Origin of the sequence: uncultured Xanthomarina sp. (genome assembly GCF_963971605.1) — a bacterium.
Taxonomy (GTDB): Bacteria; Bacteroidota; Bacteroidia; order Flavobacteriales; family Flavobacteriaceae; genus Xanthomarina; species Xanthomarina gelatinilytica.
Map to the genome: position 1 here is coordinate 57,672 of NZ_CAXATZ010000002.1, position 102,149 is coordinate 159,820.

Genomic DNA, 102,149 nt, shown 5'->3' on the forward strand with positions numbered 1-102,149 from the left:
AGGCCTCCGATTTTCTAAAGCGTCTTTTGTTTTTATAAATCCTGATAAAGGAAAGCACAAACACCAACAAGGCAAAAAAGGTAAGCACCAATAAGGTTAAAGGAGCCAAGGATTTATGCGAATTATAATTAACTTCGCGTTCTTGCATTAAACGCTGTTCGTAGGCCAGAAGTTCGTTTTTGGCATTCCGAAGATGGTACAAGGTGCCATTTATTTTCATTTTCTGGGATTGACTGTAAGACAGAGCTTCCTCACTGTTTTTAAAATTCACGGCATCCAACTGCTGCAGCTGTGTGTACAACTTATCCAATAAAACTTCAAAAGATTCTAAACGCGCTAATTGTTCTTTATTGTCTGAGGTTAGGGTTTTTAAGCTATCAAGAATGGTCTGGCCTTCTTCCCTATAATTTTTAAAAGCCATTCCAGCACCTCCTGTTTTTAGCAATTCTTCCCTAAATTCCTCTGATTCTGCTTGAGAATAATGGGTTGTTAGATCGCCTATGGCATTATAAACCTGCAAGGTATGCTTTACCAGTTCCGATGATTTTTGCATGTTCAATATTTGCAGATAAGTAATACTTGCAGTAAACACAAGCAAACCCAAAGCAACTATCAATAAAATTATATACGTTTTTGAAGATGTATATACGTGCTTAAAATCCATGGTAACATTTAACTTTAAATACGGAAAAGAAAGGTCTCTTTATTTAAATTGGACGTATGGTATTGCCAATTTAGCTGTAGCACCTTCTCAACCACTTCCCGCAATTTACTAAAGTTATTGGGCTTATTTACATAAATGTTTGCCCCATTTAAAAAAGTTTCTTCTATATCTTTTTCTGAAGAAGAAGTAGAATAAATAGCAACACACAAATCTTTAAGTTTTGGATTGTTACGAATTTCCATTAAACACTGTTGTCCATTTTTAATTGGCATATTAAGGTCCAAAAAAATAAGGTTTGGCAATACCACGTTGGGCAAGGTTAAATAATCCATTAACTCTTGACCATGGTTAAAGAGCGACAATTTTGTTCTAATCTCTATTTCGTTGATTGCTTCACTAAATAGCATTCGGTCGTCCTCGTCGTCGTCTGCTAAAGCTATGTTAAGTATATTATCACTCATTTAAATAGTATAAAGATGGTTTGTGCTAGTTTTTTTTCTTGTTCATGATGCTTTGAAAAACACTAGGTGTCAAGCCTGTTGTTTTTTTAAATTGCCTGGATAAGTGAGCCACACTACTATAATCTAAACGAAAAGCAATTTCCGTAAGTGTTAAATTGGTATTGCAAATAAGTTCTTTTGCCAAATCAATTTTTTTTAGAATGGTATAGTTTTCTACAGACATATAGGTGTTTTCTGAAAAAACAGTGGATAAATGCGCATAAGAATAATGCAACTTATTGGATAGATAAGTTGATAGTTTTTCTGTACGGAAATCTTCATTCCTTAAATAATCGTCTATGGCATTTTTTATTCTATCTATTAAAGACACTTTTTGTTTGGATAAAATGTCTATGCCATATTTTTTTAAAGCAGCTGTTAAATTTTCCTGCTTTTCTGGCGATAGTTTCCCTTCAATGTGAATCTCTCCCAGACTTCCCAGACTATAGGAAATATCTTGAGCATCCAGCTGTTCTTTTAAAAGCGTTTTGCAGAGCAAATCCAAATCGTATTTTACAAATAAAGTCATTAATGAATGAATAGGTCCTTAATTTTTTTTAAAGGATTCTAAAGATATACCATTTATTTGATATAAATAAGCTTAGAAAGCAAGTTTTTAACTTTCTTAAAAAAGCCTAAAGGAACCAAGTATGGGAAAACACAAGCAATGGATTGAGGTTCAATATCCCTTAATTATTCCGGTTGATTTTTAGAACTGTTGTTGTTCTCAATACGCATGGTGTTTTTACTGAAATCCAAGGTGCGAATTGGAAAAGGAATGTTAATGCCATGTTTATCAAAATTACTTTTTATAAGTTTTATGGCTTTATGTGTTTCAGCGTGTTTTTCTTTGCTTTTTACCATATCTATCCAAAAGCGTGTCATAAAATTAATGGAGCTGTCACCAAATTCGGTAAAGAAAAATTCAACTTCCTCTCCTTCTTTTTGTTCAAAATTTTCAGAAATAATTTTAACCACCAAATCTTCCACCTCTTGTAAATTGCTCTCATAACCTACACCACAAGAAACAGCAATCCGGCTTCTTTTACTTAATGAATAATTGGTAAACGAGTTATCCACAAACTTGGAATTTGGGATAATGACGTAATTGTTATCTGGTCTGCGCAGTACAATGTTCCTTAAACTGATTTCGGACACAAAACCCTTAACGCTGTCTGTTTCTATATAATCGTTTATTTTTAATTTTGGCATAAACGAAAGGATTAAACCTCCAAAACTATTGCTTAATGTGCCTTGCAGTGCCAAACCAACAGCCAAACCAACAACTCCTGCTCCAGCAAGGATACTGGTTAACACCTTGTTGAGCTCCATAACGCCAAGCGCTATAAAAAACCCAATTAAGATAACGGTTACAAATATCATTTTGGAAATGATATCCTGAATGGATTTTTGGCTAATTCGATTTAAGAGGAATTTATTGAACAACTTCTTTACACCTCGAGCTATAAAATAAAAAACAATCATGATTAAAACAGCCAAAACCAGGTTTGGCAATTTCAATATAATGGCTTCCATCCAACCATCCATTTTATCCCACAATTTGTTTACAGCTTCTTCAATAGAAAAATTTTGATCCATAATTATAAATTTTATAACATTTTGGTTAATAAAAAGGTGGCAACTATCCATAATATGAGACTGAGCACGCCTCCTATAAAAAGAAAATGCTGAAAACGATAATTACCTATACCATATATTAAAGCATTTGTTTGATAACCAACTGGAGTAAAAAAACTAAAATTGGCAGCAAACATAACTGCCAGGATAAACGGTTTAAAATCCAGTCCCATACCATGTGCCAAGGAAATGGCAATAGGTGTCATAATAATGGCAGTTGCATTATTGCTAACCACACCACTCATTATCATGGTAACCAAAAACAATGTGCCAATAATGATATTGTTTGGTTGGTTGTGCAAAAAACCAAGCAACTTTTCTGAAATCCACATATCTGTTCCTGTATTGTGCATGGCCACACCCAAAGGGATCATGCCTGCCAACAAGAAAAATATTTGCCAATTTATCTTTTTATAAACCGTGTTCAGGTTTAAATTTTTGGTAACCAACAACAAACAGATCCCTGTTAGGGCACTTACCATAATGGACAACAAACCGGAAGCAGCCAATGCAATTACCAATAACAGTACAGAAAACGTAAAGTAGCGTTTTGTTTTTGAGGTTTTATCAATTTTATCCAATTGTTGCAAAACCACTACATTTTCCATGGTTTCCAAAGCGTAAAGTTTTTCTTTGGATATTTCCACCAACAATCTATCGCCTGCTTTAAGTGTTAGTTTGTCTTTACTACTGTGAATCATTCTTTCGTTAACATTTACCAAGGTTTTTCGTTTTTTAATAGCAATGGGAATGGCATCCTGTATCATAAAATCCCTAAGGTTACCTAATGTTTTACCCAACAACGATGCGCCTGGCAACATAAGAAGTTCCACAAAAATCATTTCCTCCAGTTCTATTTCACTTGTATTGGCACCTGTTTTGTCTTGTTGCTTATTTAAATGCTCTTTTTCATGAATGATGCTCATGTTTTCTGACTTGCTGATACGCGATAAATTTTGAAGATCGCACATTAACAACAACTCGTCTCCTGCTTTAAGCGTGATGTATTTTCCTGGAGAATTGTGAGCGTGGTTGTTTCTGGTGAGCCTTAACAGTGAGACTTCAGGATTGTCGTGCAAAAAACTATCATCAATTCTTTTTCCAACCAATTTTGAGTTAGGTGTGACCCGCACACTAGTGATGTAGTTTTCAATTTCATAATCTTTGTTTAAATTCTGTTTCTTTCCCCAAGGCAACCAACGCAAGGTTAGTGTTAAATACACAATGGCAATTCCCAAAAAAATAAGACCCAGTTCCGTAAATTCAAAAAACCCCAATTTTTCAGCTCCTAAATTTTTAGAAACAGAATTCACTATTAAATTTGTTGAAGTTCCCATTAAAGTACAGGAGCCACCTAAAATACCAGCAAAAGAGATGGGCAAAAGCAACTTGGATTGAGGAATTTGATACTTTTCAGAAAGCTGATTGATCATTTTTATAAACACTATCACAACTGCTGTGGTACTTATAAAGGCCGAAATGCCTGCAGCTACAAACATAAAAATAGGTGCCATAACAAAAACTGGCAAGGACTTGACTTTGCTCATTCCAGAAGTCAACCAGCTGATGACTCCATTTTCTTCCATAGCAATAGCCAAAATCATGAGAGCCAATACAGCAATGGTGGCACTGTTTGAAAACCCACTAATACCTTCTTCTGGTGTTACCAAGCCAAGTAAAATAAGTAATACAATAATGAAAAAGGCAATTTTGTCCATTGGAAAAATCTCAAACATAAAAAGTACTACTGTAAGAAGTAGTACTGTAAACATTAAGATTATTTCCAAGCTCATCTGTTAGTTTATTAGTGTTAGGTGTTCCTTTTCTTTAAAATTAATAAATTAACATGAGGTTTTGGGCAGAGATAGTTTTAAAATATTTTGAAATTCATTTGATTCCTAATGAATTCTTGTAGCATCTACCAATTCTTTTAATTTTCCAACCTCCACAGCTTTTCCATAAATTGCCTGATCTGGATCCATGATGTTGGTATCGCTTAAATTTCCTATGTAAAAGGCATCGAAACCTATATCTTCTATAAGCTGTTGTCCCACAGCTTTGCTTTCCTCATCTTGAGCTGCAAAAGGCACAGATAATTTATCATACTCCCTAAACGCACGATCGCGCAAATCTTCAGCTTTTATGGTATTAAAAGCTTTTACTGTTTTTGCCGTATTGAATTTCATAGCTGTATATTCGGTTGCATTGTAATTGGCATTCCTTACTTCTTGAGCCATCTCGCCATCTCGTTCAGGATATGGATTGGTAGCATCTATAATCACTTTGTTGCCATATTCGCCAGCATACAATTCTGAAATTTTATCGATGGCTTTAAATGGAGTTGCCAACAAATAAGCATCAGCATTGGCTTCAAAGGCTTCGGTTACGCTAACTGCTTTTGCATTGTTGCCAGCTTCACGAGCCAAATCGTTAAGTTCCTCTGGATGCCTGGAGCTAAACAGCACGTCATGTCCTGCTTTTGCCCAATGTTTCCCTAAATTTCCTCCTATATTTCCACTTCCTATTATTCCTATCTTCATAATTTCTTTTTTTATTGTTTGATTATTTTTCTTTTGGATTCCATGTTTCCTTAAAAGCAAATTCCTCTTGTGAAACCCTATTGCGCTTGGCAGTTTCCTGTTCTTGCAAATCTTCTGGAAGGTCTTCCAAATCGCCACCATAATATCCCAAGGCAACAGCTGTTGAGATATGATATCCTTCAGGAACGTTAAATTCTTTTTGTGCCTTTTGCCAGTCCACTCCTGCCATATGGTGAACAGCTATTCCCAAATATTGCGCTTGAACGGTTAAAGACCCCATACTCAAGCCCAAATCGTGCAAAGCGTGAAAGTTATCTTTACCTTCTTTAGTTTTTTCTTTATAAGCAGTGAGCATTAAAACTGGTGCATTGTCTGTCCAGGATTTGTTGAAATCGCTTAAACAGTTGTAAATTTTTTTATAGGCTTCCGTTCCTTTTTCGGCATAAATAAAACGCCATGGTTGCAAATTATTGGAACTTGCAGACCAACGAACTGCCTCAAAAAGCTGATTGAGGTGTCTGCTTTTTATAGATTCCTTTTTAAAAGTCCTTGGACTATATCTTTGTTTTAACAATGCGAATATTTCATATTCGGTGTCTGCTATGTTTTCCAATCTTATTTGTTCTGCTACATTCATCATAACTTAAATTTATACTGCAAATTATTTATTACATGGAACAATGCTTAACCGTAAACAAAAAAATTTTGATGCAATTAAGGTTTGAGTGGTATTTTTTGTAAAAAAAATTCAATAACAGAGCCTTTATGGCTAATCAATTAAAGTCGATCTTTTTCGTTTGGCGCATACTCCTTTTTATATATACGAACGATTATCAGTGACAGACTAACCAATAAAGGTCCGAAAATCAAGCCTATAAACCCAAATAACGGAATCCCGACAATTACTCCTATTAAAGTAATCAATGGATGCACATTATCCAGTTTTTGAAGCACGTATAAACGGATTAAATTATCGGTAGAACCCACGACCACTATTCCATAGATTAAAATTCCCCAAGCTTGAAATGTATCTCCATTGGAGATGGTTAAAATAAACACCGGAATGGTACCCAAAAGGTTTCCTACAAAGGGAATCATGGAGCCAATGGTAACAATTATGGCCCAAAAGAAAGGGCTTTCTATACCAAAAATCAAAAAACCAATCAATGCAACAATTCCTTGTGCAATTGCTACCAAAGGAATGCCAATGGCGTTGGCACGTACCATTTCCCTGGTTTCTTTTCCTAATATTTTTAAATTGTCTTTACTAATAGGAATGTATTCCATTAAAGATTCTTTAAGCTGTTTTCTATTGGTTAACATGTAAAACAATAGAAAGTACATAATGGCTATGGCTATGGCTGTATTAAATGTACCACCTGCAAAGTTCTGCAAATTTTCGGAAAGCCAACTGGAAATGGCTGAAGCATCAATCTGGGAAGTTAAATCATATCCTAAACGGCTTTCCAGTTCACCCAATTGTGTTTTTATGGCTCGCGTTACCTTTTCGGAATTGTTTGCTGCTTTCCCTATTTTGTTTCCCAGCATCAATACAGCTCCAGCTATGGGAATTAAAATGGAAAAAAATGACAGGACCATTAATGATACGGCAGCTAAATTCGGGTTCCAGCCTTTATTGACCAACTTGACCATGCTTCTTTTAAGCAAAACATACAAGGTTATGGCACCCAACACACCAGAAAAATAAGGTGTCATTTCCCTAAAAATAAGGACTCCTATTAAAACGATTAATAGAAGTAAAAAAATTTGGCGTATTATTTTAGCGTTGATCATGGTTATGGTTTAGTAGTTATAAGTTGATTGGTTTTTAGTTGTTCCTTAAGGCATGAATAAGTTCTTGTTTGTCCATTTTAGAACGTCCCTTGATATCTACCTGTTTGGCTTGTTCATACAGCGCTTCTTTAGTCCATTCTTCATAGGGTTTAGCCTTTCCTCCTTTTTTACCGGAATTAGGGGAATTGGCAATTCTGGCTGCTTTTTGTTTACTGTAACCTTTGTCTCTTAAGGCTTCGTATTGGTCTTCGTTTTTAATACTTGGAATGTCCATAATCTATATTAATTTAATTTTTTAAATGACTGACACAAAATCAATCAAATATGATTAAATGCATTTAGTATGTTTAACACAATCCAAAAAAATGTTGCTCTCAAAAAAATGTTGCTCTCAAAAAAAATACACTCCTATCTTACACTCCTATTTTAATTGGTGCAACAAATTATTTTTTTGAGTCAATAACACAGGTTAAGTATGCCTAAATTGTGACTATTAAAATAATATTAATTTTTAAAAAAACATACATCATGAACAAAGATCAATTAGAAGGAAAATGGAAACAGGTTAAAGGTGAATTTAAACAAAAATACGGTAAGCTTACCGACGACGATTTAACCTATTCTGAAGGAAAATTTGACGAAATGTTAGGTAAACTTCAAGAAAAAACTGGAAAGACCAAAGAAAAATTGAAAAATGAAATTGAAAACTGGTAAGAGTTACTTGTAACCTTTAATACCAACCCCAAATAAATACCTCTAACACACAATTAGAGGTGTTTTTTTTAACTAAAAGAATATGATATCTGAGTTATTTACTTTTGAAGCAAAAGAGGTTTTGGATTTTTCCATAAAGATTGGCATAGCCACAGTTTCGGGTCTTCTTATTGGTTTGGAAAGAGAATATAAAGGCAAAAGTGCTGGTTTAAAAACAAATGCATTGGTAGCCATTGGTGCTGCAGTATATGTTTTGATATCACTTAAATTTCAAGGTGAGGATTACGCAGACATAACACGTGTACTAAGTCAAGTGGTTACAGGAATTGGTTTTTTAGGAGGTGGTGTGATATTACAGAAAAAGGACACCATAAAAGGATTAACAACAGCTGCAACGGTTTGGTGCAGTGCAGGTGCAGGATGTTTGGCTGCCACTTCCATGTTTTTTGAACTTATAGTCCTTACCTTATTGGTTATAATTATAAACTTGGTTTTTGGATATTTGGATTTGAAAATAAATAAATAAAAACATGTTAAGATTATGCCTTTAGTTTTTCCTTTTTTGAACTAGGCTGGATTCCCAAACCATAACGTTCTGCATAGACCCAAGTAAATTGGGCACCAAAAAATAAAATTAAGCAAGAATAAGAAACCCAAAGCAGTATCAATACAATGGTACCTGCTGCACCATAAGTAGAACCTGGATTGGCTTCACCAAAATAGAGACCCAACAAAAATTTTCCTAAAACAAACAATACCGAAGTAATAACAGCACCAATCCATACCGTTTTCCATCTAATTTTAGCATCGGGCAAAAATTTAAAAATCATGGCAAATAACACCGTTATAATCCCAACGGAAACAATAAAATCCATGACAAAAGCAATGTAAACTATTAAATCTGGGAACAAGCTTTGAATGTAATCTGTTAAAACCGAAATAGCGGCAGTAATTAAAAAACTAATCAGCAATAAAAAACCCATGGCCAAAATAAAAGCAAAACTTCTGGCTCGGCTCCATAGCATTTTTAAAAAAGTCATTGAATTTTCTGAGCCAACTTGCCAAATTTGATTTAATGACAATTGTAGATGATAAAAAACTCCTGTAGCACCAAAAATCAAGGTTGCAATACCCAGAATAGTTGCCATGGTGCTTTTGTTTTCATTTTGTGTTTCTATCATCATGGTCTGAATGGATTCGGCTGCATCACGTCCCAAGGCACTGGATATTTCATCGGTTAATTTTCCTTGAACGATTTCAACTCCCCAAACAGAACCTACCAAATTAATAATGATAACCAATAGTCCAGGCATGGAAAGTACGGCGTAATAGGCCACTACAGCACTCAACCTAAAAGGGTTACTGGCATCCCAAGCCTTATAGGTATCCACAATCAATGAAGGCAAGTCCTGTATTTTAAATGTTTTTGTGTTTGCTTCTGTCATGATATAAATCTATTATGATATCCCTTATTAGGTTAACTGAAAACAACTTTTACTTAACTCAATTAAATTTATAAAAAAAAAGGCTGACCAATTGCCAACCTTTTATATTTATAGGTTTTTGTTGTATTATTTGAATGGATGGTATTCAAATTTCTGTCCTCCAACCGAAGTGTCGGCCATTAAACCTGCTTTTGGCATAGCAAACACAATAACATTGTCGCTATAATTCGCGTCTTCAGAAACCCCTTTGTCTGCAACCACTGCAGAAACTTGAGCTGCAAATTCAAAATTTCCTTCCTTGAACTTTTCCAATGCTTCATCTGTTTCAAAAAAGATAACCTCAGTTAATGCTTGTCCTCCAGCTTGAAGCCCTACACTTAGTTTTTTAATGTTGGCCATCCCAATGGCGTTTCCGTTTTCATACACCACACCATTACCCATAGCACCTCCAATAACCAGTGCTCCTTTTCCTATGGTAGGAAAAATAACATAGCCTGAGGCACTGTCAAAAAATTTCTCCAGTCCTGGATCTTTTTCCAATAATGCTGCTTTTGCCTTGTCGGCATGCGCCATTACTTCTTTGTCTTTGTCGTTTTGAGCAGTGACACCTAATGTTATAAATAGAAGGCATACTGCCATAAATGTTTTAAGAGTCTTCATAATTGTATTGATTTTAAGTTTCACTCAAAGATATTTAATTGACTCTTTAAGGACTGACTCAAAAAATTCAAATATTAGCTCAAATCCTTAAAAATCAAAAACCTATGATCCCATTAGGTGGTTTCTGAAAATTTAATTTTTATTAAAAACGTAAAGTGTTATTAAGAGTAAATCTTCATTCTTTTATTCAAAAGAAAATAGCATAAAGTTTGGCTCCCAATAAATAACCCAACCCCAAGGTTAAAGGATACCCTAAAAACATCCAAAAATAATCCCACAGGTTTAGCTCCCTAAAAGCGCTTAACCCTATGTCACTCAACAACTGTATAAAAACGTACCAGGATTTAAGCCCAATTTTAATGGCTACTGCATTGGCTATTATGGCAACCAGTAAAATACTGATTCCTATGATGTAAAGTTTTACCATAGTTGCATATATTAAAACATAATTAAGTCTGTAGTTACTTTAAAATTAAAAAGGAACCATTTAACGATTCCTTTTTATCCTTTGTTGAAATGAGTTTTATTTAAAAATACGCTTAGTAAGTAAAAACAAGCCATATTTTCCTGCTATATTAAGTGCAGTTTGTAACCAATTTGCTGGTTTTAATTCTTCTTGAAATTCACTTTTTATAAGTTTCATTTCTTCCCAAGCAATATGTCTTTCCAAATCCAGACGTTTTAAATCTGTTTCTATGTCTTCAAAAGAGTGATATTGTTTCATGTGTTAGGTGTCAAAAAATTTAGAAGATAGACTTTTAATAATTTTATTGTTAATAAAAGCTCTGTTGTAATATACTACAGCTGTTACAATTAAAAAAATGGCAGCAACTATTAAATATCCCAAGGCCAAGCTGTTAAGCCATTCACCTATAGCCAAAGCCAGTGCAAATGCCAAGAAAAACAATCCGACAAATAGCAAACCTCCAATAATAAGGGCTTTTGCAAAAAAACTTACAGAAATACTAATCTGTTGGAATACTTTTAATTTAATGTATTCTTGTGATTTTTTTACATAAATTTCTCCTGCATCTGCCATCTTGCCAGATGTATTGTTTATAGATTCAAAAAGGTTCATTCAAATTAAGATTTTTGGTACTTTTTGTTTTTAGCTTTTAGTTCGCTTAATTTTTTTTCCAAAGAAGTAATTACGTCTTCTGTCTTGTGGCTTACATTGCTTACTATAGTTTCCAATTGCTCATCCAAGGTTTCTTTTTTACTGGAAACCGAATGAGCCACCTTGTCCCTTAAGTGATGTGCTTCTTCAGACACTCTATCTCTGGCAGCTGCAGCTTCATCGGCTATTCTTTGTCTGGTTTTAGAACCCTTGTCTGGTGCAAACAAAATTCCTAAAGTGGCTCCTATGGCAGTTCCTGCCAATATTCCCAATAATGTACTACTTTCTTTTCCCATGATCATTTAATTTTTTTAGTTAATAATTTTGTAATCTGTGAGATTTTCTCTCTAACAAATCTAAATACCAAATTGGTATCATCTACATATGCAATTTACTAAAAGTCCTTGACTTTTAACCAGTTCGGCACGTTGATTTAATATATAATACCATAGATTTTTCAATTTAAGGCTGTAATTATAAATAATTTAACATTTAGGCATAAAAAAGCCTGGGTTTTCCCAGGCTTTGTGGTTATGTTGGATAACTGTTATTTTATTTCAACCAATTCCAATTCAAAAGTTAAATCTTGACCAGCCAAAGGGTGGTTTCCATCAACAATAATATGATCTTCATTTACAGCAACCACTCGAAACTGATTTTCAGATCCATCTGGATTTTTTGATGCTAATCCCATACCTACTTCTGGTGCCATATCTTGAGGTAATTGTTCTTTTTTCACTTCGTGGAACAACTCCTTCCTAACGTCACCATATGCTTCTTCTTTGGCAATAACAACTGTTTTCTTATCGGCTACCTTCATATCCAATACAGCTTTTTCAAAACCAGGAATCAACATACCTTGACCAAGTGTAAACTCTAAAGGATCTCTATCCAAAGAACTGTCAAACACTTGACCGTTACTTAATTTTCCTGTGTAATGAACTTTAACCGTATCATTCTCTTTTACATGACTCATAAAATTGTGTTTTTTAATAATTTGGGCAAAACTACCAATTATTACCCGGAATACCATAAAACTACCAACTGTTATTAAAATATTAACGTAATACTTTAAAAAAACATTCTATTTTTTAATTACATAAAAAATATGCTTACTTTTATTTTAATCATGAACGGAAGTATGAGAATTTTAAAATGTGTTTTGGTAATAATCACAACTCTGGTTTTTGCATTTTCAAGTTATGCACAATCTACCAAACCAAAAAAAAACCCTCAGGGATTCTTTGGACAATAAATTGGATTACAGTGATTTTTTATTGAATCCTATAAAGGATTGTATTTTCCTTCAATTTGAAACACTTCCAGATTTTGTTGAAGAAAAATCATTGAAAAGTATTTTAAGCAGCCCTGGACTTGTAGTGGAGTTTGATAACAGAGACAATATTTTTACTCCTGATAAAGGATTTTTAATAAACACAACCTATCATTTTAATGCCAATTGGACAGGAAGCGATTATACGTTTGGAAATTTGGAAATTTCTGCATTGTATTACCATCAGTTTACACCTAAATTGGTTAGCGGACTGCGACTTGCTTCAGAAATGCAATTCAAGGACGCTCCTTTTTACACAGAACCCTATATAAATTTACGAGGTGTACCTAAAATGCGATATCAAGGCAAATCCACCTATGTAATGGAAACAGAACAACGTTTTGATTTTACCACAAGGAGGAGTTTAATGGGTTTTGGTGGCTTAGCTAAGGCTGTTGAAGAAAACGACTCCTTTTCCAATGCTGAATTGATTTATAATTACGGAACTGGGTTTAGATATTTAATTGCAAGGAAATTTAAAATTAGAATGGGAATAGATGTGGCTTGGTCCAATCACGATTTTGGATACTATATTGTTTTTGGCTGCGCTTGGAACAATAGGAAATAGCATTTTTTTATAATACCAATTCTTTGCATAAGAATTTTTGGAACCTTTGATTGTTTTGTTTGTCAAAGCAAACAAATTGCTTTCCAAAAAAATAAGCCAAAATATCAAAATGATTTTTTGGCTTATTAAGTCGGGGTGGCAGGATTCGAACCTGCGACCTCCGCGTCCCAAACGCGGCGCGATAACCGGGCTACGCTACACCCCGAAAAATGTAAAATTCGTAGTGTGGTTTACCCCGAGCAATGTCGAGGGGCTACACCCCGAATTGGTTATCTAAATTTTGAGGTGCAAATATATAGCTTTTCTTTAACAACAAACAACTTTTATTTTTTAAATTTATGGATTAAACCTTATAAACATGAAAATTCGTCATTCGCTTTACATTCTTATTTGTTTTATCAGCATCTTAGCTTGTGCGCAAGCAAAAAAAGAACCGGCTTCCAAAGATACATACCAAATTATAGTCCCTGAATTGAACATTCCTTGGGGTTTTGCCTTTTTACCAGACAACGCCATGTTGATTACTGAAAAAAAGGGTGAGTTGATTCATTTCAAAGATGGAAAAAAAACCCTTATTGAAGGGCTTCCTGAAATTGAACTTCTTGGTCAAGGTGGCTTTATGGATATTGAATTACATCCTGACTATAAAAACAACGGTTGGATTTATTTTTCCTATGCGTCTCCCGAAGGTGAAGAAGAAGGTTGCAACACTGCCATAATGAGAGCACAAATAAAAGACAACCAACTTATAAACAAGGAACTGCTTTATAAAGCCAGCCCAAACACTCCTGTAGGCTATCATTTTGGTTCAAGAATCGTGTTTGATAAAGAAGGCTATTTGTATTTTACCATTGGAGACAGAGGCGAAGAAGACATTAATCCTCAGGACCTTACTAGAGATGGAGGAAAGGTTTACAGGCTTTTTGATGATGGTCGCATTCCAGAAAATAATCCATTTTACAATACCCCAAATGCCAAAAAAGCCATTTACACCTATGGTAACCGAAATCCTCAAGGTATGAAAATTCATCCAGAGACTGGAGAAATCTGGTCTCATGAGCATGGCCCAAAAGGTGGCGACGAGATTAACATTATAAAAGCTGGTGAAAATTACGGTTGGCCAAAAGTGTCTTACGGCGTTAATTATGTTGGCACTAAAATTTCAGACTACACCACCTTGCCAGGAATTGAACCTCCTATTCACTATTGGGTACCTTCCATTGCTCCTAGTGGAATGGCTTTTATTTCCAGTAGTGTGTATCCCGAATGGAAAGGCAACTTACTGGTTGGCTCCTTAAAATTTCAATATGTAAGCAGGTGTGTTTTGGATGGAAAGAAAGTAATTAAAGAAGAAAAAATTTTAGAAGGCCTTGGTCGCGTTCGTTCCCTTGAACAAGGTCCAGATGGCTATATCTATGTTGGAATAGAGAATTTAGGCATTGTAAAGCTATTACCTGAAAATTAAAAATAGTGTCCTGTAAGTTTCGTAAATACCTCTCGTATTTCCAATGTAAATAACTAAATTTGTGCTTTAAATAAAATACATATTCATGCTAATTATAGGAATTGCAGGTGGAACAGGCTGTGGAAAAACCACAGTGGTCAATCAAATTTTAAACCAATTACCTGAAGGGGAAGTTGGTGTGATTTCACAAGACTCATATTATAAAGACACGTCCCACTTAAGTTTTGATGAACGTGTAAAAATTAATTTTGACCATCCTCGTTCCATAGATTTTGAATTACTGGAAAGCCATTTAAAAGAATTAAGAAAAGGAAACGACATTCATCAACCTGTATATTCCTTTATAAAACACAACAGAACTGGAGACACCATTTTAACACATCCCAGAAAAGTAATGATTGTTGAAGGTATTTTAATACTAACAAATCCTGAATTAAGGGACATGTTCGACATAAAAATATTTGTTCATGCAGATAGTGATGAACGATTAATAAGAAGGTTAAAACGTGATATTACCGAAAGAGGTCGCGATATAGAAGAAGTTCTTTCTAGATATCAAAACACCTTAAAACCCATGCATCAGCAGTTTATTGAGCCCATGAAGGAATATGCTGATATTATTATACCAAATAATAAATACAATACAGTGGCTATAGACATTGTTAAAACCATCATTAATCATCGTTTAGTATAATGGCAAAAAAACAAAGCAAATACTTAAAACCCTTTAAAAACATTTTTGTTTTGATACTCGTGGTGTTTGCTGTTTGGATGTTTTTTTTCGATGCTAATTCCTGGTTAATTCACAACGAGTTAAACTCTGATATTGAAGAACTGGAAGCCGAAAAAGAATTTTATAAAAACGAAATTATAAAAGACCGTAAAGCCATTAAAGAATTAAGCACAGAAGAAGGTGTGGAAAAATTGGCTCGCGAAAAATATTACATGAAAAAGGACAATGAAGACATATTCATTATTGAATATCAAGACAGCCTAGCTAAAGCAAAGAAAAATGAGTAAAAAATTATTTGAGGAATTTAGCGACGTTTCATCCAAAGAATGGAAACAAAAAATTCAAGCAGATTTAAAAGGTGCCGATTATAACGACACCTTAATCTGGAAATCGAATGAAGGAATTGATGTAAAACCATTTTATCATGCCGATGAGTTTTCTTCCCTTCCCTATGTTTCGTCATCCAAAGCTACACAATGGAACATTTGTGAAACCATTTTTGTCGCAGATGTGGAAAAGTCCAATGCCAAAGCACAAGAGCTGTTGAATAAAGGGACGGAAAGCCTAAAATTCATCATCCCTTCCGAAGACATTTCAATTGAAACCCTGTTAAAAAACATTGATTTAAATAACACAAAACTGTTTTTTGAACTTCAGTTTTTATCTGCTTCTTATGTGCAGATACTTACCGAAAAAACTTCAACAAAAAATATCTTTATCCTTATAGATATCATAGGAAATCTGGCCAAAACGGGTAATTGGTATGCAAACTTGCAGGAAGACCAAAAACTATTGGACACCATAGTAAACACAACGGCAACCTTGAGCGTGGATGCTTCTTTATACCAAAACGCTGGTGCAACCATGGTGCAGCAATTGGCTTATGCCATGGCTCATGTTAACGAATATTTAAATCATCTTGATGTTGTTGCAAAAGAAACGAGGCAAACCCTTCAAGTAATTTTCAATGTTTCCTTGGGCACCAATTATTTCTTTGAAATTGCAAAGCTAAGGGCCTTAAGGATTTTATGGGAAACATTGGCTTTGGAATACAACATACCAACCGAGTGCCTGATATTTTCAACACCAACCAAACGCAATAAAACACTATACGATTACAATACCAATCTGCTCCGAACCACAACCGAATGCATGAGTGCCATTTTAGGAGGTTCAAATTTTATTAACAATTTGGCTTACGATGCCATATACCATAAAGACAATGAGTTTGGCAGTAGGATTTCAAGAAATCAACTATTGGTTTTAAAACATGAAAGTTATTTCGACAAAGTAAACAATCCAGCAGATGGCGTTTATTATATTGAAAGCCTCACTCAGCAATTGGCTGAAAAAGCCCTGGAATTATTTAAAGATATTGAAGCCAATGGAGGGTTTTTAAAACAATTGAAAGAAGGCATCATCCAAAGGAAAATAAAGGAAAGTGCCGAAAGAGAACAGAACCAATTCAATAATGGCGAAGAGATTTTGTTGGGAACCAATAAACATCCCAACCCAAATGACAAAATGAAACACGAATTGGAATTGTATCCGTTTGTAAAAACAAAACCACGAAAAACACTTTTGGAGCCCATTATAGAAAAAAGATTGGCTGAAAACTTAGAACAAAACAGACTAAAAACCGAATAATTAACAATTTAAAATTAAAATGATGAGCAAAACACTATTAAAATTTTCAATTATTGCATTATGCTTCACGCTTTTTAACTGTAAAAATAAATCGGCTTCTTTTACCAATTACAAATATGCCGACAAAGAAAATATTTTAGTTTGCGATAATTTAGACACCAAATTGTATTTTGAGGCTTTACTTTCTTTTGAAGATGATATTACCAATAAATACAATCCCCAAAACAAAGATTTACGCAGATCTTACTCCTTTTTCACCAGAGATGCCATAGCAAATAGGGTTAATTACCAAGACATAGTATCTCCACATACCATGGAGGTTTTTGAAGCCTTAAAACAAGATAAGTATCTTTGGAATGCAGACAACAGCATCAATTATAATGCTGATATTTTTAAATGCGTATCAAGTAATTTCAAAAACAAAGACCTACAAACCACATTCAATGCCTTGGTTTCCACAAACAGCATGCGCCCAGATTTATTTGGAGCACCACTAATTAAACATGTGAAAAATGCTCACGACGATAGATACATGGCTGCTTATATTGCGTTGGACCTATTCTATGCTCGTTTGTTTCAAGTAGACCCAACAACAGTAACCGAAAAACCTGAAACAGACAAGGCCAATACAAACAAAGCCGTAAAAGGCACACCTCAAAACGTAATCTTAAACAGCGAAAAAAAAGGTTAAGAATTTGATATCCAACCAATATGTCTAGAAAAAACATTCAACATATCACACTAAAAAAAGCTTCTAAAAACGAAAAGGCTACCTCCAACAGCACCTTTAACACGGCTGAAAATATTGATGTAAAATCCACCTATTCCAAAGAAGATTTAAGCGAATTGGAACATTTAAATTTTGCAGCTGGAATAGCGCCTTTTTTACGTGGACCTTACAGCACGATGTTTGTTCGAAGACCTTGGACCATTCGTCAATATGCAGGTTTTTCAACAGCTGAAGAAAGCAATGCTTTTTATAGACGAAATCTGGCTGCAGGCCAAAAAGGCTTATCCGTTGCTTTTGATTTGGCAACGCATAGAGGCTACGATTCAGATCATGAACGTGTGGTTGGAGATGTTGGTAAAGCTGGTGTGGCCATCGACTCGGTTGAGGATATGAAAATTCTTTTCGACCAAATTCCCTTGGATAAAATGTCGGTTTCCATGACCATGAATGGGGCTGTATTACCTATTATGGCATTTTACATTGTGGCTGCCGAAGAGCAAGGCGTTTCTCCAGAACAACTTGCCGGAACCATTCAAAACGATATTTTAAAGGAGTTTATGGTACGTAATACCTACATCTATCCTCCTACACCATCCATGAAAATCATTTCGGATATTTTTGAATACACCAGCAAGCACATGCCAAAATTCAATAGTATCAGTATTTCAGGCTATCATATGCAGGAAGCTGGTGCCACTTGCGATATTGAATTGGCCTATACCTTGGCAGATGGTCTGGAATATATTCGAAAAGGTTTGGAAGCAGGCATGGATATTGACACCTTTGCTCCTAGACTATCATTTTTTTGGGCTATAGGAATGAATCATTTTATGGAAATTGCCAAAATGAGAGCTGCCAGAATGCTTTGGGCCAAACTGGTAAAACAGTTTCATCCAAAAAACTCCAAATCCTTAGCTTTAAGAACCCATTGCCAAACAAGTGGTTGGAGTTTAACAGAGCAGGATCCATTCAACAATGTTGCTAGAACCTGTATTGAAGCAGCTGCAGCTGCTTTTGGTGGCACCCAATCCTTGCATACCAATGCCTTGGACGAAGCCATAGCTTTACCAACGGATTTTTCTGCCAGAATTGCCAGAAACACACAAATATTTTTACAAGAAGAAACCAAAATCACCAAAACCGTAGATCCTTGGGCTGGCAGTTACTATGTTGAAAAATTAACACATGATATTACCCAAAAAGCTTGGGAGCTTATTGAAGAAGTAGAAGAGCTTGGTGGCATGACCAAGGCCATTGAAGCTGGAATCCCAAAGCTTAGAATTGAAGAAGCTGCCGCAAGAAAACAAGCAAGAATTGATTCTGGAGAAGATATTATTGTAGGAGTCAATAAATATAGATTAGCAAAGGAAGACCCTATTTCCACTCTAGAGGTAGACAATCAAACGGTTAGAAATTCTCAAATAGAACGATTAAACACCATTAAAGCTAAAAGAGATTCCAAAAAAGTAAAACAAACCTTATCAAATTTAACTCAAGCTGCTCGTTCAGGAGAAAATAATTTATTAGCTTTAGCCATAGAAGCTGCTCGTGAAAGAGCTACTTTAGGTGAAATTAGCGATGCTTTAGAAACAGTTTTCGGACGTTACAAGGCTCAAATAAAATCTTTTTCTGGAGTGTATAGCAAAGAAATTAAAAACGACGACTCATTTAGCAAAGCCAAACAATTGGCAGACACATTTGCCGAGCAAGATGGTAGAAGACCACGAATCATGATTGCGAAAATGGGTCAAGATGGCCACGATAGAGGTGCCAAAGTAGTGGCTACAGGGTACGCAGATGTTGGTTTTGATGTGGATATTGGTCCTCTTTTCCAAACTCCAGAAGAAGCAGCCAAACAGGCTGTGGAAAATGATGTGCACATTCTTGGCGTGTCCTCTTTGGCTGCCGGACACAAAACCCTTGTGCCACAAGTTATAGAAGCACTAAAAAAATATGGTAGAGACGATATTATGGTAGTTGTTGGAGGTGTAATCCCAAAGCAAGATTACCAATATTTGTTTGATGCTGGTGCTGTAGCTGTTTTTGGCCCTGGAACTAAGATAAGCGATGCAGCCATACAAATATTAGATATTTTGATAGATTAATTATTCTGTTTGGATGCATTTTCAGAAAACTGTGATTGTTTCTTCACTGTTTATGAATACTTGTATTGCAATAAAAATTAAAAACCCATTAAATCATGAGCCACACAGCAAAAATGCTTCGCGATAACGCTTTAAAAGGAAAAACCATCGTAGTTACAGGAGGTGGCTCTGGTCTTGGAAAAGCTATGACCAAATATTTTTTGGAACTTGGTGCACAAGTTGCCATTACCTCCAGGAATTTAGAGAAACTACGGGCAACTGCTAAAGAATTGGAAACAGAAACTGGTGGTACTTGTTTAGCTATCCAATGCGATGTCAGGCATTACGACGAAGTGGAACACATGCTCAACCAAGTTCTTGAACGCTTTGGAAAAGTAGATATTTTATTGAACAATGCTGCAGGAAATTTTATCAGTCCTACAGAGCGTCTGTCTGCAAATGCCTTTGATACGGTTATAGACATTGTTTTAAAAGGGACCAAAAATTGCACCTTAGCTTTTGGAAAACATTGGATAGACAGCAAACACACCAACACAGTAGTTTTAAATATTGTTACAACCTATGCTTGGACAGGTTCTGCTTATGTGGTTCCCAGTGCCACAGCAAAAGCAGGTGTATTGGCCATGACTAGAAGTCTAGCTGTGGAATGGGCAAAATATGGCATGCGTTTTAATGCCATTGCACCAGGACCTTTCCCTACAAAGGGAGCATGGGACAGACTTTTACCTGGAGATCTTAAAGAGAAATTTGATATGGCTAAAAAAGTACCTTTAAATCGTGTGGGAGAACATCAGGAGCTTGCCAATCTGGCAGCATATTTGGTTTCCGATTTTTCCAGCTATGTAAATGGCGAAGTAATTACCATTGATGGTGGCGAGTGGCTAAAAGGAGCTGGACAATTCAATCTTCTAGAAGAAATCCCTCAACAAATGTGGGACCAGCTGGAAGCCATGATTCGTGCCAATAAAAAATAAAACCCCTTGAACATGGCAATTCAAGGGGTTATTACACTTAACTAAAAAATTCAACATTTCAATTTTCATGAACTTGTTGATCGAACTATCGTTATCTGCGTTTACGCATTTTCTTTTCTTCCAATTTCTTTAAAATTTTTTCTTGCCTTTTTTCTTTTAAATCTGTTTTTGGCGCTTTTAAATTTTTTCCTCTTGCCATCTTAGTATTATTTAAAGGATTATTATTAATATATTAATGACCATAACCTTATTGTTTAAAATTTATCCTAAGCGAGTAACCATCAAGGCATAGTGCCAAGACTTGATATGTTATTGGATTAAAATAAGGTGTTAGAGCACACTCGCTGGTGCTACTTAATTCAGGAAGATAATTTTGGATTTTCTAAAGGATACTTTATTAAAAAAACTAAACGTGTCTGTTAAAACACCGTTTAATGTAATCTGTATACAAATGATATGTTTAAATTTAGAAATAATCATTTTAAAAAACCCTAAAAGTATGACACTGCTAACATAACCAATAAAAGATATATCTCAAACTATTCCTTAGTAATTAACCTTATTTTAAGAATTGAAAAGCCTAACATTGGATTTAAAAAAATTTAACATAATTTAATTCGGATAAATTTGTCCGTATTAAGATTTTGTCATACATTTGTACCAAATAAAAACTAATATATGTTTTCCAAAGCATGCGAATATGGTATTAAAGCGTCTATTTTTATAGCGCTAAACTCTTATGAAGGTAAGAGGGTAAGCCTTAAAGCTATTGCCAAGGAAATTAATTCACCAGAAGCATTTACAGCTAAAATTTTACAAGACCTGGCGAGACATAGCATTATAAATTCTGTAAAAGGCGCCTATGGTGGCTTTGAGATAGACAAACATGCCATATCAAGCATTAAATTATCTCAAATTGTAAATGCCATTGATGGCGACAGCATTTATAGAGGCTGTGGTTTGGGCTTACATACTTGTGATGAAGATCATCCATGTCCTGTACATGATAAGTTTAAATCGGTTAGGGACGAATTAAAATACATGTTGGAAAATACCAACTTAGAAGAGTTGGCCCTAGATATAAAATCTGGTGTCGCTTTTTTAAAGACTTAAAAAAATTTGATTACAAATAGGATAAAAACATCCGAATAAATTGATTATGGAAACATTAAGAAAAGAAACACAAAAGCAAATAGGACAGTATGTTGCCGAAGATTACAGAACTGCAGGCGTATTCTCGAAATATGGCATAGATTTTTGCTGTAAAGGGCACAGAACCATAGAAGAGGTTTGCACCAAAAACAATATTGACAGCAACGAACTTTTGAATGAACTAGACAAAGTGTTGACTGCCAACACAAACCAATCCATAGATTACAAATCCTGGCCTTTGGATCTATTGGCTGAATATATAGAGAAAAAACATCACAGATATGTGGAAGAAAAAATCCCTATACTACGTCAGTTTTTAGACAAACTTTGCAAGGTTCATGGAGAAAGACACCCAGAACTGTTTAAAATAAACGAATTGTTTACAGCTTCTGCTGGGGAATTGGCAGCTCATATGAAAAAAGAGGAGTTGATATTATTCCCATTCATTAAAAAAATGGTTAAAGCACAAATAGACAAAGGAGCCATTTTAGCACCACAATTTGGTACTGTTGAAAACCCTATTGCCATGATGATGCAAGAGCATGACAATGAAGGGGAACGTTTTAGACAAATTGCCGAATTGACAAACAATTACAATCCTCCTGCAGATGCTTGCAATACCTATAGAGTTACGTTTGCGATGCTGGACGAATTTGAAAAAGATTTACACTTGCATATCCATTTAGAAAATAACATATTATTCCCTGAAGCTGCAAAATTAGAGAAAGCGTTTCTTTAAGAATGATTAATAGCAATTATATTTTCTAAATTAAATCTGGGAGCCTTTTCCCCAAGGGCTCCTCGATTTTAAAATATATATAAAATAGTTTAATGTTAGTAATGGTTGTTTATCAAAAACACTTCTCGAGTAATTAATTATAGTTTTAAATTTGTTGAGGAGAAAATTTATGTTCATGTAGTTTTTTATACAAGAGAAGTGTTTTTTTATTCATTACTTTTACCCAAACTATTAATTTAACCTTATGCTCAAAAAGCTCGTTTTTACTTGCTTAATTAATTTTTTTATTGCTGCCATCTTAGGATTGGCCCTTCGCTATACCTACCTATTACCCATTTCTATCAACTATAGGTTTTTAACGCACGCACATTCACATGTAGCCATGTTGGGCTGGGTATATTTAATGATTTACACTTTATTTGTTCATTATTTTATTCCCAATAAAAAACCGGTATACAACACCCTTTTTTGGGTGACCCAAATTACTGTGGCTGGTATGTTATTAAGCTTTCCGTTTCAAGGATATGCAGCCATTTCCATTACATTTTCCACACTCCATATTTTTTGCAGTTATTATTTTGTACGTCTTATTTGGAAAAATCACAAAACCCAATCCACAACCTCCAAGCTTTTACTCAAGGCATCACTTCTATTCATGCTCATTTCTACCATAGGTGTTTGGTGTTTGGGTCCAGCTGTTGGTCTTTTGGGTCAAGCTTCTGCTTTTTATCAAATTGCCATCCAGTTTTTTTTACATTTTCAGTTTAATGGTTGGTTTTTGATAGCCGTTTTGGCTATCTTTTTTCATAAACTTCAACTTACAGACTCAAAACAATTTCAACGTTTTTTTAAATTATTGATTGCCTCAACCATCCTTACCTTTGCACTACCTGTAAATTGGTTTGTGCCACATGCTGTTTTTTTATGGCTAAATGGGTTGGGAGTTGTATTGCAAATAGCAGCTTTACTTATTTTCATAAAACTTATAAAGGCTCCTTTTAAAATTGTTTTGAAACAAAGTCACAAACTCATCAGATTTATGTTCCAATTCGCCATGTTTTGTTTCATTTTGAAAATAGGTCTGCAAGCCTTGTCTTTAATTCCAGATATATCCAATACTGCCTTTCAACATAGAAATTTGGTTATAGGTTTTATTCACTTAACCATGTTGGGTGTTATTTCTGGATTTTTGTTTGCATATATCCTTCAAACCAAATTGGTAAAACTCAATAAAACCCTTACCATAGGCATGTACGTTTTTGTTTTGGGCTTTGTATTTACAGAACTTATTTTAATTGTACAAGGAGGCTTGTTTTACTTTGGCGCTGGTTTGATACCAAAGTATTACCTGGTGCTATTTATAAGCAGCTTGTTGTTGCCATTGGGAATTTTAAGCCTTATATTAAACATTTTAAAACCTAATAATTATGACACCAAAACCCTTAAAGAGACATAAAGCGTTACAGCCATTAAGCAGAGAGCATCACCATGGGTTGTTATTATCCTGGAAGATTAGAAATGGTTTTAACAAGAATATAGATCCTAAACGCATGAAAATTTATGCGGATTGGTTTTTTGAAACACATTTAACACCACATTTTGAAATGGAAGAAAATTATATTTTCTCTATTTTGGAAAGTGATAATGAATTGATAAAACGTGCCTTGGCAGAACACAGACGTTTAAGACGTTTGTTTTCTGAAACGGAAGCCAATCCCAAAACCCTTAGCAAAATTGAAGAAGAACTGGAACAACACATTAGGTTTGAAGAACGTGTGCTGTTTCCTGAAATACAAAAAGTTGCAAGTGAAGAGCAATTGCTTCACATAGAAAAAATTCATCAACCAGAATCTTTTAAAGACAATCTGGAAGATGAATTTTGGAAATAATATCAACCTACGGTTTTAAACTTCAATAAGTATTAAATTTTTATGGGTTTGTTGTCTCGTCTTTCTTAAAAGACGTTTTAAACAAAGATGGTTTAACCGAAATCATGGCCCAAGCCCAATTATTGGTAGCGTCTTTATCTCCTCCTTTAATCACTTCCATACTTTCGGTAGCAAACATTTGCGAATAACCTACTTGAAAAAGGATGTCTTTGGAAAATTTATAGCCTAAAACCATATCGATTTCTGTGCCCAAACCATTACTTAACTCGTCTCCAGTACTATCTACAATGGTAGCTGCCGAAGAAAAGAAATGTGGCACCAGTTTGGCCGAAAATTTATTTTTTTGGTACGCAATGGTTGCATTTATATCCAGCAATCCAACATTATTGATATGATTGCCTACATAAAAATAATCCATCCAACCATTAAATTTGTGATTGGTTCCATACCAAGGGTTAAAAGACTCCAACTTGTTGTTTGTAGCATTCATATCTGTACCAGATAAATACTCGCCACCAAATCCTACATTAAATTCCGGTGTTATTGCATAATGCAAATTTAGGGCTACGTTGTAAGCACTTAAATCCCTATCGGCAATTTTTCCTGTTTGGAAATAAAAAGAGGCATCTGCTTTTATTTTGTTTTTACCATAAGTTGCATGTGTACCAAAGGTTTGATTGTAATCCACTTGCTGCTCGTAATTTTCGTCATAAAAAGCATACCCATTGTTTAGTGCCAAAATACTTAGTCCAAAATCATTTAAATTGGTATGATACCATACATATTGAAACGACTTATAGTTATTTACGGTGTAATCTGCTTCAAACAAGGTTTCATCTTCAGAACTGATTGCCAAACCTAAATCTATCCTGTTGTTTACATTTGGTTTGTAGGTTACAATAAGGGCATCGTGACTTCTGGCTTGTTGCGCCCAATCCACACTACCAAATATTCGTTGATCGTCGTAAGAAATCTCTTGACGTCCAAACTTTAATGAAAACTGTTTGTTCAAGAAAACCTCAGCCCAAGCTTGGTGAATGGCAGTTCCATTTTTATCGGATGTTGCCAAAGTGGCAACGTCTCCCCAAACCCTTACGTTTTGCAAGCTGAAATAGGCATTGAATGTCTCGCTGTTATATCCTAAGTTTAAGCGTGTGCGTTGGGACACAAAAGCTGCTGCATCCACAGAATCCACTGCTAGGGTTTTATATCCATGTCTATATTCAAATCTCGGTTTCAATTCGGCCGAAACCTCAAATTCTTGGGCATAACTTGTCATGCCTAGTCCAATACATAGGATTGCTAGTATTTTTTTCATCTGTAATATTTTAAAGATTTTTTGCGTTTTAAAACGCTTTCAATAGTTTTAGGTTTTAAGATTGCCCTTGGGTTAATTGCAGAATGGCTTCAACGGTTTCTTTGTTGTCCACTCCCAAACCTTCTTGCTGATGGATCAATTCGCCTTGAGAATTAAAAACACTAATAATGTTGGAATGAGAAAAATCTATGGGAGATATTTTCTTGTATTTTACGGCCAAAACATTGGCAAATTCCTGAACGCTACTTTCTGTACCTTGTAAAAAGGTCCACTGTTCTCCATCCATCATGTTTTCTTTTGCAAAAGCTTTTAAACGCTCTGGTGTATCTATTTTTGGATCGATACTAACCAGCACAAACCGCAAATCATCCAAATTGGCTTCTGGAATTTGAGCCTCAATATTTCGCATATCTGCCACCAATCTTGGACAGGCAGCCTTACAAGACGTATAGATCATGACCATTACCAAGGTTTTACCTTTTAAATCTTCAAGTTGAATCTCGTTGCCTTCTTCAGTATGCCATTTAGAGGTTAAATTGAAAATGGATTCTTCTGAAATGTCTTGATCGCTTAACTCTTTTGAGTTTTCAGTTTCCATAGGTTGCAAATCCATTTTGCAAACAGGGCAACTTCCTGCTTCAGGATATGTTTTTTCTCCTTCACATTTCATTGGGCATTGATAAACCGCTATATCATCTGATGCTTGATCAGATTTATTGGAATTGCAGGATGACAGTGTCATTATCAATAAAAGGACAGGGAAAATTATTTTTAAATGTTTCATGTGTTTATATTTATTGTTTTTCAAAGGTCACATGTAACATCCATATAATCATTCCGCTGTGTGACAAAATTTTTGGTCATGGATGTTCATTTATTTTTTTTCGTTTACATCTTGAACACATCTAAAGCCAAGATTTTTCATAGCGTATTTTGCTTTTAAACTGCCTCTAATGGCATAACGCATAAATGCAGCATAATTCATTAAATCTGTTGCGTTTACTGATGCGCTTCCACAAAACAGATTACTGTCTTTATCAACGTCTTTTCTGGATTCACCAGTAATCAACACGGAATTGAAATCTAATGTCCATTCCCAAACCAATCCATGCAAGTCGTAAACTCCCCAAATGTTTTTAGGGGTTTGGCCAATGAGGTTTTCGTTAGAACGTGGTGTTTCGTACCAAGATAGAATTTTTTCGTTGTATGATGGTTTTACTCGTGCATCTTTGGTGGTTTCATCAGCCATGGCTACATACTCCCATTCATCTACTGTGGGTAATCTTTTACCTTGACATTCGCAATAAGCTTTGGCAGCAAACCAAGACACATAAGTAACAGGACTATCTGGATTTTCTGTGTCTTTCAACTCTAAATCATTTTTCCAATTACTTAGGTAACTATCATCGGCAAATAATTTAATGACTTTTGATTTTTGCCATTTTGGAAATTTTTCAACAAATTGTTTAAATTCCTTGTTGGTTACTGGATATACATCCATTTTAAAATCGTTTACTTCCACTACTGTAGAGTCCCTACCATACAAAGGTAAATACCTGCTGCCTTCAATGTAAACCATGCCTTCAGTTTGCGCGAACAAGAACGTTTGAAACACACAACAAAAAATAATGAGACTGAAGGCTTTGGTTTTCATTTTTATAAGTTTTAAGGTTTAAAATTAATTATTTTTTATTTTTAACTTTTTCTACCATTTCTTTGGTAACAACCGTACCATTATTGCCCCAGGAATTATACACATAGGTCAATACGTTTGCAACCTCATCTGAAGACAGAGACTGACGTGTCATAACACTGTTGTATTTCTCACCATTTACAGTAATTTCTCCAGTTAAACCGTTTAATACAATGTCTATGGCTCTGTTAACATCAGCATTTAAATAATCTGAGTTAGCTAAAGGAGGGAAAGCATTTGGAATCCCTTGTCCTTCACCTTGGTGACAAGCAAAACAGGTTTGCATATAGGCTTGTTTACCAAATTCCATTTGTTCTTCGAAGGATTTTGCTGGAACTTCAGAAGCTACAATTTCATCGGTTGTAGGCATGGTTTGGATACCAGGCCCTTCAGGTAAATAGATATCGTCTCTAATTTCACCAGAATAAACTTTCTTGTCTTCTTCCCCTTCAACTTTTAACATACCCAAGGCTCCTTTATTAAAAGCTCTAAAAATAGAGTGATCTACTAATATAAAGGTACCAGGAACATCTACTTTAAATTCCACAATGGCTGCTCCACCAGCTGGAATAAGCGTGGTTTGTACATTTTCGTTAATCATATCGCCACCTTCAACGTGTACTTTGTCGAAAATTTCACCAATAACATGGAATGAAGATACAAGGTTTGGTCCACCATTACCAACAAACAATCTTACTGTTTCTCCAACTTTGGCTGTAATGGCATTATCTCCTGTCAAGGCTCCTACTTTACCGTTAAACACAACGTAATCAGCGTGCTCATCAACTGCTTTTTGCATATCGAAAGGCTGTAAACCTCTTTCACCATTGGCTCCTTTTGTATAAAAATCGCCTTGCATGATATAGTATTCTTTATCAACTTTAGGCAAACCACCTGCAGGCTCTACTAAAATAAGACCATACATACCGTTTGCAATATGCATACCAACTGGCGCTGTTGCACAATGATAAACATACAACCCTGGGTTTAAGGTTTTAAATGAAAATACCTTAGAGTGACCTGGAGCCACAAAAGAAGATTCTGCTCCTCCTCCTGGACCTGTTACAGCATGCAAATCGATGTTGTGAGGTAATTTGTTATCTGGGTGGTTCTGTAAGTGAAACTCCACTTCGTCTCCAACTCTGGTTCTTATAAAGCTTCCTGGAACACTACCTCCAAAGGTCCAGTAAACATATTTTACACCATCTGTCATTTCGCCTTCTTCTTCAAGAATTTCCATTTTAACAATTAGTTTTTTGGCTTTTCTTGTTCCTACAGGAGTTGGCACATGAGGTGGTGCTGTTAATTCTGCAATCATCTCTTGATTTACAGGGATTTCGGCAGTATTTTCAGCTTCCTCTTTTTTGTCGTTAAAGCACGCTACAAAAAACATAGGTGCTATTAGTAAAGCTAAATGCTTTACTAATTTTAATTTTCTTTTTGATTTTTGGGTTGTTTTCATGAATAAAATTTTAGTGATTTATTAATTCGATATTTTAAATCGGATAAATTAATCTTAATTGTTACTGTGCAAATATAAATGCCACTCAATAAGAAAAACATGACTTATGTCATGTAATTAATTCATAGATTAAATATCTTTGAAACTTTAAAAACATAAAATAAAAAAATTAACATGAAACACCCAATCATTTTACTTTTTATTTTGAGCACTACCCTATTCTTTGCTCAAAACAACAATTCCACAACCATTTATTTTAAAGATGGCTCTACCAAACAATTTGAAAAAGTTAAATTTGAAAACAATGCTGAAGACTACATTATTGGCGTTGAAGTTAAAAATGCTGATGACAATAAAACCATATACCATTTAACTGACATTGTTAGCGTAAAAGAGAACACTACCAAACACGTTACCAAACAATACAAAAAAAACTTGTATCTTTTAGAAGAAGTTATTGTTGGTTCATTATCACTTTACAAAAGTGGAGCCCATTATTTTTTGGAAAATGATGAAAATGGTTTAAGGGAAATTTCAAAAGTTATTATTGATCAAACAACCTTAAACAGATATGACTATGCCACTTTATCTGTATTTGTTAACAAGTGCAAAGCTGCACAAGAGGAAGCTTACAACAAAAACAACTCCATTAGTATTAGCGTTCTTAAATCTGTGGTAGAGACTTATAACTCTTGTGTTTTAAGCGATGACACACAATTTGCAGAAAACATTATAACCCTTGCAAATGCGCCTTCAGAGTTTTTAGAAATTGGCATTAATGTTGGCTATGGTTTTTTAAACACAAAATTTGATGATTTATCTCCTGGTGTTTCCAACCAATACGGTACTCCTGTAATTGGAGCTCAAGTATATTTTAACACAAATATGTTAGAGAAGCGATTAGGGTTTCTAATTTCAGTGGATTATTCTTTTCCAAAAGAATTCAACTCCAATGAGAATTCCATAATTTTAAAATCTAAGTTATCATATATCAATACCATGGTTGGTGCTCGATATACATTCAATAACATCAACAAAACTTTTAGCCCTTATTTTGGATTTAATGGTGGTTTTATTTTTAATTCCATGTCTGATGTTACTGCCCAAGAAGCTGTTTTTGGTGCCCAAAGAATAGATTTTGAGTCTACAAACAAGCTTGCTTTAAATTTGAATGTAGGAACTTATATTCATTTAGGGAATCAAAAAATTGATTTCAATATAATGTATCAACCTGAAAATGAATTTGAGCTTGTTTCTACCGACAACCTAAGCCGAATAGAAAGCAATTACAAGATGTCTGGTTTTCAATTGAAAGCAACGTATGTGTTTTAATTATTAATACAAACAATCCTTATTATGAAAGTCGCTTTAACAAGCGACTTTTTTTGTTAACAAGTTCCGTTTTTTAAACTCACAAATAATTGTATTTTTACCGTTACAAAAAACCAAATCAATTAATGGGTAAAATCATAGCAATTGCTAATCAGAAAGGTGGTGTTGGAAAAACAACAACTTCGGTTAATTTAGCTGCTTCTTTAGGTGTGCTTGAAAAAAAGGTACTTTTAATAGATGCAGATCCACAAGCCAATGCTACTTCTGGATTAGGATTAGATGTAGATACAATAGACGTTGGGACCTACCAATTGTTAGAACATACTAACAATGCCAAAGACGCTATTTTAAAAACCAGTTCACCAAATCTAGACGTGATTCCATCGCATATAGATTTAGTGGCCATAGAAATAGAATTAGTAGACAAAGATGAACGTGAGTACATGCTTAAAAAAGCATTGCAGGACATTAAAGACGATTACGATTTTATTTTAATAGATTGCGCACCTTCTCTGGGCTTATTAACTTTAAATGCTTTAACAGCTTCCGATTCCGTGATTATTCCAATACAATGTGAATATTTTGCTTTGGAAGGTCTGGGAAAGCTTTTAAACACCATAAAAAGTGTTCAGAAAATACACAATCAAACCCTGGACATTGAAGGCTTATTATTGACCATGTACGATTCCCGTTTGCGCTTATCGAATCAAGTGGTTGAAGAGGTACAAAAACATTTTAACGATATGGTTTTCCAGACCATTATTCAAAGAAATGTCCGTTTAAGCGAAGCTCCTAGTTATGGTGAAAGCATCATAAACTATGATGCAAGTAGCAAAGGTGCAACTAATTATTTAAGTTTGGCAAAAGAACTTATTATCAAAAACTCCTAAAAATGGCGAAGGCAACAAAAAAACAGGCTTTAGGAAGAGGTTTGTCGGCTCTGTTAAAAGATCCCAGTAACGACATATCGTCTGTTCAAGATAAAAATGCAGATAAAGTAATAGGCAGTATTGTAGAATTGGATATTGAATCCATTGAGATAAACCCGTTCCAACCTAGAACCAATTTCAATGAGGAAACACTTTTGGAATTGGCTTCTTCCATAAAAGAATTAGGGGTTATCCAACCTATAACCGTAAGAAAATTAGAATTCAATAAATTCCAATTGGTTTCAGGGGAAAGACGTTTTAGAGCATCCAAGCTGATAGGCTTAGAGACCATTCCAGCATATATTCGCATTGCTAACGATCAAGAATCCTTGGAAATGGCATTGGTGGAGAACATTCAACGTCAAGATTTAGATCCCATAGAAATTGCCCTGTCTTACCAAAGGTTAATTGACGAAATTAATTTAACCCAAGAGCAAATGAGCGAACGTGTAGGAAAAAAACGTTCCACCATAGCCAATTATTTACGGTTATTAAAACTGGATCCCATAATTCAAACAGGCATGCGAGATGGTTTCATTACCATGGGTCATGGTAGAGCCATAATAAACATTGAAGACCAAAACATTCAGCTTGATATTTACGAAAAAATAATAAGCAATAAACTTTCTGTTAGAGACACAGAGTCTTTGGTTAAATCTTATCAAAGTGATAAAACGGTTAAAGTCCCAGAAAAACAGGAAATCCCAAAATATATAAAAAAAGGGATTAAAGATTTTTCTGAATACTTTGGACACAAAATCAACGTTAAAGTTTCTAAAAATGGAAAAGGGAACATTACCATCCCTTTTCATTCCGAAGAAGATTTTAATCGTATTTTAAAACTAATAAAGAGTGCCAAATAAATTTTTAATATTAGCTGTATTTTTATTAGCCATTTGTTTTTCGGCAGTAGCCCAAGAGGACCAAAAAGAAGATAAAAAAAAGAATCCCAACAACGTTCCTACCGAAGAGTTGACAGTGGAAGCAGGTTCTGTAATCAAAGATCCTATAGACCCTTTATCTCCAGCACGTGCTGCCTTCTACTCTGCCGTATTGCCAGGACTGGGTCAAGCTTACAATAAAAAATATTGGAAAATCCCCATTGTGTATGCCGGATTGGGTATTGGTATTTATTTTTATATAGATAACAACAAAGAATACAACCGTTATAGAGATGCCTATAAAAGGCGTTTAGCTGGATTTGAAGACGACGAGTTTTATGGAACCGTTACAACTGATGGCTTGGAAGAAGCCCAAAAACAATTTGGCAGAAACAGGGAAATTTCCTTACTGGTTACACTTGCCATTTACGCTTTAAATATTATAGATGCCAATGTAGATGCGCATTTACTTCAATATAATGTAGACGATAACCTATCGCTGAAACCACACTATAAACTTAACGAGTTAGACAACAAAGGAGACCTGGGTCTAACATTAAATTTCAAATTTTAAAAAAACATGAAAATTGCATTACTTGGCTATGGTAAAATGGGACAAACAATTGAAAAAATTGCTTTGGAACGTGGGCATGAAATAGTAATAAAAACCAACGAAGAAGAATACGATATTAACCAAGCAGATGTTGCCATAGATTTTAGTGTCCCAAAAGCTGCTTTTTTCAACATAGCAAAATGCTTAAAACTTGGGGTTCCAGTTATTTCCGGGACAACTGGTTGGCTGGACAATTATGAACATGCCATAAAACTTTGCAAGGAAAACAATGGCGCTTTTATATACGCTTCCAATTTTAGCTTAGGTGTCAACATTTTTTTTGAATTGAACAAACATTTGGCAAAAATGATGAGCCAACTAAAACAATATCATGTATCCATTGAAGAAATTCATCATACCGAAAAGCTCGATGCGCCTAGTGGCACTGCCATTACCTTAGCAGAAGGGATTATATCGCAACATGACGAATACAACAAATGGCTGTTAAACCAAAATAAAAAGCAAACCATCCCTATAACTGCCAAACGCATAGCAAATGTGCCTGGCACACATAGTATAGAATACAAAAGCAATACAGACACCATAAACATTACCCATACTGCACATACCAGGGAGGGATTTGCCCTTGGAGCTGTAGTTGCTGCCGAATGGATTCTAGGCAAGACTGGAGTGTTCAGTATGAAAGATGTGTTAAATATTGGTTAACACTTTACAAACAAGTAACTTTTTTTAGTGATTTTGCACTAATAAAAAAACAAAAACACAAATTATGACATTAACGCAATTGTTTATTTTCCTGATAGTTATTCAAATAATTCATGGACTTGGGACTTGGAAATTATACTTAAAAGCTGACAGGCAAGCGTGGGAAGCTTTTGTTCCTGTATACAATGCTGTTATTTTAATGAAAATAATCAATAGACCTTGGTGGTGGACCATTTTGTTATTCTTACCTATTGTAAATTTAATTATGTTTCCAGTGGTTTGGGTAGAAACTGCAAGAAGTTTTGGCAAAAACTCCACAACAGATACCATTTTAGCTATTGTCTCTTTAGGCTTTTATAATTACTACCTTAATTATGCCTTAGATATAGAACATGTAAAAGATAGAAGTTTACATCCTAAAACTGCTGCAGGAGATTGGATTAGCTCCATTTTATTTGCTATTGTGGCTGCAACAATTGTACATACCTATTTTATTCAACCTTACACCATTCCAACCTCCTCTTTAGAGAAATCCTTATTGGTGGGGGATTTCCTATTTGTAAGTAAATTTCATTATGGAGCACGTGTCCCAATGACAACCATTGCTGCTCCAATGGTACATGACACCATTCCTTTTATTAAAAAGAAATCTTATTTATATAACGATCATTTAGAAAAAAAGAATACAGCTTTTGTAAACAAATTGTCTTTACCTTATTTGAGGTTACCAGGGTTTCAAAAAATAAAACGTAATGACATTGTGGTCTTTAACTGGCCTGTGGATACCATGCTAAACATGCGCTATACAGATAGAAACCATTACAAACCTATCGACAAAAAAACCAATTACGTAAAACGCGCTGTTGGAATTCCTGGGGATTCTTTGGAAGTAAGAGATGGCTACGTGTATATAAATGGAGAACAAAACCAATTACCTGACAGAGCCAAACTTCAGTTTTCGTATAAAATTGAAACCAACGATGGACCTTTTAATAACGACCAATTAACCAAAAGATATGGTATAACCGATTTACCTCAATACAATCAGGATTATTCCTTAAGTTATTTTCCTGGTTTAACAGATGAAACTTTAAATCAGTTTAAAAACCATCCCAACGTAAAAAACATTGAATCCCTAAAACGCGAACCAGGACAACGAGAGAAAAGTGTGTTTCCACACGATCCAAATTACCATTGGAACAACGATTTTTTTGGGCCTATTTACATTCCAGAGGCTGGTGCCACCATTAATTTAAATCTAGAAGTTTTACCATTGTACAAACGTCTTATTACAGAATATGAAGACAATACTCTTGATATAAAAGGAAACCAAATATATATTAATGGTGAGGTAGCCAATACCTATACCTTTAAAAAAGATTACTATTGGATGATGGGAGACAATCGTCATAATTCTCAAGATGCCAGATCATGGGGATTTGTCCCATTCGATCATGTGGTAGGGAAACCGGTTTTTATCTGGATGAGTTGGGATAGATTTGGAAAACCACGTTGGGAACGTTTCTTTACAACCGTCCATGGTAGTGGTAAACCTGTTTCTTATTTAATTCCTTTTTTAATTGCTTTAGCAGCTTGGTTTGGATTTGCTCAATGGAGAAAACGTAAAAAAGCAAACACCTAATTGTGCTGTGTAAATAAGATATTTAACTAAAGGCAATGATTCTACGTAACACATGAAGGCTCTTATCCATCCAACATATCTTCCAAACATAGCCCATGTTTCTGCCATGGTTCAAGCTGATGAAGTAATATTTGAATTGGATGATAATTACCAGAAGCAAACCTATAGAAATAGAGCCTATATTTATGGAGCCAATGGCAAGTTGCAATTGAGCATTCCCATAATTCATTCACAAAATGAAAGACAAAAATACAGAGATATTAAAATACATAATGCTGAAAACTGGCAAGCTGTACACTGGAAATCCCTTGAAACAGCTTATAGAACCTCACCTTTTTTCGAGTTTTATGAAGACGAGTTCCAACCTTTGTTTACCACCAAGGCAAAATATCTTCTAGATTTTAACTTAAAGTGCTTGGATGTTATTTTCGATTGCCTGCAATTGGAAATCAAAAGTTCCAAAACCAAAGTTTATCAGAAAACCGTAACGGACAAAACGGATTTTAGATTTCTGGCAAATGCACGAAAGGAGCCTACTTTTCATTTTGACCCTTACACACAAGTGTTTCAAGAGAAGCATGGATACCTTTCAAATTTAAGCGTTTTGGACTTGTTGTTCAACGAAGGCACAACTGCCTTGAATTACCTGGAAAACCAATACAAACACCTATAATGCTACAACCCTTTCTACATTATGGCATACATTTTTTATTGCCTCTAGCTGTAGCGCTTCTATTCTTTAAAACTCAATTTAAAATTGCGTACTTAATCATGATAAGTGGGATGTTAATAGATTTGGATCATATATTTGCCAACCCCATGTTCGATCCAAACAGGTGCAGCATCCAGTTTCATCCACTACATACTTATTATGCCGTAGGAATCTATGTGTTACTGTTAATACCAAAAAAAACCAGGTTGATAGGTTTGGGCTTGGTCATCCATATTTTGGCAGATATTGTAGATTGCTTAATGATGTGATTAATTGGACACAAATTTCAAACCAATAATGGAAGCAATTAAGGTAGTTAAAAAGAAAACACGCCAAAAGCTTGCTGGTTCTTTAAAAACAAAAATCCCAACAAGTACGGTTCCAACGGCTCCAATTCCTGTCCAAACTGCATAAGCAGTGCCAATAGGAAGCTCCTGCGTCACTTTCACCAACAAGTACATACTTATGACCAAACATACCAAAAACCCTAAGTACCAATATACCATTTCGGTTCCAGAGGTTTCTTTGGCTTTACCCAAACAAGTAGCAAAAGCCACTTCAAATAGGCCAGCGATAATTAATAAAATCCAGTTCATATCAATACATTATGGTTGAAGTTTAAAGGTAGCCAAAATGGGATAATGGTCTGAAAACTTATTGTCAAAGGTTTTAAAATCGGTTACTTCAAAATGTTTTTCAGCAAAAATGAAATCGATTCGTATTGGGAAAAATTTAAAATCGTAAGTCCTCCCAAAGCCATTACCTGCCATTTTAAAGGCGTCTTTGAGTTCCCCTTTTATTTCTTTGTACACATAAGAATACGCCGAATTATTGAAATCACCACAAATAATCATTTTGTAAGGACTGTCGGCCTTGTGTTTTAAAAACATTTCGGTTTGTACCTGTTGCATTTTAAAGGTTTGTTCCACACGTTTTAAAATCCAATCAGAGTCTTCTTGTTTCAGTTTTTCAACATTGGCATCTATTTTCAGGGACTGAAGGTGTACATTGTAAATTCTAAGTGTATCCTTTTCTATCACAATATCTGCAAAAATGGCATTATTGGAAGTATTGGGAAACTCCACAGAACCTGACTTGATAATTGGGTATTGTGAGAAAATTGCCTGTCCGTATTTGGCTTTGGTTCCTGAAAGCTTTTCAAACTTATATTTAAAGAAAGACAAATCGATGTTTTTATGAGGATGGTATTCCTGCAAACTAAGAATGTCTGGTGCTTTCGTTTTTATAAAGTCCACCATTTTGGTCTCAATGCTCTTTTCCGGAATCCATTCGTATAAATTAAACAAGCGCACATTGTAATTCATAATAGACAAATCGGATGTTTCCGGCTCCACATCTGAAGATGAAAATTTATAAAACGAGCCTAAAGTAAAATACCCAATGGTTAAAACCAATAAGGAAAGAATGAGTTGTTTTTTTAATTTTATCAACCAATAAATAAAAAAAAGTACATTGGTTAAAATCAAGAATGGCACTCCCAAACTTAAAACCGAAAGCAGGGCAAAAGTTTTAGGTGGAACATACGGAAGCACATAAGAAAGCAAGAGCATGGTAGCCACTAAAGCATTAACCATATAAATTATTTTATCGAAAAGCTTTAGGTTTTTCATTGGTGCAATTTATTATTTACCTGCTTTAAACAAAAACTCTTTTTCTTCCTTGGTTAGGCTATCATAACCACTTTTGCTTATTTTATCAAGTATAAGGTCTATTTTTTTCTGCTTATTGAACTCATTAAATTCATCTTTGGAATAACCAGCCACTTTTTGAGACTTTTTTCTATGAACGGTTTTTAAAGGCGATTTATTTGATTTTTTAAACAAGCCCATAAATCCATCCATTATTTTTTCAAATCCTTTACCTATATCTGTCCCTTTTCTTAACTGTACAGCATAAAAATAACCTAACAAGGCACCACCAAGATGAGCCAGGTTACCTCCAGCATTTAAACCAAAAAGACCTAAGACATCTATAACTACAATGGCAACACCTATATACCAAAGTTTGAGATTAAAGGCAAAAAAACGTACTTCCATGGTTGGCATGTAAGCGCAGAGAAATATTAACAAGGCCCTTACTCCTGCTGAAGCTCCAACCAAACGGCTGCTGCCATCAAAAATCCCTGGAAACACATTATAACCAAATAAAAACAACAAACCTCCCGTTATGATGCCCAAGAAATATACATTCAACCCTGTTTTTACTGAAAACAAATTCATAAACATTTGCCCAATAAAATAGAGCCATAGCATGTTAAAGAGTATGTGCCAAAAATCGTAATGTGTAAATCCGTAAGTGATAAGGCTCCATGGTTTTAAAATAAAGTCCATAAAGTCACTTGGCAGTTCCAACCAACTAAGGCTGGAACCTATGGTAAAAACCACTTTAATTATCAATCCAACAAAAAAAACAACGAGGTTGACTCCTATGAGTTTTTCAAACACGTTTAAATTTTGTAATTTATCCTGTATGTCTTTGTTAAGCGTTGTCATACTTAGTTCCAACGGTTTTTATTAAACTGCGTTTTTTTCCAGTACCACATAATCAGGAACCCTGTTAAAGCTCCTCCAACGTGAGCCACATAAGCCGTGTTGCTAGGACTGAAAAAGGATTGGCCGGTAATGGCAGAAATTAAATCCAAAGCAATGATTCCTGGAATAAAATACTTGGCTTTAATGGGCACAGGTAAAAATATTAGCATGAGCTTGGACTCTGGATATAACATACCAAAAGCTACCAAAACTCCCATAATAGCTCCTGAAGCTCCTACCATGGTACTATGAAACACTCCTACAAAATTTTGAAGTTGGTCTTGATTTAAAAACTGGCTCCAACGGGTATCATACACACCATAACCAGATTTTAGGGTTTCGAAGGTTTGGATTTGATCAAAACCTGCTTCATTTAAAATAGATAAGCCAGTATAGAACCTAAAATAATAATAACCTAACATGCACAAAGCTGCTCCTAACCCTGAAGATATGTAAAAAAACAAGAACTTTTTCGCCCCAAAACGTTGTTCCACAGCTGTACCAAACATCCAAAGGGCAAACATATTAAAGAAAATATGCATAAAACCGCCATGCATAAACATGTGTGTAACTATCTGCCAAGGCTGAAAGGCTTCGTTTTTTGGAAAATGCAAAGCAAACCAATCGTAAAACAAAGTGCCACCTCCTATGGAAAGTGTTCCAACAAACATAATGACGTTTATTATTATTAAATGTTTTACGGTATCTGTAATATTATTCATCATAAGGCATGCTACTTATATAAATTTTTTATCCAGTTCGTCTACACTTAACGTTACAAATGTAGATTTATTTGTTGGCGACATGTTGGGTTCTTTGCAACCAAACAAACTATTCACCAAATGTTCCTGTTCTGTAACTGAAAGGCTTTGACCCGATTTTACTGCCAAGCTTTTGGCCATGGATTTTGCCAACAAATCTGTTGGACTAAAATTGCTGTCCGGAACTTCATTTTCAATATCGCTAATCAATTGTTCTAAAATAACCGAAACTTCACTTTCTGGAACATGCACTGGTACACCAGAAATTTCTATTCCATCATTTGTGAAATTTGAAAATAAAAATCCTGTGTGTTCCAAATCTTCTTTTACTTGTCTTAAAATTTCTATTTCCTGAGGGGAAAAATGCAACTGCACAGGAAAAAGCAATTGCTGACTCATGCTTTCCTTGACTGTGATGTGTTGCAGGAAATCTTCGTACAACACACGTTGATGTGCACGATACTGATCTATTACCAACATACCAGATTTTATGGTACTGATTATATATTTATTTTGAATTTGAAACGTGGTTTGTTTGGTTTCCACTTGATTGGAATCTTTAAAAATAGAGCCCGTTTGCTCTTCGCTTTCAAACTGTACACTGGTAAAGTCCTGTTGTGTTTGAGTCCCTTTGGATTCCAGCCCTACATACAAACTATCCCAATTTGCCAAAGTTTGCTTTTTAAGAAAAGTGGTTTGCTTACCAGAGACCTGTTTTTCCTGAAAAGGGTTAAAGCTTCTATCCACTTCAATATTTGGGACATTGGGATGGTGTTTATCTTTATACTCGTATGGAGTATCTAAATTGGCATCTCTATCAAAATCCAATACTGGAGCAATATTAAATTGCCCTAAACTGTGCTTTACAGAAGCCCTTAAAATGGCATACAGCGTATGTTCATCATCAAACTTAATTTCTGTTTTGGTTGGATGGATGTTGATATCAATGGTTTGAGGATCGACCGTTAAATTCAAGAAATAACTAGGATGTGTGCTATCTTTTAAAAGTCCTTCAAACGCTGAGGAAATGGCATGATTCAAGTATGCACTTTTAATAAATCTATCGTTTACAAAAAAGAACTGTTCTCCTCTGGTTTTTTTGGCATATTCTGGTTTGCCCACAAACCCCGAAATTTTAACCACTTCTGTTTCTTCGTTAACAGGTACTAGTTTTTCGTTGGTTTTGGCACCAAAAATATTTACAATGCGTTGTCTGTAATTGCTTTCTGGAAGATTAAACACCTCGCTTCCATTATGGTACATCACAAACTGAATATTGGGATGTGCTAGAGCCACTCTGTGAAACTCATCTATAATATGACGGGTTTCCACTTGATTGGATTTTAGAAAATTACGTCTGGCAGGAATGTTAAAAAAAAGGTTTTTAACAGCAATACTCGTCCCTTTAGGTGTTACAACCACCTCTTGCGAAACCACTTCACTGCCTTCTACAATCAATTGGGTGCCTACCTCATCATGGGCTTGCTTGGTTTTTAACTCTACATGAGCAATGGCAGCGATACTGGCAAGGGCTTCGCCGCGAAATCCCTTGGTATGCAGTTGAAATAAATCTTCGGCAGAACGTATTTTAGACGTGGCATGACGTTCAAAACTTAGTCTGGAGTCTGTAACACTCATTCCAGAACCATTGTCTATAACCTGAACCAAAGTCTTTCCTGCATCTTTAACAAGAAGTTTTATAGTGGTTGCTTTGGCATCTATGGCATTTTCAAGAAGTTCCTTTACCACAGATGCTGGACGCTGTACAACTTCGCCTGCTGCAATTTGATTAGCGACATGATCTGGCAATAACTGAATAATATCTGACATGAGCGCTATTAAAAGAATATGGATAAATCGAATTCAATAATGAACAGGAAGATTAAAATTAAAATTCCTATAATAATCAAAACCCGTTTATTTGCCGATTGATTTTGATTGTGCTTATAGTCATTTAATGCTGTAACCAATTTGTTTTTCAATCCTTTGTTGCTTCCCACAGTCGTTCTAAAATCGTCGAACTTATGTTTTATTTCATACGGATTGCCTTCCCCTTTGTAATGTCTAGGAGTATAACTATACGTTTTATTTTTTCTTGTTTTAAAAATCCCCATACTATCTGCTATTCATAACCACTTAAATAATACCAAAGTACCAATACAGCTATCAAAAACAAGACCATATACCATGGTGAGGTTAAAATACTTTTCTTTCGTGTTCTTGATTGTTTTAATTCGTGCCATTTTGACTGAATATCTTGCTCTTGACTTTCGTCGGTTGCGTTTTGATATTTAGGCTTGATGTTAAATTGTCTGTGCTTTTTGGAAAATGCCACGATTATAATCCTTTGATATCTTTCAAAAATACTTAAAAATGGAAGAAAAACAGGCTTTGAAATGCCAAAAATTGTTAACATTCAAAACTTGAAAATACGTTTACTTTTCCTCGACAGACCTTTTATTGAAATGTAAAAACCTAGGACTTGGAGTTTTTGTTTAGAGCTGCCATTTTAATGGCAGCAATGGCAGCTTCTGTTCCCTTGTTGCCATGTTTGCCACCAGAACGATCTATGGCTTGTTGCAGGTTATTATCGGTTAACACACAAAAAATAACAGGAACATCGTGTAAAACATTTAGGTCTTTTATCCCTTGTGAAACGGCCTCACAAACAAAGTCGAAATGCTTGGTTTCCCCTTGAATCACACTCCCAATGGCAATAACGGCATCTACGCCTGTTTCTTGCATTTTTTTGCATCCATAAATAAGCTCGTAGCTTCCAGGTACATTCCATCGCAAGATATTTTTCGAAGAGACTTCGTTTTCCATTAAAGCTTGGTAAGCTCCATGAAACAGGCCTTCTGTTATGGATTCGTTCCATTCTGAAACAACAATCCCAAACCGAAAATCATTCGCGTTTGGGATTGTAGCTTTATCGTAATCTGATAAATTTTTATTTTCTGTTGCCATGTTATTTATTTGCCAACACGCGTGCTTTACCTATAAACACATCTATGTTTGTTGCTTCGGTAGAAGACGCATAGTTTTCTTTGATATCGTTAAAATACGTAAGTGCTTTGTCTGCTTTTCCAAGTTCCATGGCAATAACGCCTGCTTTATATAAATACAAAGGAGTTGTAAAATCGTTCTTTCTCATTTTGGCAGCTTGCTCGTAGTAGTCCAAGGCATCTTCAGGTTGGTTTAACTGCACAAAGGCATCACCAATACTTCCTTTAGCCATAGGTGCTAAAACCAAATCGTCACTGGAGAAATCACTTAAATAAGTAACCGCATTTTTATAGTCTTTTAAATTCAAATAAGCCATTCCAGCATAATAGTTTGCTAAATTAGCTGCAGGAGTGCCACTGTATTCAGAAGCTATGTCCAACATTCCTAATTTTCCTTCACCTCCATTTAAGGCCAATGTATACAAGGAGTCTTTTTCGGTTCCATTTACAGCTTGGTTAAAATATTTTTGGGCTTGGAACATTTCGTTCATAGCTTCACTTTGCTTAGGTTTTGCTATAAACTCGTTGTAACCTAAATAACCTAAAACCACAGCAGCAACAACACCTATAATCACGAAAATGTATTTTTGATTGGCAATAACCCAATCTTCTGTTTTAGAAGCAGATTCGTCTAATGTGTTAAAAACTTCAGCTGTTGTAGAGTGATCAACAATATCATGCTCTTTTTCTTCTTTCGTTGTCGGTTTGTATCCTCTTTTCTTGTAAGTTGCCATATATTTTAAATTAATGCGTGGCAAAAATATGATTTTTCTTCATATATAAAAGCCTATTTATTTGTTATTTTTCAATAATTTGCACAACTTATTCTTTTAAAAATTCAAAACCATATTTAAGTTAGTTTTTTATGATTTTAAAATCGCTTTCTTTATTAAACTATAAAAATTTTGAAAGTCAGTCTTTTGAGTTTAACGACAGGATTAATTGTTTTGTAGGAAACAATGGTGTTGGAAAAACCAATGTACTGGATGCCATTTATCATTTGTCCTTTGGAAAAAGTTATTTTAATCCCATAGCTTCCCAAAACATCAAGCATCATGAAAGTTTTTTTGTAATAAATGGCGATTATGAAAAAGACGGCAAAACCGAAAAGATTGCAGTAAGCTTAAAAAAAGGTCAGAAAAAAGTAATAAAACGCAACAATAAAGTATATGATAGATTTAGCGACCATATTGGTTTTTTACCTTTGGTTATTATTTCGCCAGCTGATAGGGATTTAATTATTGAAGGCAGCACCACTAGAAGAAAATTTATTGACAGCGTGATTTCGCAAAGCGATAAAAACTATCTGGACCATTTAATAAATTACAACAAAATTCTTGTTCAGCGAAATTCCTTATTAAAATATTTTGCTCTAAACAATACGTTCAATGCAGACACTTTGGGCATTTACAACAAACAATTGGACACCTATGGTCAGGTTATTTTTGAAAAAAGGGAAGTTTTTTTAGAAACTTTCATCCCTATTTTCAAAGAACGCTATAAAGCTATAAGCAATGGTAACGAACCTGTAAATTTAATTTACAACAGCGATTTAAAAGAAGACAAACTAGAATCGCTCTTAAAGGCCAATATCAACAAAGACAAGGCGCTACAATACACCAGTGTGGGAATACACAAAGACGACTTGGTTTTTGAAATTGACAATCATCCCATTAAAAAATTTGGAAGTCAAGGACAGCAAAAGTCTTTTTTAATTGCTTTAAAGTTGGCGCAATTCGATTTTATTAAAGCACAAAGTGGTGTGAATCCTATTTTACTATTGGATGATATTTTTGACAAACTGGACGAAAACAGGGTCTCTCAAATTATTAAATTGGTTGACGACAAAAATTTTGGTCAATTGTTTATTAGTGATACCCATGCCGATAGAACCGAAAATGCTGTAAAACAAGTGCATCAATCGTATGAAATATTTAAATTGTAACCAAAAAGGAACGAGGGATGAGAAAAATTACAAATTCCATACCTTGCTGGAAGACAGACAAATTAAAATTTAAAAAATATAATTCTTAACACTTGAAACTAATGAATTCAAAATATTTTTTACTCATCTTTAGCCTTCTGTTACTGAACAGTTGTGCGAAAAACCCAGAAACATACATAGAACACTTGGAAGGATATTGGGAAATTGATCAAGTGACAATGGCAGATGGAACAGAAAAAAAATACACTTATAACGACACAGTAGATTATATCGAAATCTCTGATAGTTTAGCAGGTTTCAGGCTAAAATTAAAACCTGTTTTCGATGGCACCTTTGAAACTTCTAAAGATTCGGAACAATTCACCATAAAAATTGAAAACGACAGCTTAAATTTGTATTACAAAACCCCTTTTGACAGTTGGAAAGAAACTGTTTTAATGGCAACTAAAGACCAGCTAAAAGTTATAAACAAGAATAAGGCCGTATTTTTATACAAGAAATTTGTTCCAATAGACATTACTAATTAAAATGATTTCCATTTTCACTGAAAGACAACATGGCAAAACGAAATAACGAACATATTAGCATTGCAGATGCATTAAAGGAATTTGTTGAAACCAACAAACTTGAACATGGCTTGGATGTTGTAAACGTTCAAGATACTTGGCGGGACATGATGGGAAATGGTGTAAACAATTACACAACAGACATACAACTTAAAAACGATACGCTTTACGTGCAATTAAGCTCCAGTGTTTTAAGGGAAGAACTGAGTTATGGAAAAGCAAAAATTATCGCCATGTTAAACGAATCCCTTGGTAAAGAAGTAATAAAAAAACTGGTTTTACGCTAATAAAACCGATAAAAAAAAGCCTTGTAAGTTCTGTTTACAAGGCTTTTTTATAAAGAATAGGAAATATGTTTACTGCTTTACAAGCTTAATCACTTGAGTCGCATCTTTAGCATGTACATTCATAAAGTAAATGCCTGCTGTAACTTCTGTGATATGGACAGCTTGAAGTTGCTGTCCATTAGACACGTTGATAGTTTTAATCAATCGGCCATTAATATCGAAAATATCTGCTTTTACCAATTCGATATTGTTTACATTTTTAAGTGTGTAAACTCCGTTTGAAGGGTTTGGATACACTTTGATACTGTTATGTAAGCTTTCAAAATCTGCAACAGAAAGGCTCATTTCGCAGTTGTAAACCGAAATGTCATCAATATACCAACCTTCACGACCATTACAACCATCTGTTCCAACCTCAAACCTAAATTGAATGGTAGAATTGGCAACAACTCCCAAACCAGATAAATCTATATAGCTTCTTCCCCAACTCCCTGAAGTAGAACCACCATCTGAACCTGTAAACGCTTCTTCACCTGCCAAAGGGTTGTCGTTCCCATTATTGTTTATAAAACCGTTATAACCATTGGCTGTAAACGCACTTGCCGGAAGTAGTGTCCAGGTGTTTCCATCCAAACTGTATTTTATATTGGTTCCATCCCAACTTGCTTCTGTAGAGACATAGTGCATAAAAGTCATCTCAAAGGTTCCCGTTAACTGATTAGGGATGGTAATTACAGGACTTTCCAATCTTAAAATACCGTTTTGTAAAGATGTGGTGCAATTTCCATTTATAGGATCGACTCCAAAAACAGCCTGACCTGTTCTTCCGTCCGGCAAACTGGAAACTACAGCCCAATCCCTAGACTCCCAGGTTCCAGGATTTGATGCGATTTGTGAAACCGTCCAATTGTTTAAACCAGATTCCCAATCTTCAAAAAATATTGGAGCCATAGTAGCAGCATCACAAGGGTCTGCTACTGCTGAGAGAATTGGCTCGTAGCCACAAATATCGTCGTTGCGCAGTTCCACAGCCAAAAGCACCTTATAAAGTTCATTAAAATCGGAAGCAGTGATAATTTCACCGGAAAGACCTACAGGAGCTCCTGTGCTCAAGCCTTCCAAATTAATACCAAATAAATCTGTACAAGATGCTTCTAAGGCATCTGCCAGAGAGTAAAAATCGCTGGTAGCAGTTAAATAATCGCTTTGAGCCCTCCAGAATATATGTGCTGCTTTGGTAAAGCCAATACCAGTAATGGTTTGCCCATTATAAGTTCCACCATCAACCAAAAGTGCATAAGCATGGTTAGGAATCCCAGAGTTTGAATGAACTCCTCCTCCATCTCCTTCACCACAATAAAATTGTCCATCTGTTAATTTTCCTGGGTCTCCATTACAAGGAGGATTCCACATATCTCTTATGGCTCCACCAAAAGCTGTGGCATCTTCTCCCATTCGCCATCTGTCTGAACTGTTACAAGCTGTCCTTAATGAATGGTCATCATCAGCATCTTGATAATTGTTCAACAAATCTACTGTTTCTCCCCAAATATCAGAAAAAGCTTCGTTCATAGCACCAGATTGATACGCATAAATCAACCCACTTGTGTATTCTGTATAGGCATGTCCCCATTCGTGTGCAATCACGTCATCAGAAGCTGTTCCGTTGCAATAATTAGCCGTCACACCATTCCAATTGGCATTGGGACAAGACACATTTGGGTTGTTATTTATGGTTCTCATTTGAGCATCTGCACCATTGTAAGATACATATCCAAAAGCGTTATTGAAAAAATTGTAAACATGTCCAGAGGCCTCAACTTCATTTCTTTGCCAAATGTTTAAAGTTCCTGGAAATGCATCTCCTTCTTGCCAAACAATGTTTGAGGTGTTGTTCTCATAAACAATTCTATCCATAGCATGCGCCATTCCTGTAAATTGCTCTGTAATGTTACCAGAATGTGCATTTACATACACATATTCCCTAACATCTGCATCGTTTCTAACCTCAACTTCATAAACCAATTGTGTAGCCCCAAAGGAATTGTCTATCAATCCCTCTTGAAACAAATATAAAATGGTATCAAAAGCGAACAATGTTACTCCAGAATGGTTTTTGTCCTGTTTAGTCACAGTTTCTATGGCAATGTTACTTGCTTCTGATGGAGTAATAACAGGATTGGTATTGTTTTTTATATTGGGAATATAATTTCCGTTAATGGCTGTTAATTGATTGTTGGTATTAAAATGAAAACGCAATTGACCATCAAATACTGGTACGTTGTTTTTATGTTGTGTTAAAGTTAAGTGCTTGAACCCATGAACATCCACTTTAACTGTTCCAAGAAGGAACGTATTTTCAATGGTTTCAAACGGAAATAAATCTTTATGGGTTTGCAAAAAAGATACTGTTTTGGCTTGAATGGTAAGTCCATCCAAATCTAAAGGTTGATTTGTTGGAAATTTAATAAATTCAGCAACGCCATTAGAGTTTACAGTAATGTGCGCGTTGGTTTCCGTTTTCAATTGCTTGATTGCTTTTAGCATTTGTTGTGAAAAAGCCATAGGGCTAAACAACAGAAAACCAAGCAAAAGGATGATAGTTTTTTTCATTAGTTAATATTTAGGTTGGACGAATTTAAAATAAAAAAGCCTGAAATATTGAATTTTCAGGCTTTTTTATAATGTATTGGGATTGTTTTACTTAAAACATTTCTCTTCCAGAAAAATGAAAAGCACCTTCAATGGCAGCATTTTCATCACTATCACTTCCATGAACGGCATTTTCACCAATAGAAGCAGCATAAAGTTTTCTTATGGTTCCTTCGGCAGCATCTGCAGGATTTGTAGCACCAATCAATGTTCTAAAATCTTCAACTGCATTTTCTTTTTCCAAAATAGCAGCCACAATAGGACCACGAGTCATGTATTCTACCAACTCACCAAAGAATGGTCTTTCACTGTGAATTGCATAAAACGCTTCTGCATCTGCTTTTGTCATTTGTGTTAATTTCATTGCTACGATTCTAAAACCTGAAGCATTTATTTTTTCTAAGATTGCGCCAATGTGTCCTTTTTCAACTGCATCTGGCTTAAGCATTGTAAATGTTCTGTTAGTTGCCATTTAATTTTTTTTTAATTTGGGTGCAAAAGTAAGGTATTTCATTATAAAAACCACAAAAACCAATATTAAAAAATTGTATCTTCGTTGCCTATGAAAAAAGACGATATAAAAAACATAAAACAGCTTTTAGCAACTCCCAAACAAATTGTTATTGTACCTCATAAAAACCCAGATGGAGACGCCATTGGCTCTACACTTGGTTTATACCATTATCTTTTAAAACACAAGCACCAGGCAACGGTTATTGCTCCAAACGATTATCCTGATTTTTTAAAATGGATGCCTGAAGAACCTAAAATTTTAAAATACGATTCGCAAAAAGAACCAAGCGACATGCTTATTGCCAAAGCAGATATTATTTTTACTTTGGATTTTAATGCCCTAAATAGAACTGGCGACATGGAAGACGCTTTAAGCGCTAGTGACGCCATTAAAATCATGATAGACCATCATCAACAACCAGAAAATTATGCTGTTTACAGCTATTCTGATGTTAGTATGAGCTCTACTTGCGAGATGGTTTACAATTTCATAGATATGCTTGGGGACAAAAACCTTATAAACGAAGCCATTGCAAGCTGTTTGTACGCTGGCATATTAACAGACACAGGCTCTTTTAGGTTTCCATCCACAACAAGTAAAACCCATGAGGTTGCGGGATATTTAATAGATAAAGGCGCCAATCATTCCGAGATTTACAATCAAATATTCGACAATAACAGTTACGAACGCCTACAGCTTTTAGGACGTGCGTTAAGCAACCTAAAGGTCTTACCGGAATTCAGAACAGCTTACATTACCTTGTCTCAAGACGAGTTAAACGAATATAATTTCAAGAAAGGAGACACAGAAGGTTTTGTTAATTATGGCCTTTCCCTGAACAACATCATATTTGCAGCTATTTTTATTGAAGACACGCAAAATAACATTATAAAAATCTCGTTACGCTCTAAAGGAAGTTTTTCGGTCAACGAATTTTCCAGAGCTCATTTTGAAGGTGGTGGACACACCAATGCTGCCGGAGGAAAAAGCAATTTGGATTTAAAATCTACAGTTGAAAATTTTATTAGTATCTTACCAAGCTATAAAAACGCCCTAAACAATGAGTAGAATAATTGCCTTATTAATATGTGCTTTGCTTTTTGTGGCCTGTAAATCGCCTGAAGCAAGAAGACCTGTATCTTCCAAATCCGGATCTTTTATTGATGCATCTGTGGAGAGAAACATTAAATTAAATGAACGCGAGCAAGCCTATATTAAAAAAATCATGTCAGAAAATCCTGAACAGGAATACATTGCTTCAGAAAACGGGTTTTGGTATTATTACAATGTCAAACAAGCCGACAGCCTAATGTCTCCAGATTTTGGGGATATTGTTACTTTTAATTACAACATTAAAACATTAACAGACGACATTATTTATTCCAAAGAAGACCTAAAGCCCCAAACTTATGTTATGGATAAGCAAGAATTGTTTTCTGGTCTTAGGGAAGGATTAAAACTTATGAAATCTGGGGAAACCGTAACATTCATGTTTCCATCGCAAAAAGCTTATGGATATTATGGAGATGAAAATAAAATTGGCATCAATGTGCCTATTAAATGTGAAGTCTCAGTAAACTCCATTATAGATAAATAACCTCAAAGATAATTTCCAAAAAACACTATTTTTACAACAGAAAAATTAATTACTCATGAACATTTTAAAACATACTATGAAAATTTTATTTCTTGCACTTTTGGTAAGTTTTACCTCTTGCGAACAGCAAAAATACCCAGATTTGGAAGATGGCCTTTATGCTGAATTCGTTACCAACAAAGGGATTATGGTCGCTAAGTTACATTACAAGGAAGTCCCTGTAACAGTGGCTAATTTTGTGGCTTTGGTAGATGGCACACACCCTAAGCTTCCTGATTCCTTAAAAGGAAAAAGATATTATGATGGGACAACTTTCCACAGGGTTATAGACAAATTTATGATCCAAGGAGGCGACCCAACAGGCTCTGGTGCTGGTAATCCAGGCTACCGTTTTTTAGATGAATTCCATCCTGATTTAAAACACGATAAACCAGGTGTTTTATCCATGGCCAACTCGGGACCAGCAACCAATGGAAGTCAGTTTTTTATCACTGAAGTGCCTACCCCAAATTTAGATAACAGACATGCCGTTTTTGGCGAATTGGTTATTGGTTTGGATGTACAGGACAGTATTTCCAATGTAGCTGTTAGTCAAGGGAACAACAAACCGGTGGATCCTGTTGTTATTGAAACCATTAACATTATTAGAAAAGGACAAGAAGCTGAATCATTTGATGCAGCCAAAGTTTATACTGATGAGTTGCCTAAAGTTGAAGAAAGACAAAAACAACTAAAAGAAGAAGAAAACCAAAAACTTAAAGAAAATGCCAAAGCTGCTGCAGATAACTTTATAACAAAAAATGCTGATTTGGGTGGCACAGTTAAAAAGTTAGATACTGGAGTGGTCATGATTTTCACCAAGCAAGACGAAGCTGCCGTTAAACCTACTTCGGCACAAAAAGTTTTGGTTAACTATGCTGGTTATTTTGAAGATGGCCGCTTATTCGACACCTCTTGGGCAGAAGTTGCCAAAGAAAACAATGTGTATAGCGAACAACGTGATGCCCAAGGAGGCTACAAACCGTTCCCTATGATTTATAACGAAACTGCAAGTCTGGTTCCAGGATTTAGAGAAGCAATGCTTAATATGAATGTAGGCGATAAAGCACGTGTATTTATTCCTAGTTATCTTGGTTATGGAGCAAATGGTATGGGACCAATTCCTCCAAACAGTAACTTGGTTTTCGATCTTGAAATTGTTGGATTAGCTGAATAATAGCTTATAAGCTTAAATTTTTAACAAAAAATAAATAAACCACAATTCCACAAATAATATGTATTTGTGGAATTGTGGTTTATTGTTTGCGGGTATCTAGTTTTGTTTTTTAGGAATCTGCTTCAAAATTTCTAACACAAACTTCCAGTATTTTTGAGCTGAAGATATTTGCGCTCTTTCGTCTGGAGAATGTGCACCTTTAATGTTTGGCCCAAAACTAATCATGTCCATCTCTGGATAATTCTGTCCAAGAATACCACACTCCAATCCAGCATGACAAGCAGCCACATGTGCTTTTTGTCCATTCATTTTTTCATATAAATTGTCCAACACTTTTAAAATAGCCGAATCCATATTAGGTTTCCAACCAGGATAATCTCCAGAAAATTCAACTTCGCAACCAGTTAATTCAAACGTGGCACGAAGCATATTGGCTAAGTCCCATTTAGAACTTTCAACAGATGAACGTGTTAAACAGGCTATTTTAACCTGTCCGTCTTTTACAATAACCCTAGCAATATTATTGGATGTTTCTACCAAATCTGGAATATCTGCACTCATTCTATATACGCCATTCAGTGCAGCATACAAAGCTCTGGTTAGACCTTCTTGAACTCCCAAATCCATAACTTTTTTTGGTGTTTCAATGTTAGAAATCACAATTTCCATATCTGGTTCCATGGTTTTAAGCTCTGCTTTAATCTCGTTGGCAAGCTCTGCCATTTCAGCTTTAAAAGCCTCTTCATGAATGGCCACAAAAGCTTTGCTTTCTCTAGGAATGGCGTTTCTTAAACTACCTCCATCTATTTCAGAGATACGCAAGCCAAAATTCTCGAAACCGTCAAACAACAAACGGTTTAGGATTTTATTGGCATTACCCAACCCTTCATGGATTTGCATTCCTGAATGTCCTCCTTGCAAGCCTTTTACTGTTACAGAAAACCCTATTTTAAATTCTGGTGTTTCTTCTTCCTTATAGGATCTGGTTGCTGTTACATCTACTCCTCCTGCACATCCAACTCCTATTTCATCATCTTCTTCTGTATCTAAATTCAAAAGTATTTTGCCTTCAAGCAAACCCCCTTTTAAACCCATAGCTCCTGTCATGCCTGTTTCTTCGTCTATGGTAAACAACGCTTCAATGGCTGGATGAGGAATATCTGTACTTTCCAAAATAGCCATAATGGTTGCAACGCCCAATCCATTGTCTGCACCAAGGGTTGTGCCTTTTGCACGAACCCAATCGCCATCTACATACATCTCGATTCCTTGTGTTTCAAAATCAAAATGAGTATCAGCATTTTTTTGGTGCACCATATCCAAATGAGATTGCATAACAATCGTTTCCCGATCTTCCATTCCTGGTGTGGCAGGTTTTTTTATAATCACGTTCCCTACCTCATCCTCTATGGTTTCCAAGTTCAGCTTTTTACCAAAATCTTTCATAAACGCAATCACTTGCGCTTCTTTTTTAGAGGCTCTAGGCACAGCGTTTAAATCGGCAAATTTATTCCAAAGTTGTTTTGGTTCCAGGTTTCTAATTTCTGAATTCATATGTATATTTTAAAAGTTATACAAAGGTACTTATATCTTATAGAGTATTAAAACATTTGATTATTTTTGAAAGATGTTCAAGAACCCAAAACCATACATAGCCTTTTCCATAGTTCCATTGTTCCTAATAGTGAAACTCCTAAAGCAATTCCCTGAAGTGGTTGAAACTTATTACAGTTTGGGCATATACCCTGTTATTTCTAGCTTGTTCCGGTTTACTTTAGGCTGGATTCCGTTTTCCTTTGGAGATGTGTTTTATGGTTTTGCCATCATTTATATAATAAAGTGGCTTGTTGCAAACCGAAGACGGATTGTTAAGGACACCAAATATTGGTTGATAGAGGTATTTGCAGCCATCTCCATCATTTACCTGGCGTTTCATATATTTTGGGCCATGAATTACCACAGGTTGCCTCTACACGAAAGTTTGGGGCTGGAAGCAGATTATTCAACTGAGCAACTTCTTTCTGTTACTCAAATGCTTATTGAAAAATCGAATGCCCTACATGGGCAATTAGCTAAAAACGATTCCTTAAAAATAGATCTTCCATACAGCAAAAATAACATTTTAAAGATGGTCCCTGAAGGTTTTGAAGCTTTACAGAAAGAATTTCCACATTTGGAATATCATCCTAAAAGTTTAAAAAAATCATTGTTTAGCTTGCCCTTAACATATATGGGATTTAGTGGCTATTTAAATCCGTTAACCAACGAGGCCCAGATAAACGGATTAATTGTTCCTTATAGGTTTCCAGTGGTTGCTTCTCATGAAGTGGCACATCAATTAGGTTATGCAAAGGAAAACGAAGCTAATTTTATAGGTGGTTTGGCAGCTATTAACCATAAGGATACGTATTTTAATTACAGTGGCTACACCTTTTTATTGAAACATTGTTTGTTGGAAATCTACAAACGTGACAACAAGTTATATTTTAAAACCTTAAAAACCATAAACAAAGGTATTTTAAAAAATTATCAGGAAGTTCAGGATTTTTGGGACAATCATCAAAATCCAGCAGAACCCTTGTTTAAAAGCACGTACAACAGTTATTTAATTGCCAACAACCAAGTAGATGGCATGAAAAGCTACAGTTATGTCGTGGCTTTAATAGTGAATTATTTTAATAATGAAGCACTGTAATGGTTTATATTTTTTTAATCTTAAAGAAACGTTCATCCTATGAGAAAAGGCTTTGTTATTCTTATCCTTTTAATAAATGTTTCTAAATAAAAAACACAAATGTTAAAAATCCTATTTCAGTTTTAACCATAACCATTTAACTATATATTTAGCTTTTAAAATCCCTAACCAACAGATATGATTAAAAAATATTTAATTCCCGTTTTTGTTTTGTGCAGTTTAGTTGTTTCGGCACAAAAGCATTTTCCAAAAAACGATGGTGTGAAGAATGAAAATTCTAACTATGTTGCTTTCACCCATGCCACTATTTATGTAACACCCTCTGAAGTTATTCAAAATGCAACCTTATTAATAAAAGATACCAAGATTGTTGCTTCTGGGACAAATGTAGACATTCCTAATAACACGGTTATTCATGACCTCACCGGAAAAACCATTTATCCTTCCTTTATAGAAATCTATTCTGATTTTGGAATTGAAAAACCTAAAAAAGCTAATAAATCGAACTCTCCACAATACGATGCTTCACGTGAAGGCTATTATTGGAACGACCATATTATGCCTGAACAAAATGCCATAGCACATTTTAAATTTGATTCTAATGCGGCAACTGAATTAAGAAAAGCAGGATTTGGCATTGTAAACACGCATGTTCCAGATGGAATCATTCAAGGTACGGGAAGTTTAATTGCTTTGGCACCAAATTCAAGTGATGCCTCCAGGATTTTAGACAATCGTTCTGGACAGTATTATTCTACCAAAAAAAGTGTTACGTCCAATCAAGCCTATCCAACCTCCTTAATGGGAACCATAGCTTTATTAAAACAGGTGAATTACGATGCCACATGGTATGCAAATGGCCAATCTGAAGATACAGACCTTTCCTTAGAGGCATTTAACAACAATAAATCCTTAGTGCAATTTTTGGATGCTGGCAGTAAAATGAATGCTCTGCGTTTTGATAAGGTTGGAGATGAATTTAACACCCAATATGTTATGGTAGCCGGTGGAGACGAATATGAGATGATCAAGGAAATTAAAGCCACAAATGCAACGTTTATTGTACCTCTAAACTTTCCCGATGCCTTTAACGTAGAGGACCCTTTTCTTTCGCAAAATATCGATTTATCGGACCTGAGGGAATGGAACCAAAGACCTTCAAATCCGAAGGTGATGCACGAGAACGAAATTCCTTTCGCTCTAACCACACATAATTTAGAGTCTCCAAAAGAATTTAAAGACCACTTGCTCAAAGCTATAGAATATGGCTACGACAAACAAGCCGCTCTAGAAGCATTAACCACTGTTCCTGCAAAAACATTAGGAAAGGAAAATAGTCTAGGTAAATTAAAAGCTGGTTATTTAGCAAACTTTTTAATAACCTCAGGAGATGTTTTTGATAAAGAAACCACATTATATGAAAACTGGGTAATAGGCGATAGACATGAAATAACACCCATGCTGGCAACAGATATTCGCGGTGCTTATAATTTTAACATAGCAGGACAAAAATATCACGTTTCCATTTCAGGGAAAATAGACAAGCCAAAATCAAAAGTCACTATAGATTCAACAAAGCTAAAATCAGAAATTACAATGAATGGTGATTGGATGAATTTAATTATTTCAAAGGCAGATTCCACCAAGCAAGATTTTATTCGATTAAACTCAAAAGTGCTTTCCACTGAAAATTTTAATGGTCTGGCCATACTACCAAATGGTAGTGAAACCAGGTTTTATGCGATAAAGATTAAAGACGAAGCACACTTAAAAAATGAAAAAGAGTCCTTGAAAAAAGACAGAGATAGCTTAAACAATGAGGTAAAAATTTACCCAATTACCTATCCCAATGAAGCCTATGGCTTTTCTGAATTGCCAAAACAGGAAACTCTCCTATTTAAAAATGCAACTGTTTGGACCAATGAAACTGAAGGCATATTAAAAGAAACCGATGTCTTAATAAAAGACGGTAAAATTGCTAAAATTGGGAAAAACTTAAATTCTGGAAATGCTAAAGTTATAGATGCCACAGGCAAACATTTAACAACTGGCATAATAGATGAACATTCTCATATAGCCACTGCTGCAGTAAATGAAGCGGGTCAAAACTCTACAGCAGAAGTGAGTATTGAAGACGTTATCGATCCCGAAGATGTGGATATTTACAGAAACTTGGCAGGTGGTGTAACTTCCATTCAAATTCTACATGGATCTGCCAATCCTATTGGTGGGCGTTCTGCAATAATAAAATTAAAATGGGGCGAATCGGCAGATAATTTATTATATAAAAATCCCCCAAAATTTATCAAGTTTGCCTTGGGCGAAAATGTAAAACAGTCCAATTGGGGAAGTTTTGCAAAAACACGTTTCCCGCAAACGCGAATGGGAGTGGAACAAATATATATCGATTATTTTTCCCAAGCTAAAGCCTATGAAGCTAAAAAGAAAAGTGGCAAACCATACCGTAAAGATTTGGAAATGGAGGTTTTAGTTGAAATTTTAAATCAAGAACGCTATGTTACCTGCCATTCCTATGTTCAAAGCGAAATCAACATGCTCATGAAGGTTGCAGAGAAATTCAATTTTAACATCAATACCTTCACACATATTTTAGAAGGTTATAAAGTAGCCGATAAAATGAAAGCACATGGGGTTGGTGGCTCAACATTTAGCGATTGGTGGGCCTACAAATACGAGGTTAACGACGCCATTCCTCAAAATGCAGCCATTATGCACAGTCAAGGTGTTGTAACCGCCATTAATAGTGACGATGCCGAAATGTCCAGACGATTAAATCAAGAAGCTGCTAAATCGGTAAAATATGGAAATGTAAGCGAAGAAGACGCTTGGAAATTTGTAACTCTAAATCCAGCAAAACTCTTACATATTGACCATCGTGTAGGAAGTATTAAGACAGGAAAAGATGCCGATCTTGTTTTATGGACGGACCATCCCTTATCTATTTATGCCAAGGCAGAAAAAACCATTATTGATGGTATCGTATATTTTGATATAAATAGGGACGAACAGATGAGAAAAGCTATGAAAAAAGAGAAAAACGAGTTAATAACAATGATGTTACAAGCAAAAAACAAAGGATCAAAAACACGTTCCATTGAAAAGAAAGAAGACGAAACATTTCATTGCGATACTGTTAACTAAAAACTAAAAAAAATGAATACAACAAAACTACATATACTTATTGCCTGTTTTTTAGTAACAAGCCAACTACTTCAGGCCCAACAAACTCCAGCTCCAAAACAAACAATGGGAATTGCTATAATTGGTGCAACTGCTCATATTGGTAACGGTGAGCTTATTGAAAATAGTATCATTACATTTACAAATGGAAAAATTCAATCGGTAAGCGCCAATAATGGAAGCACAAATACAGATGGTATGGAGATTATTAATGCCCAAGGAAAACACGTATATCCGGGCTTTATTGCTCCAAATTCAACTTTAGGATTAGTGGAGATAGATGCTGTACGTGCAACCCAGGACAGCGATGAAATTGGATTCATGAATCCCAATATTCGTAGTTTAATTGCCTATAACGCAGAGTCCAAGATTGTAGAATCCATGAGGCCCAATGGTGTTTTAATGGCACAGATTGTACCACAGGGAAGTCGTATTTCAGGAACCTCATCTATTGTTCAGTTTGATGCCTGGAATTGGGAAGATGCAGCCATTAAAGTAGATGATGGTGTTCACTTAAACTGGCCCAACGCCTTCTCAAAAGGACGCTGGTGGCTAGGCGAACCTGCCGTATTAAAACCAAACAAAAATTACCAGGAAGAATTAAACAAATTAAATACCTTTTTTGCGTCTTCTAGAGCATACCTCTCTGGAGACAAACCTATTAAAAACTTACAATACGAAGGTTTATCTGGAATTCTTGAGGGCTCACAAAAGCTTTATGTTCATGTGGATGATGAAAAAGGCATTATAGATGCCATTGATTTTTCTAAAAAAAACAACGTAAAAATGGTTATTGTTGGTGGTTACCAAGCATACAAAGTAGGTGATTTATTAAAACAGAATAACATTCCCGTTATTTTAAACCGTGTCCATAGCAGACCTGAAAGTGACGACGATGACTACGATCTTCCTTTTAAATCTGCCAAATTATTGGTGGACCAAGGGGTATTGGTTGCCTTACAGGCAAATGGAAGGATGGAACGCATGAACACACGCAACCTTCCGTTTTATGCCGGAACCTGTGTGGCTTATGGTTTAAGTAAGGAAGAGGCGTTAATGCTAATTTCATCTAACACAGCAAAAATTCTAGGCATAGATAGTTTCTGTGGAACTTTGGAGCCTGGAAAGGATGCTACCTTGTTTATTAGTGAAGGTGATGCTTTGGATATGCGTACCAATGTATTATTGAAAGCCTATATTCAAGGACGCGATATCAGTTTAGAAACCCACCAAACAGAATTGGCTAAACGCTATTGGGACAAATACAAGAACCAATAACAAATATATTTTTGACATAGATATAATTATGAAAGAAATAACCAGCACCCAGAACAGCTATATAAAAAACCTTATTCAGCTTAAAGAAAAATCCAGGGAACGTAAAAAATCTGGTTTGTTTTTAATTGAAGGGGTTCGCGAAATTGGGTTAGCAATAAAAGGAGGATATGTTATAGACACTTTGTTATTCTATCCAGCTTTATTTCCAGAATCTCAGCTTAACCGGTTCAATGCAACACCTAAAAACATTATTGAAATTTCTAAAGAGGTATACCAAAAATTGGCGCACAGAGCAACAACCGAAGGTGTTATTGCCATAGCAAAAACTAAAGTATGTACTCTAAAACATTTAAACTTTAAAACTAAAAACCCATTAATTTTAGTGGCCGAAGCTCCTGAAAAACCAGGAAACATTGGAGCCCTGTTACGTACTGCCGATGCAGCCAATGTAGATGCTGTAATTATTGCAAATCCTAAAACCGATTTATACAACCCAAACATTATACGTTCCAGTGTTGGTTGTGTTTTCACAAATAACATTGCCACGGGTACAACATTAGAAATCATTCAGTTTTTAAAAGAAAACAATGTATCCATATATTGTGCGGCCTTACAGGCCAGTCAAGATTACCACACGCAAGATTTCACTAAAGCCACTGCTTTGGTTGTTGGTACAGAAGCCTGTGGTCTTAGTGATGAATGGTTAGCACATTCCAACCAAAACATCATTATTCCCATGCAAGGTGAAATTGATTCCATGAATGTATCGGTTGCAGCCGGAATCCTTATTTTTGAAGCCAAAAGACAACGAAATTTTCTATGAAAATTCGCTATAAACAAATCACAAAATCTAAATTCCAACCTAGCCACTTTATAATTTCGAATTAAGTACTTTAAATATTTGAATTTTTATTTTTTTTTATGACAGCTACAACTTTATTCTATGTTATCCTAGCCATATTAATAGTAAATTTTATTATTGACAAAGTCCTGGACGCTTTAAACGCCAAGCATTTTAATGACCCTATTCCCCATGAGCTTCAAGATGTGTATGATGAAACTGAATACAAAAAATCTCAAGCCTATAAAAAGACCAATTACAGATTCGGACTCTTAACTTCTACGTTTTCATTAGTATTAACACTTGTTTTCCTATTTCTTGATGGGTTTGAATATGTGGACAACATTGCAAGAAGCTATTCTGAAAGCCCAATTATAATTGCGCTTATATTCTTCGGCATAATAATGATTGGAAGCGATATCCTCTCCACGCCATTTTCTTACTATAGGACTTTTGTTATAGAAGAGCGTTTTGGTTTTAATAAAACCACTAAAAAAACCTTTTTGATGGATAAAATTAAAGGCTGGCTTATGATGGTTTTTTTAGGTGGAGGTATATTGGCACTTATTATTTGGTTTTATCAGTTCTCTGGCGACAATTTCTGGCTTTATGCTTGGGCTTTAACAACTGTTTTTACCATCATTATGAACATGTTCTACGCCAAGCTGATTGTACCATTATTTAACAAACAAACCCCTTTGGATGCTGGTGGATTGCGAGACAAAATTTCAAACTATGCCAATTCCGTGGGTTTTAAATTAGATAAAATTTTTGTCATAGATGGTTCCAAACGAAGCACCAAGGCCAACGCCTATTTCTCAGGTTTTGGCAGTGAAAAACGTGTTACCCTTTTTGATACCTTAATAAACGATTTGGAAGACGAGGAAATTGTGGCTGTACTTGCCCATGAAGTTGGTCATTACAAGAAAAAACACATCATTTTCAACTTAACAGCTTCTATTATACTAACGGGATTAACTCTTTATATCTTGTCTATTTTCATATCAAATCCATTGCTCTCACATGCTTTGGGAGTAGACATCCCCAGTTTTCATATTGGGCTTATTGCTTTTGGGTTATTGTATGCGCCTATTTCAGAAGTCACCAGTTTAATCATGAATTGGATTTCCAGAACCTTTGAATACCAAGCAGACAATTACGCCAAAAAAACCTATAAAGCCCAGCCTTTAATAAGCTCTTTAAAAAAACTCTCTAAAAACAGCTTGAGCAATTTAACACCACATAAAGCCTATGTTTTTGTGCACTATTCGCATCCTACCTTATTGGAAAGAATTAAAAATTTAAAATTAAAGGCTTAAATTTCAATTCATGAAACTTTTCTTGTTTTTATGAAATAAAAAACGTGAAACATCTTATATTTATATAAAAATTCACACAGATTTAGAATCTTACCATTCCTTCAGTTGCAAAAAGCAAAAGGGTTGTAAATTCGCTTTGATTATACTATTTTTAAGTCTATGACAGAATTAGAGCTAGAACAGGAAAATGCTGCCATTACACAAGCTTACAAAGAATTGCTTCGTGTGAGTTACAGAACACTTTCAGGCGACGATAAAAAACTTATCAGAAAAGCCTTTGACGTAGCTGTAGATGCACACAAAGACCAACGCAGGAAATCTGGCGAAGCTTATATCTTCCATCCTATTGCTGTTGCCAAAATTGTGGCACAGGAAATTGGCATGGATGCCACATCCATTGCTGCTGCGCTTTTACATGATGTGGTAGAGGATAACGATGATTATACCATTGCAGACATTGAACAATTGTTTGGGGAAACCGTTGCAAAAATAGTTGATGGTTTAACCAAAATCTCATCTTTGGACACCGAAATGGACGTGTCCCTTCAAGCTGAAAATTTCAGGCGCATGTTGCTTACCCTTAATGATGATGTGAGGGTAATAATCATAAAAATTGCCGACAGGCTCCATAACATGCAGACCATGGAATCCATGCGTTCAGACAAACAGGTGAAGATTGCATCGGAAACATTATACATCTACGCGCCTTTGGCTCATAGAATTGGACTTTACAACATTAAAACCGAATTGGAAGATTTAGGTTTAAAATATACAGAACCCGAAGTTTACAAGGATATTTTAACAAAAATTAAAGAAAGCAAAGAAGAACAAGACGCCTATATTAATGAGTTTACAAATGTTATTAAAACCTCTTTGGACAAAGAGCAGTTGGAATATGACATAAAAGGTAGACCAAAATCCATTTTTTCCATTAGAAGGAAAATGCAGAACCAAGGTGTTTCTTTTGATGAAGTTTATGATAAGTTTGCTGTTAGGATTATTTATAAAAGCGAACCTGAAAACGAAAAATTCCTGGCGTGGAAAATTTATTCCATAGTAACAGACCATTTTAGGCCCAATCCCACCAGACTTCGAGATTGGATTTCCTCCCCCAAATCTACTGGTTATGAAGCCTTACACATTACTGTTGTGGGGCCAAAGGGACGATGGGTTGAAGTGCAGATAAGAAGTGAACGAATGAACGAAATTGCCGAAAAAGGTTTTGCTGCACACTATAAATACAAAGAAGGAAATGAAAAAGACGACAGTTTGGACAGTTGGATTGCCAAACTACAGGAAGCTTTGGAAAACCATGAAACCAACGCTGTGGATTTTGTGGAGCAGTTTAAACTTAACCTCTATTCCAAAGAAATATTTGTTTTTACTCCTAAAGGCGAACTAAAATCCTTGCCAAAAGGAGCTTCTCCATTGGATTTTGCCTTTAGCATCCATACCGAAGTTGGTATGAAGACACGTGGTGCCAAAGTAAACGGAAAATTGGTTCCTTTAAGTCACGAATTGAAAAGTGGGGATCGTGTAGACATTTTAACATCAGAAACGGCCAAACCCAATTCCAACTGGTTGGATTATGCCACCACTGCCAAAGCTAGAAGCAAAATTAAATCTGCTTTAAAGGAAGACAAAAAAATAATTGCCGAAGACGGCAAAGAGATTCTTCGAAGAAAATTGAAACAATTAAAAATTGTTTTGAACGAAAAATCGGTTAATGAGTTGGTAAATTACTTTAAACTTAAAACCAGCCTGGATTTATTTTATAGAGTTGGCATAGGAACCATAGACAACACCATGCTTAAAGAATTTGCTTCATCCAGAAGCAATGCGTTCATGAGCTATATTAAGAATAAAATCTCCAGGAAACCAACCCTTACCAAAGAAGAGCTGGATAAAGATGAGATAACCTCCAAATACGATTTATTGGTATTTGGCAAAGAAGAAGAGAAATTGGATTATAAATTTGCCAACTGCTGCAACCCAATTCCTGGTGATCCTGTTTTTGGCTTTTTAACCATTAATGATGGTTTGAAAGTACATAAAAAAAACTGCCCAAATGCTGTAAGCTTACAGTCCAATTATGCATACAGAATCATGACTGCCAAATGGGTTGATTCATCGCAACAAGAGTTTGCAGCTCAAATCATCCTTTCAGGCATTGATAATTTGGGCTTGGTAAACGAAATCACAAAAATTATTTCCTCAAACATGCACGTGAACATGAAAAGCCTGAGTTTTCAAAGTGATGATGGTATTTTTTCTGGTAAAATAAATGTGATTGTCAAAAACAATACCTTATTAAAAAAGCTTATGGAGAACCTGAAAAAAATTAATGGTATCGATAAAGTCTCCAGAGTTTAAAAATTAATGTAAATTTGCCACAGATTATGAGCTTAAAAACAGATACAAAAAATCAGGAAATTGTAAAAAACGTGTTTACAGCTTTTTTGGAAGAAAAAAGCCATCGTAAAACACCTGAGCGTTATGCCATTTTACAAGAAATCTACAATAGCGAAGAGCATTTTGATATTGAGTCTTTATACCTTAGTATGAAAAACAAAAAATATCGCGTCTCTCGCGCCACGCTTTACAATACCATAGAATTGCTATTGGAATGTGGCTTGGTCAGAAAACATCAGTTTGGTCAAAATCAGGCACATTATGAAAAATCCTATTTCGACAAACAACACGACCACGTGATCTTAACAGACACAGGCGAAGTGATTGAGTTTTGCGATCCAAGAATACAAAGCATAAAAAAAACAATTGAAGAAGTTTTTGATATAGAAATCAAAAACCATTCACTCTACTTTTACGGCAACAGAAAAACAACTAAATAACTTATTTTAAAATGGCAGTAGATTTACTACTAGGACTACAATGGGGAGACGAAGGCAAAGGAAAAATTGTTGATGTTCTTACTTCCAATTACAATATTATTGCTCGCTTTCAAGGTGGCCCTAATGCAGGACACACACTTGAGTTTGATGGCATAAAACATGTTTTAAGAACCATTCCTTCAGGAATTTTCCACAAAGAATCCATAAATGTTATTGGTAATGGCGTGGTGATAGACCCAGTGGTCTTTGCCAAAGAATTGGAAGGATTGGACCAATTTGATATCGATTATAAAAAGAAACTCATTATTTCCAGAAAAGCACATGTAATTCTGCCAACACATAGATTGTTGGATGCTGCCAGTGAAGCCTCAAAAGGAAAAGCTAAAATTGGTTCAACCCTTAAGGGAATTGGCCCAACCTATATGGACAAAACAGGAAGAAATGGAATTCGTGTAGGTGATTTGGAATTATCAGATTGGAAAGAAAAATATCGTGCTTTGGCAGATAAGCACGAAGCCATGATAAAATTCTACAATGTAGATCTTCAGTACGATTTAGAGGAAATGGAAGTGGAGTTTTTTGAAGCTGTAAAAGTTTTAAAATCTTTGCAATTTATAGACTCAGAGGAATATTTGTACCAAGCACAAAAAGCTGGGAAAACCATTCTAGCCGAAGGCGCTCAAGGCTCCTTATTGGACATTGATTTTGGTACTTATCCATTTGTTACATCTAGCAACACAACAGCTGCTGGAGCTTGTACAGGTTTGGGCGTGGCGCCTAACCAAATTAGCGACGTGTATGGTATTTTTAAAGCATATACAACACGTGTTGGCTCCGGTCCATTTCCAACAGAGTTATTTGATGAGGTAGGTTTAAAAATGGCTAAAGTAGGAAACGAATTTGGAGCTGTTACTGGACGTCCAAGACGTTGTGGCTGGTTGGATTTGGTTGCATTAAAATACGCTTGCCAAGTTAATGGTGTTACTAAATTAATGATGATGAAAGGCGATGTCCTTTCTGGTTTTGAAACTTTAAAGGTCTGTACTGCTTACAACTATAAAGGCGACACCATCACTCATTTACCATATAATATTGAACCAGAAAACATCCAACCTATCTATACAGAATTTAAAGGGTGGAAAGAAGATCTAACCAAGATGACAGAAGCCTCCCAATTCCCTAAAGAATTGAACGCTTATATAGATTTTTTGGAAAAAGAACTGGAAATACCAATCTATGTGGTTTCTGTAGGACCAGATAGAAAACAAACTATTTTTAGGTAACAACTTGCTTGCACTGAGCACAGTTTATGTCTCTTTCAGAACAAAGTGAACTTGTCTGCCAACAGGCAGAGAATCCCATAAAACAAAACCTGTCAAGTAATTATCTTGATAGGTTTTTCTATTAAAAATATCTTAATGCCACACAACAGAAGATATTAATCATTATTTTTGGACAAAATTTAAGATGTTGCAACAACCAAGTCAGAACTTACTTAGCTTTTTCTTATGCCTTTTATTCTTTGGTATGTCTTTTGCCCAAGAACAAAAACGTATTGAGATTAAATACTCTGGATTTCTGGAGTTTAAGGAAGAAGAAGCTCCTGGTTTAAAAGTCATGACTCGCGACGATTCGCAACAAATACATGTGCTTCACGAAGGTGTAAATATGTATTGTGACCAAGCACTACTTTACAGTAACGAAGATTTTATTGAAGCTTATGGCAATGTTAAAATGGTTCAAGGAGACACCATTAACATGACAGCCAAGTATGTGGAGTACAGTGGCAAAACCAAATTGGCTTTTGCTAGTGGAAACGTGGTCCTTACAGAACCTAATTCCACGCTTACCACAGACACGTTGTATTTTGATCGTGTCAAGCAACAATCCTACTATAAAACAGGTGGACAAGTGGTTCGCGATTCTTCTGGCACCATTACCAGTAAGATTGGTCGTTATTATATGGATGCTAAAAAATACCAGTTTGTTAACAACGTGGTGTTAACACATCCTGACTATAAAATCAACACCAAACATTTGGATTTTTATTCAGAAAGTGGTTATGCTTATTTATATGGACCTTCGACCATTGTAACCGATGATAGCAAAACCTATTGTGAAAAAGGGTTTTATGATACCGAAAACAAACAAGGTTATGGTGTTAAAAAAACCAAGATAGAATACGATAATCGGGTTTTTGAAGGCGACAGCATGTATTTTGACAATACTAGAAGCTTTGCTTCTGCAACCAACAACATTACAGTAACGGATACCATTAACAAAAGCATCATTAAAGGGCATTATGCCGAAGTATACAAGGACAAAGACTCTGTTTTTATTACCAAAAGAGCCTTGGCCATCTCAGTGCAGCAAAACGATTCCATTTATGTGCATGCAGATACTTTAATGGTCACAGGAAAACCAGACAAAAGAATTACCAGAGCATTTAGAAACACTAAAATGTACAAATCTGACATGAGTGGTAAAGCCGATTCCATACACATTGACCACCAAACAGGTTTGACACAGCTTATCAATCTATCCAGACTGTCCCCAAAAGATGCCTTTGCCGTTAAACGAAGACCAATAATCTGGAATTTAGGAAACCAAATGACTGGAGATACCATTCATATTAAATCGAATCCCAAAACAGAAAAACTAGACTCCTTAATTGTGTTTTATGATGCCTTTTTAATAAGCAAAGACACCATAAGCGAAGACAGTTACAATCAGATTTCAGGAAAAAGACTGGTAGGACTGTTTGACGAAAAAAACAATTTAAGGCAAGTGGACATTATTAAGAATGCTGAATCCATCTTTTTTGCCAGAAATGATGAGCAGGAACTTTTTGGCATAGACAAGGCTAAATCCGGAAGCATTTCCATCTTTTTTGCAGATGGAGACATTGAGCAATACAACCGCTACAATCAAATTGATGCTAAAACCTATCCTGAATCTGAGTTCCCAAAAAATGCCAGAAAGCTTAGAGGTTTTGATTGGCGAGAGGACGAACGACCTAAAAGTGTGGAAGACTTGTTTAGCGACGATCCTCCTTTAAATTTACCAGTTATTAAGGGGTTGGAAGATTATGTGCCACAGGAAGAGTTTTTTGACGAGAGCATGATTGGCCGTATTGAAAAAGCCGAAAAAGCAGAGCAGCCCAAAGCAAGTAAAGATGTCAAAAACAAACAAAAGAACAATAAAAAGAAACGCTCTAAAGCATCTAGACACCTACCTCAACGTATTTTGGACAGCATGCAACAAAAAAAAGAAAAACCCAAACCCTTAATGGAAGCATCTGAAAATTAACTATGGCTGAAGATTTTTTAAAATACCAAGCACAAACATCACCACATCCATTGGCCATGAAAGTTTCTCATGCCAAAGGATCCTATATTTATGATGTTAACAACAAGGCCTATCTGGATTTTGTTGCAGGTGTTTCGGCTTGTACCTTAGGCCATGGACATCCTAAAGTGGTTGCTGCCATTAAAGAGCAATTGGACCAATACTTGCATGTTATGGTTTATGGTGAATACATACAGGAACCAGCTGTGGAACTCGCCAAATTTTTGGCAAAAAATTTACCTAACAATTTAGAAAAAACCTATTTAACCAATTCTGGTACCGAAGCCATTGAAGGTGCTTTAAAATTAGCCAAAAGAGCAACAGGCAGAAGTGGCATTGTTTCAGCAAAAAACGCTTATCATGGAAATACCATGGGCTCCATGAGTGTTATGGGTTACGAAGAGCGCAAAAGAGCCTTTAGACCTCTCTTGCCTGATGTGTCCTTTATGGAATTTAACAACGAAGAAGACCTATCTAAAATCACAAAAAAAACAGCTGGAGTTATTTTAGAAACCATACAAGGTGGTGCCGGATTTATAGAACCTAAAAATCATTATTTAGAAAAAGTAAGGGAACGTTGCGATAAAGTTGGAGCCTTATTGATTTTAGATGAAATCCAACCTGGAATTGGTAGAACTGGAAAACTGTTTGGTTTTGAACATTACAATTGTGTCCCAGATATCTTGGTTACCGGAAAAGGTTTAGGTGGAGGTATGCCTATTGGTGCTTTTACAGCATCTGGAAAATTAATGGACTTACTTCAAGATAAACCTAAATTAGGACACATTACCACGTTTGGTGGTCATCCTGTAATAGCTGCTGCTGCCTTGGCAACTTTAAAGGAAGTCACCAAAAGCGATTTAATGGCGCAAACCCTTGAAAAGGAGCAGTTATTTAGAAAACATTTAGCGCATCCACTTATTCTAGACATACGTGGCAAAGGCTTAATGCTTGCAGCCATAACACCTTCAGCAGATATCACAAACCAAGTTATTTTAGCCTGTCAGGACGAAGGTCTCATCCTGTTTTGGTTACTTTTTGAGCCTAAAGCCATTAGAATAACACCTCCTTTAACCATTACAAAAGAAGAAATCATCAAAGGTTGTCAGATTATTTTAAAGGTTTTGGATAAAATTCAAGAAAAACACAGCTAAACAACTATCTGAAAATCAATAAAAAACAAGCTTATTCGCAAAAGTGTTCATTACTTTGTTAAAAACATTTAAGCAATTTTATCATAAAAATCAATTAGTACGTTACATTTAAGTACTATAAACCATATAAATGTGCTTATGGAGTTTAGTCCCAACGACAACAATAATTTACCTCTAACGAAATTTGAATCGATGTTAAAAACAAACCATGTGTTGTTTTTCGATTCAGAAGAATTTGAGAATATCATTCACCATTACCTCACACAAGGTAAAATTTCACTAGCCAAAAAAGCCATTAAATTAGGATTGGAGCAGCATCCTGATTCCACCAATTTAAAACTTTTTAAAATTGAAATTTATGTTTTTGAAGACAAGCTGGAAGAAGCAGATACCTTATTGAACGAACTTTATGAGTTAGAACCTCGCAACGAGGAAATATATATCCAAAAAGCCAATATCCTTTCAAAAAAGGACCATCACAAAAAAGCCATTCATGTCTTAAAAAAAGCCCTGGAACTTACAGACGATGTTCAGGACATTTATTCCTTAATAGGTATGGAATACTTGTTCCTGGATAAATTTGAAGATGCCAAATATTACTTTATGAAATGTATGGAAGAAGATATGGAGGACTATTCTGCGCTGTACAACATGATTTATTGCTTCGAGTTCTTGGACCAATACGATGAAGCCATAGACTACCTTAACACCTTTTTGAATAAAAACCCATATTGCGAAGTGGCTTGGCATCAGTTGGGAAAACAATATTACGCATTAAAAGAACACGAAAAAGCCTTGGCAGCCTTTGAGTTTGCCATCATTTCCGATGACACCTTTGTTGGAGCCTATTTGGAAAAAGGAAAAGTGCTGGAAAAACTAAAACGCTATGAAGATGCCTTAGAGGCTTATTCCTTAACATTGAAACTGGATGACGCAACGTCATTTGCCTTATTGAGAATTGGTCACTGTTACGAAAAATTGGATCAAGACGAATTAGCCATTCAGTATTATACCAAAACAGTAAAAGAAGATCCTTTATTGGATAAAGGATGGATTGCCATTACAAAATATTACAACAAAAAAGGTAATTACAAAAAATCACTTTATTACATCAATAAAGCAATCAATATCGATTCTGAAAATGTAATCTATTGGAAACTGTATGCGCAATTAAATTTCAGGTTAAACCTTTTGGAAGAAGCCGAAAGAGGCTACAAAAAAGCTTTGGAACTGGGTAACTACGAATTGGAAACTTGGTTGGTAAGAGGCGATATTTTATTGAAACTTGGTGAACCGGAAGCTGCTGTTTACAATTTTCTACAAGCATCGGAATTTTATCCAGAGAATGCCGAAATTGAATACAGGTTGGCTGGATTATATTTCACTTTAAATGAAACCGAAAAAGGCGAATATCATTTAAAAAACGGGCTGTCCTTTAATGTAGAGTATGCATTTATACTGGAAGAGCTCTTTCCTAAAGTCTATAAAAAAAGACAAATTAAAAACTTGCTTAAATCCAAATAATAGTAAAAACGTCTAACTTTATTTACATACCTTTGGGTCTCTTTTAATAACTGAAGCATGCAAAGACGTTTTAAAGACTATTTCCTTATAACCTTAAAAGGTGTTGCCATGGGAGCTGCAGATGCCGTTCCAGGAGTTTCTGGAGGAACCATTGCCTTAATTTCCGGCATCTATGAGGAGCTTATTTCCACCATAAGCAATGTGAATATTTCCCTAATTAAAACCTTAAGGCAAGATGGATTTAAAACTTTTTGGAAAGCCTTAAACGGTAATTTTATTTTAGCCTTGTTAATTGGTATTTTAACCAGTTTTGCCTCTTTTATGCGACTGGCCAAATATCTTATTGAAGAACATCCTGTTTTAATTTGGTCTTTCTTTTTTGGACTAATCATTGCCAGTATTTTCTTTGTGGGCAAACAAATAAAAAAATGGAGTTTAGCCACAATAATATCCCTTATTATTGGTGCGTTTGCGGCCTATTATGTAACCACATTGCCATCCATGGCCAGCAACAGCAATCCACTGTTTTTATTTTTGGCAGGAGCCATAGCCATTTGTGCCATGATTTTACCAGGAATTTCTGGCTCTTTTATTTTGGTTATTTTGGGAGCTTACAAGACCTTAAGCGATGCCATACACGATTGGGATTTTAAACGTATTGCCATTTTTGGCGTTGGAGCCGTTGTGGGACTTTTAAGTTTTAGCCGTGTTTTAAAATGGCTTTTTAAGCACTATCACAATACCACTTTGGCTTTATTAACTGGCTTTATAGTGGGCTCATTAAATAAAATATGGCCATGGAAAAAATCCATTATGGTTTTAAACGATACCACTGGCCAAGCTGTTCCATTTTCCAATATTTCCAATTTAGGGTCCTTATCAGTGTATCAACAGCAAATAAATGATTTTGAATCTTACAAAATTGTTACAGAAGAAAGTGTGTCTCCATTTGTCTATTCTTCCATCAACAATGGTGAAAGTTCGCAATTAATTGCCGCCATTGTACTTATAGTTGCAGGTTTTTTAACTATTTTTATTCTTGAAAAAATAGGAAACAAAAAAGCTTAAATGCAGAGCACCAGAACATTTAAGGATAAGATATTTCTAATCTTAAAAGGATTAGGCATGGGAGCTGCCAACAAAGTACCTGGAGTCTCTGGTGGCGTTGTGGCTTTTGTGGCTGGTTTTTATGAGGAATTTATATATTCCCTTCAAAAAGTGAATGGCAAGGCTTTTAAACTGTTGATCAATGGTAGGTTTAAAAGTTTCTTTCAATATATAAATGGTCGTTTTTTAAGTTTACTTTTCCTAGGAATGGTTGTTAGCTATTTTAGCGTATCCAAAATACTGGACTATTTAATTACCCATTACGAACTGTACGTTTGGAGTGTGTTTTTTGGAATGATTGTAGGCTCTATTTATTACATAAGCAAAGATTTTAAGGATTGGAATTATAAAACCTATATATCTTTGGTTATTGGGATTGTTTTGGGTCTTGGGATTAGTTTTTTGGATCCTGCCACAGAAAACGATAACCTACTGTTTGTTTTCTTTTGTGGCATTATCAGTGTGTCTGGGATGACCTTACCAGGATTTTCAGGTTCTTTTATTTTGATTCTTCTAGGCAACTATGTTTTACTATTGGTCGACTCGGTAAATGCACTTTACGATACCTTTGCCGAATTAATAACTGGCGATTTTAGTTTTATAAACAATTTGGAACGCTTAAGAATGTTGAAGGTTTTGGCTGTTTTCACCATTGGGTCTGTAGTTGGTTTGGTAACTTTCTCTCATATTTTAAATTATATTTTAAAGCATTATAAAAGCATAACTATTTCAACCATTATAGGTTTTATCATTGGTTCGCTTGGTGTGGTCTGGCCTTGGAAAAAAACCATTTTTAAAACCAATATGGACGGAGAGTTTATACTAGACACAACTGGACATAAAATCATTGAAAATTACACACGTTACATACCAGAACTCCATAACAATACGTATATGGCCATAGGCTACATCATCCTTGGAATTATTATAGTTTTGGCTTTGGAGGTTTATGGGAAGAAAACCAGAAAAACAAATGGATAGATTTGGCTTAATAGGAAAAAACATTTCTTACTCGTTTTCCAAGACGTATTTTAAAAATAAATTTCAAAATGAGGCATTATTGAATGCTTCTTACGAAAATTTTGACCTCCAAAATATTCAGGAATTTCCAAAAATCTTAAAAAGCAATCCAGATTTAAAAGGACTGAACGTGACCATTCCATATAAAGAAGCCATCATCCCTTTTTTAGACTCCTTAAATAAAGAAGCGCAGGAAATTGGCGCAGTTAACACCATAAAAATCTGCAAAAACGGTAAATTAAAAGGGTACAATACCGATTGGTATGGCTTTAAAAAAACACTGGAACCTGTTTTGGAACCTCATCACCAAAAAGCCCTAATTTTAGGAACTGGAGGAGCCAGCAAGGCCATAGCTTTTGCTTTAAAAAAACTGGATATTGCTTATACTTTTGTTTCAAGAAATTCTTCAGATACGCATCCAATCACATACACATCGTTAAGTGAAAGCGATATACAGAACCATCTTATTGTTATTAACTGCACGCCTTTAGGCACACATCCAAACATAGATGACTGTCCCAAAATTCCATATCAAGCCTTAAGCAGCAAACACATTCTATACGATTTAATTTACAATCCCGAGCAGACCAAATTTCTCCAACTTGGAAAAGCAAAAAAAGCCACTACCATCAACGGTCTACAGATGCTTATTTTTCAAGCCAATAAAGCTTGGGAAATCTGGAACAGCTAAATGTTATTTACATAAAATATATACGAAGCCTTTGTAAATATTGCAGTTGTTATTATCTTTAACGCTAGAGTATTTTTTTACGAACCAAACATTTTACAAAAATGTCAGAGCAAGATAACCTGCAAGAAGCAGACGGAAAGAAAGAATCAACAGTTTCAACAGCAAACCCGGAAGATTCTAAAACAACAACACAAGAAATTACAGACAAACACGAAGACCCAGAAAACGATGATAAGGTAATTTCTGAAATAGAGGAATCCAACGCTGAAGATGCTGAAGATGAAGGAAGTGCAGATAGACATTCCATAGTTAAAAAGGACTATGATAAAATGTCTTTGGAAGAGCTTGTAGACGAATTGGAGCAGCTTGTAAAAACCCATAAGGTTCAAGCTATAAAATCTCATGTAGAAGACATTAGAAGTGAATTCAAATCAAAATTCAGCACACTTTTAGAAGAAAAAAAGGAAGAATTCTTAAACGATGGTGGTAACGAAATAGATTTTTTCTACTCCAACCCTATTCAAAAAAGATACAAAGACACTATAAAAGAATACCGAACCAAACTTAATGCACACTATAAAAGTTTGGAAAAAAGCCTTAAGGACAATTTAGCTGAAAGATTGGAGATTATTGAAGAGATTAAAGGCCTTATTAACGTTGAGGAAAACATAAACACCACCTACAAACATTTTAAAGATTTGCAGGAAAGGTGGCGAAATGCTGGACCAATCCCTAGAGACAAATACAACAATGCTTGGAACAGTTACCATCATCATGTAGAAATTTTTTACGATTTCCTTCATTTAAATCGCGATTTAAGGGATTTGGATTTTAAGCATAATCTGGAGCAAAAACTAAAAATTATTGAGCGTGCCGAAGAGTTGGCTCAAGACAACGATTTAAATAGGGCCTTTAGGGAATTGCAAGTTTTACATAAAATGTGGAAAGAAGAGCTTGGTCCTGTAGATAAAGAATATAGGGAAGACATATGGAAACGCTTTAAAGCTGCCACAAAAAAAATTCACGACAAGCGTCAGGTGTACTTTGAACAACTGGACAAGGAATACGAAAAAAACCTAGAGACCAAACAGGCCATTATAGAGAATATTAAAGTTCTTGCAGAAAAAGGCGCAAAAACACATAACGAATGGCAGAAAAAAATCAAGGAAGTTGAAGCCTTACGCAACGAGTTTTTTGGTGCAGGAAAAGTTCCCATCAAGGTTAACGAAGCCACATGGGCTGCCTTTAAAACAGCTGTTAGAAATTTCAACAAAAAGAAAAACGCCTATTATAAAAACCTTAAAAAAGACCAGTACGAAAACCTTCAGAAGAAATTAGATCTCATAAAAATCGCTGAAGACAATAAAGACAGTGACGACTTTGAGGCTACCACTCCATTAATGAAGAAAATTCAAAGCGACTGGAAAAAAATAGGTCATGTTCCCAGAAAAAACAGCGATAAAATCTGGAACCAATTTAAAACAGCTTGCAACCATTATTTCGATAAGCTACATGCAGCCAAAAACGAAGCCAACAAAGAAGAGTTTGAAGCTTATGAAGCTAAAGTGAAACTACTGGAAGAGATAAAAAACCTGGAACTTTCCGGAAACAAAGAAACCGATTTGGAGACCATAAAAACGCATATAGACAAATGGAAATCCATTGGCAATGTTCCTTCCAGCAAAAGATATATTGAAGGAAAACTAAACAAAACCTTGGATAGCTATTTTAAAAGTTTAAAACTAAACAAGACAGAAGCCGAACTTATTAAATTCGACAACAAACTGGAAGTTTTAAACAATGCTGAAGACACTAGACACTTGGATAACGAACGCTCTTTTATAAGCAAAAAGATCAAGGAAGTGAAAAGCGAAATCAATCAGTTGGAAAACAATTTACAGTTTTTCACTAATGTTGATGAAAGCAATCCGTTGGTAAAGGAAGTGATAGACAACATTCAAAAACACAAAGACACTTTAGCACTTTGGAAAACCAAATTGAGCAAAATCAAAGAATTATATTAAATCTATAAGGCAACTAAAAACATTAAATCCTATTTGTTCAAATAAGAAAACTTATTTGGCAAATAGGATTTAATCTAACTAAACTAACTAAACAGTTATTTTTTTCCCAACTAAAAAATAACCTACTTATTTTTTTGAATGACCTTTAAAAGGTAAGAATTTAAGCTATTAATCTACTACTTATGATATAAAAGTGCCATTCAATTACTATATATACGCACAGGATGTTATTTTGGATTACAAGATTTAAAATTTATTACTTTTTTTTAGCTTCTTCCCAAAATACATCCATTTCAGATAAGGTCATGTCTTTTAAATCTTTTTTTAAAGTCTTTGCTTTCGCTTCTAGATATTGAAACCGTTTTGAAAATTTTTTATTGGTTCGTTCCAGAGCATTTTCAGGATTGATTTTTAAAAACCTGGCATAATTTACCATAGAAAACAACACATCTCCAAATTCATTTTCCATGGCTTCTTTATCACCTTTTTGGACCTCCTGCTTAAATTCATTTAGCTCCTCCTCTACTTTTTCCCAAACTTGGTTTGGCTGTTCCCAATCAAAACCTACGCCAGCCACTTTATCTTGAATTCTGTTGGCCTTTACCAGAGCAGGCAAACTCTTTGGAACTCCTTCCAATACGCTGGTTTTGCCTTCCTTCAGCTTTAATTTTTCCCAATTACGCTTAACGTCCTCTTCATCTTCAACCACAACATCACTATATATATGTGGATGTCTGTCAATTAATTTGTCGCAAATAGTGTTACAAACATCTGCAATATCAAAATGCTTGGTTTCACTTCCTATTTTAGAGTAAAACACTATATGCAAGAGGACATCACCAAGTTCTTTTTTTACTTCGTTTAAATCGTTGTCCAGAATGGCATCCCCTAGCTCATACGTTTCTTCAATGGTAAGGTGTCTTAAACTTTGCATGGTTTGTTTCCGGTCCCAAGGACATTGTTCCCTTAATTCGTTCATGATGGTCAATAAACGATCGAAAGCTTTTAGTTGGTCTTCTCTGGAGTTCATGTGTGATGTTTTGATAAAATTACAATATTTAAAGGGATTTACTGGATTTGCAAAAACAAAAAAAATCCAGCATGATGGCTAGATTTTTAATTGTGATTTAAAATTGGTATATGCTTATTATTCTTCTTCGTTGGAAACAGTTTCATCTACCTCAAAGTCCAACATATCGTGTTTATGAAGTAAATTATACCATTGCACCACTTTTTTGATATCGCTTGCATACACGCGATCTTCGTCATAATCTGGCAAAACTTCAAAGAAATATTCTTCCAAAGCCTCTTTACTATCTTTATGATTGATTGGTGTTTGGTTTCCGTTTTCTTTTTCTTTAATCTTTTTAAAAACCTCGCGTAAAGGCACTTCTTCGGTTAAGGTATAGATAGCGATTTCACTTAACACGCTTACGTTTTGATGAATGTTTACAGATAGTCTTTTTTTATCCAATAAAGATTCTGCAATAAATCCACCACGTGTTTGTGTAATTAACTTATACAATCCTGGTTTTCCCGAAATGGCTAATACTTTTTCTAAACTCATAATTACTTTTTAAGGAGCGCAAATATGCTACGTTTGTTATATTAAAACAAATATTATCGTTTCTTTTTTTGGTTAGGAAAACGCATTCTGTAATCCACACTAATTTTTCCTTTGGAAATGTTGGCCAGTTTTCCTTTTATTAAACGTTTTTTTAAGGTGGATAGTTTATCTGTAAACAAGATCCCTTCTATATGATCGTATTCATGCTGAATAACCCTAGCAATTAATCCTGTAAAGGTTTCGGTATGTTTTTCAAAGTTTTCATCAACATATGTGATGGTGATGGTAGGTTTTCTAAAAACATCTTCCCTCACGTCTGGAATGCTTAAACAACCTTCATTAAAAGCCCATTCATCACCTTCTTCATTTATTATTTGTGCGTTTATAAAGGTACGCTTAAAAGCTTTTAGTTCTTTTTGTTCTTCTGGAGACAAAGCTTCGTCTTCAGCAAAAGGAGAGGTGTCCACAATAAACAATCTTATTGGCAGCCCAATTTGTGGTGCAGCCAATCCAACGCCATAAGCACCATCCATGGTTTCGTACATGTTATCTATAAGCTCCTTTAGGTTTGGATAATCTTTGTTGATCTCTTCTCCCAATTTCTTTAACACAGGATCGCCATAGGCTACAATAGGTAATATCATTTTATGTTTTTTGAAAAATTCACTGCAAAAATACAATCTTTAATTTAGATATATAAAAAAACTCCTTTTCAATTGAAAAGGAGTTTTAACCTCGAATTTATAAAAAGAATATTAGCACATTTTGCTTTTATCGGCAATAAAGAACAGATCTACTTCGCCTTTTAATTTGGAATTGATTTTCGCATTTAAGATATCTTTCTTTTTTGCAGCAACATTGTTTGCATCATCCTCATGAACAGTAGCTGCATTCAAAACAACTTCTGTTATAACAGGTTGTGTCTCAACTTGGTTTTGTGCATGGCTATTAAATGTACTTAAAAGGGCTACAAAAATTAAAATCAAAAATGGTTTCATGTCGTAATTGTTTTCTTGTGACAGGACAAATATATATTCGACAAACGGTATAAAAAGAATAAATTTGTTGAAAGCCAACGTATAATCGATGATATGATAAAGGTATGTGTTTCATCGATAAACGTACTGCCCATAAACCTTTACAATTGGTTTTTTATCGATAAATCAATACTCGCAACAAATTGGTTAACAGCTTAAAAACATGTTCCTAAGAGATTTTCCATTGGTATGCAATACTTGTTTTTTTTAATATTTTCAGTCTATTTGAAATTAAACTGATGGACATAAAAAAACTCCTTTTCAATTGAAAAGGAGTTTCTATTTAAAAAAGCTTAAAGCTGTTATTTCATTATAATCACTTTCTTGGTTATGGTAGAAGATCCTGCTTCAATTTTAAGCAAGTAAACACCATTAGTTAACGCAGATGCGTTTATTTCCTTTCGGCTTACATTATCTATATTCAAGCTAAGTACTTTTTTACCAGTAATATCGTACATACTCGCTGTTCCACTTAAATAGGAACCAAACATCAAATGAATGCTGTTGCCAGAGACCAACGGATTAGGAAAAACCTTCGTGGATTTCACCACTTGGTCCACTTCGCCAATGGATAAGGTTTCCTGTGTTAAATCGCCATTGGTATACTCACAGGTTCCCACGCCAAAATCGGCCACAAAGTAATTGATATTTGCTATAGGGCTTCCAGAGGTTAAATCGTAAATGGCATAAGCGCTTTCACAAACCATCAAATTGAATTCACTGGTTCCAACCATAACCGTTGTTGGTCTTTCACCACATGTTGGTCCACTAGGACTGTAAAAAAAGTACAAGGATGATCCGTTTGTAAAACCAGTTGGAGGACAAAATTGTGCATTGGCCTGGTTAAAACCAAACAAAGTCAATGCCGTCAATAAAAATAAGTAGTAATGTTTCATAAGTTTCGTATTTGGGATTATTATGAAGCAAATATATACTTGCGATAAATGTGATTTAAAAGATTTAGTTAAACTGAAATTAAATAACGACAAATTGAATAAACCTGCAAATATAATCGGTAAAATGCACTGTTTAAAGGAGGTTTAAGGCTGTTTTTATTTGGAATACAGGTAACTTTGAAGGATTAAGGTAGCACTTATCTCATCTACCAGAGCTTTATTTTTACGTTTCTTTTTCGACAAGCCACTATCTATCATGGTTTGAAAAGCCATTTTTGAAGTAAATCTTTCATCAACTCTTTCAATTGGAATTTTAGGGAACGCTTTTGTTAATTTTTCAAGAAACGGAATGATGAGAGCCTCACTTTCAGAAGGTTCATTATTCATTTGTTTGGGCTCACCTACTACAAATAACTCCACTTGTTCTGTAGCTATGTAGTTTTTTAAAAAGGTAATCAAATCTTTTGTGGCAACTGTTTCAAGACCAGATGCAATAAGTTGCAATTCATCTGTAACAGCTATTCCTGTTCTCACTTTCCCAAAATCAATGGCCAAAATTCTTCCCATGGGACAAAGTTAACATTTAAAAAGACATGACAAGCCAACTCTTTTTAATTCGTGGTTTTCTGTAGGCTTCTAAATGGGTTTTTATTTGAATAACTTTAGAGATTTCAATTATAGGATTATCTTTGCGAAAACACTATTAAAACAATTATGAAACAACTACAGCAAATAATAGAAAATGCTTGGAATGACCGAAGCTTGTTAACCGATAAAATAACCATAGACAGCATAAGAAGTGTTATAGACCTTTTGGATGAAGGCACTCTAAGGGTTGCCGAACCTACAAGTAAAGGTTGGCAAGTAAACGAATGGGTAAAAAAAGCTGTGGTATTGTATTTTCCAATACAAAAAATGGAAACTTTTGAAGTGGGTATTTTTGAGTATCATGATAAAATCCCTTTAAAAACCGGTTATGCAGACAAAGGCATTCGTGTGGTACCTCATGCTTTAGCCAGACATGGTGCTTACATTTCAAAAGGTGTGATCATGATGCCAAGTTATGTAAATATTGGTGCTTATGTAGATGAAGGTACCATGGTAGACACTTGGGCAACTGTTGGAAGTTGTGCACAAATTGGCAAAAACGTCCATCTTTCTGGTGGTGTTGGTATTGGTGGTGTTTTGGAGCCTTTGCAAGCGGCTCCTGTAATTATTGAAGATGGTGCATTTATAGGGTCGCGCTGTATTGTGGTTGAAGGTGTAAAAGTGGAAGAAGAGGCCGTTTTAGGCGCCAATGTGGTTTTAACCATGAGTACAAAAATTATAGATGTTACTGGAGATGAACCAGTGGAAACCAAAGGTGTTATTCCAGCAAGATCTGTAGTAATTCCCGGAAGCTACACTAAAAAGTTCAAGGCAGGAGAGTTTCAAGTGCCTTGCGCCTTGATTATTGGAAAACGTAAAGAAAGTACCAACAAAAAGACCTCTTTAAACGATGCCTTACGTGAGTATGGTGTAGCTGTGTAAGCTCACTTTTTTATGATTTAAACCTCATCTTTCTTCCTGAACGACGTAGTTTTTTGGAATTTATTTTCTTTTGAAAAGCCCGACTGTGTTTTAACATCAAAGCATAGGTTTCCTCACTTGTTTTATGGTATAACTTTGAATAGGTTTCAGACATAATTTTTATCATGGTTTTGGACAACCATAAACGTCTGAAATTATGCATGCGCTTATTAAAATCCATGGTTTCAAAACGCATCCTGTTTAAATCGATTAAATAAAAATCGTAACGATTATCAGGTTTTTCAACAATTAAAGTGTTCCCAGGAGAATGGTCTAAAAAATTGATGTTGTTTTCGTGTAACTGAAAGGTGAATTCCGTAAACTGTTGCAGAATCCTTTTTCTGTTGGGAAATAAAGGCTTGTGAATTAATTCCCTAAAATCAAAATCGTAATCAACCTGCTTGCTTATATAATAACTGGTTTTAAGACCAAACACATTGGTGTTTTCTACATAAGCAATGGGAAAAGGTGTTAAAATATTGCAAGCCATCAGCTTATTGGCATATTCAAAAGAGCGCTTGGCTTTCGATTTCCTAAGGTATTTGTACACAAAACCATTAAACCCATTTGGTATTTTAAACGACTTGACATTAATGGACTCTCCACCTGCTTCAAACTGTTTGATAACGTTTCTTTGACCTACGGTTATCTCTTTTCCGGAGGTTTCAAAATCTGTAACAACAGCTTGTAAAGCTTTACTTAAATGTTGGTATTTTGGGTGAATGTGTATAATTATATCCGTATTAAGAATTTTCTCAAAGATATGTTAATTGATATTTTAATAAAAGTAGAAAATATAATACTTTGCAGGTAATTAAGTTTTAATTATAAATTCCCTCTTTGCTGGGGAAGCGCCATGAAAAAAATACTTGTCATACAAAACAAACGTATAGGAGATGTTTTAATAGCGTCTGTAATTGCACAAAACATGAAAAAAATCTATCCAGATAGTGTTATAGATTTTTTGGTATACGATTATACAGTAGGTGTAATTGAAAACAATCCTGCCATAGACCACATTATTGAAGTAAACGACAAAGAATTAAAAAAACTTGGCAATTTAAAACAGCTCATCCAAACCGTAAAAAACAGAAAGTACGATATTATTTTCGATCCTTATTCCAAACTACAAAGCCGACTTATTTGTTTTTTTTCCAAAGCGCCAATAAGGATTGGTTTTCAAAAAAGAGGCAAAAATCCCATACTTAAATTTTACACACACCATGTGCCGTTATTGGAAGAAAAATCAAACATATGTGGCAAAGCCATAGAAGACAGGGTCAATATGGTGACTTCTGTTTTCAATCTATCAGAACAGCAAATAGATTTTGAGCCAAAAATTGTTTTAACCGAAGAAGAAAAACAATACAACAAACTGGATACCTACAACAAACCTGCAATTATGCTAGGGGTTTTAGGGAGCACACCTCAAAAATCCATGCCTTATGAATACATCGTACAACTGGTAGATTTTATTACTGAAAAGTATCAGGTGAATGTGCTTTTTAACTATGCTCCTAACCAAAAAGAAGATGCGCTTAGTATTTATGAATCCTGTAAAAACAAAGACAACATCATTATAGATATTTATGAAGACAGCATTCGTGGTTTTATTAAACTCATGAATACATGTGAGTTGCTGGTTGGAAACGAAGGTGGCATAGTACATATAGCAAAAGCCTTAAACAAGCCTACGTTCACCATTTTCTCTCCTTATGTGATGAAAGATCATTGGGCCAGTTTTGAAGATGGCAAAAAACACGCATCCATTCACTTAATGGAAGAAAAACCAGAATTATATAATGAAAACAGCGTTGAAAACAGACGGAAAATTGAAGCAGACCCAAGCTTTATGTACAAACAATTAACACCTGAACTTATTATACCCAAACTAGAACAGTTTTTATCAATAAATTTAAAAAACCAAACATGAATGACTATTCTAGATAAATTTAATAATTGGCGAAGGAAACTACGTTGGAACAGACAATACAAACAAGGACGTTGGGATAGTTTAAAAAAACCCATTGAAGCAACGCGATATCATACCATTAAAGAGTTTATAGATACTTATGGCAAAAAGCAACCAAGTATTTTGGACTTGGGTTCTGGTGAAGGGGTTTTAAACGAATATCTGGCAGCGAATTCTTACCAGTATTTTTTAGGAGTGGATTTTTCCAAAGTTTCTATAGAAAAAGCCAAAATCAAGCAGTTTCCTCATTCAGAGTTTATGTCGGCCGACATTCATAGTTATAAACCTAGCAGAAAATTTGATATCATTATTTTCAACGAAGCCTTTTATTATATCCATAATTCACAAAAAGAACATGTCCTACAACGCATGTTAAATCAGTTAGAAGAAAATGGTATTCTTATAGTTTCCATTTACAGGGAAGGAACAAGTTGCTGGGAGTATTTTAAAAACTTACAATGTATCGATTTTAAAGTTGTAACAACTAAAGAGGAAAAGACCTATTGGAAAATTGGTGCTTATAAAACCATTACTTCTTAACAATCCCGAAATTGGTCCACACTCGCTTTTCAGTCTTTGTAGTCTTCCTAATGGCCAAATTTTTATTGATGGATTCCTGGTTTTTGTAACCACGTGGATGATCTAAATGAATACAAACAGCACTATAGCGAATTTGTTTTCCCTTGATGCCCAAATTCATTAAACGCTCACCCAATTCCCTGTCTTGTCCACCATATTGCATGCGCTCATCTAAACCATTTATGGTCACAATATCTTTTTTCCATCCTGAGGCATTATGACCATTCCAACTCGCGTTTGTTGGTGTTATGGCGTTTAAAAACCAAGACTTAAACCCTTTTGCTGTTAATTTGTTGTTTTTAAAAGATGGCTTTAAACCATGGGATTTCAACCATGTTACATTAAAACAATCTCCATTCATAATAGATTCTTTAGTAATGGCTTTAGAAATGTCCATAGGCAGCATAAAATAACCACCAGATAAAAAATAACCTATTTCCCTCTCCCTAAAATGCACCTCCACAAAATCTTCCCTTGGAATACAATCGCCATCAGACATTAAAATATACGCAGCCTGACAATTTACAATGGCCTTATTTAAAATTTGTGATTTTTGAAACCCATTGTCTTCATGCCAAACATGGGTTATGGGGTAAAACACTTCTTTTTTAAAGGCTTCAATAAGGTCTATGGTTTCTTGTTTAGAACCGTCATCTGCAATAACAACCTCGAAGTTTTGATACGTTTGATTGTTATATCCATGCAACACTTTTGCCAACCACTCTGGGGAATTATAGGTACTAATTATTACAGAAATAGCAATCTCGCTCATTAATTTGTTGTTTATGCAGCGCAAAGATAAACATATTTCAGGTATTTGTTTTATGAGTTTAAAAAGGATTGATTTTGTCTTAAATTTATTAAGTTTGACAGAGTTTCCTTAATTAAAATAATATACTAGCGTCTTTAACTCCCAAGAATTATAAAAGCTTAAATTTATGGCTATGAACTCAACAGCAAAAAACATTTTAGCAGTCGTTGCAGGATTGGTTATTGGTAGCATTGTCAATATGGGACTCATTACCATAAGCGGTTCTATAATTCCTCCTCCAGAAGGAGTTGATAACACCACCATGGAAGGATTAAAAGAATCCATGCACTTGTTCCAACCCAAACATTTTATATTTCCATTTCTGGCACATGCTTTAGGAACTCTGGTTGGAGCCTTTATTGCTTCAAAAATTGCAACCACCCGAAAAATGACTTTTGCAATGGTTATTGGTGTCTTTTTCTTAATTGGTGGTATAACTAGTGTCATAATGTTGCCTTCTCCTACTTGGTTTTCCATCTTAGACATTGTTGTTGCATACATTCCCATGGCTTGGATTGGAGGAAAGTTAGCTATTAAATAAATTGCATCTTAACCATTAGCAATAAAAACAACTATTAAACTTCAATTTAAAATTGTAATTTTGAGGCATTGTTTGCCATGAAAACCCATAATGGGTATTAGACTAACAAGGTTCAATACCTAACCAAACAATTGAATATCTAATTAAAAGGTTCCTGATAAATCAAAAATAGATGAAACTATCTGTCATCATTCCTACCTTCAACGAGGAAGCCTATTTAAAAAATGCGCTTCGTTCGGTTTCTTTTGCAGATGAAATTATTGTGATAGACTCCTTAAGCACAGACAAGACAGTGGAAATAGCTGAAACTTTTGGTTGTAAGGTGTTACACAGAAAATTCGATAATTTTTCCAATCAGAAAAATCATGCGCTGCAATACGCAACAGGAAATTGGGTTTTATTTATTGATGGTGACGAACGCATTACCTACAAGTTAAAACAAGAAATCCTTCAAGCCATGGAAACTGGAAAGCATGCTGGCTACAAGCTTAATTTTCCACATTTTTACATGAATAGGTTTTTGTACCATCATAGTGATAATGTGACCCGTTTGGTCCTTAGGGAAAAATGCCGATTTGAAGGTTCCGTTCACGAAAAACTGATTGTAGACGGAAGCATTGGCAAGCTTAAAAACCCTGTTTTACATTTTACCTACAAAGGCTTGATGCATTATATTAGCAAAAAAGACAGTTATGCATGGTTTCAAGCAAAACAACTTTTAAACAAAGGCAAAAAAGCCACATATTTTCACTTAGCCTTTAAGCCTTTTTACCGTTTTTTTAGCAGTTATATTTTACGTGGTGGTTTTAGGGATGGCATTCCTGGTTTGGCAGTTGCCAGCATTAATGCGTATGGTGTATTTTCACGTTATGTGAAACTCATTCTTCTCCAAAAAGGCATGAAATAATCAAAACCATAGCTTACCATATTTTATTTTCCGTTTAAAAGTGGTCAAACTATCCTCTCCTTTAATATCCAATCGCTGAATTTCGTAATTGTTTTTAAAAGGAAAAGCATTTACCCTATTCCCTATCCGTAAACCATAGGCTATCTTATTTTGGTGCAATAAATTAAAAAACCGTGTTTTGGCTTCCCCTTTCCTTGGATACTTTCCATAAGGATAAGCCAAGGTATTGTGTATTTCCAAGTTGTTTTTAAGTATAAAGTCTTTGCTCAAATCAAAATCTGCTTGAATCTCATCATCAGTCATTTGGCTGTAATTGTTATGGGCAAAACTGTGCAGCCCTAGCTCAACAACATCAGAATCTAAAGATTGTAATTGCGAAACAGACATAATAGGTTCTTTGTTTGTGTTCCATATATCTGTTTTGTTTACATATTTTAAAGGCACATAAAAACAAGCTTTCAAACTATACTTTTTAAGCAAAGGATAAGCCAATTCCAACTGGTTCTCATAAACATCGTCAAATGTGATAATGATGGGTTTTTCAGGAAACTGTTTAGGGCCTTTTATATTTTGAAGTTCTTTAAAATGAAGCGACTGGTAACCGTTTTCTTTTAAGTAAGCAAATTGCTCCTCCAGTTTTGAAATTGCAATAGTTAAGCCATGACTTTCTTGAAGATTCCTGCTCACGCTATGATACATTAATACGGGAAGTTTTGGCATGGCTTATTTAAAATGGAAAATCTTTATATTTTGATTACTTTTGACACAAATATATAAAGCCATGAGCAATATATTTGATAAATCTGAAATTTTATAAATGATAAGCGCTTTAGCTATAACCTACAACGAAGAATCTAACATTGAAAGTTACATTGAAAGCTTGTCTTTTGCTGATGAAATTGTTATAGTGGACTCTTTTAGTACTGACAATACAGTAGCTTTAGCCAAAAAACACAATGTCACAGTGGTACAAAGGCCATTTGATAATTTTTCCAATCAAAAAAACCATGCCATTTCACTTGCCAAAAACGATTGGATTGTGTTCTTTGATTTAGACGAAAAAATCTCCGATGTTCTTGCCAATGAGATAGTTTCCAAGGTAAATTCCAAAAACCCCTTAAAAGCCTATAAAGTAAAGCGCAATTTTATTTTTATGGGTAAACGCTTAAAGTATAGTGGGTTTCAAACAGATGAAGTAATTAGGTTGTTTCATAAAGATTATTGTAAATACAATGGAAACGCTGTTCACGAAACCATTGTAACTTCAGAAAAAGTAGGGCTTTTAAAAAACACCTCAGATCATAACACCTACAAAGGGTTTGATGCTTACAATCAGAAATTAAGTCAATATAGCAAATTGCAAGCCCAGCAATTGTTTCAAAAAAACCTACGCCCTAACTTGTACCATTTCCTGTTTAGGCCTTGGTACAGGTTTATGCACCAATATTTTTTAAGATTAGGAATTTTAGATGGCAAAGAAGGTTTTATATTAGCATACATCAATGCCTTTTCGGTGTTTAAACGTTATATTCAGCTTTGGTTGATGTATAGAAAAATAGATTGATTTTTATGAGACTCTTACAAATTACAGCATCAAATGTCTGGAGAGGACACGAACAGCAAATAGTGTATTATTATGATGAATTCAAACCAAAAATTGAACATCAGGTTTTGCTTTGTCCCACCAATACACGTCTGGCAGAAATTGCTGAAGAAAAAAATTACAATTTTTACAGTTTGCCTTACCATTCTAAAGCCAAAAAGCTTTGGGTTAGTACCATAAACAAGATTGTAAAAGAGCATGAAATAGATATTATTTTGATACATAACAGCAAAGCGCACACCCTTTGCATCATGCATTCGTTGCTGTATCGATCTAAAATTCCCATGGTATTTTTTAGGACTTTAATTAAAAAAGTAGACACCAACCCACTTAGAAAATGGAAATACAATTACAAACACCTTAAAAAATTGGTTTGTGTCTCTCAAGCAGTGATTGATGTTTTAAAACCAGCCATAAAAGATCATTCCAGATTGAGTATTGTTGGAAGCGCCACAGACATCAGTGAATTTCCTAAAAAAGAAGCCACAGGCTTACTACATCGTGAATTTCAATTACCTGAGGATACCGTTTTAATAGGAAATATATCAGCTTTTGTACCTTTTAAGGACCATTACACCTTTGTGAATGCAGCAAAAATTATAAAATCCAAGAAACCAAATGTTAAATTTGTTCTTGTAGGTAAAGGCGAATTGGAAAACGAGATTAAAGCCTATGTAAAGGAATTAGGTCTTGAAAACGACTTTATTTTTACTGGTTTCAGGAAAGACATTCCCGAAATTTTCCCAGAATTTGATGTTTTTATGTTCACTTCCAAATTGGAACCAACAGGAGGTGTTTTGTTGGAAGCCTACAATTGCCATGTGCCTGTTGTAGCAACAAATTACGGAGGGATTCCTGAAGTAGTTGCAGATGGGAAAACAGGAATTTTATGCGAAAAAGAAAATGCCAATGCCTTTGCCGAAGCAACCCTTAAAATATTGGAAGACAAAAACTTAAGAGATCAACTTGTGCTTCAAGGCGAAAAGCATTTATTGGCTCACTTTACAAAAGAAATCATAGCAGGAAAAATGCTGAAAGAACTACAGGAAGTTCTTAAACAGACTTCAAGTTAAAAACATTTTCTATCCAACCTGCCAAGGTGTATTTATACAAAACATCTTTGGGTATTTCCTCATAGGGCGTTTTAAAGAAAGCATCTGGAATTTGAATGTTATGGACATCTACAACTGCTATGTTGTTAGGATTATAAAAATCGTAGTTAACAATATCCGCATTGGTTGTAATTAATTTTTTCTTATAACCCAAAGATTCAAAAACCCTAAAGCTAAGACCATATTGGTTTTCTTTTTGTATATCCAACAACACATCTGCTTCCAGTAAATACTCTTTTACTTTAGTTAAAGGAATATATTCTTGAATAAAGGTTACCAAAGAAGATGTTTCAGCCTTTTCTTTTCTAACTAGGATTGTGTAGTCCAACTCTTTGCTTTTAAAATAAGACGCCATTTTTTCCAAGCTTTCAAAACGCTCGTCGTAAGATGAAATATTAAATATTTTACATGTAGAGCTTTTAAACTTCGCACTATTAAAATCGTAAATAAAGTTTGTTATAAATGTAAGGTTGTATTTTTCAACATCTTCTTTTTCATAACTAAAAACAGTATCGAAATAAGGAATTAAACTACTTTTTTCAGGAAAATTGGAGATGGCATCAAAAAAAAAGGAATAGTATTTTTTAGCATAAGCCTTTAAGGCTATAACGGTTTCCAGTTCTAATTTATCTGGCCTAACAACTATAATAAAATCTTGTACTCCATTAGATTTTACTGTGTTTAAAACTACTTTTGATTTATAAAGGTCTTTGATGTTTTTTTTTAAGACCAGTTTTCTAAAAAGATTAAGAAGTTTATCAAATACAGATGAGTAAGTGTATTTAATATTGGAATAGTTAATAAAAACAGCCTGTGTTTCTGGAAGGGATTGTAATTCTTTTAAAAGAAAATCTAAATAGCCAAAAGATTCTGGAGCGATTATGGTAATTTTCCTCATAGGTTGTTTTTATATATGTCTTATTTTAAAACTTTAAGGACCTGTTCTTCTATATGGCTAATTGAAAAAGGCTCCAAAACTTCTTTTGATGCTTCGCTTACTTCTTCCCACACAGTTTCATCTTGGTACAATTTAAGAATTTTATTAGCCAAACCTTGAGCTGTAGTATCAATAACATGGTCTGCTTGTGCTTTAAAATCAAAACCTTCAGCACCTATTGGTGTGGTAACCAATGGCAAACCATACTCCAAACTTTGTCCTATTTTACCTTTTACTCCTGCACCATAACGCAATGGAGCCACAAACACTCTGGATGTATTGAAATACTCTGAAATATCTTCTACATAACCCAATACTTTAAAACGATCTGAATTGAGGTCCAGCATGTCTTTGGTTGGGTAACTTCCAACAATGGTTACTTTAATATGTTTATTTTTTTTCCAGACCAATGGCATGATGTCGTGATACAAAAAAAGCACAGCATCCTGGTTGGGTTTATGGGAAAACCCTCCTACAAAAAACAAGCCATCCCTATGCTTGAATGGTGTTTTTTTAACATCCAGAAATTGATGGACATTCCCAATGGTCACCATTTTGTTTTCTTCTGAATAAAATTCCTTTAAGGCGTTTTTATCCTGTTCCGAAATGGTTATGATTTTATCGGCCAACCTACAATTTTCAACCTCAATGTCAAGATATTTTTCAGCTTCCATTTTAGTTTTGGAATCCTTGGTGTTTTCCCATTCCCTAATAAATCTCAAATAGTGAAAATCAACCATGTCATAAAACAATTTAATGGATTTGTTGGAAGAGACCAACTGTGAGTAAGTTTTAAACACATCTGCTCGATGCAACCAGGCAAAATCAATTTTAGGCAAAATGGCTTCTATAAAAGTCTCTTTTGTAACAAAGGCTCCTGTTTGGTCAATAGAAGGCTCATAAACCACAACCCCCAATTTCCTGTAATGCGCCACATAATCGGTATTGTATTTATATTCTTTTTTATCGGCTATTAAAAAAACCCCAAAACCATGGCTCAATAAAATATTTATAATCTTAAACAAACGCCTGGAACCAGAATCTTTATCAAATTCTGGAATAATGGAATCTATTATCAAAACATTTTTGTTGGCATAAGGGATTTTAGAAAAATCCAATACCTTTTTTGCTTTGGTTAAGGCAACTTTAAGTTGATGGTTTTTATATTTTAATCTGAGGTCTTTATAAATTGACATAGGTGTAAATATTTCTTCAAGGAATTAATTTACAAAACAAAAGTAGGTATTTACTTGAAACTATTTGGTGTTTCTTATTTTGTTTCATGAGAATAAATTATTTTTGGATTTCCATTAAAATAATTTGAAACATGTCTCAACCACTAATATCCATTATTGTTCCTTGTTATAATGTAGAAGCCTTTATAAAAAAAGGCCTACAAAGTATCTATCTACAAACATATACGAATTGGGAATGCATTTTGGTTGACGATGGCAGTAAAGATAATGTTAGTGGCGAAATCGATATTTGGGTAAAAAAAGATTCACGCTTTAAATACATCTATCAAGACAACGAAGGAGTCTCCAGCGCTAGAAACAAAGGTCTTGATCATGCCACAGGCGATTATATCCTTTTTTTTGATCCGGACGATCTTTTTTCGACCAATGCATTAGAAAATTTAATTTCACTTGCCAAAGATGATATCGATATCATTATTGGTAAAAACGCCATTACCAATGGACAAAATTATGATATTGTAGAGTACTTGGTTCATTATTCCAAACCCTTACAAAAAGTATCGAACCAAGATAAAAATTTGATTAAAATCGTTGTTGAAGAACCCATTATCTGTGTTGCCTGGAACAAACTTTACAGAAGGGATTTTTTAAAAACCCATAATTTGAAATTTAAAAAAGGGGTTTTACACGAAGACGAATTATGGTTTTTTGAAACGCTATTTAAAGCAAATGCCGTTATATTTAACAATGAACCCACTTACTTCTATAATGTTACCAATTTAAACTCTGTAATTAATAATATGGGGTTGAAAAACCTAAAATCTTATTTGGAAATAATTGAATACATATATGAGCAGTATTATAAAACCGAAACCAAAAAGACCAATAAAGAACTTATTTCAATTTATATTACACATTTAAAAATAAAAGCCATTCTGCATTGTTACAAACAGCTTAACAAAAAAGACAGGCTTGAAGCAAAACCAATTATTGAAGCTTGTTTTGCACGTGTAACACCTGTTAGAACAAAAAAAATACTTGCAGACTCTTTTGAAACATTACATTACCATTTTAAATTGGTAAAATTATTATCGCCTAACCTTATATTAAGATATCTACGCTACTATAAATCTTCACGTACCATGAGACAAATAAAAGCAAAATGGATTTTAAAGAAGGCCACAAAGACAAACAACTCTAAAAACAGGACAATAGTAGATGTAAGGTAGCTTCATTCCACACTTTATTTTCTTTTAAGCCACTTTTTCCAATAATATTTAAATTGTTTCTTTTTGTATTTTCTATAGCGTTTTCTTAATACCTTATTTGCAGGTTTGCTTAACACATTATGTTTGAGCAAAGGTTTAATGGTATTCAGTGTCATTTTTATGGTTTGAATCTCATCAGCACCAGACCATGCACCTTGGCTATGAACCCTGTAAACACCCATTTCTTCTTCAAATCTTTTAATTTTCAAGTCCTTGATCTGAATTAAAAACAATGGCCAATCGCCTACTGGTAAATAATTAAACCAGTCTTGCAATTTAAAGTTATTTCTTAAAACTATGGTATTGGTCCTGATATAGTTGGTTCTTGCCAGGTCTACTATGGTACTTGTTTCAGGTTCATCTTTATTAAGAATATCATGTTCCAATTGTTGTGTATCTTGATAAAATATTTTGGAATTATGGAAACAAGAGCCATAATCTGGATGTGCCTCTAAAAAATCCACTTGTTTTTGAAGTTTAAAAGGGTCAATCCAATAATCGTCTCCCTCACACAAAGCAATATATTTACCTTGAGCCCTAGGAAACACATAATTAGCCCATGGCTTTTTAAATTTTGAAAATTGATTTTCTGTTTGAAGAATAGGAACTATCCTGCTATCTTTTTCTGCATATTCCCTAATAATTTCAGCCGTATTATCGGTTGAGGCATCATCGTGAACAATAATTTCTATAGGAAAACTTGTTTGTTGCAACAAAAACCCATCCAAGGTCTGTTTAATGTACTTTTCATGATTAAACGTGGTGCAGCAAATACTTAACAAAGGGTTCATTTATTCAGTTTCTTTTATTTTTCTGGCCGGATTTCCAACTAGAACGCATTTTTCCGGAAAAGATTTTGTAACGTTAGATTTAGCTCCTACAATACAATCGTTACCAATACTAAGGTTTAATGGAATAATCAAGGAATTCATTCCTAACAACACACGTTCACCTATGTTACAATAAGAACCTACCATAGCCAAAGAAGACATATAGCAAGCGTCTGCTAAAGTAGCATGGTGTGCCACCAAACTATTAAAGTCAATAACACAATCGTTGCCCAAGGTACAATTGGTGCTAATTTTAGCATTTAAATGAATAAAACAACCTTGACCTAAAGTTGCCGAAGGGCTTATAAACGCTCTAGGGTGAATTAAATTTGGTGTATGTGCTCCAAGGTTGCGCAATTTACTGGCAATTTCATGTCGCATTTTGTTGTTTCCCATAGTTACAGCAAAGTTTTTCCCTGTTATATCTTTTTGGTACAAATCTTCTGTACAACCTATTATAGGATAACCTAACACTTTTTCACCCAAACGCTCGTGATTGTAATGGTACAAACCCTTAATATTAAAACCACAATCCTGAGCTAATTCTATGATCACTTCTGTATAGTTTCCAACTCCAATTAAATAAATATCTTTTTTCACTTTAATTTAGGTTTTTATTGATTAAACAAGAGATTGTTTCCACTTGATTTTCTTTCAATTCATAATATAAGGGCAAACATAAAATACATTTGGATATACCTTCGGAAACAGGCATGGGTTGGTTATCAAGATAAGGCAGTTTATTTAACGAGGGATAAAAATACCGTCTTGGGTAAACCTTATGTGCATTTAAAACTTTCTGTATGTTTAAAAGTTGTGCTTCATTTTCAAAAACCACAGGAATATAACTGTAATTATAGGTTGTATGCTCTCTGATACTTTGAAACCTCAAACGCGAATCCAAAAGCTCTTGATACAATTCAAACAATAATTTTCTTCTGTTAAAAATGGCTTCCAAATATGGCCAAACAGCCAATCCCATAGCTGCTTGTATTTCACTCATTTTAGCATTAATACCAATACCTTGAAACTGTTCTGGACCATCATGACCAAAATTATGATGATAAAATAACTTATTAAATAGTCTTTTATCGTTGGTAAAAACAGCTCCTCCTTCAGCTGTATGGAAAATTTTAGTAGCATGAAAACTACAAGTACTCACATCTCCATAATTAAACATGGATGTTCCTTTGTATCTTACTCCAAAACTATGAGCTGCATCGTAAATAACCTTTAAATCGTGTTTTTTTGCTATCTTTTCAATAGCTTCAACATGACATGGATTTCCAAACACATGAGTGGCTAGGATGGCAGAGGTTTTGTCTGAAATTTTTTCCTCAATTTTTTTAGGGTCAATAGTAAAAGTGTCAACATCTATATCAACAAAAACTGGTGTCAACCCTTCCCAAACAATACTAGATGTTGTTGCAACATAGCTAAAAGGCGTGGTAATAATTTCACCTGTTAAATCCAGGGCTTTTATGGCAATTTGCAATGGCAAGGTACCATTAGTGGTAGCTATAACTGGAACCGTTTGATAGGTGGAAGTGATTTTATGTTCCAGTTCCTTAACCAATTCTCCTCTGTTGGTCATCCAACTGTTATCCCAAGCTCTTTTTAAAATCTCTTGATACTCCTTTTGCTTTGGCAAAAACACCTTGGTTACGTTAATCTGTTCCGGTTCTATCATCAATAGGTTGGGTTTATCTTGCAAAATTAAACTAATTTCTGCATTTAAGTTTTATATATATTATTTTTACACCTACAATTTATTGATTCTTATGTTTCAAAAAGAAGTTCAAGAAAGTTTTAAAGTATTAAAACAAGGTGGCGTTATTCTTTACCCTACAGATACCGTTTGGGGAATAGGCTGCGATGCTACAAACGAAGCTGCAGTGGAGAAAGTGTTCAAGCTTAAACAACGTCATGACAGCAAAGCACTTATTTGTTTGGTGGCAGACGATAGAATGCTAAAAAAATATGTAAAAAAAATTCCTGATGCAGCATTTGACATTATGGATATTGAAGACAACCCTATTACCATTATCTACGACGAGCCACTAAATTTAGCTAAAAATTTAATTGCAGAAGACAATACCATTGCTATAAGAATTCCAGATAATGACTTTTGTTTCCAGCTGCTTCGGAAATTTAATGGTGCTATTGTTTCTACCTCAGCAAATATTAGTGGACAAGCTACGCCAAAATCCTTTAAAGAAATACATGAAGACATTTTAAAAGGTGTGGACTATGTTGTAAATTTGCCAGATGAAAAAATAGGTGCTAAACCATCGTCTATTATTAAATTGAGCAATGATGGAAAAGTGCAGGTTATAAGAAAATAAATTCCCAATTTCAAGTACCAAAAGCCAAAAACCCTTTTTGAAGTTTTGTTCTTGTATATTTTGGAATTTGAAACACATATGAATTACAAACAAGCTTTAACCCATTCAATATTTAAGATTATTTCGCAATCTGCAAAAGAACTTCAACTAGATGCTTATGTTATTGGTGGTTTTGTACGCGATTTTATCTTACAACGTGGTTCTGCAAAAGATATAGATATTGTAGCTATTGGTTCTGGAATTGAATTGGCTAAACAAGTGGCTAAAAATTTACCAAACAACCCTAAAGTTCAAGTTTTTAAAACCTATGGTACTGCCATGTTGCGTTTTGAAGATATTGAAATTGAATTTGTAGGTGCCAGGAAAGAAAGTTATCACAAAGACAGTAGAAATCCCATTGTGGAAAATGGCACACTGGAAGACGACCAAAACCGTCGTGACTTTACCATAAATGCTTTAGCCTTGGATTTATCTGAAGAAAAATTTGGAGATCTTTTAGACCCTTTCAATGGCATCCAAGATTTAAAAAATGCCATTGTTAGAACTCCTCTTAACCCAGATATTACCTATAGTGACGACCCTTTACGTATGATGCGAGCCATAAGGTTTGCCACTCAGTTACATTTTGAAATTGAAGAAGCCAGCTTAAAGGCCATTTCAAAAAACAAACATCGTATCGAGATTATAACCAAGGAACGCATTGTTGTGGAACTAAACAAAATTTTGGAAAGCAACAAACCATCCATTGGTTTTTTATTGCTTGAAAAAACAGGTTTATTGGATTATATTTTACCGGAATTAACAGCCTTAAAAGGTATTGACGAAGTAGAAGGTCAAAGACATAAGGACAATTTTTATCATACATTGGAGGTTGTTGATAATATTAGCAAAAAAACAGATAACCTCTGGTTGCGTTGGGCTGCGTTATTACACGACATAGGCAAGGCTCCAACCAAAAAATTTCATAAAAAAATTGGCTGGACCTTTCATGGCCATGAGTTTAAAGGCTCTAAAATGGTGTATCAATTATTTAAACGCCTAAAAATGCCTTTGAATGACAAAATGAAATTTGTTCAAAAATTGGTTCTAATGAGCTCTCGTCCTATTGCCATTGCAGATGACATAGCTACAGATTCGGCTGTGAGACGATTGGTTTTTGATGCAGGTGACCATATTGAAGATTTAATGACACTTTGCGAAGCTGATATCACCACAAAAAATCCGGTTAGATTTAAAAAATATCATAACAATTTTAAAAACGTTAGAAAAAAAATAGTTGAAGTAGAAGAACGTGACCATATTAGAAATTTTCAACCTCCTGTTTCTGGAGAAATCATTATGGAAACTTTTAACTTAAAGCCTTGTAGGGAAATAGGCATAATTAAAGAGACCATTAAAGAAGCTATTTTGGAAGGTGTTATTCCAAACGATTATGATGCTGCTTACCAATTGATGTTGAAAGAAGGGAAACGTTTGGGGTTGGAAAAAAGTAAATAGTGGTCAGTAAATAAAAATTAAAAATTCGTGTATTCGTGGCAAAACAAAAAGACAACAAAAACGTAATCTACTGGCTTTTAACAGGCTGTATTTTAATCTTTATCATGGTAGTGGTTGGAGGCATTACCAGGTTAACAGACTCTGGTTTATCCATTTCGAATTATAAATTGATAACGGGAACCATTCCTCCCATTGGAGAAGCAGAATGGCAGGAAGCTTTTGAGCTGTACCAACAATATCCAGAATACCAAAAACTCCATTCACATTTTACCCTAGAAGATTTTAAAGGAATCTATTTTTGGGAATGGTTGCACAGAGTTATTGGTAGATTAATAGGATTGGTCTTTATTTTTCCATTTATCTATTTTTTAATTACCAAACAACTCACCAAAAAAACCATCAAAAAATGCCTTGTTTTATTGGTACTTGGAGGTTTTCAAGGGTTTTTGGGTTGGTATATGGTAAAGAGCGGATTGGTTGACATGCCAGACGTAAGCCATTTTAGACTGGCTGCACATTTAACAACGGCCTTTTTAACCTTTGCTGCAACCTTATGGGTTGCTTTGGATTTAATGTATCCTAATAAAAAAATTATTGACAAAAAATTCAGGAATCTAATTATAGTCAGTTATTTAGCACTTATTTTCCAAATAGTGTATGGCGCTTTTGTTGCAGGACTTAAAGCTGGATTGTTGCATAACCATTGGCCTTTTATGAACGAAGGAAAATTTATGCATGAGACCGTTTATATTTTGGAACCTTTTTATAAAAACCTTATAGAAAACCCAAGTGGCATTCAGTTTATACATAGAACCTTTGCCTATGTTGTGGTGGTTTTTATTTTAATTATTTGGTATCAAGGCAAAAAAATGAGCTTAACAAAGCTACAAAACAAAGCTTTAGATGCCTTGTTTATTCTTGTTTTTGTTCAGTTCCTATTGGGTGTTTTAACCATCATCTATCAAGTGCCATTGTGGTTGGGTGTTGCACATCAGGTTGGTGCATTTTTCTTGCTTTCGGCAATGACCTTTACCTTACATCGCTTTTGCAAATAAATCAAAGTGTTTCAAGTTTTAAATGTCTGAAATATTTAAAGTTTGGTTTGGCCTGCCCAACCGTTAAAATGGACATTTTGTTTTTGGAATTTTATAATATGAATAAATAACCAAAACCTTATCTTTGTACCCTAATTTTTCATTATGATTTACAGATTTAGAATTATACTTGACCACGACTCTGAAGGAGATATCTTTAGGGACATTGAAATTCGTGAAACAGATACTCTAGAAGATTTGCACAACAGCATTACACAAGCGTTTGGTTTTGAAGGCAGTGAAATGGCTTCCTTTTATTTAAGTGATGACGAATGGAACCAAGGTGAGGAAATCTCATTGTTTGATATGAGCGAAGCTGCCAATGAAGTGCGTTTAATGAGAGATACTCCAATCAATGAAGTCACACATGAAAAAAGCACCAGACTGTTGTACATATACGACTTTTTGAGCATGTGGACTTTTTTAGTGGAACTTGCCGAAATTGTTGAAGAAGCTGAAGGTACAGATTATCCAAACCTGATGTTTGTTCATGGACAGATTCCTGATGAAGCTCCCGAAAAATCTTTTGAAGCTGAAAATTTTGATGATTACAACGACGAGTTTGATGACGATCTGGATCTGGACGATTACGACAATCTAAATTTTGATGAAAATTGGAATTAAACTTAGTTTTAAGTTCTTAATATCAAGATTAGCACAACCAAACAACAGCCAACGCAACACTAAACCCATTTAGTAGAAATTTTTCATATTGACATCTTCATAATTTCGTTTTACAAAATCCAAGGCATGTTTTAAAATATCTCCCATGGTTTTGCTTTTTTTGAAATTAACATCAGAGGTAAATTCATAAATTTCATTCCTTAACTGTTTTACATATTCTGGTTTTGAAAGTGTATCATTAATCATACAGTTTAGCAAATGGGCAATCCTATCGTGATAGCTTATTAAACGTTTGGCCATAATGGAACGTTCCTCCAGTTTATATTGGTCTATGGATTCGGCTTGAAATTTTTCGGTTACCAACGCAACCATTTTATAGTTTTCCTTAAAAAACTGAGGTTTGTAAATATTGAATTTCCCTTCGTAACACTGCTGATCAAAATCTATGGCTCGAATTTTATAAACCACATGGTCAAAATCGTGGGTTGGCACGATCACGTAATTGTAAGACCTCATATCGCCCAAAAGCCTGATGGTACAACGTTCATTGAATTTTACAAACTCCTTGGCTATTTGCGATTTTTCCAAAGGGTTGCAATTGGGCAACATATTTTTTATAAATTCATCTCCAGGAATTCCAGCAATATGTTCTTCAATTAAAGTGTCCTTGTGTACCAGGAAATTTAAATTGTAAGGAGACAGCATGTGTTCCAGTTCCAGACCATAAATCCTGGAAGCATCTGCTTTTTTTACGTAAAAATAGGTGTAATTGTCGTTTAATATGTTCCTAACCTTTACCCGAAAGGGCTTGGAGTTCCCAAACGTACAGTAATCCACAGCATCTATGGTAAGAAATGGAATGGTTTTTTCGTTACCATCACTATGTAAAATGGTGTAAACACGTTTTAGGCTTAAATCTATTTCTTCACGTTCAAATTCGTTGTAATATACACGTATCCATAGTGTATCTTCATCATTTTTATCGTAAACCACAATGGAACCTTGAAAACGCAACAAATCGTCGTAAAAAATGGGCAACCTAATATTCCTGTTGTATTCAGTGAGATATTGGTGCAATTTTTTACTAACTGGATAAGATGGTTTTTTTTTTGATATCTTTAAATCTTCCATAGAAAACGAATTGTTCAAATTTAAGCTTTTATTTTTATGGATGTAACATTTTTAAGGAACACTCGTCATATACATACTAACTAAAACCGAATTTTTCGGTCTCAATCAAAAAAAACTATCAATTTGGAACCCATTCTTACAATTAACAACCTCACCAAAAAATTTGGTTTCTTAACAGCTGTCAACGACTTATCGTTTACCATAAACAAAGGAAACGTGTATGGCATTTTAGGTCCAAATGGCAGTGGGAAATCCACCACATTAGGCATAGTTTTAAATGCGGTAAACAAAACTTCCGGAAACTTTAAATGGTTTAACGGAACTGTGGATACGCATGATGCCTTAAAAAAAGTTGGAGCCATTATAGAACGTCCAAATTTTTATCCGTACATGACTGCAGCACAAAATTTAAAGTTGGTATGCAAAATTAAAGGTGTGGACTATGCCAAGATTGACGAAAAACTGGAGGTTGTAAATTTATTGGACAGAAAAGACCATAAGTTTAGTACCTATTCTTTAGGTATGAAACAGCGTTTGGCCATTGCTTCTGCCCTGTTGAACGATCCTGAAATCCTGATTTTAGATGAACCCACAAATGGGCTGGACCCTCAAGGCATCCATCAAATTAGACAAATAATCAAGGAGATTGCCAACCAAGGCACGACCATACTTTTAGCATCGCATTTACTGGATGAAGTTGAAAAAGTGTGCTCTCATGTGGTGGTTTTAAGAAAAGGCGTAAAGCTTTATTCTGGACGTGTGGATGAAATGATTTCCAGCCATGGTTTTTTTGAATTGAAATGCGACAAGCAAGAACACCTTCTGGAATATCTAAAATCGAATCCGGATTTTGGAACCATTAAAGTGGAAAACGACCTGATTACAGCTTTTCTAAACGAACCCATGGATGCAGTAACATTCAATAAACTTATGTTTGAAAAAGGCATGGTTTTATCGCATTTGGTAAAACGCAAGGAAAGCTTGGAAGAGCAATTTTTACAACTAACAGACAAACTTTAAACTAACCCATTCCCACTGAACCTGTTTCAGTATCAAAACCAATTCCATGTTAAGACTCTTAAATCTAGAATTACAAAAACTGTTATTAAACAGAACCAGTAAAGTATTGATATTTATATCGTTTGTATTGCCTTTTACAGTTTTGATCCTTTCTTCCATAAAAATTGATTTCTTTGGCTTTTTTACTTTGGAATTAGGCGAATTGGGCATTTTCAATTTTCCTATAATCTGGCACATAACCACCTTTTTTGCGTCGCAATTTAAATTTTTCTTTGCTATTGTGGTGGTTAGCATGATAGGGAACGAATACAGCAACAAAACCCTAAAACAAAACTTGATTGATGGTTTAAGCAAAAAGGAGTTTATTCTTTCCAAATTTTACACCATTGTGTTCTTTTCTTTAATAGCCACATTATTGATTGCCTTAGCATCTTTTTTTATAGGTTTATATTATTCCAGTTACACCGAAGCTGCCATTATTGTTAGGGAAACAAGTTTTTTATTGGCTTACTTTGTAAAACTTATTGGTTTTTTTAGCTTGTGTTTATTTTTCGGTATGTTGGTAAAACGTTCAGCTTTTGCTTTAGCTTTTTTATTCATTTTATATATTTTGGAATGGATCGTTTTTGGCATCATTTCATGGCAGGCAAATATGGATCTTGCTGGAAAAATTCAAAATTTCTTTCCTTTAAAATCCATGTACAATCTTATAGACCAGCCTTTTCAAAGGGTTATGATGACCAAATTTCCTGAAAAAGGCGATTTAATGTACGATTATGCTGTGCATTGGTACGAGATTTTCATTGTGTTGGGTTGGACTGCCATTTTTATCTTTTTATCTTATAGATTATTAAAAAAGCGAGATTTATGATACCTTTGGTTTCTATTGCTCGTTAAATGAATAAACTACTTTTTTACTTTTTATTATCCATAAATTTCTGTGTCTTTTCTCAAGAAGAAGCCTCCAATTGGTATTTTGGTGAAAATGCAGGCATCCAATTTGCAAACGATGGTTCCATAACCGTTTTAAACGATGGCCAATTAAACACCATAGAAGGTTGTTCTTCCATTTCAGATAGCAATGGTAATCTTTTATTTTATACAGACGGCATAACAGTTTACAACAGGCAACACACTATTTTAAACAACGGTTTTGGGTTATTGGGAGATCCTTCAAGCTCACAATCTGCCATTGTGGTCCCAAAACCAAATGATCCTGATATCTATTACATTTTTACGGTTGGTTCTAACCAATCTCAAACTGGTTTGAAATATTCTGTTGTGGACATGACTAGAGATGGAGGTTTGGGGCAAGTGGTTCAAAAAAACATTAATTTGTTAACTCAGTGTTCTGAAAAAGTTTCAGCTGTTTTAAAAGATTGTGCGTCTCAAACCATTTGGGTCATTGCACTTTCAAACCCTGGAGGTAATGCCACTTCGCCATTAAATACCTTTCATGCTTTTGAGGTAACAACCACTGGAGTAAATACAACTGCTGTGGTTTCAACTATAGATGGTATGGGCATTTCAGATTTAAGAGGCTACTTAAAATTTTCACCCAGTGGCGAAAAACTAGCTTGTGCCAATGTACAAAGAGATGGTTTGTTTTTGTTCGATTTCGATAAACAAACTGGAATTGTTAGTAATAACCAAAGGCTAAATATAAGTAGTCCTTACGATGAACCTTATGGCATAGAATTTTCACCCAATAGTGAGATGTTATATGTCTCATCATCTAATGATTATTTTAATTCTGCCGATGATCATCTTCCTTCTAAACACTTTTCTGCCTTAACCCAATTTGATTTAACAAACCCTGATATTGTTGGCTCACAACAATTAATAGATCAACAAAATTTATATAGGAGCGCCTTACAATTAGGACCAAACGGAAAAATATATCGAACTATGGCTGCCACTTATACACAAGGCACTCCATTTTTAAGTGTAATAAACAATCCCAATGAACTGGGTCAAGCCTGCAACTATCAAAACAATGCCATTAATTTAGGCATCCATAATGCCACACAAGGCTTACCTCCTTTTATCTCGTCTTTCTTTGTTGAAAAAATCGATATCATTAACAACACTGTCACTCCCATTGCCACCAATTATCTGCCTTTATGTTTGGGTGACACCTACACCTTAATGGCTGAAGATATTCCTGGAGCCATTTATTCCTGGAGCTTTAACGGAAACCCATTACCAAATTCACAGTACTTTTTAGATATTAATCAGAATGGATTATATGAAGTACTTATAGATTTAAATAATGGAGGTTGTGATTTCTTGGAAGGAGAAGCCATTGTGGAATATTTCCCTCTACCTGTGGCAAATTCAGTTTCCAATATGGATATTTGTGACGATAACAATGACGGTTTGTGGTCATTTGATTTTTCAACCAAAGATGCTGAAATTTTAAGTGCCCAAAACCCAAATCATTACAGTGTGCATTATTTTGAAACACAAGCAGATGCAGATGCCAATCAAAATGAAATCATTGGCTTATATACCAATACATACAATCCTCAAGAAATAATTGCGAGAGTTGATTTAACAGGAAGTCCTGGTTGTTATGATACCACTTCGTTTTTTATTGAAGTGTTTAATACTCCAATTGCAAATAGCCTAAACACCCAAGAAATATGTGACAATATGGACGATGGTGATGACACAAATGGACAAATGGATACCTTCTTGCATGATTTTGATGCTTTAGTTTTAGGCAATCAAGATGCCAGTGCCTACACTGTAACCTATCATCCATCACAAATAGATGCTGAAAACAACACAGCTGAACTGCCTGAACCTTATTATAATTCCAACCCATTTAACGAAAGCATTTTTGTTAGGATAGAAAATAATTTAAACACCGACTGCTTTGCAACCACTTCTTTTGATATCATTGTAAATTCTGTCCCAAGTTCTTTTAATGCCTCACTTTTACAATGTGACGAGGATGGCTTAAACGATGGCAGAACCTTCTTTAATTTGAATGAAGCCCATAACGAATTAACGGGTGGCGCAGCAAATGTTTCTACAGGTTTTTATTTGAACCTTTTGGATGCTGAAAACAGCAATAACCCTTTAAATGCTTCCAGCTACCAAAACATTTCAAACCCACAAATTATTTTCGCTCAGGTTATTGATGATGCTACCGGTTGTTTTAGCATAGCGCAACTTTCGTTGGAAGTAAGCGTCACGCAACTTCAGGATTATCAGGTACCTAATGCTTGCGATGAACTGGATTCTCAAGATGGCATCAACACCTTCAACCTAAACGATATTGCTACAGACATGCAAACCATAAATGGCATTGTGTTCCCAATTACTTTTTATGAATCTTATCAAGATGCGCTTTTAGAACAGAACGAATTAGTGTCGCCTTATAATAATACAACACCTTACAATCAAACCCTTTTTGCAAGAGCTGAAAACAACAACGCTTGTTATGGTATTAGCGAAGTGTATCTTTCCGTGAAGAGGTTACCCGTTTTGGAAGATGATGAAACGGTTTTATATTGCTTGAACACCTTCCCACAAACCATTACTTTAGATGCTGGCATTGTAAACGATATACCTGGAAACTACACTTATCTGTGGTCCAATGGAGAAACCTCTAGCAACATACAAATCAACGAGATTGGCACATATACAGTTGCTGCTACAAACATCTTTGGTTGTTCTAAATCCAGGAGCATTACTGTGGAACCTTCCAATACAGCCACTTTTAACGATATCATGGTAGTGGATGCTACCGAAAACAACACCATAACCGTTCTTGTTTCTGGAGAAGGTGACTATGAATA

The 102,149-nt window shown here is 34.9% G+C and carries 105 protein-coding genes and 1 tRNA gene (1 of these 106 only partly in view); 58 read left to right on the forward strand and 48 right to left on the reverse strand.

What is annotated here, in order from left to right:
• The 9 genes from AACY93_RS01320 to AACY93_RS01360 all read right to left on the reverse strand — a co-directional run.
• On the reverse strand, window positions 1-664 hold the 5' portion of the coding sequence (locus AACY93_RS01320; RefSeq protein ID WP_286853444.1) for a PAS domain S-box protein. Its footprint begins 1,931 nt before the window's first position; the window shows 664 of its 2,595 coding nt (coding positions 1-664); the start codon lies at window positions 662-664; its stop codon lies off the left edge, out of view.
• 14 nt (window positions 665-678) lie between these two features.
• Entirely contained in the window at window positions 679-1,125 is a 447-nt protein-coding gene (locus AACY93_RS01325) for a response regulator (RefSeq protein ID WP_040492119.1), read from the reverse strand.
• A gap of 25 nt (window positions 1,126-1,150) precedes the next feature.
• Window positions 1,151-1,693 (reverse strand): AraC family transcriptional regulator, encoded by a 543-nt coding sequence (locus AACY93_RS01330; RefSeq protein WP_007650363.1) that lies wholly within the window; start codon window positions 1,691-1,693, stop codon window positions 1,151-1,153.
• Window positions 1,694-1,857: 164 nt separating this feature from the next.
• Window positions 1,858-2,763 (reverse strand): mechanosensitive ion channel domain-containing protein, encoded by a 906-nt coding sequence (locus AACY93_RS01335; protein WP_286853443.1) that lies wholly within the window; start codon window positions 2,761-2,763, stop codon window positions 1,858-1,860.
• 11 nt (window positions 2,764-2,774) lie between these two features.
• Window positions 2,775-4,574, reverse strand: coding sequence for an SLC13 family permease (locus AACY93_RS01340; protein WP_286853442.1), 1,800 nt, complete (start codon window positions 4,572-4,574; stop codon window positions 2,775-2,777).
• 126 nt (window positions 4,575-4,700) lie between these two features.
• A complete protein-coding gene (locus AACY93_RS01345) occupies window positions 4,701-5,342 on the reverse strand; it encodes an NAD(P)-binding domain-containing protein (protein ID WP_007650358.1) in 642 nt (213 codons plus the stop codon).
• A gap of 22 nt (window positions 5,343-5,364) precedes the next feature.
• Window positions 5,365-5,982 (reverse strand): nitroreductase family protein, encoded by a 618-nt coding sequence (locus AACY93_RS01350; RefSeq protein ID WP_286853441.1) that lies wholly within the window; start codon window positions 5,980-5,982, stop codon window positions 5,365-5,367.
• Window positions 5,983-6,119: 137 nt separating this feature from the next.
• Complete coding sequence (locus tag AACY93_RS01355; protein ID WP_286853440.1) at window positions 6,120-7,136, reverse strand: AI-2E family transporter; 1,017 nt, start codon at window positions 7,134-7,136, stop codon at window positions 6,120-6,122.
• Window positions 7,137-7,170: 34 nt separating this feature from the next.
• Entirely contained in the window at window positions 7,171-7,410 is a 240-nt protein-coding gene (locus tag AACY93_RS01360; protein ID WP_007650355.1) for a Rho termination factor N-terminal domain-containing protein, read from the reverse strand.
• 254 nt (window positions 7,411-7,664) lie between these two features.
• On the opposite strand from AACY93_RS01360, the gene AACY93_RS01365 reads away from it, so the two are divergent.
• On the forward strand, window positions 7,665-7,850 hold the full coding sequence (locus AACY93_RS01365; RefSeq protein ID WP_007650354.1) for a CsbD family protein: 186 nt from the start codon (window positions 7,665-7,667) through the stop codon (window positions 7,848-7,850).
• Between the two features lie 82 nt (window positions 7,851-7,932).
• Window positions 7,933-8,376: an MgtC/SapB family protein gene (locus tag AACY93_RS01370; protein ID WP_007650353.1), complete on the forward strand. Its 444-nt coding sequence runs from the start codon at window positions 7,933-7,935 to the stop codon at window positions 8,374-8,376.
• 13 nt (window positions 8,377-8,389) lie between these two features.
• On the opposite strand, the gene AACY93_RS01375 is transcribed toward AACY93_RS01370, so the two are convergent.
• From AACY93_RS01375 to AACY93_RS01405, 7 genes are all read right to left on the reverse strand, one after another.
• Window positions 8,390-9,295 carry a YihY/virulence factor BrkB family protein gene (locus tag AACY93_RS01375; RefSeq protein WP_286853439.1) on the reverse strand — a complete coding sequence of 302 codons (906 nt, stop codon included), beginning with the start codon at window positions 9,293-9,295 and terminating at the stop codon, window positions 8,390-8,392.
• Window positions 9,296-9,421: 126 nt separating this feature from the next.
• Window positions 9,422-9,955 (reverse strand): lipid-binding SYLF domain-containing protein, encoded by a 534-nt coding sequence (locus AACY93_RS01380; RefSeq protein WP_040492113.1) that lies wholly within the window; start codon window positions 9,953-9,955, stop codon window positions 9,422-9,424.
• Window positions 9,956-10,142: 187 nt separating this feature from the next.
• Window positions 10,143-10,382 carry a hypothetical protein gene (locus tag AACY93_RS01385; protein ID WP_286853438.1) on the reverse strand — a complete coding sequence of 80 codons (240 nt, stop codon included), beginning with the start codon at window positions 10,380-10,382 and terminating at the stop codon, window positions 10,143-10,145.
• 96 nt (window positions 10,383-10,478) lie between these two features.
• Window positions 10,479-10,679 carry a hypothetical protein gene (locus AACY93_RS01390; RefSeq protein ID WP_286853437.1) on the reverse strand — a complete coding sequence of 67 codons (201 nt, stop codon included), beginning with the start codon at window positions 10,677-10,679 and terminating at the stop codon, window positions 10,479-10,481.
• Between the two features lie 3 nt (window positions 10,680-10,682).
• Window positions 10,683-11,033: a hypothetical protein gene (locus tag AACY93_RS01395; protein WP_286853436.1), complete on the reverse strand. Its 351-nt coding sequence runs from the start codon at window positions 11,031-11,033 to the stop codon at window positions 10,683-10,685.
• A gap of 5 nt (window positions 11,034-11,038) precedes the next feature.
• On the reverse strand, window positions 11,039-11,368 hold the full coding sequence (locus AACY93_RS01400; protein WP_040492111.1) for a YtxH domain-containing protein: 330 nt from the start codon (window positions 11,366-11,368) through the stop codon (window positions 11,039-11,041).
• A gap of 251 nt (window positions 11,369-11,619) precedes the next feature.
• The gene (locus AACY93_RS01405; protein ID WP_007650343.1) at window positions 11,620-12,048 is read right to left on the reverse strand and encodes a peptidylprolyl isomerase; all 429 of its coding nucleotides are present in this window, start codon (window positions 12,046-12,048) and stop codon (window positions 11,620-11,622) included.
• 226 nt (window positions 12,049-12,274) lie between these two features.
• On the opposite strand from AACY93_RS01405, the gene AACY93_RS01410 reads away from it, so the two are divergent.
• Entirely contained in the window at window positions 12,275-12,973 is a 699-nt protein-coding gene (locus tag AACY93_RS01410; RefSeq protein WP_286853435.1) for a BamA/TamA family outer membrane protein, read from the forward strand.
• 130 nt (window positions 12,974-13,103) lie between these two features.
• Here the strand turns inward: AACY93_RS01410 and AACY93_RS01415 are convergent.
• Window positions 13,104-13,178: transfer RNA gene (locus AACY93_RS01415), tRNA-Pro, on the reverse strand.
• Window positions 13,179-13,331: 153 nt separating this feature from the next.
• On the opposite strand from AACY93_RS01415, the gene AACY93_RS01420 reads away from it, so the two are divergent.
• The 11 genes from AACY93_RS01420 (at window position 13,332) to AACY93_RS01470 (ending at window position 24,407) form a co-directional block, all read left to right on the forward strand.
• Window positions 13,332-14,438: a PQQ-dependent sugar dehydrogenase gene (locus AACY93_RS01420; protein ID WP_286853434.1), complete on the forward strand. Its 1,107-nt coding sequence runs from the start codon at window positions 13,332-13,334 to the stop codon at window positions 14,436-14,438.
• Window positions 14,439-14,523: 85 nt separating this feature from the next.
• Window positions 14,524-15,132 (forward strand): uridine kinase, encoded by a 609-nt coding sequence (udk, locus tag AACY93_RS01425; RefSeq protein ID WP_007650336.1) that lies wholly within the window; start codon window positions 14,524-14,526, stop codon window positions 15,130-15,132.
• A complete protein-coding gene (locus tag AACY93_RS01430; protein ID WP_286853433.1) occupies window positions 15,132-15,458 on the forward strand; it encodes a septum formation initiator family protein in 327 nt (108 codons plus the stop codon). Before udk ends, AACY93_RS01430 begins: the two co-directional genes overlap by 1 nt.
• Entirely contained in the window at window positions 15,451-16,818 is a 1,368-nt protein-coding gene (locus AACY93_RS01435) for a methylmalonyl-CoA mutase subunit beta (RefSeq protein ID WP_286853432.1), read from the forward strand. The genes AACY93_RS01430 and AACY93_RS01435 overlap by 8 nt, the downstream gene beginning before the upstream one ends.
• Window positions 16,819-16,840: 22 nt before the next feature.
• A complete protein-coding gene (locus AACY93_RS01440; RefSeq protein WP_286853431.1) occupies window positions 16,841-17,509 on the forward strand; it encodes a hypothetical protein in 669 nt (222 codons plus the stop codon).
• Between the two features lie 20 nt (window positions 17,510-17,529).
• On the forward strand, window positions 17,530-19,653 hold the full coding sequence (scpA, locus tag AACY93_RS01445) for a methylmalonyl-CoA mutase (protein ID WP_286853429.1): 2,124 nt from the start codon (window positions 17,530-17,532) through the stop codon (window positions 19,651-19,653).
• A 95-nt stretch (window positions 19,654-19,748) separates the two neighbouring features.
• The gene (locus tag AACY93_RS01450) at window positions 19,749-20,627 is read left to right on the forward strand and encodes an SDR family oxidoreductase (RefSeq protein WP_286853428.1); all 879 of its coding nucleotides are present in this window, start codon (window positions 19,749-19,751) and stop codon (window positions 20,625-20,627) included.
• Between the two features lie 678 nt (window positions 20,628-21,305).
• A complete protein-coding gene (locus tag AACY93_RS01455; RefSeq protein ID WP_286853426.1) occupies window positions 21,306-21,740 on the forward strand; it encodes an Rrf2 family transcriptional regulator in 435 nt (144 codons plus the stop codon).
• Between the two features lie 46 nt (window positions 21,741-21,786).
• Entirely contained in the window at window positions 21,787-22,518 is a 732-nt protein-coding gene (gene ric, locus AACY93_RS01460; RefSeq protein ID WP_007650324.1) for an iron-sulfur cluster repair di-iron protein, read from the forward strand.
• A gap of 244 nt (window positions 22,519-22,762) precedes the next feature.
• Window positions 22,763-23,974, forward strand: a complete 1,212-nt coding sequence (locus AACY93_RS01465; RefSeq protein ID WP_286853423.1) for a hypothetical protein — start codon at window positions 22,763-22,765, stop codon at window positions 23,972-23,974.
• Complete coding sequence (locus tag AACY93_RS01470) at window positions 23,946-24,407, forward strand: hemerythrin domain-containing protein (protein ID WP_286853421.1); 462 nt, start codon at window positions 23,946-23,948, stop codon at window positions 24,405-24,407. The genes AACY93_RS01465 and AACY93_RS01470 overlap by 29 nt, the downstream gene beginning before the upstream one ends.
• A gap of 40 nt (window positions 24,408-24,447) precedes the next feature.
• On the opposite strand, the gene AACY93_RS01475 is transcribed toward AACY93_RS01470, so the two are convergent.
• From AACY93_RS01475 to nirK, 4 genes are all read right to left on the reverse strand, one after another.
• Window positions 24,448-25,725, reverse strand: coding sequence for an alginate export family protein (locus AACY93_RS01475; protein WP_007650315.1), 1,278 nt, complete (start codon window positions 25,723-25,725; stop codon window positions 24,448-24,450).
• Between the two features lie 55 nt (window positions 25,726-25,780).
• Window positions 25,781-26,509 (reverse strand): SCO family protein, encoded by a 729-nt coding sequence (locus AACY93_RS01480; RefSeq protein ID WP_040492106.1) that lies wholly within the window; start codon window positions 26,507-26,509, stop codon window positions 25,781-25,783.
• Between the two features lie 90 nt (window positions 26,510-26,599).
• A complete protein-coding gene (locus AACY93_RS01485; RefSeq protein ID WP_286853420.1) occupies window positions 26,600-27,379 on the reverse strand; it encodes a formylglycine-generating enzyme family protein in 780 nt (259 codons plus the stop codon).
• A gap of 28 nt (window positions 27,380-27,407) precedes the next feature.
• A complete protein-coding gene (gene nirK / locus AACY93_RS01490; protein WP_286853419.1) occupies window positions 27,408-28,880 on the reverse strand; it encodes a copper-containing nitrite reductase in 1,473 nt (490 codons plus the stop codon).
• 174 nt (window positions 28,881-29,054) lie between these two features.
• Here nirK and AACY93_RS01495 point away from each other — a divergent pair, with 174 nt between their 5' ends.
• From AACY93_RS01495 to AACY93_RS01530, 8 genes are all read left to right on the forward strand, one after another.
• Window positions 29,055-30,212 carry a PorT family protein gene (locus tag AACY93_RS01495; RefSeq protein ID WP_007650304.1) on the forward strand — a complete coding sequence of 386 codons (1,158 nt, stop codon included), beginning with the start codon at window positions 29,055-29,057 and terminating at the stop codon, window positions 30,210-30,212.
• Window positions 30,213-30,337: 125 nt separating this feature from the next.
• On the forward strand, window positions 30,338-31,102 hold the full coding sequence (locus AACY93_RS01500) for an AAA family ATPase (protein WP_007650302.1): 765 nt from the start codon (window positions 30,338-30,340) through the stop codon (window positions 31,100-31,102).
• 2 nt (window positions 31,103-31,104) lie between these two features.
• Complete coding sequence (locus AACY93_RS01505; RefSeq protein WP_007650300.1) at window positions 31,105-32,004, forward strand: ParB/RepB/Spo0J family partition protein; 900 nt, start codon at window positions 31,105-31,107, stop codon at window positions 32,002-32,004.
• Window positions 31,994-32,596: a DUF5683 domain-containing protein gene (locus AACY93_RS01510; protein ID WP_286853418.1), complete on the forward strand. Its 603-nt coding sequence runs from the start codon at window positions 31,994-31,996 to the stop codon at window positions 32,594-32,596. Before AACY93_RS01505 ends, AACY93_RS01510 begins: the two co-directional genes overlap by 11 nt.
• A gap of 6 nt (window positions 32,597-32,602) precedes the next feature.
• Entirely contained in the window at window positions 32,603-33,301 is a 699-nt protein-coding gene (dapB, locus tag AACY93_RS01515; RefSeq protein ID WP_339610893.1) for a 4-hydroxy-tetrahydrodipicolinate reductase, read from the forward strand.
• Between the two features lie 64 nt (window positions 33,302-33,365).
• The gene (gene lepB, locus AACY93_RS01520) at window positions 33,366-34,943 is read left to right on the forward strand and encodes a signal peptidase I (protein ID WP_287006026.1); all 1,578 of its coding nucleotides are present in this window, start codon (window positions 33,366-33,368) and stop codon (window positions 34,941-34,943) included.
• Between the two features lie 52 nt (window positions 34,944-34,995).
• Window positions 34,996-35,616 carry a WbqC family protein gene (locus AACY93_RS01525; protein ID WP_287006024.1) on the forward strand — a complete coding sequence of 207 codons (621 nt, stop codon included), beginning with the start codon at window positions 34,996-34,998 and terminating at the stop codon, window positions 35,614-35,616.
• The gene (locus tag AACY93_RS01530; RefSeq protein WP_287006022.1) at window positions 35,616-35,924 is read left to right on the forward strand and encodes a DUF6122 family protein; all 309 of its coding nucleotides are present in this window, start codon (window positions 35,616-35,618) and stop codon (window positions 35,922-35,924) included. Before AACY93_RS01525 ends, AACY93_RS01530 begins: the two co-directional genes overlap by 1 nt.
• On the opposite strand, the gene AACY93_RS01535 is transcribed toward AACY93_RS01530, so the two are convergent.
• The 9 genes from AACY93_RS01535 to AACY93_RS01575 are packed head-to-tail and all read right to left on the reverse strand — an operon-like array spanning window position 35,925 to window position 42,707.
• Complete coding sequence (locus AACY93_RS01535; RefSeq protein ID WP_286853414.1) at window positions 35,925-36,251, reverse strand: multidrug efflux SMR transporter; 327 nt, start codon at window positions 36,249-36,251, stop codon at window positions 35,925-35,927.
• A 9-nt stretch (window positions 36,252-36,260) separates the two neighbouring features.
• Window positions 36,261-37,286: an endonuclease/exonuclease/phosphatase family protein gene (locus tag AACY93_RS01540; protein ID WP_287006021.1), complete on the reverse strand. Its 1,026-nt coding sequence runs from the start codon at window positions 37,284-37,286 to the stop codon at window positions 36,261-36,263.
• Between the two features lie 12 nt (window positions 37,287-37,298).
• Window positions 37,299-38,168 carry a rhomboid family intramembrane serine protease gene (locus tag AACY93_RS01545; RefSeq protein WP_287006020.1) on the reverse strand — a complete coding sequence of 290 codons (870 nt, stop codon included), beginning with the start codon at window positions 38,166-38,168 and terminating at the stop codon, window positions 37,299-37,301.
• A gap of 2 nt (window positions 38,169-38,170) precedes the next feature.
• Complete coding sequence (locus AACY93_RS01550; protein WP_287006028.1) at window positions 38,171-38,929, reverse strand: rhomboid family intramembrane serine protease; 759 nt, start codon at window positions 38,927-38,929, stop codon at window positions 38,171-38,173.
• Between the two features lie 15 nt (window positions 38,930-38,944).
• Window positions 38,945-40,798 carry a DNA mismatch repair endonuclease MutL gene (gene mutL / locus AACY93_RS01555; protein ID WP_287006019.1) on the reverse strand — a complete coding sequence of 618 codons (1,854 nt, stop codon included), beginning with the start codon at window positions 40,796-40,798 and terminating at the stop codon, window positions 38,945-38,947.
• Window positions 40,799-40,806: 8 nt separating this feature from the next.
• On the reverse strand, window positions 40,807-41,082 hold the full coding sequence (locus AACY93_RS01560) for a hypothetical protein (RefSeq protein ID WP_007650273.1): 276 nt from the start codon (window positions 41,080-41,082) through the stop codon (window positions 40,807-40,809).
• Window positions 41,083-41,090: 8 nt separating this feature from the next.
• Window positions 41,091-41,384, reverse strand: coding sequence for a hypothetical protein (locus AACY93_RS01565; protein WP_339610901.1), 294 nt, complete (start codon window positions 41,382-41,384; stop codon window positions 41,091-41,093).
• 59 nt (window positions 41,385-41,443) lie between these two features.
• Complete coding sequence (gene ribH / locus AACY93_RS01570) at window positions 41,444-41,935, reverse strand: 6,7-dimethyl-8-ribityllumazine synthase (protein ID WP_007650269.1); 492 nt, start codon at window positions 41,933-41,935, stop codon at window positions 41,444-41,446.
• A 1-nt stretch (window position 41,936) separates the two neighbouring features.
• Window positions 41,937-42,707, reverse strand: a complete 771-nt coding sequence (locus AACY93_RS01575) for a tetratricopeptide repeat protein (RefSeq protein ID WP_007650268.1) — start codon at window positions 42,705-42,707, stop codon at window positions 41,937-41,939.
• A 131-nt stretch (window positions 42,708-42,838) separates the two neighbouring features.
• Here AACY93_RS01575 and recF point away from each other — a divergent pair, with 131 nt between their 5' ends.
• From recF to AACY93_RS01590, 3 genes are all read left to right on the forward strand, one after another.
• Window positions 42,839-43,918, forward strand: coding sequence for a DNA replication and repair protein RecF (recF, locus tag AACY93_RS01580; RefSeq protein WP_007650266.1), 1,080 nt, complete (start codon window positions 42,839-42,841; stop codon window positions 43,916-43,918).
• A 101-nt stretch (window positions 43,919-44,019) separates the two neighbouring features.
• Window positions 44,020-44,445 carry a hypothetical protein gene (locus AACY93_RS01585; protein ID WP_040492101.1) on the forward strand — a complete coding sequence of 142 codons (426 nt, stop codon included), beginning with the start codon at window positions 44,020-44,022 and terminating at the stop codon, window positions 44,443-44,445.
• Between the two features lie 29 nt (window positions 44,446-44,474).
• Window positions 44,475-44,771, forward strand: coding sequence for a DUF721 domain-containing protein (locus AACY93_RS01590; RefSeq protein ID WP_007650262.1), 297 nt, complete (start codon window positions 44,475-44,477; stop codon window positions 44,769-44,771).
• Between the two features lie 69 nt (window positions 44,772-44,840).
• On the opposite strand, the gene AACY93_RS01595 is transcribed toward AACY93_RS01590, so the two are convergent.
• Both AACY93_RS01595 and AACY93_RS01600 read right to left on the reverse strand, forming a co-directional pair.
• Window positions 44,841-47,384: a M4 family metallopeptidase gene (locus tag AACY93_RS01595; protein ID WP_286853407.1), complete on the reverse strand. Its 2,544-nt coding sequence runs from the start codon at window positions 47,382-47,384 to the stop codon at window positions 44,841-44,843.
• 91 nt (window positions 47,385-47,475) lie between these two features.
• The gene (locus tag AACY93_RS01600) at window positions 47,476-47,895 is read right to left on the reverse strand and encodes a nucleoside-diphosphate kinase (protein WP_007650258.1); all 420 of its coding nucleotides are present in this window, start codon (window positions 47,893-47,895) and stop codon (window positions 47,476-47,478) included.
• A gap of 90 nt (window positions 47,896-47,985) precedes the next feature.
• Here AACY93_RS01600 and AACY93_RS01605 point away from each other — a divergent pair, with 90 nt between their 5' ends.
• The 3 genes from AACY93_RS01605 to AACY93_RS01615 all read left to right on the forward strand — a co-directional run bounded on the left by AACY93_RS01605 (window position 47,986) and on the right by AACY93_RS01615 (window position 50,750).
• Window positions 47,986-49,005 (forward strand): bifunctional oligoribonuclease/PAP phosphatase NrnA, encoded by a 1,020-nt coding sequence (locus tag AACY93_RS01605; RefSeq protein WP_286853406.1) that lies wholly within the window; start codon window positions 47,986-47,988, stop codon window positions 49,003-49,005.
• A complete protein-coding gene (gene gldI / locus AACY93_RS01610; protein ID WP_286853405.1) occupies window positions 48,998-49,534 on the forward strand; it encodes a gliding motility-associated peptidyl-prolyl isomerase GldI in 537 nt (178 codons plus the stop codon). The genes AACY93_RS01605 and gldI overlap by 8 nt, the downstream gene beginning before the upstream one ends.
• A 76-nt stretch (window positions 49,535-49,610) precedes the next feature.
• Window positions 49,611-50,750, forward strand: coding sequence for a peptidylprolyl isomerase (locus tag AACY93_RS01615; RefSeq protein WP_286853404.1), 1,140 nt, complete (start codon window positions 49,611-49,613; stop codon window positions 50,748-50,750).
• A 96-nt stretch (window positions 50,751-50,846) separates the two neighbouring features.
• Here AACY93_RS01615 and AACY93_RS01620 read toward each other — a convergent pair whose 3' ends face one another.
• Window positions 50,847-52,304 carry an aminoacyl-histidine dipeptidase gene (locus AACY93_RS01620; RefSeq protein ID WP_339610908.1) on the reverse strand — a complete coding sequence of 486 codons (1,458 nt, stop codon included), beginning with the start codon at window positions 52,302-52,304 and terminating at the stop codon, window positions 50,847-50,849.
• 73 nt (window positions 52,305-52,377) lie between these two features.
• Between AACY93_RS01620 and AACY93_RS01625 the strand changes: the two genes are divergently transcribed.
• The 15 genes from AACY93_RS01625 (at window position 52,378) to AACY93_RS01695 (ending at window position 73,804) form a co-directional block, all read left to right on the forward strand.
• Window positions 52,378-53,445: a DUF3810 domain-containing protein gene (locus AACY93_RS01625; RefSeq protein ID WP_286853402.1), complete on the forward strand. Its 1,068-nt coding sequence runs from the start codon at window positions 52,378-52,380 to the stop codon at window positions 53,443-53,445.
• A 177-nt stretch (window positions 53,446-53,622) separates the two neighbouring features.
• Complete coding sequence (locus AACY93_RS01630) at window positions 53,623-56,607, forward strand: amidohydrolase family protein (protein ID WP_286853401.1); 2,985 nt, start codon at window positions 53,623-53,625, stop codon at window positions 56,605-56,607.
• Between the two features lie 12 nt (window positions 56,608-56,619).
• Window positions 56,620-57,924, forward strand: coding sequence for an amidohydrolase family protein (locus AACY93_RS01635; protein ID WP_286853400.1), 1,305 nt, complete (start codon window positions 56,620-56,622; stop codon window positions 57,922-57,924).
• 28 nt (window positions 57,925-57,952) lie between these two features.
• Window positions 57,953-58,747 (forward strand): RNA methyltransferase, encoded by a 795-nt coding sequence (locus tag AACY93_RS01640; protein ID WP_286853399.1) that lies wholly within the window; start codon window positions 57,953-57,955, stop codon window positions 58,745-58,747.
• Window positions 58,748-58,845: 98 nt separating this feature from the next.
• The gene (locus AACY93_RS01645; RefSeq protein ID WP_286853398.1) at window positions 58,846-60,084 is read left to right on the forward strand and encodes a M48 family metallopeptidase; all 1,239 of its coding nucleotides are present in this window, start codon (window positions 58,846-58,848) and stop codon (window positions 60,082-60,084) included.
• Between the two features lie 159 nt (window positions 60,085-60,243).
• Window positions 60,244-62,457, forward strand: a complete 2,214-nt coding sequence (locus AACY93_RS01650) for a RelA/SpoT family protein (RefSeq protein ID WP_286853397.1) — start codon at window positions 60,244-60,246, stop codon at window positions 62,455-62,457.
• 26 nt (window positions 62,458-62,483) lie between these two features.
• Complete coding sequence (locus AACY93_RS01655; protein WP_007650243.1) at window positions 62,484-62,936, forward strand: transcriptional repressor; 453 nt, start codon at window positions 62,484-62,486, stop codon at window positions 62,934-62,936.
• 11 nt (window positions 62,937-62,947) lie between these two features.
• Window positions 62,948-64,219, forward strand: a complete 1,272-nt coding sequence (locus tag AACY93_RS01660; RefSeq protein ID WP_286853396.1) for an adenylosuccinate synthase — start codon at window positions 62,948-62,950, stop codon at window positions 64,217-64,219.
• A 244-nt stretch (window positions 64,220-64,463) separates the two neighbouring features.
• Window positions 64,464-66,245: an OstA-like protein gene (locus AACY93_RS01665; RefSeq protein WP_286853395.1), complete on the forward strand. Its 1,782-nt coding sequence runs from the start codon at window positions 64,464-64,466 to the stop codon at window positions 66,243-66,245.
• Window positions 66,246-66,247: 2 nt separating this feature from the next.
• Complete coding sequence (locus tag AACY93_RS01670; protein WP_286853394.1) at window positions 66,248-67,438, forward strand: aspartate aminotransferase family protein; 1,191 nt, start codon at window positions 66,248-66,250, stop codon at window positions 67,436-67,438.
• A gap of 138 nt (window positions 67,439-67,576) precedes the next feature.
• A complete protein-coding gene (locus AACY93_RS01675; protein ID WP_286853393.1) occupies window positions 67,577-68,962 on the forward strand; it encodes a tetratricopeptide repeat protein in 1,386 nt (461 codons plus the stop codon).
• 57 nt (window positions 68,963-69,019) lie between these two features.
• A complete protein-coding gene (locus AACY93_RS01680; RefSeq protein WP_286853392.1) occupies window positions 69,020-70,030 on the forward strand; it encodes a DUF368 domain-containing protein in 1,011 nt (336 codons plus the stop codon).
• On the forward strand, window positions 70,031-71,050 hold the full coding sequence (locus AACY93_RS01685) for a DUF368 domain-containing protein (protein WP_007650231.1): 1,020 nt from the start codon (window positions 70,031-70,033) through the stop codon (window positions 71,048-71,050).
• Complete coding sequence (locus tag AACY93_RS01690; RefSeq protein ID WP_286853390.1) at window positions 71,043-71,780, forward strand: shikimate dehydrogenase; 738 nt, start codon at window positions 71,043-71,045, stop codon at window positions 71,778-71,780. Before AACY93_RS01685 ends, AACY93_RS01690 begins: the two co-directional genes overlap by 8 nt.
• Window positions 71,781-71,881: 101 nt before the next feature.
• The gene (locus AACY93_RS01695; RefSeq protein WP_286853389.1) at window positions 71,882-73,804 is read left to right on the forward strand and encodes a DUF349 domain-containing protein; all 1,923 of its coding nucleotides are present in this window, start codon (window positions 71,882-71,884) and stop codon (window positions 73,802-73,804) included.
• Window positions 73,805-74,060: 256 nt separating this feature from the next.
• Here the strand turns inward: AACY93_RS01695 and mazG are convergent, their stop codons facing one another.
• From mazG to ruvX, 6 genes are all read right to left on the reverse strand, one after another.
• Window positions 74,061-74,834 (reverse strand): nucleoside triphosphate pyrophosphohydrolase, encoded by a 774-nt coding sequence (gene mazG, locus AACY93_RS01700; RefSeq protein ID WP_286853388.1) that lies wholly within the window; start codon window positions 74,832-74,834, stop codon window positions 74,061-74,063.
• A 117-nt stretch (window positions 74,835-74,951) separates the two neighbouring features.
• Window positions 74,952-75,371, reverse strand: a complete 420-nt coding sequence (locus tag AACY93_RS01705; protein ID WP_007650227.1) for a DUF5606 domain-containing protein — start codon at window positions 75,369-75,371, stop codon at window positions 74,952-74,954.
• Between the two features lie 53 nt (window positions 75,372-75,424).
• The gene (gene def, locus AACY93_RS01710) at window positions 75,425-76,015 is read right to left on the reverse strand and encodes a peptide deformylase (protein ID WP_007650226.1); all 591 of its coding nucleotides are present in this window, start codon (window positions 76,013-76,015) and stop codon (window positions 75,425-75,427) included.
• 111 nt (window positions 76,016-76,126) lie between these two features.
• Window positions 76,127-76,369, reverse strand: coding sequence for a hypothetical protein (locus AACY93_RS01715; protein ID WP_007650225.1), 243 nt, complete (start codon window positions 76,367-76,369; stop codon window positions 76,127-76,129).
• Between the two features lie 341 nt (window positions 76,370-76,710).
• Entirely contained in the window at window positions 76,711-77,304 is a 594-nt protein-coding gene (locus tag AACY93_RS01720) for a T9SS type A sorting domain-containing protein (RefSeq protein ID WP_286853387.1), read from the reverse strand.
• A 156-nt stretch (window positions 77,305-77,460) separates the two neighbouring features.
• Entirely contained in the window at window positions 77,461-77,871 is a 411-nt protein-coding gene (ruvX, locus tag AACY93_RS01725; RefSeq protein WP_286853385.1) for a Holliday junction resolvase RuvX, read from the reverse strand.
• Between the two features lie 147 nt (window positions 77,872-78,018).
• Between ruvX and AACY93_RS01730 the strand changes: the two genes are divergently transcribed.
• Window positions 78,019-78,834 (forward strand): 2,3,4,5-tetrahydropyridine-2,6-dicarboxylate N-succinyltransferase, encoded by an 816-nt coding sequence (locus tag AACY93_RS01730; RefSeq protein ID WP_286853384.1) that lies wholly within the window; start codon window positions 78,019-78,021, stop codon window positions 78,832-78,834.
• Window positions 78,835-78,844: 10 nt separating this feature from the next.
• Here AACY93_RS01730 and AACY93_RS01735 read toward each other — a convergent pair whose 3' ends face one another.
• Complete coding sequence (locus tag AACY93_RS01735; RefSeq protein ID WP_007650221.1) at window positions 78,845-79,423, reverse strand: lipopolysaccharide kinase InaA family protein; 579 nt, start codon at window positions 79,421-79,423, stop codon at window positions 78,845-78,847.
• 306 nt (window positions 79,424-79,729) lie between these two features.
• Between AACY93_RS01735 and AACY93_RS01740 the strand changes: the two genes are divergently transcribed.
• Both AACY93_RS01740 and AACY93_RS01745 read left to right on the forward strand, forming a co-directional pair.
• Window positions 79,730-80,806 (forward strand): glycosyltransferase family 9 protein, encoded by a 1,077-nt coding sequence (locus tag AACY93_RS01740; RefSeq protein WP_286853383.1) that lies wholly within the window; start codon window positions 79,730-79,732, stop codon window positions 80,804-80,806.
• Entirely contained in the window at window positions 80,807-81,385 is a 579-nt protein-coding gene (locus AACY93_RS01745) for a class I SAM-dependent methyltransferase (protein WP_286853381.1), read from the forward strand.
• Here AACY93_RS01745 and AACY93_RS01750 read toward each other — a convergent pair.
• Entirely contained in the window at window positions 81,375-82,196 is an 822-nt protein-coding gene (locus tag AACY93_RS01750; RefSeq protein WP_286853380.1) for a glycosyltransferase family 2 protein, read from the reverse strand. The two genes, AACY93_RS01745 and AACY93_RS01750, sit on opposite strands and share 11 nt — an antisense overlap.
• Window positions 82,197-82,368: 172 nt before the next feature.
• On the opposite strand from AACY93_RS01750, the gene AACY93_RS01755 reads away from it, so the two are divergent.
• Both AACY93_RS01755 and AACY93_RS01760 read left to right on the forward strand, forming a co-directional pair.
• On the forward strand, window positions 82,369-82,776 hold the full coding sequence (locus AACY93_RS01755) for a hypothetical protein (RefSeq protein ID WP_286853379.1): 408 nt from the start codon (window positions 82,369-82,371) through the stop codon (window positions 82,774-82,776).
• A 172-nt stretch (window positions 82,777-82,948) separates the two neighbouring features.
• The gene (locus AACY93_RS01760; protein ID WP_007650196.1) at window positions 82,949-83,683 is read left to right on the forward strand and encodes a glycosyltransferase family 2 protein; all 735 of its coding nucleotides are present in this window, start codon (window positions 82,949-82,951) and stop codon (window positions 83,681-83,683) included.
• Here the strand turns inward: AACY93_RS01760 and AACY93_RS01765 are convergent, their stop codons facing one another.
• Window positions 83,684-84,403, reverse strand: coding sequence for a polysaccharide deacetylase family protein (locus tag AACY93_RS01765; RefSeq protein ID WP_286853378.1), 720 nt, complete (start codon window positions 84,401-84,403; stop codon window positions 83,684-83,686).
• A 97-nt stretch (window positions 84,404-84,500) separates the two neighbouring features.
• Here AACY93_RS01765 and AACY93_RS01770 point away from each other — a divergent pair, with 97 nt between their 5' ends.
• Together AACY93_RS01770 and AACY93_RS01775 are read left to right on the forward strand one after the other, a co-directional pair.
• Complete coding sequence (locus AACY93_RS01770; RefSeq protein ID WP_286853377.1) at window positions 84,501-85,247, forward strand: glycosyltransferase family 2 protein; 747 nt, start codon at window positions 84,501-84,503, stop codon at window positions 85,245-85,247.
• A 5-nt stretch (window positions 85,248-85,252) separates the two neighbouring features.
• Window positions 85,253-86,359 (forward strand): glycosyltransferase family 4 protein, encoded by a 1,107-nt coding sequence (locus AACY93_RS01775; protein WP_286853376.1) that lies wholly within the window; start codon window positions 85,253-85,255, stop codon window positions 86,357-86,359.
• On the opposite strand, the gene AACY93_RS01780 is transcribed toward AACY93_RS01775, so the two are convergent.
• Together AACY93_RS01780 and AACY93_RS01785 are read right to left on the reverse strand one after the other, a co-directional pair.
• Entirely contained in the window at window positions 86,340-87,296 is a 957-nt protein-coding gene (locus AACY93_RS01780; RefSeq protein WP_286853375.1) for a hypothetical protein, read from the reverse strand. The two genes, AACY93_RS01775 and AACY93_RS01780, sit on opposite strands and share 20 nt — an antisense overlap.
• A gap of 20 nt (window positions 87,297-87,316) precedes the next feature.
• Entirely contained in the window at window positions 87,317-88,531 is a 1,215-nt protein-coding gene (locus AACY93_RS01785) for a glycosyltransferase (protein ID WP_286853374.1), read from the reverse strand.
• A gap of 131 nt (window positions 88,532-88,662) precedes the next feature.
• On the opposite strand from AACY93_RS01785, the gene AACY93_RS01790 reads away from it, so the two are divergent.
• Entirely contained in the window at window positions 88,663-89,760 is a 1,098-nt protein-coding gene (locus AACY93_RS01790) for a glycosyltransferase (protein WP_286853373.1), read from the forward strand.
• A gap of 14 nt (window positions 89,761-89,774) precedes the next feature.
• Here the strand turns inward: AACY93_RS01790 and AACY93_RS01795 are convergent, their stop codons facing one another.
• The 3 genes from AACY93_RS01795 to AACY93_RS01805 are packed head-to-tail and all read right to left on the reverse strand — an operon-like array spanning window position 89,775 to window position 92,319.
• Entirely contained in the window at window positions 89,775-90,590 is an 816-nt protein-coding gene (locus tag AACY93_RS01795) for a glycosyltransferase family A protein (RefSeq protein ID WP_286853372.1), read from the reverse strand.
• Window positions 90,591-91,229 carry a NeuD/PglB/VioB family sugar acetyltransferase gene (locus tag AACY93_RS01800; protein ID WP_007650177.1) on the reverse strand — a complete coding sequence of 213 codons (639 nt, stop codon included), beginning with the start codon at window positions 91,227-91,229 and terminating at the stop codon, window positions 90,591-90,593.
• 1 nt (window position 91,230) lies between these two features.
• Window positions 91,231-92,319 carry a DegT/DnrJ/EryC1/StrS family aminotransferase gene (locus tag AACY93_RS01805; protein ID WP_286853491.1) on the reverse strand — a complete coding sequence of 363 codons (1,089 nt, stop codon included), beginning with the start codon at window positions 92,317-92,319 and terminating at the stop codon, window positions 91,231-91,233.
• Between the two features lie 91 nt (window positions 92,320-92,410).
• Here AACY93_RS01805 and AACY93_RS01810 point away from each other — a divergent pair, with 91 nt between their 5' ends.
• The 4 genes from AACY93_RS01810 (at window position 92,411) to AACY93_RS01825 (ending at window position 96,189) form a co-directional block, all read left to right on the forward strand.
• The gene (locus AACY93_RS01810) at window positions 92,411-92,974 is read left to right on the forward strand and encodes an L-threonylcarbamoyladenylate synthase (RefSeq protein WP_286853371.1); all 564 of its coding nucleotides are present in this window, start codon (window positions 92,411-92,413) and stop codon (window positions 92,972-92,974) included.
• Window positions 92,975-93,052: 78 nt separating this feature from the next.
• The gene (locus AACY93_RS01815) at window positions 93,053-94,471 is read left to right on the forward strand and encodes an HD domain-containing protein (protein WP_286853370.1); all 1,419 of its coding nucleotides are present in this window, start codon (window positions 93,053-93,055) and stop codon (window positions 94,469-94,471) included.
• Window positions 94,472-94,506: 35 nt separating this feature from the next.
• Window positions 94,507-95,526, forward strand: a complete 1,020-nt coding sequence (locus tag AACY93_RS01820; protein WP_287006353.1) for a COX15/CtaA family protein — start codon at window positions 94,507-94,509, stop codon at window positions 95,524-95,526.
• Between the two features lie 144 nt (window positions 95,527-95,670).
• Entirely contained in the window at window positions 95,671-96,189 is a 519-nt protein-coding gene (locus AACY93_RS01825) for a hypothetical protein (protein ID WP_007650171.1), read from the forward strand.
• A gap of 69 nt (window positions 96,190-96,258) precedes the next feature.
• Here AACY93_RS01825 and AACY93_RS01830 read toward each other — a convergent pair whose 3' ends face one another.
• The gene (locus AACY93_RS01830) at window positions 96,259-97,320 is read right to left on the reverse strand and encodes a hypothetical protein (RefSeq protein WP_040492088.1); all 1,062 of its coding nucleotides are present in this window, start codon (window positions 97,318-97,320) and stop codon (window positions 96,259-96,261) included.
• 123 nt (window positions 97,321-97,443) lie between these two features.
• Here AACY93_RS01830 and AACY93_RS01835 point away from each other — a divergent pair, with 123 nt between their 5' ends.
• From AACY93_RS01835 to AACY93_RS01845, 3 genes are all read left to right on the forward strand, one after another.
• Entirely contained in the window at window positions 97,444-98,340 is an 897-nt protein-coding gene (locus tag AACY93_RS01835) for an ATP-binding cassette domain-containing protein (protein ID WP_287006351.1), read from the forward strand.
• Window positions 98,341-98,386: 46 nt separating this feature from the next.
• On the forward strand, window positions 98,387-99,211 hold the full coding sequence (locus AACY93_RS01840) for an ABC transporter permease subunit (RefSeq protein WP_287006349.1): 825 nt from the start codon (window positions 98,387-98,389) through the stop codon (window positions 99,209-99,211).
• Window positions 99,212-99,237: 26 nt separating this feature from the next.
• Window positions 99,238-102,149: hypothetical protein (locus AACY93_RS01845; protein WP_339610935.1), on the forward strand; the 2,912-nt coding region annotated here is incomplete at its 3' end.

Bases quoted from the DNA above. Each gene is read 5' to 3' on its own strand.
- AACY93_RS01325 (WP_040492119.1), bottom strand. From the start codon at position 1,125: ATGAGTGATAATATACTTAACATAGCTTTAGCAGACGACGACGAGGAC.
- AACY93_RS01330 (WP_007650363.1), bottom strand. From the start codon at position 1,693: ATGACTTTATTTGTAAAATACGATTTGGATTTGCTCTGCAAAACGCTT.
- AACY93_RS01335 (WP_286853443.1), bottom strand. From the start codon at position 2,763: ATGGATCAAAATTTTTCTATTGAAGAAGCTGTAAACAAATTGTGGGAT.
- AACY93_RS01340 (WP_286853442.1), bottom strand. From the start codon at position 4,574: ATGTTTACAGTACTACTTCTTACAGTAGTACTTTTTATGTTTGAGATT.
- AACY93_RS01345 (WP_007650358.1), bottom strand. From the start codon at position 5,342: ATGAAGATAGGAATAATAGGAAGTGGAAATATAGGAGGAAATTTAGGG.
- AACY93_RS01350 (WP_286853441.1), bottom strand. From the start codon at position 5,982: ATGATGAATGTAGCAGAACAAATAAGATTGGAAAACATAGCAGACACC.
- AACY93_RS01355 (WP_286853440.1), bottom strand. From the start codon at position 7,136: ATGATCAACGCTAAAATAATACGCCAAATTTTTTTACTTCTATTAATC.
- AACY93_RS01360 (WP_007650355.1), bottom strand. From the start codon at position 7,410: ATGGACATTCCAAGTATTAAAAACGAAGACCAATACGAAGCCTTAAGA.
- AACY93_RS01365 (WP_007650354.1), top strand. From the start codon at position 7,665: ATGAACAAAGATCAATTAGAAGGAAAATGGAAACAGGTTAAAGGTGAA.
- AACY93_RS01370 (WP_007650353.1), top strand. From the start codon at position 7,933: ATGATATCTGAGTTATTTACTTTTGAAGCAAAAGAGGTTTTGGATTTT.
- AACY93_RS01375 (WP_286853439.1), bottom strand. From the start codon at position 9,295: ATGACAGAAGCAAACACAAAAACATTTAAAATACAGGACTTGCCTTCA.
- AACY93_RS01380 (WP_040492113.1), bottom strand. From the start codon at position 9,955: ATGAAGACTCTTAAAACATTTATGGCAGTATGCCTTCTATTTATAACA.
- AACY93_RS01385 (WP_286853438.1), bottom strand. From the start codon at position 10,382: ATGGTAAAACTTTACATCATAGGAATCAGTATTTTACTGGTTGCCATA.
- AACY93_RS01390 (WP_286853437.1), bottom strand. From the start codon at position 10,679: ATGAAACAATATCACTCTTTTGAAGACATAGAAACAGATTTAAAACGT.
- AACY93_RS01395 (WP_286853436.1), bottom strand. From the start codon at position 11,033: ATGAACCTTTTTGAATCTATAAACAATACATCTGGCAAGATGGCAGAT.
- AACY93_RS01400 (WP_040492111.1), bottom strand. From the start codon at position 11,368: ATGGGAAAAGAAAGTAGTACATTATTGGGAATATTGGCAGGAACTGCC.
- AACY93_RS01405 (WP_007650343.1), bottom strand. From the start codon at position 12,048: ATGAGTCATGTAAAAGAGAATGATACGGTTAAAGTTCATTACACAGGA.
- AACY93_RS01410 (WP_286853435.1), top strand. From the start codon at position 12,275: ATGCACAATCTACCAAACCAAAAAAAAACCCTCAGGGATTCTTTGGAC.
- AACY93_RS01420 (WP_286853434.1), top strand. From the start codon at position 13,332: ATGAAAATTCGTCATTCGCTTTACATTCTTATTTGTTTTATCAGCATC.
- udk (WP_007650336.1), top strand. From the start codon at position 14,524: ATGCTAATTATAGGAATTGCAGGTGGAACAGGCTGTGGAAAAACCACA.
- AACY93_RS01430 (WP_286853433.1), top strand. From the start codon at position 15,132: ATGGCAAAAAAACAAAGCAAATACTTAAAACCCTTTAAAAACATTTTT.
- AACY93_RS01435 (WP_286853432.1), top strand. From the start codon at position 15,451: ATGAGTAAAAAATTATTTGAGGAATTTAGCGACGTTTCATCCAAAGAA.
- AACY93_RS01440 (WP_286853431.1), top strand. From the start codon at position 16,841: ATGAGCAAAACACTATTAAAATTTTCAATTATTGCATTATGCTTCACG.
- scpA (WP_286853429.1), top strand. From the start codon at position 17,530: ATGTCTAGAAAAAACATTCAACATATCACACTAAAAAAAGCTTCTAAA.
- AACY93_RS01450 (WP_286853428.1), top strand. From the start codon at position 19,749: ATGAGCCACACAGCAAAAATGCTTCGCGATAACGCTTTAAAAGGAAAA.
- AACY93_RS01455 (WP_286853426.1), top strand. From the start codon at position 21,306: ATGTTTTCCAAAGCATGCGAATATGGTATTAAAGCGTCTATTTTTATA.
- ric (WP_007650324.1), top strand. From the start codon at position 21,787: ATGGAAACATTAAGAAAAGAAACACAAAAGCAAATAGGACAGTATGTT.
- AACY93_RS01465 (WP_286853423.1), top strand. From the start codon at position 22,763: ATGCTCAAAAAGCTCGTTTTTACTTGCTTAATTAATTTTTTTATTGCT.
- AACY93_RS01470 (WP_286853421.1), top strand. From the start codon at position 23,946: ATGACACCAAAACCCTTAAAGAGACATAAAGCGTTACAGCCATTAAGC.
- AACY93_RS01475 (WP_007650315.1), bottom strand. From the start codon at position 25,725: ATGAAAAAAATACTAGCAATCCTATGTATTGGACTAGGCATGACAAGT.
- AACY93_RS01480 (WP_040492106.1), bottom strand. From the start codon at position 26,509: ATGAAACATTTAAAAATAATTTTCCCTGTCCTTTTATTGATAATGACA.
- AACY93_RS01485 (WP_286853420.1), bottom strand. From the start codon at position 27,379: ATGAAAACCAAAGCCTTCAGTCTCATTATTTTTTGTTGTGTGTTTCAA.
- nirK (WP_286853419.1), bottom strand. From the start codon at position 28,880: ATGAAAACAACCCAAAAATCAAAAAGAAAATTAAAATTAGTAAAGCAT.
- AACY93_RS01495 (WP_007650304.1), top strand. From the start codon at position 29,055: ATGAAACACCCAATCATTTTACTTTTTATTTTGAGCACTACCCTATTC.
- AACY93_RS01500 (WP_007650302.1), top strand. From the start codon at position 30,338: ATGGGTAAAATCATAGCAATTGCTAATCAGAAAGGTGGTGTTGGAAAA.
- AACY93_RS01505 (WP_007650300.1), top strand. From the start codon at position 31,105: ATGGCGAAGGCAACAAAAAAACAGGCTTTAGGAAGAGGTTTGTCGGCT.
- dapB (WP_339610893.1), top strand. From the start codon at position 32,603: ATGAAAATTGCATTACTTGGCTATGGTAAAATGGGACAAACAATTGAA.
- lepB (WP_287006026.1), top strand. From the start codon at position 33,366: ATGACATTAACGCAATTGTTTATTTTCCTGATAGTTATTCAAATAATT.
- AACY93_RS01525 (WP_287006024.1), top strand. From the start codon at position 34,996: ATGAAGGCTCTTATCCATCCAACATATCTTCCAAACATAGCCCATGTT.
- AACY93_RS01530 (WP_287006022.1), top strand. From the start codon at position 35,616: ATGCTACAACCCTTTCTACATTATGGCATACATTTTTTATTGCCTCTA.
- AACY93_RS01535 (WP_286853414.1), bottom strand. From the start codon at position 36,251: ATGAACTGGATTTTATTAATTATCGCTGGCCTATTTGAAGTGGCTTTT.
- AACY93_RS01540 (WP_287006021.1), bottom strand. From the start codon at position 37,286: ATGAAAAACCTAAAGCTTTTCGATAAAATAATTTATATGGTTAATGCT.
- AACY93_RS01545 (WP_287006020.1), bottom strand. From the start codon at position 38,168: ATGACAACGCTTAACAAAGACATACAGGATAAATTACAAAATTTAAAC.
- AACY93_RS01550 (WP_287006028.1), bottom strand. From the start codon at position 38,929: ATGAATAATATTACAGATACCGTAAAACATTTAATAATAATAAACGTC.
- mutL (WP_287006019.1), bottom strand. From the start codon at position 40,798: ATGTCAGATATTATTCAGTTATTGCCAGATCATGTCGCTAATCAAATT.
- AACY93_RS01560 (WP_007650273.1), bottom strand. From the start codon at position 41,082: ATGGGGATTTTTAAAACAAGAAAAAATAAAACGTATAGTTATACTCCT.
- AACY93_RS01565 (WP_339610901.1), bottom strand. From the start codon at position 41,384: ATGTTAACAATTTTTGGCATTTCAAAGCCTGTTTTTCTTCCATTTTTA.
- ribH (WP_007650269.1), bottom strand. From the start codon at position 41,935: ATGGCAACAGAAAATAAAAATTTATCAGATTACGATAAAGCTACAATC.
- AACY93_RS01575 (WP_007650268.1), bottom strand. From the start codon at position 42,707: ATGGCAACTTACAAGAAAAGAGGATACAAACCGACAACGAAAGAAGAA.
- recF (WP_007650266.1), top strand. From the start codon at position 42,839: ATGATTTTAAAATCGCTTTCTTTATTAAACTATAAAAATTTTGAAAGT.
- AACY93_RS01585 (WP_040492101.1), top strand. From the start codon at position 44,020: ATGAATTCAAAATATTTTTTACTCATCTTTAGCCTTCTGTTACTGAAC.
- AACY93_RS01590 (WP_007650262.1), top strand. From the start codon at position 44,475: ATGGCAAAACGAAATAACGAACATATTAGCATTGCAGATGCATTAAAG.
- AACY93_RS01595 (WP_286853407.1), bottom strand. From the start codon at position 47,384: ATGAAAAAAACTATCATCCTTTTGCTTGGTTTTCTGTTGTTTAGCCCT.
- AACY93_RS01600 (WP_007650258.1), bottom strand. From the start codon at position 47,895: ATGGCAACTAACAGAACATTTACAATGCTTAAGCCAGATGCAGTTGAA.
- AACY93_RS01605 (WP_286853406.1), top strand. From the start codon at position 47,986: ATGAAAAAAGACGATATAAAAAACATAAAACAGCTTTTAGCAACTCCC.
- gldI (WP_286853405.1), top strand. From the start codon at position 48,998: ATGAGTAGAATAATTGCCTTATTAATATGTGCTTTGCTTTTTGTGGCC.
- AACY93_RS01615 (WP_286853404.1), top strand. From the start codon at position 49,611: ATGAAAATTTTATTTCTTGCACTTTTGGTAAGTTTTACCTCTTGCGAA.
- AACY93_RS01620 (WP_339610908.1), bottom strand. From the start codon at position 52,304: ATGAATTCAGAAATTAGAAACCTGGAACCAAAACAACTTTGGAATAAA.
- AACY93_RS01625 (WP_286853402.1), top strand. From the start codon at position 52,378: ATGTTCAAGAACCCAAAACCATACATAGCCTTTTCCATAGTTCCATTG.
- AACY93_RS01630 (WP_286853401.1), top strand. From the start codon at position 53,623: ATGATTAAAAAATATTTAATTCCCGTTTTTGTTTTGTGCAGTTTAGTT.
- AACY93_RS01635 (WP_286853400.1), top strand. From the start codon at position 56,620: ATGAATACAACAAAACTACATATACTTATTGCCTGTTTTTTAGTAACA.
- AACY93_RS01640 (WP_286853399.1), top strand. From the start codon at position 57,953: ATGAAAGAAATAACCAGCACCCAGAACAGCTATATAAAAAACCTTATT.
- AACY93_RS01645 (WP_286853398.1), top strand. From the start codon at position 58,846: ATGACAGCTACAACTTTATTCTATGTTATCCTAGCCATATTAATAGTA.
- AACY93_RS01650 (WP_286853397.1), top strand. From the start codon at position 60,244: ATGACAGAATTAGAGCTAGAACAGGAAAATGCTGCCATTACACAAGCT.
- AACY93_RS01655 (WP_007650243.1), top strand. From the start codon at position 62,484: ATGAGCTTAAAAACAGATACAAAAAATCAGGAAATTGTAAAAAACGTG.
- AACY93_RS01660 (WP_286853396.1), top strand. From the start codon at position 62,948: ATGGCAGTAGATTTACTACTAGGACTACAATGGGGAGACGAAGGCAAA.
- AACY93_RS01665 (WP_286853395.1), top strand. From the start codon at position 64,464: ATGTCTTTTGCCCAAGAACAAAAACGTATTGAGATTAAATACTCTGGA.
- AACY93_RS01670 (WP_286853394.1), top strand. From the start codon at position 66,248: ATGGCTGAAGATTTTTTAAAATACCAAGCACAAACATCACCACATCCA.
- AACY93_RS01675 (WP_286853393.1), top strand. From the start codon at position 67,577: ATGGAGTTTAGTCCCAACGACAACAATAATTTACCTCTAACGAAATTT.
- AACY93_RS01680 (WP_286853392.1), top strand. From the start codon at position 69,020: ATGCAAAGACGTTTTAAAGACTATTTCCTTATAACCTTAAAAGGTGTT.
- AACY93_RS01685 (WP_007650231.1), top strand. From the start codon at position 70,031: ATGCAGAGCACCAGAACATTTAAGGATAAGATATTTCTAATCTTAAAA.
- AACY93_RS01690 (WP_286853390.1), top strand. From the start codon at position 71,043: ATGGATAGATTTGGCTTAATAGGAAAAAACATTTCTTACTCGTTTTCC.
- AACY93_RS01695 (WP_286853389.1), top strand. From the start codon at position 71,882: ATGTCAGAGCAAGATAACCTGCAAGAAGCAGACGGAAAGAAAGAATCA.
- mazG (WP_286853388.1), bottom strand. From the start codon at position 74,834: ATGAACTCCAGAGAAGACCAACTAAAAGCTTTCGATCGTTTATTGACC.
- AACY93_RS01705 (WP_007650227.1), bottom strand. From the start codon at position 75,371: ATGAGTTTAGAAAAAGTATTAGCCATTTCGGGAAAACCAGGATTGTAT.
- def (WP_007650226.1), bottom strand. From the start codon at position 76,015: ATGATATTACCTATTGTAGCCTATGGCGATCCTGTGTTAAAGAAATTG.
- AACY93_RS01715 (WP_007650225.1), bottom strand. From the start codon at position 76,369: ATGAAACCATTTTTGATTTTAATTTTTGTAGCCCTTTTAAGTACATTT.
- AACY93_RS01720 (WP_286853387.1), bottom strand. From the start codon at position 77,304: ATGAAACATTACTACTTATTTTTATTGACGGCATTGACTTTGTTTGGT.
- ruvX (WP_286853385.1), bottom strand. From the start codon at position 77,871: ATGGGAAGAATTTTGGCCATTGATTTTGGGAAAGTGAGAACAGGAATA.
- AACY93_RS01730 (WP_286853384.1), top strand. From the start codon at position 78,019: ATGAAACAACTACAGCAAATAATAGAAAATGCTTGGAATGACCGAAGC.
- AACY93_RS01740 (WP_286853383.1), top strand. From the start codon at position 79,730: ATGAAAAAAATACTTGTCATACAAAACAAACGTATAGGAGATGTTTTA.
- AACY93_RS01745 (WP_286853381.1), top strand. From the start codon at position 80,807: ATGACTATTCTAGATAAATTTAATAATTGGCGAAGGAAACTACGTTGG.
- AACY93_RS01750 (WP_286853380.1), bottom strand. From the start codon at position 82,196: ATGAGCGAGATTGCTATTTCTGTAATAATTAGTACCTATAATTCCCCA.
- AACY93_RS01755 (WP_286853379.1), top strand. From the start codon at position 82,369: ATGAACTCAACAGCAAAAAACATTTTAGCAGTCGTTGCAGGATTGGTT.
- AACY93_RS01760 (WP_007650196.1), top strand. From the start codon at position 82,949: ATGAAACTATCTGTCATCATTCCTACCTTCAACGAGGAAGCCTATTTA.
- AACY93_RS01765 (WP_286853378.1), bottom strand. From the start codon at position 84,403: ATGCCAAAACTTCCCGTATTAATGTATCATAGCGTGAGCAGGAATCTT.
- AACY93_RS01770 (WP_286853377.1), top strand. From the start codon at position 84,501: ATGATAAGCGCTTTAGCTATAACCTACAACGAAGAATCTAACATTGAA.
- AACY93_RS01775 (WP_286853376.1), top strand. From the start codon at position 85,253: ATGAGACTCTTACAAATTACAGCATCAAATGTCTGGAGAGGACACGAA.
- AACY93_RS01780 (WP_286853375.1), bottom strand. From the start codon at position 87,296: ATGAGGAAAATTACCATAATCGCTCCAGAATCTTTTGGCTATTTAGAT.
- AACY93_RS01785 (WP_286853374.1), bottom strand. From the start codon at position 88,531: ATGTCAATTTATAAAGACCTCAGATTAAAATATAAAAACCATCAACTT.
- AACY93_RS01790 (WP_286853373.1), top strand. From the start codon at position 88,663: ATGTCTCAACCACTAATATCCATTATTGTTCCTTGTTATAATGTAGAA.
- AACY93_RS01795 (WP_286853372.1), bottom strand. From the start codon at position 90,590: ATGAACCCTTTGTTAAGTATTTGCTGCACCACGTTTAATCATGAAAAG.
- AACY93_RS01805 (WP_286853491.1), bottom strand. From the start codon at position 92,319: ATGATAGAACCGGAACAGATTAACGTAACCAAGGTGTTTTTGCCAAAG.
- AACY93_RS01810 (WP_286853371.1), top strand. From the start codon at position 92,411: ATGTTTCAAAAAGAAGTTCAAGAAAGTTTTAAAGTATTAAAACAAGGT.
- AACY93_RS01815 (WP_286853370.1), top strand. From the start codon at position 93,053: ATGAATTACAAACAAGCTTTAACCCATTCAATATTTAAGATTATTTCG.
- AACY93_RS01825 (WP_007650171.1), top strand. From the start codon at position 95,671: ATGATTTACAGATTTAGAATTATACTTGACCACGACTCTGAAGGAGAT.
- AACY93_RS01830 (WP_040492088.1), bottom strand. From the start codon at position 97,320: ATGGAAGATTTAAAGATATCAAAAAAAAAACCATCTTATCCAGTTAGT.
- AACY93_RS01840 (WP_287006349.1), top strand. From the start codon at position 98,387: ATGTTAAGACTCTTAAATCTAGAATTACAAAAACTGTTATTAAACAGA.